The 115,343-nt window shown below is 45.7% G+C and carries 56 protein-coding genes and 1 pseudogene (1 of these 57 running past the window's edge); 25 read left to right on the forward strand and 32 right to left on the reverse strand.

What is annotated here, in order from left to right; translation table 11 throughout:
• Window positions 1–268 precede the first annotated feature (268 nt).
• Both K8S19_11125 and K8S19_11130 read left to right on the forward strand, forming a co-directional pair.
• On the forward strand, window positions 269–21,913 hold the full coding sequence (locus K8S19_11125) for a hypothetical protein (GenBank protein ID MCD4814229.1): 21,645 nt from the start codon (window positions 269–271) through the stop codon (window positions 21,911–21,913).
• Window positions 21,914–22,518: 605 nt separating this feature from the next.
• Entirely contained in the window at window positions 22,519–32,001 is a 9,483-nt protein-coding gene (locus tag K8S19_11130) for a hypothetical protein (GenBank protein ID MCD4814230.1), read from the forward strand.
• A gap of 141 nt (window positions 32,002–32,142) precedes the next feature.
• Here the strand turns inward: K8S19_11130 and K8S19_11135 are convergent, their stop codons facing one another.
• Window positions 32,143–32,832 carry a hypothetical protein gene (locus tag K8S19_11135; protein MCD4814231.1) on the reverse strand — a complete coding sequence of 230 codons (690 nt, stop codon included), beginning with the start codon at window positions 32,830–32,832 and terminating at the stop codon, window positions 32,143–32,145.
• 160 nt (window positions 32,833–32,992) lie between these two features.
• Between K8S19_11135 and K8S19_11140 the strand changes: the two genes are divergently transcribed.
• The 7 genes from K8S19_11140 to K8S19_11170 all read left to right on the forward strand — a co-directional run bounded on the left by K8S19_11140 (window position 32,993) and on the right by K8S19_11170 (window position 38,115).
• Entirely contained in the window at window positions 32,993–33,514 is a 522-nt protein-coding gene (locus K8S19_11140) for a hypothetical protein (GenBank protein MCD4814232.1), read from the forward strand.
• A 241-nt stretch (window positions 33,515–33,755) separates the two neighbouring features.
• Entirely contained in the window at window positions 33,756–34,391 is a 636-nt protein-coding gene (locus K8S19_11145) for a class I SAM-dependent methyltransferase (protein ID MCD4814233.1), read from the forward strand.
• On the forward strand, window positions 34,388–35,245 hold the full coding sequence (locus K8S19_11150; GenBank protein MCD4814234.1) for a glycosyltransferase: 858 nt from the start codon (window positions 34,388–34,390) through the stop codon (window positions 35,243–35,245). The genes K8S19_11145 and K8S19_11150 overlap by 4 nt, the downstream gene beginning before the upstream one ends.
• Entirely contained in the window at window positions 35,242–36,063 is an 822-nt protein-coding gene (locus K8S19_11155; protein MCD4814235.1) for an EFR1 family ferrodoxin, read from the forward strand. The genes K8S19_11150 and K8S19_11155 overlap by 4 nt, the downstream gene beginning before the upstream one ends.
• Before the next feature lie 189 nt (window positions 36,064–36,252).
• Window positions 36,253–36,624, forward strand: coding sequence for a hypothetical protein (locus K8S19_11160; protein ID MCD4814236.1), 372 nt, complete (start codon window positions 36,253–36,255; stop codon window positions 36,622–36,624).
• Between the two features lie 213 nt (window positions 36,625–36,837).
• Window positions 36,838–37,248 (forward strand): PilZ domain-containing protein, encoded by a 411-nt coding sequence (locus K8S19_11165; protein ID MCD4814237.1) that lies wholly within the window; start codon window positions 36,838–36,840, stop codon window positions 37,246–37,248.
• 363 nt (window positions 37,249–37,611) lie between these two features.
• Window positions 37,612–38,115, forward strand: coding sequence for a GyrI-like domain-containing protein (locus tag K8S19_11170; GenBank protein MCD4814238.1), 504 nt, complete (start codon window positions 37,612–37,614; stop codon window positions 38,113–38,115).
• Between the two features lie 164 nt (window positions 38,116–38,279).
• On the opposite strand, the gene K8S19_11175 is transcribed toward K8S19_11170, so the two are convergent.
• Entirely contained in the window at window positions 38,280–38,651 is a 372-nt protein-coding gene (locus tag K8S19_11175; protein ID MCD4814239.1) for a hypothetical protein, read from the reverse strand.
• 11 nt (window positions 38,652–38,662) lie between these two features.
• Window positions 38,663–40,372: a glutamine--tRNA ligase/YqeY domain fusion protein gene (locus K8S19_11180; GenBank protein ID MCD4814240.1), complete on the reverse strand. Its 1,710-nt coding sequence runs from the start codon at window positions 40,370–40,372 to the stop codon at window positions 38,663–38,665.
• Between the two features lie 182 nt (window positions 40,373–40,554).
• On the opposite strand from K8S19_11180, the gene K8S19_11185 reads away from it, so the two are divergent.
• Entirely contained in the window at window positions 40,555–41,163 is a 609-nt protein-coding gene (locus tag K8S19_11185; GenBank protein MCD4814241.1) for an NAD(P)H-dependent oxidoreductase, read from the forward strand.
• Between the two features lie 145 nt (window positions 41,164–41,308).
• Here the strand turns inward: K8S19_11185 and K8S19_11190 are convergent, their stop codons facing one another.
• Complete coding sequence (locus K8S19_11190) at window positions 41,309–41,860, reverse strand: HPP family protein (GenBank protein ID MCD4814242.1); 552 nt, start codon at window positions 41,858–41,860, stop codon at window positions 41,309–41,311.
• A 99-nt stretch (window positions 41,861–41,959) separates the two neighbouring features.
• Window positions 41,960–42,358: an acyl-CoA thioesterase gene (locus tag K8S19_11195; protein ID MCD4814243.1), complete on the reverse strand. Its 399-nt coding sequence runs from the start codon at window positions 42,356–42,358 to the stop codon at window positions 41,960–41,962.
• Between the two features lie 324 nt (window positions 42,359–42,682).
• Here K8S19_11195 and K8S19_11200 point away from each other — a divergent pair, with 324 nt between their 5' ends.
• Complete coding sequence (locus tag K8S19_11200; GenBank protein ID MCD4814244.1) at window positions 42,683–43,105, forward strand: PilZ domain-containing protein; 423 nt, start codon at window positions 42,683–42,685, stop codon at window positions 43,103–43,105.
• A 33-nt stretch (window positions 43,106–43,138) separates the two neighbouring features.
• On the opposite strand, the pseudogene K8S19_11205 reads toward K8S19_11200, so the two are convergent.
• Window positions 43,139–44,799: pseudogene (locus K8S19_11205) on the reverse strand (FAD-dependent oxidoreductase).
• A gap of 161 nt (window positions 44,800–44,960) precedes the next feature.
• On the opposite strand from K8S19_11205, the gene K8S19_11210 reads away from it, so the two are divergent.
• On the forward strand, window positions 44,961–47,078 hold the full coding sequence (locus tag K8S19_11210; GenBank protein ID MCD4814245.1) for a methyl-accepting chemotaxis protein: 2,118 nt from the start codon (window positions 44,961–44,963) through the stop codon (window positions 47,076–47,078).
• A 203-nt stretch (window positions 47,079–47,281) separates the two neighbouring features.
• Here K8S19_11210 and K8S19_11215 read toward each other — a convergent pair whose 3' ends face one another.
• A complete protein-coding gene (locus K8S19_11215) occupies window positions 47,282–47,650 on the reverse strand; it encodes a PilZ domain-containing protein (protein ID MCD4814246.1) in 369 nt (122 codons plus the stop codon).
• Complete coding sequence (locus tag K8S19_11220; protein MCD4814247.1) at window positions 47,647–47,832, reverse strand: hypothetical protein; 186 nt, start codon at window positions 47,830–47,832, stop codon at window positions 47,647–47,649. Before K8S19_11220 ends, K8S19_11215 begins: the two co-directional genes overlap by 4 nt.
• 566 nt (window positions 47,833–48,398) lie before the next feature.
• On the opposite strand from K8S19_11220, the gene K8S19_11225 reads away from it, so the two are divergent.
• From K8S19_11225 to argJ, 7 genes are all read left to right on the forward strand, one after another.
• Window positions 48,399–49,919 carry a T9SS type A sorting domain-containing protein gene (locus K8S19_11225; protein ID MCD4814248.1) on the forward strand — a complete coding sequence of 507 codons (1,521 nt, stop codon included), beginning with the start codon at window positions 48,399–48,401 and terminating at the stop codon, window positions 49,917–49,919.
• Window positions 49,920–50,062: 143 nt separating this feature from the next.
• A complete protein-coding gene (locus K8S19_11230; protein MCD4814249.1) occupies window positions 50,063–50,812 on the forward strand; it encodes a YebC/PmpR family DNA-binding transcriptional regulator in 750 nt (249 codons plus the stop codon).
• A 120-nt stretch (window positions 50,813–50,932) separates the two neighbouring features.
• The gene (locus K8S19_11235; protein MCD4814250.1) at window positions 50,933–51,550 is read left to right on the forward strand and encodes a hypothetical protein; all 618 of its coding nucleotides are present in this window, start codon (window positions 50,933–50,935) and stop codon (window positions 51,548–51,550) included.
• Window positions 51,522–52,190: a phosphatidylserine decarboxylase gene (locus K8S19_11240; protein MCD4814251.1), complete on the forward strand. Its 669-nt coding sequence runs from the start codon at window positions 51,522–51,524 to the stop codon at window positions 52,188–52,190. Before K8S19_11235 ends, K8S19_11240 begins: the two co-directional genes overlap by 29 nt.
• The gene (gene pssA, locus K8S19_11245) at window positions 52,187–53,017 is read left to right on the forward strand and encodes a CDP-diacylglycerol--serine O-phosphatidyltransferase (GenBank protein MCD4814252.1); all 831 of its coding nucleotides are present in this window, start codon (window positions 52,187–52,189) and stop codon (window positions 53,015–53,017) included. Before K8S19_11240 ends, pssA begins: the two co-directional genes overlap by 4 nt.
• Before the next feature lie 16 nt (window positions 53,018–53,033).
• A complete protein-coding gene (thrS, locus tag K8S19_11250; GenBank protein MCD4814253.1) occupies window positions 53,034–54,968 on the forward strand; it encodes a threonine--tRNA ligase in 1,935 nt (644 codons plus the stop codon).
• A gap of 67 nt (window positions 54,969–55,035) precedes the next feature.
• Window positions 55,036–56,238: a bifunctional glutamate N-acetyltransferase/amino-acid acetyltransferase ArgJ gene (argJ, locus tag K8S19_11255; protein ID MCD4814254.1), complete on the forward strand. Its 1,203-nt coding sequence runs from the start codon at window positions 55,036–55,038 to the stop codon at window positions 56,236–56,238.
• A 697-nt stretch (window positions 56,239–56,935) separates the two neighbouring features.
• Here the strand turns inward: argJ and K8S19_11260 are convergent.
• The 4 genes from K8S19_11260 to K8S19_11275 all read right to left on the reverse strand — a co-directional run bounded on the left by K8S19_11260 (window position 56,936) and on the right by K8S19_11275 (window position 87,786).
• The gene (locus K8S19_11260) at window positions 56,936–83,203 is read right to left on the reverse strand and encodes a glycosyltransferase (protein MCD4814255.1); all 26,268 of its coding nucleotides are present in this window, start codon (window positions 83,201–83,203) and stop codon (window positions 56,936–56,938) included.
• 253 nt (window positions 83,204–83,456) lie between these two features.
• Window positions 83,457–84,851, reverse strand: coding sequence for an NADPH-dependent glutamate synthase (gene gltA, locus K8S19_11265; protein ID MCD4814256.1), 1,395 nt, complete (start codon window positions 84,849–84,851; stop codon window positions 83,457–83,459).
• Entirely contained in the window at window positions 84,851–85,669 is an 819-nt protein-coding gene (locus K8S19_11270; GenBank protein MCD4814257.1) for a sulfide/dihydroorotate dehydrogenase-like FAD/NAD-binding protein, read from the reverse strand. Before K8S19_11270 ends, gltA begins: the two co-directional genes overlap by 1 nt.
• A 329-nt stretch (window positions 85,670–85,998) precedes the next feature.
• Window positions 85,999–87,786, reverse strand: coding sequence for a phosphoenolpyruvate carboxykinase (GTP) (locus K8S19_11275; protein ID MCD4814258.1), 1,788 nt, complete (start codon window positions 87,784–87,786; stop codon window positions 85,999–86,001).
• A 280-nt stretch (window positions 87,787–88,066) separates the two neighbouring features.
• Between K8S19_11275 and K8S19_11280 the strand changes: the two genes are divergently transcribed.
• From K8S19_11280 to K8S19_11300, 5 genes are all read left to right on the forward strand, one after another.
• Complete coding sequence (locus K8S19_11280) at window positions 88,067–90,835, forward strand: T9SS type A sorting domain-containing protein (protein MCD4814259.1); 2,769 nt, start codon at window positions 88,067–88,069, stop codon at window positions 90,833–90,835.
• Window positions 90,836–91,074: 239 nt separating this feature from the next.
• Window positions 91,075–91,443, forward strand: a complete 369-nt coding sequence (locus K8S19_11285) for a hypothetical protein (GenBank protein MCD4814260.1) — start codon at window positions 91,075–91,077, stop codon at window positions 91,441–91,443.
• A gap of 204 nt (window positions 91,444–91,647) precedes the next feature.
• Entirely contained in the window at window positions 91,648–94,554 is a 2,907-nt protein-coding gene (locus K8S19_11290) for a T9SS type A sorting domain-containing protein (protein ID MCD4814261.1), read from the forward strand.
• 85 nt (window positions 94,555–94,639) lie between these two features.
• Complete coding sequence (locus K8S19_11295; protein MCD4814262.1) at window positions 94,640–94,978, forward strand: STAS/SEC14 domain-containing protein; 339 nt, start codon at window positions 94,640–94,642, stop codon at window positions 94,976–94,978.
• 273 nt (window positions 94,979–95,251) lie between these two features.
• Window positions 95,252–95,680, forward strand: a complete 429-nt coding sequence (locus K8S19_11300; GenBank protein MCD4814263.1) for a delta-60 repeat domain-containing protein — start codon at window positions 95,252–95,254, stop codon at window positions 95,678–95,680.
• 134 nt (window positions 95,681–95,814) lie between these two features.
• On the opposite strand, the gene K8S19_11305 is transcribed toward K8S19_11300, so the two are convergent.
• The 7 genes from K8S19_11305 to K8S19_11335 all read right to left on the reverse strand — a co-directional run bounded on the left by K8S19_11305 (window position 95,815) and on the right by K8S19_11335 (window position 103,466).
• Complete coding sequence (locus K8S19_11305; GenBank protein MCD4814264.1) at window positions 95,815–96,039, reverse strand: hypothetical protein; 225 nt, start codon at window positions 96,037–96,039, stop codon at window positions 95,815–95,817.
• Window positions 96,036–98,687 carry a hypothetical protein gene (locus K8S19_11310; GenBank protein MCD4814265.1) on the reverse strand — a complete coding sequence of 884 codons (2,652 nt, stop codon included), beginning with the start codon at window positions 98,685–98,687 and terminating at the stop codon, window positions 96,036–96,038. Before K8S19_11310 ends, K8S19_11305 begins: the two co-directional genes overlap by 4 nt.
• 31 nt (window positions 98,688–98,718) lie before the next feature.
• Window positions 98,719–99,669: a signal peptide peptidase SppA gene (sppA, locus tag K8S19_11315; protein ID MCD4814266.1), complete on the reverse strand. Its 951-nt coding sequence runs from the start codon at window positions 99,667–99,669 to the stop codon at window positions 98,719–98,721.
• 237 nt (window positions 99,670–99,906) lie between these two features.
• On the reverse strand, window positions 99,907–100,719 hold the full coding sequence (locus K8S19_11320) for a hypothetical protein (protein MCD4814267.1): 813 nt from the start codon (window positions 100,717–100,719) through the stop codon (window positions 99,907–99,909).
• A protein-coding gene (gene prfB, locus K8S19_11325) for a peptide chain release factor 2 (protein MCD4814268.1) occupies window positions 100,716–101,817 on the reverse strand; the annotation gives its coding sequence in 2 pieces (ribosomal slippage) (window positions 100,716–101,756 and window positions 101,758–101,817; 1,101 coding nt in all). Before prfB ends, K8S19_11320 begins: the two co-directional genes overlap by 4 nt.
• A 48-nt stretch (window positions 101,818–101,865) precedes the next feature.
• The gene (locus K8S19_11330) at window positions 101,866–102,870 is read right to left on the reverse strand and encodes a zf-HC2 domain-containing protein (protein ID MCD4814269.1); all 1,005 of its coding nucleotides are present in this window, start codon (window positions 102,868–102,870) and stop codon (window positions 101,866–101,868) included.
• 2 nt (window positions 102,871–102,872) lie between these two features.
• On the reverse strand, window positions 102,873–103,466 hold the full coding sequence (locus K8S19_11335) for a sigma-70 family RNA polymerase sigma factor (protein MCD4814270.1): 594 nt from the start codon (window positions 103,464–103,466) through the stop codon (window positions 102,873–102,875).
• A 487-nt stretch (window positions 103,467–103,953) separates the two neighbouring features.
• On the opposite strand from K8S19_11335, the gene K8S19_11340 reads away from it, so the two are divergent.
• Complete coding sequence (locus tag K8S19_11340; GenBank protein MCD4814271.1) at window positions 103,954–104,739, forward strand: hypothetical protein; 786 nt, start codon at window positions 103,954–103,956, stop codon at window positions 104,737–104,739.
• 70 nt (window positions 104,740–104,809) lie between these two features.
• On the opposite strand, the gene K8S19_11345 is transcribed toward K8S19_11340, so the two are convergent.
• The 13 genes from K8S19_11345 to malQ all read right to left on the reverse strand — a co-directional run.
• Window positions 104,810–105,607 (reverse strand): hypothetical protein, encoded by a 798-nt coding sequence (locus tag K8S19_11345; GenBank protein ID MCD4814272.1) that lies wholly within the window; start codon window positions 105,605–105,607, stop codon window positions 104,810–104,812.
• Entirely contained in the window at window positions 105,600–107,255 is a 1,656-nt protein-coding gene (locus K8S19_11350; protein ID MCD4814273.1) for a hypothetical protein, read from the reverse strand. The genes K8S19_11345 and K8S19_11350 overlap by 8 nt, the downstream gene beginning before the upstream one ends.
• Window positions 107,212–108,438 carry a hypothetical protein gene (locus K8S19_11355; protein MCD4814274.1) on the reverse strand — a complete coding sequence of 409 codons (1,227 nt, stop codon included), beginning with the start codon at window positions 108,436–108,438 and terminating at the stop codon, window positions 107,212–107,214. Before K8S19_11355 ends, K8S19_11350 begins: the two co-directional genes overlap by 44 nt.
• Before the next feature lie 55 nt (window positions 108,439–108,493).
• A complete protein-coding gene (locus K8S19_11360; GenBank protein MCD4814275.1) occupies window positions 108,494–108,817 on the reverse strand; it encodes a hypothetical protein in 324 nt (107 codons plus the stop codon).
• 67 nt (window positions 108,818–108,884) lie between these two features.
• The gene (locus K8S19_11365) at window positions 108,885–109,187 is read right to left on the reverse strand and encodes a hypothetical protein (GenBank protein MCD4814276.1); all 303 of its coding nucleotides are present in this window, start codon (window positions 109,185–109,187) and stop codon (window positions 108,885–108,887) included.
• 27 nt (window positions 109,188–109,214) lie between these two features.
• Complete coding sequence (locus K8S19_11370; protein MCD4814277.1) at window positions 109,215–109,466, reverse strand: glutaredoxin family protein; 252 nt, start codon at window positions 109,464–109,466, stop codon at window positions 109,215–109,217.
• A gap of 69 nt (window positions 109,467–109,535) precedes the next feature.
• Window positions 109,536–110,405 (reverse strand): mechanosensitive ion channel, encoded by an 870-nt coding sequence (locus tag K8S19_11375; protein ID MCD4814278.1) that lies wholly within the window; start codon window positions 110,403–110,405, stop codon window positions 109,536–109,538.
• Window positions 110,406–110,465: 60 nt separating this feature from the next.
• A complete protein-coding gene (locus K8S19_11380) occupies window positions 110,466–111,107 on the reverse strand; it encodes a hypothetical protein (protein MCD4814279.1) in 642 nt (213 codons plus the stop codon).
• Window positions 111,108–111,161: 54 nt separating this feature from the next.
• The gene (locus K8S19_11385; protein MCD4814280.1) at window positions 111,162–112,349 is read right to left on the reverse strand and encodes a hypothetical protein; all 1,188 of its coding nucleotides are present in this window, start codon (window positions 112,347–112,349) and stop codon (window positions 111,162–111,164) included.
• A 6-nt stretch (window positions 112,350–112,355) separates the two neighbouring features.
• Entirely contained in the window at window positions 112,356–112,799 is a 444-nt protein-coding gene (locus K8S19_11390; GenBank protein ID MCD4814281.1) for a YkgJ family cysteine cluster protein, read from the reverse strand.
• Window positions 112,800–112,810: 11 nt separating this feature from the next.
• Window positions 112,811–113,896 carry a HEAT repeat domain-containing protein gene (locus K8S19_11395; protein ID MCD4814282.1) on the reverse strand — a complete coding sequence of 362 codons (1,086 nt, stop codon included), beginning with the start codon at window positions 113,894–113,896 and terminating at the stop codon, window positions 112,811–112,813.
• A gap of 83 nt (window positions 113,897–113,979) precedes the next feature.
• Window positions 113,980–114,261, reverse strand: a complete 282-nt coding sequence (locus K8S19_11400; protein ID MCD4814283.1) for a hypothetical protein — start codon at window positions 114,259–114,261, stop codon at window positions 113,980–113,982.
• 23 nt (window positions 114,262–114,284) lie between these two features.
• Window positions 114,285–115,343, reverse strand: partial view of a 4-alpha-glucanotransferase gene (malQ, locus tag K8S19_11405; protein MCD4814284.1) — the 3' portion only. Its footprint extends 765 nt past the window's final position; 1,059 of the gene's 1,824 nt are visible here — the last part of the coding sequence; its start codon lies beyond the right edge, outside the window; its stop codon occupies window positions 114,285–114,287.

The following is a 115,343-nucleotide window of genomic DNA, read 5'->3' on the forward strand; positions in this document are numbered from 1 at the left end:
ATTATCAGTTTTCTTGAGTCGAGGGACTCTTTTTTATCCCAATTTGTCGCACTTGTAATTACAATTCACAGACACTACACTAGTATATAAAAAGTCAATCAAAATGAGGTTAGCATTTGGGATTTTTGTCATATTCCGGCTATATAAAAAAAAGATGCAATTTTTGTAATTGCAGTATTTTGTGATATATTTGAACAGTATAGAAATACTGCGAAATATAAGCATTTTAGCAATAAATGCTAAAAAAAATGTTTGTGGGGTGATGGGGATGCAACCACTCACGGATTGCAAAAAAAATATAAAAAAATTATTGTCTGAATTTTGGCGGCAAACATTCAGAGCGATCCGCCAGGAAGGCCGTCGTGCGATATGTCTGGTTACGGCTGTTAGTTTTATTATAACCGGGACGGGTCTTCCGGTTTTGGCAGCTGAGTACAATCAATATGTTGTCAGCAGCTTAAGTTACACGCAACCCACTATTCCACAGGTTAAACTCCCTATACTTAATATTACAGTTCCGACAACGACTATTAAAATACCGACAAATACCGTAGGCTATTTTGAAAAATATAATCTTAATCTTTTTGGGAAAATATCTCAGATCACGAATACTGTGAATTCGCCGGTTATGACAGCGGCGGAACCTGCTACAACGACTCGGTCAACGAACACAGTCAATTCAGTGATCACACAGGGCTTGGATACAGTCAATTCCCAAACAACGAATACTGCTACAGACGTTTCGACGATTAAAAATACGGTGGCGCAAACCACTGTTGGTAATACAAGCGCGAAAAATTCGACGATCCGCACGATGAATCAATCAAGCACGACGTCGAGTCAAGATCAGGATGCGACCCAAGATATAACCCGGCTTACTAATAGCTATGGTTCGGTTAACAATATGATTACCAGCTATATGTCCGGCGGTAACAATGTGACGGTTGCAAATCTGGATGAATACAAGTTGGAAGATATTGAGAATAACGTCACGCAGATTGCTGATACGCTGTCTGCTCCCGGTGCGGATCCACAAAGTGTTGCCAATGTTTTAACGAATATGAGTAGTGATGTTGCGGTGCAGGTGGCGGATAAAATGTCGATAGGCGGCTTGACATCTGCCATGAACAACATGCCGGCCAGTGTTGCCAATACAATTGTCAATAATGTTTCTGTAACAACGCAGCAAGATTTAAACCAGCATTATGCCTCGACCAACAATAATGGCAGTACGACTGTCTCGCATACACTTCCGGCGGCAGGGTTTGTTCCCCAAACCGGAACCGCCACCCGGCAGGATAAATTACAAAATAATGCGGTTGTTGCGACCGTGACAACAGGTGTGAATGGTCAAGGCACAGTTCAGAGCACGGCGGTTTATAAAAACGGAAAGTTGCAAAATGGATGGAGTTTTTCGACAACCGATTCGGGAGGCACTGCTTCGACCACTTCTAACAATGTCTCGGCTGCTTCAACCACTTCTCCAACAACAAGTTCGACAAAAGCCTCGAAAACATCTTCCGCTACTAGTTCTACTACCAGTTCCACTACCAGTTCGACCACAAGCTCAAGCAGTGTCTCGGCAGCATCAACCACAACAGGTACTGGTGCGACTAATACAATGCGTAAGGATTTTTCCAGTGGTGCGTATATTGTCTATACATATAATGAAGACGGAAATGTGTCAGGTTGGTCAAGTTACAATAATCATGGCAATCTTGCAGCAACATCAAATAGCTCGAATTGGAGCAGTACAGCGGGCGGTGCAAGTATCAATGGGCCGTCTGCGGCTCAAATTCAGGCGGATATACAAGCCGGGAATACTTCGGGGTCTTATAATGGCGTTAATATAACATATACATATAACGCTGATGGTACAGTGACAGCGAGTTACCAGACCGCTACGACCACCACCACCGACGAATCTTCCTTTGACGGAGAATTCGAGTGGACGAGCTCATCAACCCAAACTACCAACGTGACAGCAACCTATAATAAGGAAGGCACCATCGTCAGCAAGGTGGAAGAATGCAATGGTACGACAAGTTATTATTCTTTTGATAGCAATGGCAATATTAAACAAATGGAAGTGATTGGTACGAATAGTCACTATCGGGTTACATATAACAGCAGCGGAAACAGGACCCGATATGAAAATATCAAAGACGGCACCAGCATGACTTATAACTATGATAGTTACGACCGGATTACATCTACAACTGATCAGGATGGCGTTGTTCACAATGTTTCAGTGCCACCAGGAACATCAGCGAATCTAACCTATACTTTTAGTGATAATGGTCAGGTTATCGCAGCTGTCAGTAGTGCGGGCGACACCTTTACGTATAATGTTGAAGGCAAGGTTACTCATATTACCCGTGCAGATGGAACCAGAATTATTGTCACGAAATGGGACTCCCAGGGCAGGGCGACTGAAGGGAATTTTGCAACATATAGCGAAGTGGCCGATGATACGACGCGTGATCTATATGAGTCAGGTGCTACGCGTACTGTAACGGACAGCTCCGGCACCATCTATTTTTCATATAATGCAGACGGTTTATTGGCATCGGAGGCAATGAATTGCAGTAATGGCGATAAATTCTGGAATTATTACAGCTATGACAGCAATGGGGAATTGAGCCGGAAAGTCACGATGGATAAAGATGGCAAGGTAGCTTATACATTTTATAAAGAAGGTAAGGTGATTGGCGGGATTAATACGGATGGTGACCTATGGGGTGCGGATGGTATTTCTGCTGATGATCGAAAATGGCTCATTAATATCTATTACGGTCAAATGCTGGGCCGTGATGCTACTGATGCGGATTATGCGGCGTGGGAAGGCAAAACATTCGCAGAGATTAGTGCAGGTATTAAAAATAGTGCGGAATATGTCACGAAAGTCGTTACCGATTCTTTTGAAAGTATGCTGAATAGGGAGCCTACGCAAGCTGAACTGGATACCTATCTTGCGCAGGGACTTGCAGGCAATTTTGATGCCACGAAATTTAAAGAAGCGATAAGAGCCACGCCTGAATTTATCAATGGCGAGGGATTTGTTGATTATGTTAATGATTATGCCCAGCGCTATTTCCGGCGTGATGCCACAGCAGCGGAAATTTCTGCATGGCGCGCGAATTGTCTTTCCGGTGCGTGGGATGTGAATAAACTGGATGCAATTTTTATGAAAACCGACGAATATAAAAACAGTGTTGCATCGATTGACGCGCTCAAGGATATTGCCAAAGACTATCTCGGTATGGCCGATGCGTCAATTCAGGATTTGATCAATATTGGACTATTGGATGCCAATGGCAACAGTACGATGACTATTAATACAATTGTTAATGCGCTGAAATCTTCGGCAGCCTATATTCAGTTGGTGATGGCTGATATGAGCAACAAACAGGTTGATCCTGCTCACTATAAAAAACCCAAAAAAAGTGGATGGTTTAAGGCAATCATCATGGCGGTGATTCAAATTGTGGTCACCGTGATTCTGACCTGTATTATGGGGCCGCTGGGGACCATTTTGGCTGGTGCGGTTTTCGGCGCAATTAATGCTGCGCAAAATGGAGGTAATGTTTTTAAAGGCATGGTCATGGGGGCGGTGATGGCAGCCGCCACTATGGTCTTTTCGGCGGTAGCCAACGCTATCGTCGCAGCAGCCAAAGCGGTTGCCCAAGGTGCTGCTGCGATGATTGATGCTCTGAAAACTGCATTCACGAGTACACTCGATGCATTATCAAATGCTATGGGCAATATAGTCACGATGGTCAAGGACATGATTACCAAAGTTGTTACAAAGATCGCGAGTATTGTTTTAGAAAAGAGCGGATTGGCAGATAAACTTGGCGCGGTTGGCACGGCATTGGTGATAATGGTGGTTAGTGCAGTGGCAGCAGGTATTGCGCAAGGTGCGGTTAATGAAATGGAAATTGATGTCAATGCAACTTCGACATCATTTTCAGAAGGATTTACAGAGGGATTTAAAGGATCAATCACCGCCGGTCTGACAGCCAAGGGGATGAACAGCACTACGGCGATTATTACCAATATGGCAAAAACCGCTGCCACAGCGTATGTGGAAGATAAGATGGAAGCGAATGGTACCAGTCCCTTCTTAGTAGCTTTTGCGTCTTCAATGACCGGCGCAGCTGTTGTGGGTGCTTCTTATGCCTCTTTCGGTACCGGGGCAGGAGGTGCCGGTACCGGTGTGAAGGATATTGGTGCAGGTGCGGGTGCCAAGGGAACCGGCCTTGGGGCGCAAGGGTCTGGAAAAGCAGGGGTGGCGGATCTGGGGGATGGTACGGAACCAGGTGATGGCATGAGCGTTGAAGCGGGAGAAACAACAGGAGAACTTGGTGCCGGTGACAATCCAGCCGGTATGGGTACGACTCATTTTGACAATACAAAAAGTGAGGTTTTTGCAACAGGTGATGGACAGGCCGCTGGAAGTGGGGATATGCAGTCCAAGGCTTCAGACGCGATTAATGCAGCAGAACAAAGCACATCTACCGACTCACATCCTTCTGCGACAAATAGTACAGAATCGACACGGGAAACTTCAAATACAATTGATTCGCCGCAATCAAGTGAGCAATCCAATCAACCGGCAACCACGTCTAAAGATAATACAAATAATAATACTAACATTGCTGATTTTGGGAAGAGTCAACCTGAGTCAAATCAGAATGACAGGTCGGATCAACGCCAGGAATCATCAGATTCTGCCAAAACAGATGCACCGGACGAGCAAGATCAGAATGATCAATCACAACAGCAGCCTGAACAAATTCAGGATTTAAATCAAACCGCCCAAAAACCTCAAACACAGACATCAGGGATTAATCCGCTCAAAGAGGGCAATCAGGCGAATAATAATGGCAATGCAGATCCGGCCAATTCTGATGCGCCCCTCGATCAACCAAGTCTGACCAGTGATGCAACCAGTAAAGATAATCCTGAAAATGAGAATCTTCCAGGACAGGAAGTTGAGGATTTGGATAGTCAATCGGAAAAGGGTGTGAATAGCGATCCTTCAACCAGTACTCATGATTCCGAGAAGGGAAGACAGCAGGGCGAAGTTCCTACTGGATCAGAAAAAAATGTGTCATCCGGCGGTGGTGAAGGCGGCGGCGGTGCTGCTGAAGGTGGAAATGCTGAAGGCGGCAACAACGAGGAAACAAATGAAAATACCAATACCCCCGAAAATCAGAAAACAAACGATCCAACGAAAACAGATGCCCAATCCCAAGGCGCGAATACCGACGGCCGCCAAGACACAAAGGCATCTCAGACAGATGGTTATAAAGGCCTTAATGCACTCCAGGATTTTGGTCGCGAGACATTTGGGACCAGTTTGAGCCAAATGCTCACCACCAGTATAGCCTCTGGAATTCAAAAAGCTTTCCAAAAAATGTTGACAAAAATGTACGTCAAAGAAGTCTATGATGTCAAAGAACTTGCAGGAGATCAGGGGATCACGGAATCGGAGATGCAGGAACAACTCGAGCAATCCACTGATGGTTTCCAGAATGATTTAGTAAATAATAACGCAGCACTGACACAGGCCTGGGAGAGCTTTAGCAATGCACTGACCTATGGGACGGAACAGACGAGTAAAACGACTGTTGAAGAAACAACTTTTGGTGATAAACGCACCGTTCATAACAATGGCAACAGTTTGTATAAACCCGCGAATAGTAAAACCGGGGTTTTTGTTGATGCAGCAGGAAATGCGCAGGCCGTAGATCTGCAAAGCAATAAGCCGGTGGATGTTTCGCAACTCTCGACGGGTGAGGCACAGAAAATACAATCCAGCATGGCAACTGCTGCTGCGAATTATGCGGCGCTGGGAAATCATTCTGCAGCTGCCAGTGCGAATTTGGGTGCGGCACAGATGGCGCAGCAAGCCGGCGCTTCATCTGCGGTTGTACAAGATTATATTGCACAGGCGCAGACACAAGCTGTTCAGAGCGGGGAGGGTAACGTACCTGATACACAATCTTTGGCACAAGTGGACTTGGTGAGCGGTTCAATCCAGGCAAAACAAGGAAACATTCAGGCAGCCAGCGATAGTTTTGATAAGGCGATGAGTGCCATTAAAGCAAGTGATGCCTTGTCTGTCGAAACCAAAGGTGAAATGCAGCTCGGTGCCGCCCAACAAATGAATGAAGCTATTTCAGATCTCGCATCTAATGATAAAATTTCTTCGGATGTCAAAGCAACTGCCGCCAAACAGCTTAATCAGAAAATCACCAGTACTTTGGAAAGTGCCGGCGTTAATTTTGAAACGGCAAAAGGAGATGTGAAAACTTCAGGACTTTCCAGAACCGGGAAAGCGGCCAACCAACAAGCGACAGAAAAAATGCAGAAAGCTTTGAATGCGACCACATCTGAAGCGCAGAATGAGAAAAAAGCTGAGGCGGAAAAACTTCAAACCATTGCGGATAATATGGTTGAGGCGCTTCATTCAGATTTTGAAGCCAGTAAAAAAATGGACAGTGAAAAACAAGTGGCGCGCTTAGGTGCGATTTCTGACATCGGAAGCGAGAAAGCCAAAGAAACCATTCGGACCGAAATTGCTGATCTGGTCAGTTCGCAACAAATTGACGCAAATGATCCGGCAAAACAGGAAAAACAAGCAAATGCCATGAAAAATTGGGAGTCGCAGGAAACCCTCGCGACTGCGAACATGCTCAAAAATGCCAATGGCGCAGATTCAGCTGTTCAAGGAATGCTCGGTAATGTTGTGAAAGATGATTTGAGAAGTACAGGCAAATTTAATTATGATTTACTGGATGCGCAGACCTGTGCTGATGGCAGGAAGCAGGAAACCTATGATCAGGCTGCATCCCAGGCAAAGACAGATACGCAAAAAATACAGCTCACACAATTACTCTTGCAGGATGCCAGTACGGCTATTGAGGGGTTCCAGGCTGATATGGTCCAAAAACAAATGGACTCCATCTCAAACGAGGGCTTGAGCAAGTCCGCTGAATTAAGACAGGGTTTTGCTCAAGCAGCCAAGGATATGAGTAAGAAGATGCTTGGCGATGCGGATAAACGCAGTGCCGCGAGTGATTTTCTCAACATGGCAGCGGATAAGTTAGATGCGGTTTTAGAACAGACTGCGGCCGGTAATTTGTCTACTATGTCTGCAATTGAAATGAGTAATCTGAAAAATTCCGCATTTGAACTCAGCGCGATTGCGAATGCCATGGACATCGCAAGTGGTCAAGCCAGTATTCAAACTGATCGGGATTTAACTCAGTCAGCAGCGCAAATAGAAAGTGCTTATAAAGAAAACCCCAATTTCGAAACAAAGACCGTCATTGTAGATGGCAGGAGTGTTCTGAAAGTCACGAACATACTGGATAAGTCGTATAAATTGTTTGGTGTCCAGGATGAGGTTGTCACAAAAGCGATGGACAAAGCAGGTGCGGGTGACGCTCAGTCGGTTTTTTGGAATGTCAGTTATACAAGCGGGGGAGCCATAAAAGCATGGGGTACAACAGGGACATTGGAACTCCCGGCTGGGAATTTGTCAGGTGCGACTTTTCAAATGACTGAAAATAATCAGATCACACTGACCGGGACACTGGGAACACAAAATTATACGGCAGTCTATGGAAGCTTCGAGTCCGAAGCCAGCACGGTATTGCCTGCGGGTGTCTCGGAATTGATGAATACAACAGTGATGTATTCTAAAACCGGGGATACGGAAGTTTTTTATAACAAAGATAATTCATTTACAGTTGTAAACGGTTTGGATACCCAAGGCAACCTCATGAAAAATGTGGATGGCGGTAATGCCGTGCGTTTTGCCAAGAATGGACGCGCGCTTGATCAGGCAACCACGGCCGGTAGTAATGTTTCGTCCGGGGATGCAAATAATCAGGATCAAACCGCGACGCAGATCTACGAACGTAAGGATGTCAATTTTAGCTGTAGTTTGACCAATGCCGAGGGGCAAAGAACCGAAACGAATTTCACAGATCATGAATTTGTGCAGACGACGAAGGGTGAGAAAAATGGTGTGGCCTACACCAGCATTACGACCCGTAATAGTAGTATGCAAACAACACGAGAGCAGTATTCTACGGCGTTTATGGTACAGGAGATGGCAGATGGTAGTATTCTGGAAATATCGGAATATTCCCGTGATTCTGTGTATGAAAATAACAAACTACAATCAACAAAAGTGACCGGTGAAAATGCAATAACAACCAGGGATGGTAAAGTTGTTTCGGAAAAAGCTGAAATAAATCATACAACGACTTATTCGTATGATCCGTCTTCAGGTAAATTGACTGGGAGCGTGCGTGTAGGCACAGAGCAAGGTGTGAGAGAAATCAGTAGAGATGTGTCAGGTAATATAATCAGTACCGAGGTTTGTAAAAATAACAAATATACAGTGGTGATGGATGCGCAAGGTAAAACATTAAGACAAGAAAATATAAAATTAGCTGTACAGACTTTGGATGGCATAGGACGCGAAATTGCCAGTAAAGGGAAAGATAAATATACAACGACCTTCACGTATAATGCGGCTGGTGAACTGACCGGGAGGATACGTGAAGGGGGGGTATCGCAGAATGGACAAGACATTAGTCGCAATGAGGCGGGGGAAAAGATAGGTAGTGAGACATATGTGACGAATACTTACACAATAGTGATGGATGCTCACGGCAGGCAGGTGAGCAGCGAAAGTACGAAAACAGATGTTAAAACATTGGCAGCTGACGGAACACAAGTTGGTGACACAATACCATCACGAAAAGTTACGATGAATGTGACTGGTTTTGATACTCAAGGACGACCTAATAGTTACACGCGGGAAATAACAACAACGAAAAATGGGGTTTTGGAAAGTGAAGGGAAGAAATCATCGCCCTACGACACAATCGTAACCAAAGTGACGGTGGGAAATGGGCACATGATAGGAAATGTTACAAGTGTTTTGGCTGCCGGGAAAGTAGAAATTCAAAAAACTGAGATGCGTGTGACCGATAAGAGTAAAGAAAATTTTGACGCAAAAGGAAATCCGAAAAATTATACCAGAATTATAACCAATCATCAGACTGGCAGCCTGAATAGCGAATTGTATGACAAAACAGTGACGACGATGAAGATTGAAAATGGGAACATGCTGGGAAGTACGACTCGGGTTTTGAATGGTGAAAATATTTTGCAAACTGTTGTAATGAAAGCATCTGCGAATAGCGAGTTTGTTGAGGAAGGTCCGGCAAAAGGAAGTCCAAAGAGTTATACACGGGCAGTAACAAATTATCAGGGGGGCAAACTTCGTGGTGATGCGTATGATAAAACAGTAACGACAACTAAGTTTGAAGATGGAGGCGCTGTTCACAGTACGACTGAAATATTTAGTGGCAACAATAGTTTGCAGGTGGCGGGAATTGCAGCGACTGAAAATAGCGGATTTGACAAAAAAGGAAATCCGGAAAGTTATACAAGAACAGTAACAAATTATCAGAAAGGCGAGCTTCAGGGCGCTGCATACGATAAAACAGTAACAACGATGGTCGTTGAAAATGGAGGAACACGGAAAAGTACGACTCGGGTTTTGAATGGCGAAGCTGTTTTGCAGACTGTAAAAACGATAGCGACTGAAAATAGCAAATTTGACAAAGATGGAAATCCTAATAGTTACACGCGGACAATAACAACAAATCAAGATGATAAGTTGGAATTGGGAGAGGGCCGAAATAAGGAAAGTGTAAAATATAACAAGTCGGAAACAACCATACAGGTTGAAAATGGTTTGCTTATGAATAGAACCACGCAGTATATGGACGCCGCCGGCAAAACCATTTTTGAGACAAGTATTGCCGTGAGTGCCCACTATACAAAAGAAGAGGCTGCTCAAGCAACACAGACGCATGGTGCGAGTCTGGACCCGGTCGCCAGCATGACCAAAGAAGGCGATCAGAAAAGCTATGTCCAGACAACGAAACGGTATGGTGGTACTGAGAAAAAGATAATAGGTGACAAAGAAGTTTCGATGGATGTTGAGTTTAGAGAAACAATTGCAGAAGTTGAAAACGGGAAAACAAAAACGCAGGACAGTTATATTAAATATGATTTGGTTAAGACGATGACATATGGAGAATTGGCTGCATCGGCTGATAATCCGCTTATCAGCCGGAAAGAAACTGAAAAACTTAAAACTTTTATGCAAGAAAAAGGCGTTGATCTCCAATCAACTGAAGTTTCGATAGATTACGAACTTGATGCCAGCGGAACGATGGTAACTGCCACTAGAATTTCTTTTGAAGATACAAACGGGAAGACTTGGAGCGCAGATCTGGTTAAGACTTCGGGTATGGTCGAAGCACCTGAGATGCATAGTACTATCGGTGCGAAAGTGGTCAAAATACCGAAAAGCGGTTTTGAAACCGGCGACTGGCAAGGCGAGGAGTCGATGACTCTGGAAGGTGTGGGAAGGGCGCTTGCCGGGACTGCAGCATTGGAAGATATGCAGAGTAAATTAACCGGGACGGATGCAAATACAAATTATATTGTTACGTATGATAACGAGGGGCATGTTACGGGTGTGAGATATGAAGATACCCAGGGGTTGGTTCGTTCGTTTGAAATGGAACAAAAAACCAGTTTGCTTTCATACTTGTCGTGGCATGGTCCGACAGCAGACACGGTACTGTCTGATACGGGGATATCAAAAACGGAAACGCATGCGCTCGACGGTGTGGTGAAAGAGCACATAGAATTTACGGCGGGCGGGAAACCGACTTTAATTGAAAAAACGGTAGGCACAACTGTATCAACCACGCAAGCTTTGGTGGCAGGACAGGCAATAGAGTTTGACGCCAACGGGGTGAAAAATGCCAAAACAACAACCACGGATACTAAAACAGGTGTTTTCATTGATACAATTGTCATCAATGGAAAACAAATTAAACAAGGTGAAAATTTAAGCGTCGCGCTCAACCAAGTTGATAATACATATACAATTACTGCGCCTGATAATCATGCCAAAACCAGTGTGGTCAAAGTTATCATACAGGGGCTTGTTGTTGCAGCGGCAGCTGTTCTCTTGGCGCCGGTGGTTGCGACGATTGCTGCAGCGGCGGCTGTCAGTGTCGTTGCCACTGCTGCTGTTATGAGCGTTGTTGGTGTACTTGCTATTGCGCCTATGGTTTCTGCAGTAGGTGCGATGTCTGCGCAACAAACTTTTGCGATGACGGTTGATGCGGAAGGTACTGATAAAACACAATTGGGTCAGCGTTGGACAAATAAAATATATACCAGTGTAGAAGGTATTGCCAATGCCTGGAATACAACAGTTGATAATATGCAAATGTATAATTGGGAGGGTGACAAGGGTGTATTTGATAATTTGGGGGATATAAAAAATTCATTCATGCATAATTTGAAATATTCATTTGCGGGGATGGGTAATGCATTCTTATCAACGCTGGAAATTGCGGCTTCGGTTATTACAGTTCCGCTCGATACATTTGCGGATAATGTGTTGAGACAATGGGATAATGGTGTTGCCCGCGGTGCGTATATCCTTGCGAAAGTTGTTGCGCAAAATGCCGTATTGATTGTCGCGATAGCAACCGGCACCGGGACGCTGCTTATCACTGCCGGTGTTTTGGCGGAGTTGCCCCATCATGGCGGTGCAGGTATTTTAGGGTTTGCTGCCTCTGTTGCCATTTCGGTTGGAAATACATTGAATCATTTTATTATTCAACCATTGCCACATTTGGTTCATGCCATTGGTGCGGTATTTACAAAATCTGCCGGAAGTTATGCCAGAGCGGATATGTATGTTGCCGCTTTTGGAGCACTCATTGAGGTGGCGTTTGCGCTGCATATGCTTAAGGGTTATGTTGGAAAAGCAAAATCAGCCTATGCATCTGCGCAAATTATTACGTTGTCTGCTGTGAGAGGGTTCAAGATCGCGAATACCGGTGGTGTTAAAGGAATCGCGAAAGGACTTTGGTCGGCAACCTGGCAAGGCGGGAAAATCACGTTTAAATCACAAGCAGCCAGAGCGGCTATGGTGGAAATTGTCTCCGGCAATATGTCCGTAAAAGGAAAATTTAGAGCTGTAGAATCATTGTCTAAAATGACAACGAAACAGACGAATAGATATATGTCGCTCTTGAAAACACTGGGGCGTGTTGAGACAAAACCATTTGTAGGTAAATTGCGAAATGATTTCCGTTTGAAAATGGATGGATATATGAATGGTTCGAAATTTTTCAGAAATAGTGTTGCTCCCAAATTGAATATCATGGGAAGAGGGCTTGGTGCCGCTGTTGGCAAAATTTCATCGATCGCGAGTATGCCGATGAAAGGGATGAATCGTTTTGTTGTTAAAACAATTGCAGATTTGATGCCGCTTTCATCGAAAGGCAATGTCCAACCAATGAATAATACCGGAAGAAAAGCAGTTCGCGCTCGTGTTGAACAAAAAATTCGATCAACACGCACTGAGTTGGCGAAATCCACGAGTTTGCGACAGATGATGTTTAAAGCCAATAAATTGAATAAATTATATGCTGAATATGGCGCGGCATTGGCAACGATGAATAATCCTGTTGAGACACTCAATGCGATCCAAAGTGCTGCCAAAGGGAAAACTGGAACCCAAAGTGCTGCGGGCCTGTTGGAAGCCTTGATCACGGCATCGCCGGCCCTTGGGGCAAAAGTTAGCGGGAAATTACTTAGCAAAAAAACAACCAAAACACAAAAGATTGTGGACAAAACCTGTTCATCTATCGGTGAAAATGCGGTGAAAGCAGCAAGCGTCATCGGGACAGGTAAACTGAATAATACGATGATGAATAAAATTATGGATAGTGCTGCTAAAAAAACAGGTGGTTTGGAAAGTTTGGTCAAGGCGTTGGGGAAAGAACAAGGTTCACTCAGACAGGCTTTTGAAGCAAGAACAAGCGAAGCAGCAAAGAAAAAGATGGAAAGAAAAACCAAGGAAGAAGCAGAAGCAAAAAAACAGAGTGAGGTTCCTGATCTTGTTGATGCGATATTCCAGCCTGGAAATTCACGCGCGCGGAAGCAAATGATGAATATAGGTGCCAAGAATAAAGTGGTTATGAAGCAACTTGCTGAAATGGCAAGTAAAGGTGAACGGCGTTTTATGCGTGAGCAAATGATGGAATTGTCGAAACAAGGCAATATGCAGGAGGCTTTGGTCAAGGCTTTGAGCGAATCAAAATCAGGAACATTAAAATCATTTGTGAAAACTGCATTGGAAAGTGAAATTCCTGACTTGGCGAAAAGATTGACCAAAGAGATCAGCAAAGATCCAAAAGCAACTAAAAAAATGCAAGAGTTCGCTAAAGATAATAATTTCACAAAACAAATGGCAGATTATGTATTAAATGTAGATGCCGTGCATGCCAAAGAAATGCTTCGAAATGTACCCAGGAACCTCAGGAAAAACGTTGTTGAGACGGCAAGTCGTGAGTTGATACAAAAAGTTACTGGTGAATCTGGCTTGAATAACAGGGGAGGTACGGTAAAGGATTTAAGGAGAGCCAAAGAGGGGCTTGATGCTAAAAAGAACAAACATGAAATAGAACAACTGGAGCGCCTGGAAGGGATAACAGTAAAAGCAAAGGGTGAAGTCAAAACTTCATCTGGGGCAAATGGCAATGCAAAGGGTAAAGGCAAGACGGAGGATGCGAAGAAATCGGAAAAAGACATTGATCCTGCGGAAACGGCGTCAGGGGTTGATCCTTTTAGTATGTCCGCCTATAAGGCTTTGGATTTATTAAAAGATCCATTACAGACAGGGTATGAAGTTGCGAAAGTCGTGTCAGGTTTGAAATTGATTGAAGGGATTGGTGTTGGGATAAGAAAATATTCTTCAAGTCAACGCGCGCTTTTTGAACAGGCCAGACTGGAAAAACAAACCTCAACATTGGAAGGCACGATGGGGGCGATTAAAAATATATCGCATGAAATAGCCAAAACAGATGCCAAATTGGCGAGAGTAGCTACCGGCAAACTTTCTTTCAGTGGGCGGGCTGCTAAAATCCAGAAATTACTTCAAAAACAAAACGCATTACAAACAGAACAAACGCAATTGATGGCTCACGGTGGATTGATTTCAGAAAGTGCGGCAGGTATTAACCTGGAATTGAATAAATTAAATATCGATACTCAAATGCTTGAAAGCATGTTGGGTAAAGAAGGCGTCAAGCAGTATGCTGAAGAGTTTAAGGCACTGAAGAAGGCTGTGAAAGAATTTGTTGAAGCAGGCGAGAATATAACGGCGGAAACCAGACGGTTAAACAACCGTAATCAAATCGTCAGTGCGAAATTGGAAAGATTAAAACAATTAAATAATTCGACAAGTAAGCGGATTCAAAAACGAGCGGAAATGTTGGAAAAACAAAAGGCGGATTTAGAATCCACATTGTCTGAAATGCGCATGCCGACTGAAAAAACAGAGGCCAGAGCAAGAGAAATGGAAATTAAACGCATGGAAGCCGGAATGGAAGTGATCAGGGCCTCAAAAGCTTTGGAAGCAGGCGGGTTAAAAGTGGTAAGAAACGCGGCGGCAAAAAAACCGGAGAAACTCAATATCGAAAATCAAATTGCAGAGATAGTGAGGTTGGAAACGAAGATCAGTACTCAATCACGTCGGATGAGAAATGTTCAATCATCGAAAGAGGTTCGTACAGAAAGAAATTTGAAAATAATGGAAAAACATTTTGCTGATAAAATTGCTGAAAATAGAAACAAAGTGGATGAACTTCGAAATGATTTGGTAAGGCAGATGGATGTATTGGGGCAAAACCGGTTATTTGCTGAAAAATTATCCAAACAATTTGCGAAACCCGGTGCTCTATCTGAAATGAAAAAATTTACAGCTGAAATATTCGAAAAAACAAGTTTGGGAGAACAGAAAATACGCTTTGAGGAATTAAATTCAATTGCACAAAGGACATTACTTGAAAATTTAAGCGCAACGGCTTTGGCTAAGCTGGCCAAAGCACGCGGGTATGAAAAAACAATGCTTGAGGTGAACAAACAACTTGAAGCTGCCGGGAAGTTAGAAGCGGACGCAAAAGGCACAAAAACCGAGATGAAGAAAGCACAGGCCCTTGAAGCCTATTCTCGCGCCGGAAATATGCTCGCTGGAATTGGCGCCAAATCCAACGGACTCCGGAACGGTAAAAACAAGGCGCAATATCGTAAAGCGCTCAAAGCCAGTGATCTTCAAGTCAGTCAGATGTTGGATGGGATGAGGACAAAACGTCTGGTTAGCGATACCGAAATGGCGAAGATAAATAAATTCCTGAAGTTTCATGTGAAGCAAACGGAAGGGAAAACAGTAGAAGAAAGTTTGGCGGAATTTAATAATCAGGGTCTGATGAATAAATTAGGACGCTCAAAATTGACCATGGAAAAATTGAAACTTGGGAAATCAAGTGCTGAGCAATGGGAAGTGTTTCGGAAGCAGCAAGGTAAGCGCGAGAACATGACGCTGGAGGACGCGGCTAAAATTGAAGCTGCTAAAAGTATGACGTCGAAAGCCGGGAAAGCATTCCGGGAATTCATGGAAACGCGACAAAGTAAAGAGACAAGAATAGGCGACTTGTTAACGGAATTTAATCGAATCCAGGGGATGAAGGGCAAGGTGCAGTTGCGCGAAAAAAACGTTGAAGCTTATTATAAACATCATTCGCAGAAATTTAATGAACGCGTAATGAATGAAATACAAGCATTTCAAATGACACAGCTTAAAAAGGTTACATCTGAAACTGAAATTAAAAAACAAGAAAAGTTAATTGACAAATTAAACGAGGCTGATGTTCTGACACATGATCTTGCGGTTGCGAAAACTGAAGGGAGAACGACTGGGAGGGAATATGTTAAGCAACAAAAAAGGTTGAACACGGTGTTGAAAAGTATCGAGCGATTGGAAAAAGCAGGAACCAAGTTGGAGAATACACCTTTCGCGGAAACCATGATGGTCGAAAAAATGGAGAAAGTGCTTGAAATCGAGAGCTCTTTGGAAATTGCTATTATATTAAATAAAATCAAAACCAAAGTTGAAAAGAAAAACATGTCTGAGGCGGAAGCTGAAAGACATTATGATAAAAAGCTGGATATGACGACTGAGGGTTTTAAGGATTGTTGGTCACATTATGGGAAAATTTATAAAAGTGCGAAAGCATCTGAAATTCAAAAACATAAAGATGCAAGTAAAAAAATAGAAGCAGAATTAGAAAAAGTAATACCCAAAGCGGAGCAAGTAACCGATGGTTATGGTTTTTATAAAGCCTTTAAGGGATTGCGTAATAAAAAATTAAAGGATGGCAGCATGCGGGCAGGATCAATTGAGGATGCGCGTCTGGTTCGGATTTATGGAGAAATGGTGTTTAAACGGCTCACCGGGTATCCCAGCACACGTGTGGCGCAGCGCGTGATGTTGAGTGAGTTTTTTGGCAAGCGCAACGCAGGGTTGCGTGCAGGTGGTGGTAAGACGCATCCATTCATCATGTTCCCGGGCATGACAAAGATACTCACCGGGAAATCATTGCGCGCAGAAATTTTGGTTGATGATGCGCCTGCAATTGATAAATACCTCAACGAAGCACAGGATACCAAAGGAAGTCATGGCAAATCGCTTAAACAGGGTGATTTGGCAAAAGCATTTGGTATTGAACTCGTTAACGGGAATAAATTACATAGTGAAGGAAAGTATCGCGAGTTGGTTGATGCTTTAAATAATTCGAAAAAAGTGGTTGTGTTTGATCATACCACGCGCGCGCATTTGCGAAATGCGGAAGTCAGTAATCAGAAATTGCGTGCTGCATTGCAAAGAACCAATCATGTTGGTATCGATGAAGTGCACATGGCAGCGACATCACAAACTTCCGCGGTTATCGGCGGAAATGTGTCGGCTCCAAAAGCGGAATTGGTAAGAAAAATTGACAAATTGTTAAATGATATTGGATTTAATGCCAAAACATTTGAGTCTTCTGCGAAAAAAACCGGGAATAAGGGATTGGGTGAATTGGGCAAGGGATTCAAGGTAGAGGATTATCGCGGAAAAGAATTAAGTGGATCAAAAATGACTGAATTGAATAATGCGTCAACAAAGAAAATTATGCTTTTGGATGGTGAGATCAAACTCAATCATGCTGCCCGCGAATCTTTGAAACAGTATAAAGCCGGCGAGATTTCATCTGTCCTGAGAACGTTGTATAGTAAAACCGGACGGGCTGGAGAATACAGCTCTTATTTCGTGAAAAACGGGTTGGTTTATCCGGTGGATATGCTGGGGAAGATACAGTTTGAACAAATTAGTAATGATATCGTAGGACAAATTACAGCGGTGCGTAAACACGGCGCTGATCCTTATACGTCAGTACGTGTCAATCATACCTCAATGCAGACATCCATGTCTGCCATGTATGCCGGAAATAATGGTGCGCATATTGTGGGGGCGTCCGGGACCATTGCAGGTATCGAAAGCCTCATGCAAAGTAAAATTGGTTCTTCCTCCAGGCATATCAGTACCTCCATGCTTGATATACAGACGATGATTAAGAATACCGGCGGAAAAGTCCTGAGTATGAGCAAGGCGGATTTGGCAAAGGCAGATAAAGCGGTTATCGATACATTGGTCAATAAAAAGAACTGGGATGCCATGGTATTTGAAGCAGATCCTGTTAAACAGTTGGAATTAGTGGATAAATATATGACGGACTTGAAAAGAAGGGGTGTGAATGATGCAATAATCAGTGTGATCAGTGCTGAAGGAACAGGATTTTATGTGAAGAAGGGCACGGGTCAGGCATTGGCAAAATCCAAAGATTTCAAGAAATTGTTGGAGTCAGCAGAGGTTAAATCGAAAAATGTCACAGTGCATGAGGGCTGGAAGGTAAATAAAGGAAAATATGATTATATTGAGATAAAAGATGGTGTTCAGGTATTGGTTCAGGCACATAAAGCAAAAGCGGATAAAGTGACGGGTGAGAATACCGGGAAGGTATTTATGAAAAATCGTCAGATCAGTATTTTTAATGAGCAGGGCGCGGTTGGTAAAAACTTCCAGAATGACGCTATTTTAGTTGTTCGGGGTGCGGAAAAAATGTCGGCGGATTTATTGACACAAACTATTTTAAGGTCAGGACGTCCCCATACAAAAGGGGCCTGGAAAACAGAACGTTATCTGGCGGTCAAGGATAATGTTTTGAAAAATGCCAATGAAAATATTCAAAAGCGTTCGCCGGAAATAAGATCGTTGTTGGAGTCGATTACAGGTAAAGACAATAAAATGAATGCGACGAATAGTGAGATTATTCGGTTGTTAGCCAAAGGAAGTAATCGAAGTCTGGCGGAACAGCTGAAGCTCAATGCGGAATTCCGCCAACTTGATTTGGTAGGCGATTCTACGCGCTTTGCTGTACAGGATACGTTCCGTGACCGTATGGTGATAAATCCTCTCAAAGAAGCTATGAATGGTAAAAATAAGGAGAGCCGTGCGTATAAAATATTTGACAAGGCATTATCCGATGTTTTGAATCAACATGGTTCCAGTGCGGATCTGAAATTGCGCATGGCAGGAAAAGAGTCGGCGAAGACATTAAATGACAATTATGTTAAAAATAATTTTTCGAGTAATCTGAATGATGCGGCACAAGTTTGGAGAAATGTCAGAAAGAATGCATGGCGATCACGAAATATGTCACTTAAAACCTGGATGCAGGCGACAAAGAAGTTGGGCGAAATCAAAAGTGCCCAGCGTGCATTGCAGAAAAATGAAATGCCGGTACGTACAGAGGTGAATACCTTTGCGGAAGCCACAACATTTGAAGAGTTATATGTTGTGGGTAAACGATTGATGGAGAAGGTGTTATCCAAGGAAACCGGTGGTTCGGCAATCGGCGAGCTGCAGCATCAATCCAGTCGTGTTGCCAAAGCAGCCAAGGAAAGCAAGGTTGATTCTAAAGTGTCGGAAGCATTTGAAAAGTCGTGGAATGAAACACATAAGCAATTGGAATGGAGCGCCAGGGATAATAAGACGTCATCATCGCAAATGACATTGGCGCAAGCAGCAAAGTATTTACACACTGATGAAGCAACTGCCAAGTTGGCATTGGCCAATACGGCGGCGGATGCGATTCAGATGATTCATAATGCCGATTATACGTCGCAATTGAGTGGTGTGTCAGATGGTGTGATGTTTAATACTGAAGGGATAGCGACTCCGGAAAATGTATCGGTTTCTGATGTTGAAGTACCGTCATTTAATGACAGCCGGATAGGCTCTGTTTTAAAGAGTGTACCCGGTTTGGGCGGCAATCTGGATATCAAAGCAGCTGAAATCAATCGTACTATGGGTGCAATTAACGAGACGACACGTTTGTGGAATGCCGGCACAGATGAGAGCTTTGTTGCTGCCCAGCAAGCGAACTTTGGCGAAAACTGGATGGAACCGGCTTTGCAGAACAAGTATGGTAGTGATATTGCGTTTGTGCGGAATTATTCCAAAACAAATAATCCATTAAAGCAGGCATGGATGATCTGGAATCAACCGAATCAGGCGAAAGGATTGCTCAACCAATCCCTCCAAAATATAGCCAATGTCAATCCGAAGCTCCAGGAGCTCAAAGCAAATTCGGATGCGACCTTGACGTATCAAGGCCGGACAATGAAATTGAATCAGGCCACGCAGTATGTGCAGCAGCAGTTGGCGCAGGCGCAATCATTGGCCGAGCGCTACGGACTGGACATTTCGCAGCAGCTGGCCGGTCTGCCGGCACGGCAAAGAATTGTTGAGCGACAAAGCGATGCGGTACAATCAGCTGTAGAATCGCAATTGCGTCATCGTCAATTCCAGTCTGTGCAAAAGGGTGTTCAGACCTGGCAGAATGTGGTGCGCAACTTCAATCGGATGGATTTTGTGGTGCCGATGACGAAGGCCGCACAAGGTGTGATCCAGCCCAATATGATCACCCGTATGGCAATGGGGACGCTGTTTGTCGGGATGATGAGTGTGACCAGTCTTCCGGTAACGACGTTAATGATGGGTGTTTTTGGAGGGATGATATTTATGCCGCTGGTTTCACGCATGACAAAGAATACGGATGCCCAAAAAGCGCCATCGTCACCACTCATGAAATGGGCCATGCCAATCGGGCTTCTCATTGTTGGCTTGTTTGGGAATCCGACGATTGCCACGGCAGGTGTTGGGACGTTGTACAATCAAGTGACGGAAAAAGTTTTCAATGTGAGTGAAGTTGGTGAAAATCAAGTGATGGTTAATATTCCAACGGAAAGCAAAGGTGAAAAACGCGCAGATATTTCGGGAAAACCAGTGACCCGGGCAGGAAAATCCCTGGTGGATGCGTTTAAATCGGAAATGGAGAAGGCAAAGACCAAAGACGGGAAAACCGGTTTTGCGGTTCTGCAAAGATTGATGGCGGAGGACCGGTTCGGTAATGTGAGGTTGAAAGCCGGTGCATGGGCGCAAAATTACGGCTACATGCATCTTATTGCCGCAATATTCAGTATGGTCCCGCAAGCGCTGGAAAGTGTTTCTGAAATTGATTTGGCTTCGGAAGGCGAACAGGTTGCGGAAGATGCGTTAACACAAACAGGTATGAAAATTCGTGTGACCCGGAATTCGCTCAACCTCATGAACAAAAACGCCTCTGAAGCCGTACTCAATCAGGTGCTGATGGCGGTTATTCAGAATGTTTTTACAACTGCTGAAACGTCAATCCTTCAAGGGAAACTGGCGCAGCATCCTGAATTTAAAGAATATGGTTCTTTTGGGTTGGCTGAATTTTTGAAACAATTTATTTTTGACGGGCAGGTACTACAAAACCGGATCCAAGGCGAGTCTTGGGTGGTTCTGGGCGGGGAAAATTTTTATTCCTTGATCAAAAACAGGTTGGGCCGTGAAGTGAGAAGTAATGAAGTGAATGAATTGGATTTGGCAATGGGTGAACTTGAGAATGAAGCGATGCCAAAAATGCGTGCGATGGCCAACGAAATTAAAAAACTCGCAGGACATGAGCTTATTGCCAAACAAGAAGAGTTCCAGGGACGCTTTGGGGTGGATTACATTGACTATCTTGCGATGGCAAATCCCTCTTTGGCTGAAAAAATATTGCTGCTCTTTGCGGGCAAAGAAATTTTCCAGGACAAAAATCCATTGGAAAAAATCAAGCGTCATGGAACACAAATCATGGGAATGGGTGTGGCGTTGATTACGGCAGCGGCGATCGTCGGTATCGTCGGTACGATGGTGGTAGGTGTGCCGGTGATGTTCATTATCGGTATTCCTGCGGTACTCCTTATCATTGCCGGCGGGTTGATGCGCTGGCAGATTGCGGAGCAGGTGGCTTTCCGTATCAACCCGACCATGACTGTACGGAAACAAATCCAAACAGCAGGATTTGGCACAGGTGACCAAGCACAAAACGAAAAAGCGCACAATGCCGGTTTGCATACTTTGGCATTGCTGGATGATCCGAAATTTAATAAAGCACTACAGAATTTGAAAATTCGCGGTACGCAGCGCATGATTTCCGAGCACAACCGCAGTCGTGCAATTCAATCTATATTATCTCATTTGGTGCGTATCATGGAGAGTGATTTGAAGGATAAAACCAAATTGCAACTCACGCAAGAAGTGATACGAGTTTTAGGCTTCCTGGGGTTTGATATTAAAATGCAGGATCACCACTATAAGGATGCTCTGGTTGTAACTTTGACGCCCGAAACAGAACCGAAAATGTTGCAACAGGATTATAAATTAGGACGCATTATTCAGCGTCTGGGAGAATTGGGTATCAAACTGAATATGCGCAATTTGGGTCCGATTAAACAGCGTAAGCTTAAAGTCACCGGAGCGGCGGCTTAAACTGTTTATCGTGCTAGTGCGAACACGATGGGTGTGAGAGCCCATCAATGAAGCGGGTTAATATCGCCGATTGAAGGTGGAGCACCGAATTGATATTTCAGCAGATCGGTGCGACATCCTGCCGTATTTGGGGCAGGGCGAACATCTCTCGACAAAAATACCATGGGCTTACCCGGCATGTGCCAGGTAAGCCCATGGTATTTTTATAAAAAAGCCGTCTGGTCGTGTCCCGGCATCCGCCGGGCAGACTGGATGGTTTTTTAAGTATGACGCTATTTTCCGTTTTTTTTTGCAAGCTTATCCTGGATTAATTAATGAAAAAAGGGCAAAACAAGTCCAGTTTATTCCACTCAATCCCCTGAAGTCAGTAATACCCCTGTAAATAAAAGGTATTATTGCAATATAAAAATTTCCAATTTTGGTCTGATGTTTGCAAACAGGTAATGTGTATGATATCTTTACAATAAGAATTAAATAATTACTAAGAGGGTGATCACATGATGAACTCAAAAAATAATTTTCAATCATGGTTCCTAAGAATATTTATACTTATTGCGGTTTTCCTGGCAGGGGTGTCACAGGTTTCCGCCAGCAGGGGATCGGATATGGTTGGCAAAATTTTGTCCAATCTCATTGCCGGTGGTGAGTACATCATCGGATCCAGTTACATAGAAGATGAGAAAGAAGGAACCATGAAAGTTGTCGTGGAGACAACGGATGGTAAAAAAGTTTTTGATGAATCAGGACAGATGTTGGAACAGACTGATCGTCAGGGAAATAAAACCTTCTTCAAAGACGGTATTCCGGTCAAGACCGTTTCTCCCTCAGGGACTGTTATCTCTAAAACGCAAGTTCAGAGAACAGGCCAAGGTGATAAATGGATAGAAAGCCGCGACTATATGGGCAATCTTGAGAAACGTCGTGTCAATGCCAAAGGTGAAATGGTGGAACGCATCGACCAATCGGGCAGACGCTTTCGTGTAAAAGCACAAAAGGACAGTCAGGGGCAGACAGTCGCCATGACCGAGATCAATCAGGCGAGCGGGACCCGTACCACACGCTTTATGAATCCGAAAACCGGAGAAGTTGAAAAACTCATTGATGAAAAAGGCGACATCATTGTTATTCAATACCAAAAAGACGATAAAGGACGCAAGCTTGCCAGCTTGGAAAAGAATACAAATACGGGTCTTCTAACTGAAAAACAATATGACAGCATGGGTCGCGAGACGATGATCGTGGATTCGTCCGGCATGACAAGAGAAATCGCGTATGAGGTCAATGGTGCCAATCAAGTCAGCGCCTCTGTGGAGACAATCCAAGAGCCAAATGGTGAGACCCATAAACTGACAAAAACATTTGACGGTGCAAGCCGTGTGACCAGCGAAGTTGATTCAAGAGGCAAGGAGATCGAATATAGTTATACCGTGGAAGAGGATGGACACGTTTCGAAAGTGGAAGAAAATGAGACGGTTGTAAATGATCGGGGAGAAAAGGTTACGACCGAGCGCGTTAAAATCATGAATGCTGATGATCGGATCGAAACTGTATTTGAAAACGGTTTTCGTATTGATTACACATACGAAGAAGATGAAAATGGACGGGTTGAGAAAACGCATGAAACCAAATATATTGCGGATACCATGGAAAAGCTTTATACCCAGACCACGGAGATGGATGCGAACAATTTGCCGAGCAAGTCTGAAAAATGGGAAGAATCCGGTCCTATTGGAAAACGGCATAGTATCACGTATTATTCCATGGATCCTCTCACCGGAAAAACAAAGAAAACCAGCACCATAAATGATCTCGGTGATCTTACCGAGACCCTGATGGATGAAAACGGTCAGGTGAAATCTTCTGAAACGTGGCAGCAGTATGGCGCAAAACTCAAACGCCATAGTATCACAACGATAACAACCGATAGTATGACAGGTCTTCCTTTGGAATCGAGGAGTGTTGATGATATGGGAAATATCACACTCACAACGATGGATGAAAAAGGGTTGGCCGAACGTTCGGAGAGCTGGAGTGCTCGCGGCGCCTTACTAAAACGACATAGTGTGACCCAGATTGAGACCAATCCCCTCACTGGTAAACCCGAAAAAACAACCACGGTTAATGATCGCGGTGATGTTACGGTGACGTATATGAACGGGCAGGGCATGGCGGTATTGAGTCAGATCCGTGAAAATTCCGGGCCCAAACTCGGTCGGGATAAAGTGAGTACTACAGAGAACGATCCTTATACTGGGATGGCAAGTTCGGTAAGGACCCAAAGTGCGTTGGGAACATCACTGACGATGATGGATTCAAATGGGCTGCCGGTGAGTACGGAAAGTGATGATGTTTATGGGGCATCGCTGAAAAGACATAAAACAACCGAGCTGGAAGTTGATATTAATACCGGGTTGACCCAAAAAACAACTACGATTAATGATCGTGATGACAAAGTTGTTACCACGATGGATGACGAAGGCATGCCTGTCATCAGCGAGAGCTGGAATAGTCTTGGCGCGGAACTGAAAAAATATTCGTTGACGCAAATGAGTGTAGATCCCGCCACTGAAATGACCCGGAAAACATCAACGGTGAATGATTTGGGAGACATTTCGGTAACCAATATGGATGAAAATGGATTCGCGACAGACAGTCTGAGCATCAAAGCGTTGGGGGCGATTTTAAAGCAGACCAGTCTGACAATGATCACGACTGACGAGAATACCGGGCAGAGTGCCATGACGGATACGGTTAATTTACGGAATGACCGTACCCAAACCTGGATGGATGAAAATGGTCTTGCTGTCAAAAGCGAGGGGTGGCTGGCGCTGGGTCCTGAGTTGAAAAAACACAGTCTGAACGAGATTACATCAGATCAGGAAACCGGCGAGACATCCAGTACGTTGAGTCGGAATGACCGCGGCGATGTTAACCAAACGTGGATGGATGAGGATGGCTTGGCGTTTAAAAGCGAGGGGAATTCTGCTTTGGGTGCTGAACTTAAAAAACACAGTTTTGTAAGCATTGCCACCAGTGATCAAACCGGGGAAACCACAGCGACGGTGAGTCGCAATGAGCGCTCGGATGAGACCGTGACAACAATGGATGAAAATGGTTTGGCTGTGAAAAGTGTGGGCAGCATGGCGCTTGGGGCAATTTTGAAAAGAACCAATGAGACCGCGATTGAAACTGATATAAATACCGGTGAAACTGCGGCAACCTATTCATTGAATAATCGTAATGACCGGACCTGGACCCGGATGAATGATAATGGTATGGCGGTGAAAAGCAGAAGTATTAATTCTTTGGGTGCGACATTAAAACGGACCAGTATGACCGCGATTGAAACCGATATAAATACCGGTGAGACAGCAATGACTTCAAGTATCAACAACCGCAATGACCACACCGTCACCAAAATGAATGAAAATGGTTTGGCGATCCAGAGTCAGAGCAGTTTGGCTTTGGGGGCGACCTTAAAACGGGATAGCGAGACGCAAATTACCACGGATGGAAAGACCGGTGAAACCGCGCAGACGTTGAGCATCAACAATCGCGGTGATCATACCTGGACCGGTATGAATGCGGATGGCTTGGCGACGGTGAGTGAATCCTGGTCGGCATATGGTGCGAATTTGAAACGGCATAGTTTAAGTGTGATTCAAACCGACTCGCGAACAGGTGAAACCGCGCAGACAACCACGATGAATGACCGTGGTGATCAAACCTGGACCGGTATGAACGAACATGGATTGGCCGTGAAAAGTGAGAGCTGGTTGGCGCTGGGTGCGGCCGGCAAGGCGCACAGTGTAAGCGTCATTGAGGCTGATGTGGATACAGGTGAAACGATATCGTCGACAAGCATCAACGACTTGGGTGATAAAACCAAGAGTTGGATGGATGATAATGGTTTGGCTTTAAAAAGCGAGGGCTGGATGTCCTATGGAGCGATACTCAAACGTCATAATTTGACAATGATTAATACTGATTCCGCGACCGGTGAGACACGTTCCACACAAAGTAAAAATGACCGGGGCGATCGTACTGATACAACCATGGATAGTAATGGCTTGGCAGTTAGGAGTGTTGGCGTGATGGCGCTTGGCGCCAATTTGAAACGCCGGAATACAACGCAGATAATAACTGATCAAGACACTGGCGAAAGCAGTGAAAGTATCAGCATCAATGATCGCGGAGACAAGACCCATACCTGGATGAATGAGCACGGTCTGGCAATCCTGAGCGACAGCATTTCAGCGCTGGGCGCGACCTTGAAAAGACACAGTGCTACGAATATTACCACAAATGCTTATACCGGTGAAACAACCCATACGGTGAGTATCAATGATCGCGGTGATGTGAGTCAGACCTGGATGGATAAAAATGGTTTGGCTGTGAAAAGTGACAGCCAATCCGCGCTGGGGGCTAATTTAAAGAAACATAGTGTGACGGATATTATTACGAATCAGCAAACCGGTGAGATGGATGAGTCGCTCTCGAAAAATGATCGGGGTGATTTAACCCATACCTATATGGATGAAAACGGACTGGCAATTAGAAGTGAAGCCCAGGTGGCATTGGGTGCGGTTTTGAAATGCACCAGTGAAACTGCGATCCAGACCGATGTCGACACCGGTGAAACCGCTGCCACTTATTCATTGAATCAACGTGGTGACCGGACATGGTCTAAAATGGACGGTAATGGATTGGCGGAGAGTAGTCACGGTGTTTCGGCACTGGGCGCAACTTTGAAAAGGACCAGCACCACCGCTATCTCAACGAATAAGGCGACCGGCGAAACAGACATGACCTATACGATTAATGACCGCAGCGATAAAACCGCCACGGAAATGAATGAGAATGGACTTGCGGTACAAAGTCATAGTCAGCTCGCACTGGGTGCGTCGTTGAAGCGTACCAGCACAACCCAAATTACAACCAACGCAGATACCGGTGAGACGGATGAAACCCTAAGCGTGAATAACAGGGGTGATCGGACTTGGACCGGTATGAACAGGAATGGTTTGGCCAGGATCAGTGAAGGCTGGTCCGCCTACGGCGCATTATTGAAGCGTCACAACCGGACGATGATTGTTGTGGACGAATACACGGGCGAGACGAGTGAAACCATGAGTAGCAATGACCGTGGTGATATTACTTGGACGGGTATGAATGAGCATGGATTAGCTGTGCAAAGTGAAGGGTGGTTGGCACTGGGCGCGATTGCCAAACGTCACAACACGATTAAAATTACTGCCGATCCTGCTACGGGTGAGACGCAAGAAACCTTGAGCCTCAATGACCGCGGTGATGAAACCCAAACCTGGATGGATGAAAATGGATTGGCAGAAAAGAGTGAGGGACAGCAGGCTTTGGGAGCGATTCAAAAACGTCATAATATCACTTTGATTGATGTTGATACCGGCACAGGAGAAACCCGATCCACTCGTAGTAAAAATGACCGCGGTGATATCACTTATACGAAGATGAACAAAGATGGATTGGCCGTAAGCAGTGAAAGTGTATTGGTATTAGGCGCAATCCTTAAAAGAACGAGCCGTTCGGTCATCAAAACGAGGATGGATACCGGTGAAACGGAAGAGACACATAATGTCAATAATCGTGGTGATGAAACGCATTCCTGGATGGATGCAGATGGATTGGCAACGAGAAGCGAAAGTTGGCTTGCATTGGGTGCGGAACTTAAGAAGCATAGCATGACCGCTGTTGAAACGGATTGTATTACCGGTGAAACGCGTGCCACAACCAATAACAATGATCGTGGAGACACCACGTCGACTTTGATGGATGTCAATGGACTGGCTTATAGAAGTGATGCGACGTTGGCATTGGGTGCGGCACTGAAAAAGCACAGTGTTACGGAAATTTTGACAAATCGTTATACCGGGGAGACCTCATCGACATTTAATCAAAATGACCGTAATGATAGAAACTTGACGACCATGGACGAAAATGGTCTGGCGGTGAGAAGTGAAAGTCAATTGGCACTCGGCGCAATCCTTAAGCGGACCAGTGAAACGACTTTGCAAGTCAATGCGTATACCGGAGAGACTGAAGCGACGTATAGTTTGAACCTGCGTGGTGATGTCGCTGTCACGGAAATGGATGGAGATGGTCTGCCGGTTCAAAGTTATAATAATTCCGCTTTGGGCGCTAATCTCAAAAAACAGAGTTTCACGACCATGACGGTGAACAAACAAACCGGTGAAACGGCAGCGAGCTATTCGGTCAATGAATTGGGTGATCGGGTGTTGACCTTGATGGATGACGAAGGACTTCCGGTTGCCAGTGAAAGTTGGCAAGTACTTTCTCCGGTTTGGAAAGCACATACGGTTAGCGAAATAACGGTTGACAAACAGACCGGCGAAACAAAAATGAACGAAAGCGTGAATGGAATGGGTGATCGCACTATTACTCATATGGATGAAAATGGTTTGGTGAACGCCAGTGAAAGCTGGCAGGTATTGGGTGCAAAGAAAAAACAGCATAGTGTTTCCGATGTCACAGTGAATCAAAAGACAGGTGAAACATTGAGCTCGTTTTCGACAAATGATCTTAATGAAACCGCATTAACCTTGATGGATGAAGATGGCTTGGCTTATGCCAGTCACTCTGAGGATAAATTGGGGCCTTTGGACGGCAGGACTAGAGATAGCCGAATTGATACCAATCCGGATACGGGTGTTACACAGAGGACATCCACCACTGATAAATTACATAGTGGTCCGGTGATAACACAAATGGACATCTGGGGCATGGCAATAGAAAGCCAAGGGACAGATCGTTATGGCGCGATTGCCGGGCGAAGTAAACGAACCACACTGACACCCAATCCATATACGGGGTTGACCATGGAAAGTTTTACTTATGATGCGTTGCATACCGGTGCGGTCCATACCACAATGGATGAAAATGGTTTTGCAGTCGAGAGTACCAGTGTGAATAAATATGGTCCGTCACATGGGCGTCACCAAGTCACGCAAATGACACCGGACAAAGATACCGGCATGACTGCGATGAGTGAGAGCAAAACACTTTCCGGGGAAAAAGGCACGATTATTAAGATTAATGAAACCACAACTTATAACGATCCTGTTTTTGGAGCTCCTGAATACGCGGAGAGTACAGCGACCTTTGGAGCGTTTAAAAATAAAGTAACTGAATTCACTGATGTCAATGAAAATACCGGATTAGTGCGCTATAGCAACGTTGTTGATGGCGGCGGCACGACTGAAAATGAGCATAATGAGTTTGGCGTAGCCAAATCCACCCGTTATAATATTTTGGGAGCGATTAAGAAAACAGATACAATCAATACCATGAACACGCAGACAGGTATGATTCAAGCCAGTAACAGTTCGGATCGTAAGGGAAGAACAAACACTACTTTTAATCAAAATGGCCTTGTCAATCAATCGGTGCGTACGAATTTCAATGCTCACTATGTTGTTGCGGAAACCACCACCACCCAATCATGGAATGCGTATACCGGGTCACCTTTGGTATCGGTTTCGCTTGATGGGCATGGAACCACAACAAAATATTTTGATCTCGACAGTATGATGGAGAAAACGATTCGTGTGGATCAATGGGGTGATAAAACCACGACATCGTTTGTCAATAACAGGTTGACCGGTATGCCGATCACCAGTAAAACGACTTCGGAAACCGGAACAACCGAGACGTTGTTTGAAGACAATGGACTGGCTATGCAGAGTACATTTACTGCTAAAATTGGACTTCACAATACGACCACCAATTATTATGCCGCCAATCTGGATATGAAGAGCACCAAAAGTGTTGATGAACGCGGTAATATTAGTGTCAGCGTTATGAATTCCGCAGGAGAAGTAACGCATAGTTATTCAAAGAGCGGCACGACCACCATGGATCTGAAAAATAACCGGGCTGCAACCAGTTCGGGCCCGGGTGGGAGTTCGACCTATTATTATTCCGGAAAATGGCTGGATAAAACCGTGAGTGTAGATGATGGTGAAACAACGACTTCCTGGATGGAACATCGCAACAATGGCGCGACACGAAAAGTGAAGACGAAAGATGGGACCACATCCTATAATAATTCTTATAATAGCCGGGGATTCGTCTCTTATCGGACGGAATCCAATGGCAAGGGTGATACCGGGTTTTCCAATTTTAATTCTTATGGTGATCAAATTTATTCGGAGTGGACCGGAAAAATGAAGAAAGAGCCGGCTGATCGATACGGTAATCAGTTCTTAGGCGGTACTTGGGTATCGAAGACAACCTACAAGGTGAATAGTCGGGGTGATACCCAGTCGTGGACCACCAAGTCGAGCTGGAGCGGGACACAGCATTACGCAGAGATTGGTCATTATGAACCAACCTGTCTTGAATGGGATGAGGCAGGAACAGCTTGCGTTAAGTTGGGAGATGAAAAATATGTCGTTGATCAAGCTGCGCATAACAAAAAAGTCGGCGGTTCAAAGACTAAATCAGACACACCTGACCATAGCCCGAAATCTGATGTCTGGGTTGTGGCGCATTTAAGTGGAAGTCAGCTAAAACAGGGGACTGTGCTTGGAAGCAGCAACTCTGCCCAAAACAAATTCGGGGTGGGTGCAGCCGCTGTGGGCGGATCGCAAGATGCGACCAAACCCGGTTATCATAGTGTTTATCAGAAAAAAATGATTGCCTCCCTGGCAACCGTGGAAATGGAAAGAACGTTAAAAGAGAATTTCAGACCAACGGTCAAACGCATGCAAGCGCAATTGGAAAAATTTAAGGAAAATCCGAATCTGCTCAGTTTGCGGCAGTTGGCTTCTTATACTTATTCTGAAAAGGGTAGTTTTGAAAAAGCATTTGCGGCAGCGGGTGATAAAGTGGCATTCTTACGCCAGGCAGCTGATGATGCATATTATTATTATAGCGGCAATCATCTGTCGGCAGTTGATCTTTCGCATGGAGAGATTGAACAGGCTCTCTTCCTGGTAGAGCGGCAACCCAGCACAGCGTCCCTGCAGGATTGGCTGGGATTTTTCGCGACCGATGAACAGAAGGAAAAAATCGGGAAGGACATGCTGGAAACCAGTGAAAAACTTGCTGCAACCGAGGATGCGGCAACACAAGCCTATTTGTTGGAAGAATTCTGGGCCCAATTGGCATCCTTAATAGGCGACATTGCCGCTCAGAAAATGGGGAATGGTATTTCCGAAACCATCCTTGTCCAGTGGCTCAGTCAGGCAGTACAGGAAGAAGATGATCTCCAACTGCTTGCCAGCCGGATGCTGAACGATCCTCAGCTTGCCCCCAAAAGCACTTCGGCAGGCAGCGGGGTTGCGCTGAGTGGCGGCGGTGCGGCCGTCAAGGCGAAGAAACTGGAAGATGATTATTCCGATTTTGAAGACATGACCCGCATTGGCATTGAGGCACAGGTTGCGGCAGCCACTGTCGCCAAGGACCAAGTGGAGTCTGTTCCGCAGAAGGTTGACCTTAAACTTGACGAGAGTGACGACTTGATGGAGATGAAGGAAATGGATACTGTCCTGAAAAAATTGTCTCTGAAGAAAAATCAGGTGAGGAAAATTGCCGGCCTGCACCATGTCCGTCTCAAACAGGAACTTGAGCAGGGTGTGGTGATTAAAAAAGATAAAAAAGGCCGGGTGAAAAAATTGAAGACCAAGTACGGGAACACCCTGGTTATTGAATATAAAAAGGACGGTAAGGTCAGCGTTAAAATTGTGATGCCAAAAAAACAGCTCAAGAGCCTGGCTGAATACAGGAAGGGATGGCTGAAAAAAATCATTTTGAAAGGTGGTTCGGTACTTACGCTTGCTTATCCTAAAGGTGATGATGGCGAGGGTGGGATGATTGCCAAGTTGGCCAAGGGCATGTTTAAGAATATTTACAAGTATGGAAAAAATGGTAAACTGAAGCAGGTTGTAAAGCAGGAAGGTGACCGGAGTCGCGTTGAGGAATTCAAACAGGAAGAAGAACTCGACGCAATTGTTGCAGAAGAAGATAAACTGAAAGATGATCGGATAGATTCTAAGAAGTTGGGTGTACAAAAACCCGGTCAGATGCATTGATAAAATAGTTTTTCACATTGCGCTGAATTTAGTGCGTAAGGTGTGGTGTTTGACATGGAAATAATATAGGAATTTGTTTAAAAAAAAGCCCCGTCGGCAAATTGCCGGTGGGGCTTTTTTATTTTTTAGTGCTGAGATTATTTAAAAACCGGTTGGTATGTGGAAAGAGATTCCGAAGAGTAAGGCGCCGCTTCCGCCGGGATACACGGTATCGCCGAGTTCAACATCATTGACCTGGCTAAAAGCGGTCATGCGGTAGACATATTCACCGTAAATCGAAGTGAAGGGTGTGAAATAATAGCTGATACCTGCACCAATATTGAAACCGGCACCATAGTAAAATGCATCGTTGTTTCTGCCATCACCGTACAATTCGCCGTTTTCAACATTTAAAATCGCGTAGTGCATACCTGTCAAAAGATAGAGGTCAATCATCAGTATGGGAAGATTGAATTTAGCAGTAAAATCGATAAAAGAAAAGGTCATGGAACCTTCGGGTTCGTAGAAAATTGAAGATTTTTCTTTGGTGTGTGTACTTTGGGCATATTGGATTTCGCCGGTGAAAAAACGCCGGTTAAAGGCTGCGCGAAGTGAAAAACCGGTACTGTTGGTGGTTGGATAAGGCATGTCAAAAAATTGGTCGTCTGCATAATAGCCGTTATCCGAAAAAATAAAGTTTTCGCCATTGAAATCACCGGGAAAGACAGATACAGCAGCACCGCCTATGCCAAAACTATAGTTGTTGGCGAAACCAGTCGCCGGGATGATGAACAGAATTGCGAAAATCAGGACAGACATCAAAAACAGGGTATTGGAACGTGCATTATTCATAGCAGGTAGTCCTTTCGAAAGAGATATTTCTATTCTCGGCTAAAAAAGTGGATTTTTCAAGTAACAATCCTAAAATATCAAATGGCTTGAAATATTGCGTCCTGATACGACATAATAATCACGTGGATTCGTTAAAAGAATAATTGGAAGGAAAAAATAGATGGGAAATCCGGAGAGACGTTTGCAGTTTGTGGCAATCATGGTATTTCTATTGATAAATATCATTATGATACCGGTTTTTGTTTTTTGGTTTACACCCTGGAAGATTTGTTTCGGGCTTGATGGGCCGGTTGTGAAGTTGTTATATTTTTTAGTGATTCTATTGATTGGCGGCTGTGTTTGGTTGCTCGGCGTATCCATGCATTATTTGTATCGTCTTGGGTTCGGTACGTTTTCTCCTTGGAATCCCACTAAGAAGCTGGTGGTACAAGGTGTTTATGCGCATGTGCGTAATCCGATGATCTTGGGCATCATGGGGATACTCCTTGGGGGCGGTTTGGTTTTCGGGTCAATTTATTTATTGGTGTGGATCTTGCCGTTTTTTGTCGGAAATACACTTTATGTTGCTTGGAGTGAAGAACCCGGGCTCTATAAACGGTTTGGCCCTGATTACATGATCTACCTTCAGAATGTGCCGCGCTGGCTGCCCAGATGGAAACCCTGGATTGAAGTAAGAAAATGAAAACGAATGACAATAAAGAATTCAACTTTTTGCAATAAGGTAGTTCCGGCTTTTGATTGAATCGGAAGCCGGTATTCATCACAGTCACCAAGGCATGAATGCAGTTTGCCATTTATGCCTTTTTTACAACCGGATAGTTGGAGGTGCTTCCTCGCGGGTAAAGCAAGACTGCTTCCGTCTGGTATTCACAGTATGTATTATGTATAATGGCTAAACTTTAAACGAAGGGTCGGAAGAACGTATGAAAAATAATCCGGAGACAGCTGCAGCACAATTTTGCGGTCTTGACTATTATTCGCCTCAGCGGCTGGGTCAATACTATTACCAAATTAAGGCGATTCGGGAATCGGATGTAAATAGGATTCTTGAGATTGGACCCGGTCCGGGAGTGGTGACGCATATTTTGCGTACCGCCGGAATGAATGTGAAGACGTTTGACTGTGAAGCTGATTTAAAACCGGATGTGTGCGGCGATATTCGTGCGATTCCTTTGGCAGACAATTCCGTTGATTTTACGTTATGCTGTCAAGTTCTGGAACATCTGCCTTTCGAAGATTTTAAAAAATCTCTGAGTGAAATAAAAAGAGTCACAGCAAAATTTGCACTGATTTCGCTTCCGTATGTAAGCCGGGTTATTTATTCTTTACACAAGCTGCCCACCGGCAGACGTGCTTCTTGGGTACTGCATTTTCCATGGCTGCCTGCCAAGGGCAGATCCGCCCCGGGTCATTTTTGGGAAATTGGGAGAAAAGGGTATTCGCAAAAAAAAATCAGACATTCGATTAAAAACGCCGGTTTGTATATCCGGGAGGCATTTACACCGGTTGATGCACCCAACAATCAGTTTTTTTTAGTAGCCACGGACCGTCAAGGATGATCACACTCTTAACCATTGCTTACAATCAGAGACTTTATACCGAGATGCTGCTCGCCAGTCTGGCACTGGCGGACTGTGCGGATGTGGATTTCGAACTGGTTTTTGTGGACAATGGGTCCAACGATGGAACCCGTACTCTGGTGGAAGCGTACCCCTTGAAAAAAAATTCCCATTTCAAAGGATTGACCTATTTTGCGTTTCCTGAAAACCAGGGGGTTGCAGCTGCAATTAACCGGGGATTTGATCTGGCTAAAACGACGTTTGTGCTTCAAGCTGATAATGACGTTGTATTTGGCCCTCATAGTTTTTCAATTCTGGAATCCTGGATGCATCGCCATCCTCGAGGGATGATTTCACCCAACTGGCCGTTTATTCAAAAAAAACTGGGAATGGGTTATTTTGACTCTCCGAGGGGTATCACCCCTGAAAAGCTTGAAAAACTCGAAAAAACAGGGTTAAAAGCCAAATTAGAGCCCTTCAGAGCCACCGGCTCTTGTTGGATGTGTTCCAAGGAGTTGTTTTTGACAATTCGGGGATGGGATACAGGATTTAAAAATATCTGTGCTTCAGACGATTTTTTATGGAAAGTCGCTGTTTCCGGTGCCGAGCGTTTCACAGTCCCTTGTCCGGTCTATCATCCCGGGAAAATCACTCGCGGGAAAATTCCGAAAAGCTCGGAGCAGCAGGAAAAAGATTTACAACGGTTTCAGGAGAGGTGGCAGGGACATCCTGAGGACAAAAATTGTTTGCGAATGCATCAGCAAACAGCCGGGCTTCAAATGGACCCTGAACCTAAAATATATTTATACAAACGATTGTTTAATCAATGGCGTGCGCGACGGAGGCAGGCATGAAAACAGTTCTTTTTTATTATACCGGGACCGGGAATTCGCTGTGGGTTGCCCAACAAATGGCCGCTGCGCTTACCGATTGCGAGATTTTTTCTATGGCACGGATAAACAGTGATGTCCTGCATGTGCAGGCGGATGCGGTCGGTCTGGTTTTTCCGGTACACATGTGGGGCATTCCGCAGCCTGTATTGGAATTTATAAAAAAAATACAAGCCGATGATAAACAGTATTACTTTGCTGCCGGGGTCAATGCCGGGCAGGTTTCCCGGACCCTGGTGCAACTCCAAGAGGTTATGCGGAAAAAGGGAATGCCGTTGTCCGGCGGTCTTGACATTGTGATGCCGTCAAATTATATACCCTGGGGTGGTCCCGGACCGGTTGCCCGGCAGCAAAAGCAGTATGCGGCGGCAGCGGAAAAAATAATTCAAACTGCCCCGAAAATCAAAGCGCGCCAACCTTTTGCACTTGAAAGGGGTCCGCTTTGGCAGCGGATTGTTTTTACCTGGATTTATCATCTTTCTTTCAGGCACGTAACACAAATGGATAAAGATTTTTGGGTGGATGATCAATGCACTCAATGTGGACTATGTGAAAAAGTCTGTCCTGCACAAAATATTCAAATGGTCAATGGCAAGCCGGTGTGGCAACATCGCTGCGAACAGTGTTTGGCATGTATTCAATGGTGTCCGCAGACCGCAATCCAGAAGGGAAAGAAAACCCCGGTGTATGAACGCTATCACCATCCTGCCATCAAACTGACTGAAATCATAGCCGGTATATCGTCCCAACGGTATTCGGGCAAAGGGATTGACCCTCAGTAGCATCAATGGAATCTGGAATATACGGATTCGGTTGAAGGAGGATTGATGATCGGACTGTGCATGTCAACCGAACTCAGAGGATTTTTTAAGAGATGTTAAAAGCAGTTGTTGGTTTTAAAAAAAAGTTGTCTTTATTTTTTGCCACAGAGAACTTCTGTGCGTTCATAAAATATTGCTTAGGAGGTTGGCATGGCGCGTGAGATCAAAGATGTACAAAATTATCAAGATCGCTTACTCAAGTTGATTCCCACTGAAATTATCGGGGCGTATCTTTTTTTACAGGGTGTTGTTCCTACGGAACATGCCAGATGGGGGACCACGGTGATTGCCCTGATCCTCTGTATCATGACACCGTTTTACTTAAAACGCATTCAAAATGTCAACCGCATATCACAACGCGTGGTCACCACGATTTCGTTTATTGTGTGGGTCTATTCCTTGGGGGGGCCATTTTTCTTATGGGGTGTGTATGAGGCATGGATTGGTTCGGCATTGCTCGTCCTTTGGACCATGACGGTTCCTTTGTTGGTGAATCCGAAACCCAAGGTCCAGCCGGCTTGATGTGAACTGAATGATAATTACAGTCAAATATTCTCGTGCGTGATGATCTTGTTTTTTTGATTTTGTTTTGCAGCGCGATGTCCATGCTTGTTTCGATCGGAATGCCTCCGTAAATTGCGTATGGAAAAAATGGTCAAAAACGCTTGCGCTTTATTAAAATCGGGATCTAAAATAGAGTATGTTTTGATTATCATCCGGGAGGGGGTGGACCCGATGCCGGAGCAGCAGCTGAACAAAAGAGGAGATAATCACCGGCGCTTTCCACGTTTTCGACTCGGCGTACCTGTTCAATACAAATTTTTAGAGCAAGGGGATCTGTACCGCGCGTTGGAATCACACACTGAAAATTTCAGTGCAAAGGGTACTGCATTTTTGACAGATCGAAGAATTCATTCCCGGAAACATATCTTGTTAACGCTTTATCTTCCTTCCGGCGACCATTATAAACGCAATCTGAAAAAAGCTTATCCGGAAGAAAATTTATTGCCGGTTATTATTTTTTCCGAGGTTGCCTGGTGCAGGCGAAAAAACCAACGGCATTTTGAAATCGGGGTGGAATTTTTAGCGGTTGAACCGGAACACGTTCATCGCTTTGAATCATTTCTTTTCCATGCACTTGCATAAGAATACCACAGGCAGGCTGCCCATTGGTGAAGCGCGGATACGATAAAATTATTTTTTCAAGAAAGGTTTGCCTTGTATGCATACGCGGTTTTGATCTTGTGAGTGGTTACGGCGATGATCTGTTTAGCCCAGTTGGTTTTTTCAGAACATCCTAAAAGATGAACAAGTGCGGTAATCCGCTTTGTCATGTTTTTTTGAGCACTGCGGGGCCGTTGCATGGAATCCTCGCGGTGATTTTATTATTTAGTGTCATTTGCGTATGATCGACAGTCGTATCCACAAACTGAATTGAAATCTTTCACTTGACTTTTATACTTGGTTTGATTTATTTGATATGGAGAGACGAAACAAGGAAAGGTGACGATGGACATTATGCCGGATGCAATTGAACAACAAAAAGAACTGAAAATAATCGGAATGACAGTCGAGGTGGAAAGTGCACCGGTGGACGCGTATAAATGCATCCGGGTACTTTGGAAGACGTTCAATGCCAATTTGTGGAAAATCAGCAACCGGGTGAATTCGGAAGCATGGAATAAATTCGGTGTTTCCTACAACCGTCAACCCGGAGACAAATTCACCTATTTCGCCGGGGTCGAAGTGGAAGCACTTGATAGCATTCCCGAAGGCATGGCCGGTAAGCAGATCCCGGCGGTTGCCTGTGCACGCTTTTCACATAAAGGTGATGTAAAAAAAATCAACGAGACAATTTTTAGTATTTTTAATCATTGGCTGCCTGATTCAGGATACAATGTTGTGCCGGGATGGCAGTGCGGCATTGATTATTATGAGAAATATGACAAACGGTTTAAATGGTCTGAAGCGGACTCTGTCATTGATGTTTTTCTACCGGTGGTGAAAAAGTAAGCAATTATTTTACCGTATTTACGTTTTATCGTGCTAGCGCGAACACGATGGACAGCCTGCCCGGCGTACTTGTCCAGCTTGCCCCGCGTATGCGGGGGCGCATGCCGGGTAAGCCCGTGGATTTTTATCAATGGGTGCCCGGCATGAATATGACCTGTAGATTTTTATTTTTTCAGGAATGAAAAAAATCCCCCGCCGGGTTTTTTCGGCAACCTATCCGTTAAAAACATTTTAAGTGTCGTGCATTTGCCGTTTTGCCACGGCCACAACATTGCCACGATCATGGATTGATCGTGATCTTGTTTGAATAAGCATTGCTCCTTTTGGATGCCGCCATAATTTTTAGCGATTTGTTTGGCTTCCTTGGGGGCGGACTGTCCGGGTGCTTTTAAAGGTGCGCCCAGCAGCGATTCGAGTGTTTCCAGCCACTGGGCGGTATCTCGGGTATAAAAAACCAGATCAAGACAGTCTGCTTCGATTTTCCGCTCTTCCTGTTTTTTCAAGGACTTCAATTTGGCATAAATATCTTTTAGCATAATGTTTTCCTTTAGGGTTTGGTTTGCACTTTTGCCCAGGTATCCCTCAGGCCGGTTGTTCGATTAAACACCGGTTCGTCCGGTTGGGTGTCCGGGTCGACACAGAAATATCCGTGTCTTAAAAATTGCAGTTGTGTTCCGGGTACGGCCTGCTTCAGGCAGGGTTCAACCTTGCATTGTGTCAGACGGACAAGGGAATCAGGATTAAGGTTCGACCGGAAATTCTCGCCGTCTGCGGTGTCATTGGGATTGGGTTTGGTAAACAGATAATCATAGAGCCGGACCTCAGCATCCACGGCATGTTGAGTAGAGACCCAGTGTAAGGTACCCTTGACCCGGCGTCCATCGGGTGTGCCGCCGCCGCGTGATTCAGGGTCATACGTGCAATGTAATTCCAGAATTTTACCGGATTGTTGATCTTTTATAATGTCCGTACACGTGATGTAGTACGCATGCTTAAGTCGCACTTCTTTGCCGGGTGCCAGCCGGAAATATTTTTTAGAAGGATTTTCCTGGAAATCTTCCTGTTCAATATATAACTCCCTGGAAAAGGGGACCTTGCGGCTGTCTGTTTGAGGATCTTCAGGATTATTGATGGCATCAAATTCTTCAGTTTGTCCTTCAGGATAATTTGTGATAATGATCTTTAGCGGTCGTAACACTGCCATGACCCGTTGAGAATGGCGATTGAGGTCCTGGCGGAGTTCGTATTCCAGCATCCCAACATCCACGACACTATTGGTTTTATCCACACCAATGCGATTGCAAAAATTACGAATTGACTCCGGTGTATAACCACGCCGCCGCAAGCCTGAAAGGGTAGGCATACGCGGGTCATCCCAGCCATTGACACTGTTTTCTTGGACCAACTGGAGAAGTTTACGCTTGCTTAAAAGGGTGTAGGTAAGTTCGAGACGGGCAAACTCAATTTGCTGCGGATGACAGTCAATGGTGATGTTATCCAATACCCAATCATAGAGGGGACGGTGGTCCTCAAATTCCAGGGTACAGAGGGAATGCGTGATTTTTTCCAGGGCATCTGAGATACAATGTGCAAAATCATACATGGGATAGATGCACCAGGTATCCCCGGTTCTGGGGTGGCGGGATTTGCGGATACGGTAGAGTGCAGGGTCCCGCATATTCATATTAGGATGTGACATATCAATTTTGGCACGCAAAACGCAGGCGCCTTCATCGAAATGTCCCAGACGCATTTTTTCAAATAATTCGAGGTTTTCCGCAATGGGGCGGTCCCGGAAGGGGCTGTTTTTACCGGGTGATGTCAGGGTTCCGCGGTATTCCCGAATTTGATCAGCGGTGAGTTGACAGACATACGCGTTGCCTTTTTGAATCAGCTCGCCGGCATAGCGATAAAAGGAGGCATAATAATCCGAAGCATAATAGGTGTGTTCCTTCCAATTGAACCCGAGCCATTTGACGTCTTTTACAATTGAATCAATATATTCCTGCTCTTCTTTTTCAGGGTTAGTGTCATCAAAACGCAGATGACAGCACCCTCCGAAATCTTCAGCAATGCCGAAATTAAGATTGATGGATTTGGCATGTCCGATATGAAGATAGCCATTGGGTTCCGGCGGGAAACGCGTTTCCACCCGTCCCGCGTTTTTATTTGCCTGCACATCCCGGGTAACAATTTTTCGGATGAAATCCAAAGATTTTGTCGGTCCGGGCGCTGCGTTGTTATCCATCTCCTGCATGTTCAAACTCCTCTGATGAAATGATGGACCATTATAGGGATTTGGGCTTGTAAAGTAAAGGCAATGCTGCGAGGACTGTGGATGTCATTTTCATTTTTTCATGTACTCTTATAAAGAGTTTTAGTATAACTGAAGACAAATCAGTACCCATGAAAAAAGGAAACCAACATCCCGGAGGTGTTATGCAGGTTTTGGTGGTTTTGGCTCATCCTGACGAAAAAAGCTTTAATCACGCTATTGCCAAGACTGTTATCAATTGTTTGGAAAAAAACACCCACACGGTTCGGTTTCACGATTTGTATGCAGAAAATTTTGATCCGCTATTACCGGAACAAAAATTGGGAACCAATGCCCAATTGGATGAATTGATGGCAGAGCATTGTGAACATCTTGTACATGCCGAGGGGATGGTGATTATTCATCCCAATTGGTGGGGCCAACCTCCTGCTATCATGAAGGAGTGGATTGACAGGATTTTTCGGCCCAAAACAGCCTACCAGTTTCTTCCCGGCGACGATGGCGAAGGTGTTCCCGACGGGCTGCTCAAGGCGAAAAATGCCTTTGTGATCAACACATCCAATACACCGGAAGACCGGGAAATTCATCTGTTCGGTGATACCCTGCAAATTCTTTGGAAAAAATGTATTTTAGAATTTTGCGGGATCAAATCATTTAAACGTAAAATATTACGCGTGATTGTCACCAGCACATATAAACAACGTGAGCGCTGGCTGGCGGAGATCGACCAGGATATTCAAAATTTATTTCCGAGTCAATCTTGTCCGAATTAAAAAACACAGCAGCTGGTCCGATCACATGAAACAGGATGCCTGATTAATTTGGACGGTAGTATTTCCGAATAATTAATAAAAATCCGCAGGCGCATAGCGCCCCAAAAAAATAATATCCATCAGGTCGGGGCTGTGCGGAAAATAATCAAAGCAGGTTCTGCAGGGAAGGTTTTAGGACGGCTTTGACAACTGAGAGTGCGATGATTCCGATGAGGACAATACTGATTGTTTGGAAGGAAATATCTTGAATCGCCATGCCAAAGGCAAGCCCCGCAGCAGGCGGGTGTTCCGTGTTCGTAATCACCATGATGAAAATCGCCAATCCAACAGCCAGGGCAGCCATGACAATATGTATATTATTATGTAAAAAAGAGATATTCACCAGAATACGGTAGTGTTCAATAAGCTGGCAGCCAAGTCCGGAAAGCGTTCCCACAAAATAACCGCCAATGAGAAATCGTGGCTTGGAGACTTGGGCATGCGGCATGGTAAACGCGATGAATGAACTTGCGCCCAGCGCGGAGATTAAGACTGCATTGGACTCAATGTCCAGAAAAAGCAAGATAACAAAAATAGCCATGGTCGCAAGAATACACTGTGAGATATAACTTGCCTTATTTTTGGAAAATTTTTCGTCAAAATATTCCATCTTACTTGAATTGAATCGTTTTTTTACTGTTGAATCGCTCACTTCCATGCTGTGTAAACTCCTGTTTGAAAATGCTGTAATCAATGATCACTATTAGTAACGGCACCACTACAAGAGATTCAACAGCAAAAGTGCTTAAAAACCGAATTATTGCAATCTCTGCAACTGTTGGAGCAGGGCAGGATGCAAACGCCTTAAGGACTGTTTTTTAAGGTCAAAGCAGACCATGGTTATTGCACTTTTAAGCACGACATCTGCGCCGCGCATAACCGTATAATCAAAAATAAACGATACCTTTTTAATTTCGTTAACGCGCATTTCAATAATGAGATGATCACCAAATAGGATGGGTTTTTTATAGTCTGTGAGTACTTTGGAAGGGAAAAACGTTACCCCTTCTTTTTCAACAAAATTCAGAAAGTTACCGAAATGCTTATCAAACCAGGAAACCCGGCACCATTCCAACCACTCTAAGGGTCGGGCATAATAAACTTGTTTTGTGACGTCGGTATCACTTAATCGAACTGTATGGTGAAATTGAAACATAGTCGCATCCTCCTTTTATCGTGCCAGCGCGAACACAATGGGCAACGCCGGGTAAGCCTGTGGATTTTTATCGTTAACCTATTTTGCAGCAAAGCGGTTGGTTATGAAAGAAAAAAACAGCATGCGAGTCTTGCGGATCATCTTAAAGTATGGTTTGATAGTAGAAGCTCGGTGGAATACTGTTTAAAGTATTCGATGCTTTATGGGTCGCAAAAAACTTTAAGAAATTCATAAAAATGATGGGATTATTATAATTAAAGAGCACACTTTGCTCGGGATTGATGTGGTTTTGGTGATACTTGCTAAAACCTGAAAGGTTGACAGATGGAAAAAATAGGCGAAGTCAAGGTTGAAAACCGGAAATATCCTCGAATAAATTTTAAGTTGGCTGTCCATTACGCGCCGGTTGAAAAAGGCGCAATTCCCAAACCGGTTAAAAGTAATGCGGAGGATATGGGGGCCGGGGGGATGGCCATGCAGAGCCGGGAATTTATTGAACCGGGTAATTATGTTACACTCAATTTATATTTACCTTCATTTGAAAATTTACAATTTTTGGATAAATTTTCAGATTTTCCCGTAAATGACTGTATAGCGATAACTATTTTATCTAAGATTGTATGGTGTCGAAAGATGAAGGCCGAGGGCTATTTGGTAGGGATTCAATTTTGTGACATAGACCCTCAGAAGAAGAAGCTGCTCAAGCATTTTTTAGTTGAATATGAAATGGATGAACCGCTGGAATAATGGGATGTTACGCGCCTGTGGATATTTATTAATTCATGATTCTATGGCTTCACAGTCCCTATAGGTACGAATACCACCGCTGAGATTCCTACATTGATATCCCGACTGCATGAGAATCCTGGCTGCGATATAACCGCGGACGCCCACCCAGCAATAAATTAAAATTTCTTTATCCTTAGGAAGCTCAGGCATACGCATCCGTAGGTCATTGACGGGGATGTGACGCGCATTGGGAATTATACCTGACTGGTATTCCTGGAGAGTCCGGACATCAAGCACTATCTGGTCTGGAGACGGGTTGATAATATCTGCATAGTGGCATTGTGCATAAAGGTTGGTTTTAATGTTGCGGGCAATAAAACCAGCATAGTTTACCGGATCTTTGGCCGACCCAAACGGCGGAGCATAGCACAGCTCAAGTTCAGCCAGATTATAAATAGAGAGGCCGGCGCGCATTGCGACGGCAATAACATCAATGCGTTTATCCACATTGGTATGACCAACAGCTTGTGCGCCAAGTATTTTTCCATCTGAGGGTTGAAAAATAAATTTCATTGTGAATAGTTTTGCAGCTGGGTAGTATTCCGAGTGATCCATCGGATGAATGTATATTTTTTCGTACTTTAAGTTATTTAATTTCAATAATTTTTCATTGGCTCCTGTGCACGCTGCTGTTAACTCTAAAACTTTACAAATGGCAGTACCTTGTGTCTTGTCATACTGTTCGGGGTAACCCGAGATGTTATTAGCTGCCAACCGACCCTGACGGTTGGCTGGACCAGCCAACGGAATGAGGGATGGTTGATTTGTAACAAAATGAATGCACTCGGTAACATCTCCAACCGCATAGATATTAGGGTCACTCGTAAGCATGACATCACTAACCGCGATACCGCCTCGCGGACCAATTTTCAGTCCTGCGGCCTTGGTCAGTGCAATTTCCGGTTTTACACCAATAGCTATAATTGCATAATCACATTGAATTTGTTTTTCAGACGAGAGATTGAGTTAAAGACCGGTAGGTTGCTCGCTAATCGATTGGAGCGTCTGGCTTAAGTAAAGTGCGACCCCCTTATCCCTGAGATGCTGATGCAGGGGCGTTGCCATTTCCGGATCCAGTGTTCCCATCACTTGTGGTGCTTGTTCAATACAGCACACTTTCGTACCCAGGTGAGCAATGGCCTCGACCATTTTCAGGCCGATATAACCACCTCCAACAATTGCCACATGCTTGGTGTCGGAAGCAATTACTTTGGATTTAATAGCGTCCATATCCGGGAGATTTCGAAGTGTGAAAATTCTTGATAAATCAATTCCCGGCACAGGCGGCAAGAAGGGTCCGGCACCCGGACTTAAAATAAGCACATCATATTTTTCAGTATAGCGACGGTTTTTGGAAAGATCCTGGATGGTGATCTCTTGCGTACTGCGCTGGACGGAAATAACTTCCGAAAAATTTCTGACTTCAACATTGAACCTATTTTTAAACCCAGCCGGTGATTGGAGCAGCAATTCATCACGGTCTGAAATGACACCGGAGATATGATAGGGAAGTCCGCAATTGGCGAATGAAATGTCTTCCCCCCGCTCAAAAACAATAATCGTATCTTTTTCAGACAATCGGCGCAGACGGCGGCTGCCGAGGCACCGCCGGCAACACCGCCGACAATAAGTATGCGTTTGGAACGAGCCATGTTGCTGTCTCCTGTTCAGTGAGTTCAGTCTGCGGTGGAAAAGAAAACGCAAAAAAGTAAATAAGCGGTTTTTACGCGTTGGGAAATAGTGTATGATTGAAAGCGGAATGTCAATAAAGAATTAATTGGTTTTTAGATTTGGAAAACACAATGAGGCCTCTATGAATTATTTGTACCGGCAATTTTTTCTTATGCTTATTCTTACCATGGTTGTATCTGTCGGCATGGTGGCGTTTTTATTTCAAATCGTTCGGCTCAATGGTGATGATTTTCGTTTTATCATCATTGTGTTGGGCATTTATATTCCCTGTATTTTGACATTGGATTTTTATGTTCTGTACCGTTTATTTCATCCGATTCATACCTGGATGAAAACCTGGTCTTCAGAAAATGTCATGGAAAAAGAACAGCTCTTGGATGTTGTCAAGGCAATCATGCGTTTTCCATACCTGGCATCGGTTTATTTCTTTTTTGCCATCGAATTGAGTATAGCATTTGTTTTTGGACTGCTCGTACTGACGGGGTTTTTAACTGTCAATTATGCGGTTTTTATCGGGTTGGCATCGCTCATGGTTTCAAGTGTTTGTGTGCCGTTTTATCTCCATCTGTCCAAATCCATTTTGCGGCCGCTTAAGAAGCGTATCGCGCATCAGATTGAGCAGCGTGATCTTCAGCAGACACATTTTTCTTTTGGTATCCGGCAGAGCCTGGTGGTGGTTATTCTTTCGATTGCGGTTTTTTGTGTGCTTTTCGGCGGGTTGATCACGTTTGCCATGGCGCAAAAATCCATTCAAAAACAGGCCATTATCCACTTGGTGCAATCAATGAGGTTTTCCAACGAATTTGTAAAAAATCTCGCTGCGGATGTCCCGGACCCGCAATTGAATGCGATTGCCCAAAAATTCATTTTAGGAAAAGAGAGCTATCTGTTTTTTGTGAAAAAGGGGCAGTCAACCATTATTGGCGGTGACGGGCGATTTATTTTGACTGAAATCCTGGGTATGGAGAAAAATAATTTTGATATTATGAATGATTATATCGTATTGTATAAAGAAAATTTGAATAATAAAATCAACATAGGCGGGGTTTACAGCCGAAATGATTTTGCCAGTGTCACAAAACAGTTGAACCGGGCATTTTTAATCCTGGTGCTTATTGCCGCAGTGCTTGGATTTCTCCTGGCTGTTTTTTATTCAAATGACATAGTTTATTCACTCGCGCGGATTATTTATCCCTTGGAAACCATTAAAAACGGTGATCTAACTGCACAGATAAAAATGATCTCGGAAGATGAGATCGGGATTCTGGCGACCCACCTCGAAGAGATGCGGAATTCGCTCTTTACGATTAATGTTAAAATAAAAAATGCATCCAATGTTATTTTAAAGAATGCGCAGCAGCTTTTTGCCGGTATGGAGGAGATGACTGTTTCTTCGCAGCAAATTTCCAATACAACCCATCAGCTCTCTGAAGGTGTGGAGCAGCAATTTCAGGAAGTTGAACATGTCGTAACCGTCATGGATAATTTGAAAGTCTCCTATTCTCAAGTGGCGGAAAAGGCGGATAAGACGGCCGAAGCTTCACGCAGTGCCTCCACGACAGCAGTACTGGGGAGCCATGAAATTCAGAACATTGTGAGCCAAATGGAGGAAATCAAGAGTGTCGTGACCGCCAGTCGGCTTTCAGTCATTCAGTTACAGGAAAAAACCAATGCGATTGGGGAGTCGATTGGTATTATCACAAAGATTGCCCGAAACACCAATAAACTGGCCTTAAACGCTGCCATTGAGGCGGCCCGCAGCGGCGAAGCCGGAAGAGGATTTGCTGTGGTTGCGGAAGAAGTCCGGAAATTAGCTGAATCGTCCACAGAGGCGGCAATGACGATCGAGGAAAAGGTGGGAGAAATTCTGGTGGTGGCCCAGCGTGTTTCCAATACCATGGCCAAAGGTGAGGAAGAAGTGGAGAGCGGCCGTGATTTGGTGATTAAGTCGAATAATTCATTTCGCGAAATTGTTGATGCTTTTCAAAATGCCAATCGTCTGGCGATTGATATTGCCAAGGAGACGGAAGCGCAATCAAAGCAAACAGAAAATATCAGCCAAATTATACAGAACACCGCCAAAGTTACTGAATTGACAGCAACCTCATCCAGGGAAGTGAAGGACATCGTCTATCAGCAGACCCATTCACTGACAGCGATGTCAAAACAAATTAATAAAATTAATGCCTTGGCTGAAGAACTCCAACAGCTGGTCAATCGCTATAAACTTGTCCAATGATGCTAGTGTAAGCATCACTGGACATACGCCGACCGTTTGCCGGAGCAAGCAGTCGTTGCTATAAAAAGCCAACCTGAAAAATCACAACCTGGATTTTTGTCGTGCCAGTGTTTCATTGATGGGCAGCCTGCCCGGCGTACTTGTCCAGCTTGCCCCGCGTATGCGGGGGTGAATGTCGGATGCCGGTTAAGCCCATGGCATTTTTATATTTTTTCAGTCGTTGCATCTTCCATGACTTCACTTATAATTGCATCCAGATCACTCAACTGAGACAAGGTCATGGGTTCAAGTTTTAATCCGCATGTTGTGCAATTTTTTTCTGCATTCCATCTTTTCCATTGGATTTTTCCCTGACCTTTGATTTTCATAAAAGGATTGGGAAGCTCCAGTGAGAAATCAATATGGTCCCGCTCAATGATTTCAGCTGAGAGGGGGAGTTCGACCCGCATGCCATTAAGGCTGATATCGTCAATCCGCCCGCTTGAAGTGACTTTTTTTGTCGAACTATCGTCTTTATAAGTAAATCTGATGGGGATATCCACTTTCACACGTTCTTCGCGTTGGTTGCTCATGCTGTTTTTTCCTCCTTGGGGGAATGGATGTCTTCGGCCTTCACACGCTGTACATTTAAAAGGTAGTGCTCAAGTGCTTCTCGAACAATAAAGCTAAAACTTCTTCTTTTTTCGTCTGAAACGCTTTTCAAAAGATCAACAATTTTTGAATCATTTTCAGGCAAATAAAAATTTATAATCATGGTCATCCTCCTAATATCATATATGATATTACATGATAATATAATATATGTCAATAAGAAAAATTAGGAGACTGAGCATTTAGTCGGATTATTTGTATTTTGCCGTCATACCGGCGGAAGCCGGTATCCAGGAATCTGAATTTTAAAGCTTTTTTTGGACCCTGGTTTTCACCGGGGTGACGAACAATACCAAAAACAGACTAAATGCTCAGACTCCTAGTGTCTTAGTAGATTATTTTATTTACCAGAATACTGATTTTTTCAGGATAAAAATCTACGGGCTTACCCGGCATCCGGCCTACGCCCCCGCATACGCGGGGCAAGCTGGACAAGTTACGCCGGGCAGGCTGCCCGTGGTATTTTTGTCGGGAGATGTTCGTCTTCGGCGATATTTTTACTCGTTTCATCGATGTACTTGCCCGGCGAATGCCGGGTAAGTACATCGATGAAACGCTAGCACGATAATCAGAACTAAAAACACGCGCTGGAAGAGGATACAAACCGGTTATTACTGTGATATAATACTATTTTCGAGCATGTTCTATTTCCGGAGGTATCCCACAAGCATGAAAAAAAACATACTCCTGTTTTTACAAATAAAGCTCTATTTAGTTATATTCATATTCCTGACGAGTGCAGCCAACGCGGGATTTGTGGTGGATCATACCAACACAGATTTGGATGATATTCCAAGCGCGTGGATAACAGCAGTCAAAGCTAATTTACACATTGCCTACAACCGAACATCACATGGCGGTCAACTGCTCACTGGATTGGATGCTTTGGAAAATTTTCCGAGCTTTGGCAGTACCTATGACTGGGTCGATGATTCTCATGGGAACAGCAGTGTCCTGAGTTTGGACCAAAGCGGTATTCCGGGGTATCCGGATTTAAGCCAGGGAGATTATGATAATAATAGTAATGGTTATTCCGATTGGGCGGATGATACGTATGCTTTTCTTATTGATTCCAATAATTACCATATTAATGTGATTATGTGGTCTTGGTGTAATATTGCCGGGCATAATATTCCTCGCTATCTCACTAGTATGGAATGGCTAATTGGGGAGTTTGGTGCTGGTGGAACGCATCCGCGCGCAACAGCACATCCTGTACAATTCGTGTTTATGACCGCGCATGCCAATGGCGGTGGTGAGGGTGATTCATCGGATGTACCCAACGAGCAAATTCGGGCGCATGTCGCGGCCAATGATCGTGTCTTATTTGATTTTTCTGATATGGAAAATTACGATCCGGATGAAAACTATTATTTAGATAAATTGTTACAGGATGATTTAGACTACGATTCTGATAATAGCGGTTCAGTGGACGCCAATTGGGCATCAGAATACATCGCGCTGCATGACAACAGCGAGTTGGATCAACTCACGACAGGTCAGAACGTAACAGGTTATGACGGATGCAATTCATGCGCACATTCGGATGGTCCGAACAATGAAGCACGATTGAATTGTGTGCTCAAGGGAAGGGCCGCGTGGCACCTTTTCGCGCGTTTAGCAGGCTGGGATGGAGGAAGCAGCGGCACTCCGACTTGCTCTCCGACAATTTCAGAGACAGCAACTATTTCGTCTACACCCACTATCACGGTCACAACCACCATGACCCCTACCATCACAGCGACAGCCACTATAACACCCACCGCGACAATTTCTCCCGTGCTTTCCAGTACACCGACTGGAACAGCAACACCGACGATCAGTCAGACGAATACGATTACCATGACGCCTACCAATATTGTTGTATCGACACTGTCACCAACAAGTACTTTCACTCCCGGAAATACAGCTGTTCCAACAAATACGAAAAATCAGGAGCAAGCGGTCATTGCGTATCCCAATCCAGCCACAGCGATAGTAACTTTTCGATTTCAAGCCGCTGTGAGCAGCCGGGTGGAAATACGCATATTCAACGCGGCCGGGGAGATTGCCGCCAAGCTTACCGGAACCCTATCTCCTGCGCGGAACCAATTAGAGTGGGATACCAATGGGCTGGCAATGGGAGTGTATATATACCAGGTGTATCAAGATGGGAAAGCGGGCGAGAGCGGTAAGATATATAAGAAATGAGTACAAATTGGGAGATGTGCTAAAGCCCATGATATTAATGATGATAATATAATATTACGTCTTGCTGCGGGCCTTTTCACTTTACAATTACCTGAAAAACCGTATAATTCCGTTATATTTCTGTGCTGGGAGGAATGAAGACAATGTCAGGACACTCCAAATGGGCAACCATAAAACGCTCGAAAGCTGCAGTAGATGCCAAACGCGGAAAAGCCTTTACCAAGGTTACGAAAGAAATTATTCAAGCGGCCAAAGCCGGTGGCGGAAATCCGGATATGAATGCACGACTTAGAACGGCGGTATTGGCTGCAAAGGCGGTCAACATGCCGCAGGACAATATCAAACGGGCAATCATGAAGGGGACCGGCGAACTGGCCGGTGAATCCTATGATGAAATCACGTATGAGGGATATGGACCTGCGGGTGTGGCGATTATGGTAGAGATTACAACAGATAATAAAAATCGTTCTGCATCTGAAATTCGTTCCATTTTTTCGAAAAGAAACGGAAGTCTGGGCGAGCCGGGCAGCGTGGCATGGATGTTCGAGAAAAAAGGCGTCATCACGATTGAACGGGATAAAATCAGTGAAGATGATTTGATGCATCTGGCACTTGAATCAGGTGCGGAAGATATTAATACCGAAAGCAATTCTTATACTGTTATAACAGCGCCGAGTGACTTTGAAGCTGTCTATACTGCTGTAAAAGAAAAAGTCGAACCTGAATCAGCGGAAATTTCCATGGTTCCTAAAAATACGATTGTGTTGGAAGAGGCCAGAAGTGCTGAATCGCTGCTCAAGCTTTTGGAGGTTTTAGAAGATCACGATGATGTGCAAAATGTTTATTCTAATTTTGATATTTCTGATGAATTGATGGAATCCTTGAACAAATAAAAACGGTTTTAAGGTAAAACGAATCCAGTGGGAATCAATCAGGCGATACCGGCGACAAGCTTGCATGCAAGGAGAATGCCGTAAAGCGTTGATCGTGCTGTAATCTTTTTAGGAGTTGGTATGGAAAATAAAAAAGAACCGGATATGTCAGTGCAACAGCAGCTGGCCGCCTTGATTCCGGAAGCTGGAAACCTGGAAAAGACAGAACAGGTGATGCTGCATGGCTTGGTACGCCGCGCTATTCTTTTCGAGAAAAAACAAGGAGAAGAAGCGGTCAGTATTTTCAAACCCGGAGAAACCAAACAACTGGAACAATTTCAGGCTGGTTTGCAAAACACCCCGGAAGATGAAATAAAATCCAAGGTGACTGAATTTGGCATGGACGATGAGGAAGCGGAAATAGAGTCGGCTAATTGGTCTTTTCGGCATCAGTCAGCGCGCGGGGAAATGCTCGTCAAGAATACGTTAATCCCGTTTCAAATGGTACGGATTGAGCAGTACCAGTACTTGTTGTTGGTGTCCGGCGGGGTCAGTGCTGTGATGGAGGCCTTTATACCGGTTTTTACAAAAATACCGGACATTTATTCAGAGGATGCATTTCAAACCGATGGCCATCGATGGTCGGGATGGATATGGGTGACAGACCCGGATGACGTGCAAGTTGCGATTCAAAAAGATAAAATTAAATCCATGTGGAAAGGCTGCAAGCATGAAATATCAAATAATCCGCGAGAGTAAAAAGGTTCTTGCCATCCTGGGTTGCCTGGCATTGGCGGGCTTGGTTCCTGCCTTGGTGGCCCAAGCGTCATGGGTGCGTTTGATGGGTTTGTTTTTTTTAGGTGTTTGCAGTTTGAGCATGGCAATCATTGTCTATTTTTATCGGGACCCGGAAAGAAACAGTACCGAACCACCGGAAATAATTATCGCGCCGGCAGATGGGTATGTCACGCACGTTGAAAAGGTGAGGGAAGATCGATATTTGAAAAAACCGGCTTGGCGCGTCGCTGTTTTTATGCATGTTGGCAATGTGCATATTCAGCGGGTTCCCAGCGCCGGCAAGCTTGTGCGGACAGATCATTATCCGGGTAAATTCCGTCCGGTGATGGACCCCAAGGCGCCGATTGAGAATGAACAACGCTGGTATTTATTTGAGCGCGGACCCCGCAGTTACACCCTTGTTCAGATCGCCGGCTTGTTGGCTAGACGGACGATTAACTGGCTAACGATCAATCAAGAGTGTTCCCGCGGGATACGTCTTGGCATGATTGCGCTGGGATCGGAAATAGATCTGTACCTGCCGGAAGCGGTTGAAATGATCGTAAAACCGGGCACCAAGGTAAAAGGCGGCGAGAGCATTATCGCGCGGTGGACGGCATGAGTCCCAAGATGAACGTGAGGCATTCAGGGACCTATATTTTACCCAACCTCTTAACCGCATTCAATTTGATCTGCGGGATTATCGCCATTTTGATGGCGATTGAAAATTATTCCGGCGGCATCACCGACCTCAAGGCATATACCATTCCTGCCTGGCTTTTACTGGCAGCGATGGTGTTTGACTTTTTAGATGGAAAAGTTGCCCGCTGGACCAATACAGTCAGTTCTTTTGGCGTGAAAATTGATTCTTTATCGGATTTGGTTTCATTTGGGATTGCACCCGCCGTTCTGGCTTATACCGCCTTGCTCCATGAAGTGGCACTTGTGATTAAAGTGGTGGTTTGTTTTTTATTTTTGCTGGCCGGTGCCTGGCGTCTCGCGCGATTCAACAGCGAAACAACCGGTGAAGCCTCGGCTTTTTTTGTTGGGCTCCCAATTCCGGGGGCGGCAGCCTTTTTCGCCACCCTGCTGCTGGTAACCCCATCAGGCCCCGAACGCCTTATGCCGAAATTTCTCGGTCAGTCTTTTAGTGCTTTTTCTCCGCAAATGTCCGGTTATTTTGCTGCCGGCATCCTGGTTATTCTGGCTGTGCTGATGGTAAGCCGCATTCCATTTCCGGCTTTTAAAAGAATGAACCGCCGCAATTTGGTTCTGCTATGCGGTGTGGCGATGTTTTTTGTGGTGCTTCGCCTGATACTGCCGTGGGAAAACATTGTTTTTTTAATTGTATCACTATATTTTTTTATTGGTCTTTTTCAATATTTTTTAAATCAGGTATTGAAATTGCACCAGAAAAACATCATTCATCTATTGAAAAATAAAAAATAGGAGTGTGGCTTTTAATATGTCTGAACGCAGCATTGCGCTAAATGAAAATAAGCAGCTATCTGTCCCGGACGGGACAACTTTCGGTGAAGCGCTCAAACAGCTCAATCCCGCATTGTACGGCAAGGCGCTGGCAATCAAGCTCAATGAGGTTACGCTCGATTTAACGCGTGAAGTGCCGGAAGGGGAGCATAAGGTACGGGTGCTGGATTTTGCCGGCGGGGAAGGCACAGAGATTTTCCGGCATTCTTCAGCTCATGTCATGGCGGCAGCCGTTAAACAGCTTTATCCCGAGACCAAGGTCACCATCGGTCCGGCGATTGAAAATGGCTTTTACTATGATTTTGATCGTGACATTAAATTCACCCCGGATGACCTGGATAAAATCGAGAAGAAAATGCGCGAACTGGTACAACAAAAACTGCCTTTTACACGACGGGTCGTTTCAAAACCCGAGGCCCGGTCGCTGTTTGAAGCGCAGGGCGAGGTGTACAAGCTTGAATTAATTGATGCGATTGAAGATTCCGAAGTGTCGCTGTATACGTTGGGTGATTTTGTGGATCTCTGTCGCGGCCCCCATGTACCGCATTCGGGAATCATCAAAGCGTTTAAGCTGACCTCAATTGCAGGTGCGTATTGGCGCGGTGACGAAAAAAATAAAATGCTGCAGCGCATTTATGGGACCAGTTTTGATAAAGCGTCTGCTCTGGAAGCGCATCTCACCAAGCTGGAAGATGCGAAAAAGCGCGATCACCGGCGGCTGGGAAAGGATCTGGATCTTTTCTCACTGCATGAAGATGCCGGTGCCGGATTGGTTTTTTGGCATCCCAAGGGTGCGATGACCCGCAAGATTATGGAGGATTTTTGGCGGGAGGAGCATCTCCGAAATGGTTATGAATTGCTGTATACACCGCATGTTGGCAAAGCCCATCTTTGGGAGACATCCGGACATCTCTCCTTTTATAAGGACTCCATGTATGCTGCCATGGAGGTTGATGAAAACGATTATTACATTCGGCCGATGAATTGTCCCTTTCACATCAAGATTTACAAGACCGATGTGAGGAGTTACCGGAAAATGCCCATACGGTGGGCTGAATTAGGGACCGTGTACCGGTATGAAAAATCAGGGGTGCTGCACGGCCTTTTTCGGGTGAGGGGTTTTACCCAGGATGATGCGCATATATTCTGTACCCGTGACCAATTGGAGGATGAAATACGCGAGGTTATCCGGTTTACGCTTTTTGTTCTTAAGACCTTTGGGTTTTCCGATTATGAAATTTATTTGTCTACCAAACCGGAAAAAGACATTGTTGGCAGCGATGAAGTCTGGGAAGAATCCACCCAAGCACTGCGCAGAGCTCTGGAAAAAACCGGTCTCGAATACGCGGTGGATGAGGGCGGGGGAGCCTTTTATGGTCCCAAGGTCGATATTAAAATTAAGGATTGTCTAGGCAGAACCTGGCAATGTTCAACCATTCAGGTTGATTTTAATCTCCCGGAGCGGTTCGATATTAATTATATAGGTGAGGATGGCAAAGAACATCGGCCGATTATGATTCATCGGGCATTGATGGGCTCTTTGGAACGGTTTTTCGGTGTGATGCTGGAGCATTATGCCGGTGCATTCCCGGTATGGCTGGCCCCGGTTCAGGCCAAGGTCTGCACCATTGCCGACCGTCATCATGATTCCGCCCGGACCCTTGCCGATGCATTGAAAAAGGCGGGCATACGCGTGGAGACGGACTTGCGCAGCGAGAAAATCAATTCCAAGATACGAGATGCCCAGCTGGATAAAATTCCTTATATGATTATTATCGGTGATAAAGAAGTTGAGCAGCAAACCGGCGCAGTTCGTTTGCGGAACGGTAAAAACATCGGACCCAGAACAGCCGAAGAGATTATTGCCCTTATTAAAGAAAAAACCGAGCAAAAGGCGCTTGATTTAGAATAATTGAATTACATGTTCAGTGTATGCCTAAGGGCACGGCAGGCCGTGCCTTACTAAAAAGGATAATGATATGATTAATAAACAGGGTTTGCGAAGTGTTAAAGGCTACCAGTTTTCCGGGATTGCTTTGGGAGAAGGGAAAAGAAACTTCGGATTGATTTTCTCTTCGGCAGCCAAAACAGTGGGAGCGGCAGTCTATACAAAAAATGATTTCAAGGCTGCGCCGGTCATTGTATCCCGGCAAATGGATGCAGCAACACCCAATAAGCGGGCGATTATTGTCAACAGCGGTAATGCCAACGCATTTACCGGCAAGCAGGGAATTATTGATGCAAAGAAGGAATTGTGCGAATTGAGCCAACACCTTCACATTCCGGAAAGTGAATGCTACGTTGCCTCGACCGGTGTCATCGGGCAGGCTCTTTCAATGGATGCCATTATTGGGAATACGGCATTGCTTGTTTCTCAGCTTGGTGCAAAAGAGGATAAGAATTTTTCTACAGCCATTTTAACCACTGATACCCGTATCAAGCAGGCTTCTGTTTCATTTCAGTTACACGGCGAAAAAATTACGATTGCGGCATGCATCAAAGGTGCGGGTATGATTATGCCGAATATGGCGACCATGCTGTGTTTTATTGTGACCGATGCAGCTATTTCACAGGACTTGTTGAAGCAGGCATTGCAGCGGTCGGTGGAGGATTCCTACAATTGTGTTACCGTGGATAGTGATACCAGTACCAATGATACGGTATTTATTCTTGCCAATGCCGCAGCCGGTAATCCGGAGATCCGGACGGAAGACAGTGATTTCGAGATATTCTACAAGCATCTGCATGCGCTTAACCGGTACATGGCACGAGAATTGATTGAGGATGCCGAGGGGCGGACCAAGACCATTTCCATCACAGTTAAAAACGCACCTGATCGCGAAAAAGCTAAACGCGTGGCTTTTTCTGTTGCCAATTCGCCCCTGGTCAAAACAGCTTTTTTCGGGGAACAGCTCAATTGGGGAAGAATCGCGATGGCAATCGGCAAAGCAAATATCGGTATTCAACCGGAAACCCTCAATGTCTCGATCAACGGCCATTTAATCGTGATCAATGGTGAACCGCAATTAAACGGAAAAACCTACGATCAGGCGGAGCAGTCCTTGAAAAGGGATGAAATTGAAATCGTGATTGATTTGCAGACGGGGGAACAGTCTATTGAGGTACTGACTTGTGATTTTTCCATCGACTATATTAAAATCAATGCGGATTATATTTCGTGATATTTTTTGGTTTTGTTTTTTCGCATGACCGCTGTTTCGAGCAAGATTCCAACCTGTCTTTTAAAGAAAAATCGGCACTGTCAACACACAACCAAGCAAGCTTCGATGATATGACGTCACTGTGACCATAATCTTATTGCTGATGCGTTTTTTTTAATGGGTAGCTGACAGGTTTAGCAGCAGTGGGTTAATAAAATTAGGACTCAGTAATTTGACCGGATTTGCAGTTTTTCTAACGTCGGATAATATATATTATGTTAACTTTCAAACATTACATTAAATACTGTAATTTAAATCAACCGAGTTTATCTGGAAAAAATAAATTCGGCATATATTTTGAGGCACGCGAACAAAAATAAAGACGGTACATAATTCTAATAATACCAACAGAAAATCAAAATACTTAACGTAAATTGTCTTGCTGCGGTAAGATGGTTGTCTTCAGGGTTAACTAAAAATATTAGATAAGTATGAGCATATCATTTTAATGCATCAGCATGAATCGGTTTGTTCTGTGAAAACGCGATGTTTTTCACAGAATTTTCCCTTCTGTTATTGAAAAAACGCCTAGCAGGCACACAATCTGGACGTCTTTGTTTTGAGTGCCTGGGCCCAATTATACAAGGAATATACTTTTTAAAAGTAAATTCGCGACCAGCTGGTCAGAGTAACTGGTCTCGGTTTGGTAAGGTGAAAATTAGGCAGCCTGTGCAGCTGTTCTAAAGAGACGGCGCCGCCGCTGTTTGAAAATATCGGTATGGATATTAATCGAATCAAAATGATTCAGCACATCGAGCAAAGCGCCCCAAGTCCCCATGTTTCCAGGTTTTGCCAAAAGTCCCGGGAGCATAATTTTTTTAGAACGCACACCACGAACCTGAATTTGCCAGTCACCGGCAGCCATGGGCTGCATGCCGGCCAGTTCACGCGTTAATTCAAGGAAAGAAACAACAGAATTCAGATGCTGCTCACTGAGAATCGCAATTTGACCGGGATCCGCCAGTTCCTGAAGAATATTGAGTTCATTTCGTTGAGATTTCAATACCCGAATCATGGCACGGAGGAAGTTACGCTCATGCATCCGGGTCGGATTGTCAACCCATCTTAAATAAGCCTGGCCAACCGGCGAGGCGCCGTTGGTAAGGACTGTTTTAAAGGGTGACTCGATTAAGGGTGCGGTAATCCGGCGCAGATATCCCATGGGGTCTGTTTTTTGAACGCGGCTGTGCAAGAATTGTTTCGCACGCGACGACGGAAGTATGGCGGAAATGATCAGCAGCACACGCAATGCAGGGTTTAAACGCTTGGCCTGAAAGGATATCCTGGTTTCCTGATGCCCTTGATAATGTTGCGCGATAATCCCCTCCTGGATCAGGTCCTGGTCTGATTTTTGCAGAGTCAATCCGGTCAAATCAGGAGCACTGAGTTCGATGATTTCACGAGTGGTTGTCCGGACCCCATTACGCTGACTTGTCACAACCCTGCCGGTGGTCAATCCCATCCGATGTGTATCAAGATCTTCTCCCAAATCCAGCAGCTGCGTACCTTCGCGCGCTGTATAGTAAAGTGTTTCCCCCAAGAGAATTTCGCCCAATTCAGGCGTGAGAGCGCTTAGGGTACCACTGCGGTTCATCCCGGTGAGGGATAAAATTTCTTTGAGCACGGCGATACGATGGCGCAATTGATTTGTGCCGCTTTTTCCTGATTTTGAAAGTTCTGTTTCTAAAGAGTCCAGCATGGCAATGACCGTTCTGAAGGTCCCGGGCATGCTGGGGACATAGAGCTGCTCATGCGTACCCAGGGGGTGTGTCGCCGGCTGACGTCCTGGTGTCGCGGCTGCTATGAGACTCCGGCTTTCAATCATACTGGCGATTAAGTCGGTCAAGACCATCTGACGCACATCATCTTCCAAGGATTGACTTTCTTGGGCAACTGATTGCCAAATCCCTTCAATAGAGAGAGGCGATATGGTTTTGGCATGCGCAATGAGATCGGCAATTGTCGCAATACTTGGCTCGGCTCCCTGGCTGCGAACATCCACCAAACGGGTAAGGAATTGGTCCAGCGCCGGCAGGGTTTTTTGGCCAAGTAATGCCTGCCCTTCATGAAGATAAGCCTGGGTTAATTTGAGAATGTCAAAAACACTAAATGCAAATTGGTTGCTGCGCTGCCGTGAATAAACGTCGTTGGCCATTGGATTTCCCCGGAGGTTTAAAAGACCGGTGCTGCTCGAAAGGTACTCGACAGCATCACGGTTTTCCCGCGTCACCGCAAGCTGAAGATCATTCACGGTGGTCTCGGCATAATACCGCGAGGATTGGTAGTTGATCAAAAGGCTCAATAAAAATAAATTAATCCGCCAAATTCCCCGGCGGAATATGCCTTCTTTAGGTTTTCCCCGCATCAACTGCTGCAGGAGGGTGTCCGGGAGATAGATGACCGGTTTTTGGTCGACAGCTTGTTCTTGGTACATACCGCCCTGCCTGAACAGCAAACCGGCTTTTTTGGAAAAATCAATGTTTAATTCCGAAAGGGGCAATACAGCAACCGGTTCAATAGCGATGCCAAAGCGCCGGGTAAATGCGCTTGCAGTTGCAGCATCGGGCACAGCATTTTCTTTAAGCAGTGATATGAGATCGGGGTTGGCCGGATCAACGGTGACAGTTGAATCAGGGACACGACCTGCCCACAAAAGCACGATCATCCCTTTAGAAAATTGTATGGCGGTTTGAATTAGAGTATGCAAACCCTCCAAAGGAAATCTTACACGCAAATTGCCCGCCAGGCTCCGGTCACTATTAAATAAAAGCGAAAGCATAAACTTTTGGAATAGACGCGCCTGACGCGTCATGCCTGCACGAAAAGAAAGACCGGCACGTTGGGGTGTGATGATGGAAGCTTTCTTCAATGCAGCCGCAATGTCCCGGTTCCACTGTTGCGATTGCGAACTATCGGTTTGCAGCGCAGCATAGCGTTCCCAATCCTGAAGAAATAATTGCAAAGCTGTTAAACATGCTTCTGAGGCAGTCGATAAATCAGAACTGGCTTGTTGCGCAACAAATCTTTTCAGAGCTGCAGAAAACGGCATGTGCCCTTTTTTAAGTTCGATATAGAGTTCGGTAAAATCCTCATGAGTTCGGAAACGTTTTTCTTTCAGTCCGAGCGATGAAAGTGTTCTGAAATATTGTGTGACCGAATCGGTCAAGGTGTCCGGAGCTTGATGGGATGCCAGTGATTTGTTGAGTGTGCGGGCGAGTCGTCGAATTGTGGTGAGTGTTTCGCTGTGATCATCGGCAAAAGCATGCCAGCGTTGAACGCTTGCCAATGTAATCTGACGTGTGCGGAATTCAGCAATATGCTCCGGTGTCATAAGCATATGTGCGTCAACGAGAAAATGATCGTTGAAACATTCCATATCCTTCGCAGCAGACCAATCATCGCGTGCGGGTTCGAAATCAATCCAGCGCGCAATCGGTTTTCCATCCGGGGTGAATGCAACCAGAACGTTTTCCAATCGAGGATCACCGTGGACAAGCCGGTTGTCATGCAAAATTTTGAGCTGCGCCATAAGTTGATCCCGGATTTCATCAAATTGTTCACTGCGTACAGCGCCTTTCTGAAGCAAATCATAGAGATTGCCTCCCGGCACCAGTTCACTGAGATAGCCGACCACCTGACCGCGGTCATTGCGGACCAAGGTTAAGGCCTGGGGTGCCACCGGATGCCCCTGAAACATTATCCCGCGAAAAGCGTGATAGTGAGAAGCACGTTCGGTAATACCGCCTTCGATTTCTTTGATATCTTTCGCGGAATACGTATCGCCGCGATACTTGAGGGTATCCTGCTCATCCAACGAGTGATGGCGGATGAAGACCGCAATTTTGCCTTGGTATTCTGCGCGATAAACATTAGACATGGAACCGACATTGAGTTTTTCAAGGATGGTGACAGCTGCAAGTTCGGTGACCGGTAAAACATCGGAATGACCGAACCAGGCGGCAACTTGGTTACTCACAGAAATGGGAATAACAGCGATTATGCGCTGCCGCAAACGATTCACGACAGGAAATCGGCTGGATAAACTTCCGGTCATCAAAAGTAGAAATGGTGAAAATGCATTTTGGAATTGCAGCGAATCAAGCGTCAATCCGGATGACAGATTCAGTGCCGCGACTCCCAAACCGGCGAGTATGACCACACCAAAAAGGATGCCGGAAACAGTCATAAACCGGCTAAGACGTGAACGTGTTTGGACACCGGCCGTTTCATCCGTCGCGATTCCCCGGACGCTTATGACGAGTTGCGAAAGACCGTTGGTTGCAACTTTTTGAATAACAAAATTTTCAAATGTTACCGGACGTTTTTCCCGTAGTGCCCGGGAAAATTTTCGGATTTTTTGATCAAACCATGCGGTTTTTTCTTCGAAAACATCCAGCGTTTTTTGAAGTTGGCCTGATGTACCGGATACTTCAATTACAAATTCCGTGGTTTTGGTTGTTTGGGATAACTGCCAGCTTATATACAGAAATTTGGCAAGTGCCGGTTCTGATAAACGCGAGAAATTTTCATAGGCATTGGAAAAATTCGCAGTTCCCAACCATTGCATAAATGCTTCTTTTTGTTTCGGCGACACCCAGGCATCCAGGTTTTGGTTGATTTGCAGCAGACGGGCATCCTGCTCGTCGCGGGTCATGCCCTGTCCTTCCGGGCGGGCCCAGGCCATAATCCGGTTAACCGCTTCTTGTTCAGGTGTTTGGATTTGAGATTGTGACCACGCGAGATATCGCGGCCAATCTCCAAATTCATTGAACAGCCGGTTTGCGCGCGAGGCGGTTGGGAATCCATCCCGGTCGGTATTCATCATCACCACGATGGAAACCAGCGACAACAGGGACAATTCATTTTTCTTGTATTCATCCAGGGTGTTCTTGACGGTTTTGTGGGTTACTTCTTTTTTGAAATAGCTGTCCATCAAATGATAATGCCGGAAAATTTTGGCAGCCAGATCAGCATCCAGTTGCTGCCCGGTTTCCTGATTGTAGCGGGTGATAATGCTGCGCGCCAAATGGGAGCCGAGTTGACGCTGGTTGGATGAAAGCCGGGAGATGGCACGCCCATCCATGAGAATCAATGAGAGTAACCAGAGCAATTGTCCGTGGCCGTCATTTTGCACTTGCTGGTAAAGACGACGGGATTGCAGCATATGACGAATACCAAGTTTGCCGCCCAAACCCGGAGTTTGACGCAAACGCAGGATATTGCGCCAAACCCCGGTTTTCAAGCGATACAAAGTATTCACTACATTGCGTGTAAATATCCCGGCAGCTTCTTCATTGCCGCGAAATTCATGGAGATGCTCAAATTCCGGCAGACCGGTTCTAAGCAGACCGTACGTAAGAATGCGCTCTAATTCAAGTTGGGGTGCCTTCGAGGTGATGGCTTGTGACAGCACACGATATTGGTTTTCTCCCGCCGGCACGAAGGTCGGAAGATAGGCGGCATCACCATTTAAGGTTTGCACACGCGCATTAAGAATTCTCTGCATATTGGAGACGAACAATCCCATTTGACGGTAAACCGCCATCATTTGATTGAATGCCTGAATAACATCGTCGGTTTGTCCGCGCGGCGCATCAATCAAGCCTTCCTGGATAAGGTGCGGCGCTTGGGAAATCAAGAAGAACCCGGCCTGGATATCGGCTAAAAAAAGCGTGAATGTCCGGTTGATTTCCTGCAAGTTTTCCTGGAGATTTTGATGTTCTGTCAGCGTAAGTGTCATATCCATGGTTCGTTCAAAAGCCAGTTGGATCTGGAGTAAAATGAGATTGCGCAATTGTTGGTTATTGCCTGCGCTTTGCAGTGCATTTTCGGCTGCAGTTTGGACTGCTTGGACGGTTTTGGCATTTCCCAATATGCGGTTAAGCTCAATAATAATTTTCTGTTCATCATGCTTGACGAATTGATTGTGGGCCAGATCGGACCGTGCTTCCAGTTTTTTAATCCGCTGCGAAATGTTCGTTTGCAGCGTACGGCGTTGTGTATCGAGTCTTTTCTGGAATCCGGTGATTTTCTCCAATAATGCGGAGGATCTTTCAGGCCATGCAGTAAGCATTGCAATAAGTTTTACCAATTGTTCAGCCTGCGGATCTGTTATACGCTCAGCGTCTTTGAGTTGATCTGCCAGAGTCATGAGGAAATTGTCCTTGTTTAACAATTCGGAAAGATTGCCGGAATACATGGCCATGACACGGTTTAAATCGCCGATTAATTCATCGGCAACCAATTCGAATTCTTCTCCGCTCTGCCTAAGTGCTGCATGTTGGCGTACTGAACTGAAACTACCCTCTGCCTGCTGGATTAAAAGCCCAAGATTGTTGAGCAAAACATTTTTTTCATCATCTGTTTTAAATACGGGCTGCTCATTGCGCCAATTGTTGATCAGTAACATGCCGCGCAGATGACGTTGCGCATCATAAATGGGTATATGCAAGATAGTATCCACCCGGCGTACCGACCCGGGACGTACCAGGGTTAATATCCAAACAGCTGTCGCAGCCAAAAATCGCGGCATGCCGAGTGCAACTGTTTCGCTGACCGTTCTAAGCCGGGCTGGAAGTGGACGGCTGGAATGCCGGACGATATCCCGCAGCAACTCCCGTTTGTCAACAAAAGGTGCTTTGTGGCGCTGGGCAATATAAAGATAATCAAGCGGTCCGGTTTGCACACTTTGTTCGTAAATTAAATTGTTTTTTTTGTCCTGTTTGGTTTTTAGTCCCTTGACTTGAAATGTCAGGGCACGATGTTTTTCAGCACCATCTTTTGTGGTCTTCCAATAACGCGCAGCAGAACCGCCATACATCCCGCTGCGGCGCAGGCTTCTGTACCACTGGGTTCCCCGTTCGTCGGTGCGGGTGGAATAAATATTAAGTCCGGTAAAAGGAGTGTTGTTTTTAATCGCATCAAAAATAATACTATAAACCTGAAGCGGGTCCTGCGTTCCCAAAAGCCGCCGGGTATAATCAAAAAGCATGTAAACCGCCGGATTGATGCCTTGAAGCTGGCGGGTACGCTGGTGGTAAGAACTTAGTTCCGCCACAGTTTTAGAGATCAATGTGCTGCCGGCTTCCGTCAATGCATCTCCCTGGATTTCAGTCAACGTGGCAATGCCGGTTTCAACAGCCTGGTTCACTGCGAGAACTTCAATACTCCGGATGTTTTCAAGCGCATTGTCCGCCAGTTGTCGGATCATTTCAGAGGTTGCTGAAATTTCGTCAGGCGACAAATTCTGAAGTGTTTCCAACCAGTTCATCGCAGAGGACAGCATGCTATGGACTTCGTTCGTTGTTTGCGCTTGATTAAGCCGGCGGGAATAATCCGACACCAATGATTCCCGGTTTGTGGTATTCAGCGGAATATCCAAAACCGGAAGTTTGTCCGCCAAAGTGGTTCTGTGAACGAATCTGACTTCAGATGTCTGGAAAGCTTTCAACCAGCCGGACAGGCGCTTGAAATCGGCAGTGTCCTGAGCACCGCGTGCTTCAAGCGTGTGGAGTAGATCGGAGAATTCTTGGGAAACCGTGTGGAACAATTCTTTTCCCTGAAATACGATTGCGCTTAGTTCCTGGGAAACCGGGCGTCTTCCCTGGACCTGGGGCCACTCCTGTGTGAGTGTTTCCAGACGTTCAACCCTCTGATAAGCTTCGGCTGCCTGTTGCGAAACCCTCTGAAGCAGCTCGATTTCTTCGGGCGGCAATTCGCGGTTAGGCAGTATAAAGATCATGCTCCCGGGTTCGCCGCCCTGCGGCGTGATGGCCAGAGTAATGGAGCGGTTTATCTCCTGCAACCAGGATTTGGGAAACATTCTGAGCAGCAGTCCGGCTAAAACCGGCGGGATAAAGCGGGCTACAGTATTGTTGTTCATCCAACCGAACAAACGGTACTGCCAGGCGCGCGTGGCATCAAAAAGCTTGTATTTAAAAATATCTTTAAGAACATAAACGGGATTGACCCTGGGATCTGTATGGCGTTGGTTGATAATTTGGATGGACCGGAAGTTTTCCGGCGATTGGTCATAGTGCAGTAATAACTGTTGTTTTTCATCACCTGCATCAAACGGTTGTTTTGTCAAGGCACTGGAGAATCCAAATAATCCATAGCGGCCCGTGCTCACGTACTGCCACTCATTGTTGGAATTCTTTGAGAGGGTATAAAAATTAGCGCGCTCCAGGCCCAGGAGATCTTTTAGTGTTTGCATGACACTTTCCTGGATTTCCTCACGAGTCTGTGCTTGAGCTAATGTCGAAGTAAGCTTGACAATTGAGTCCCAGCGCCAGGTATCGCCCACCGGTGCGACTTCCCCTTTGATGATATGCAGCGGGAGTTCCATGGAAAGCGTGAACACATTTTGTCGGTTTTCTGTTTTTTGTGCAACGGATATTGTTCCACTCATGTTTTCAACCATTTTTTTTGCGTAGGCATACTCCGTGGCAACCGTGCGTGTTGCACGGCGGGAAGCCTGGTAAGGAATCGTCAGGAGTTCGTTGATACGGTCCTCGACAACCGGGATGCCCCCTTCATCCGTGATGGCGATGGCAAGATTGTCATCTTTACGGAAAAGCGTGATGGTTATTACCTCGGCATTGCTCTCCAGGGCGACATTAATAACATTTTGTATCATGGAAGCAAACCGGTCCGGATTGGCAATCAATGTGGCATTTTCTAAAAAGCTTTCAATGCGGACGTTTTGGGCGCGGTCTCCCAGGCGCTGGAGCGAGCGCTGGATGGCCCATTTGGCGTCGAGGGGTTGTGTATCACCCAAAGAAAATTCAACCATAGCTGATCCGGCCGCGATCCTTTGGCGCATCTCGTCAAGTGAATCCCTGACGACCGAGAAAGAGCGAAGTCCTTTAGTGGAAAAATCATCCAAAGGAAAAATTTTGGCTAGAGAATCGATTTCAGAAAAAATTGTATTGGATTCTTTATAAAATACGGATAAAGCATTTTCGACAATACTATTTTGTTGTTCCGGGTAAATGGCAGACTGTTTGCCCGCAGCTTGCAGCATGTTCGGGAGTTCGGTGTTCAACCAAAGTTCGTAACGGTTCAAAAGGGTGATGATATGTTGGCCGAGCGTAACGTCTTTGTTCGGCATGGGGGTGCTGAAATAATTCGGTTCCTGGGAGATGAGACGACGAAGAAATCCGCCTAATGCCATAAAATTATTTTTAAAAAAATGATCCATGCTGTTGCGCGTATCTTCAAAAACATCTAAACGATCCTGGACAAAAACCAAATTTCGCAGCATGCCAATGAGTTCGAAATGCGAGCTTAACATGCCAATATGGTCATTGTTTTTTCTGGCATTTGCCGTACGCGCGGCCAAGGTGTCAATCAGTGCCAGAAGACTCGTCCGGGCATCGGCCGTGAGTTCTTCTGTTTCCAAAATTACATTGCGGAAATACGTTATCAGATAACCGCCCTGCTGCCCGGCTTTTTGGTTGAAGGTGTTATTTCCCAAAGCGCTGTACATGAGTGCGTTTTCCAACAGGTCGGGTTGTGCGGCAAGTTGGTCAATCTCGAAGAGAATACCTTGCAATGTTCCGGATTTTTCTTTGGAGACAGGAAGTGAGATGGCAGGCTGGTCATTCTCAATTTTCCATTCAAATCGTCCCATTCTTAAATTCAGCAGGGAACGTATTCCCGTGGGGGTAAGCTGTGCTAGCAATGTTTTTAAAGAATTCCAACTGGCGGCCAGCCCGCGTTCTTGCGCGGCAGCGATCTCTGTTTGGAGCGTCTTTTCCAGGCCGGCCAAATACCCCATCAGTTCATAATGGATCAGGCGCATGCCGGCACGATCATTGGCGTCTCTTGCATTTTGTGTTATCGTACTGAGGTTTTCTAAATAAGCGAGCAATATTTGATGGGTTTTGGGATCGGCATCTTCTATTTTTTGGAGATTGCTTAGCAAATGCCCTAATAAATAGCCGCCCTGGTGCATATCACCTTGATTAAATTCCGGATTACCATAGGCATTGAAAAGTAAAACTTCATCAATCACCGCGCCGGTTTCGCGGTCGATTTTTTCAAAGTTTTTTATAATACCGCCAATGGTGGGATTGAATCCTTCGCTAATGACTTTTTCTTCCCAACCCATTTTCCAGGTAAATTTTCCCGTAGGTCTGCGCAGATAGGTAAAAAGATCCCGTTTTTTTAAGGTGCGGCTTAAATTGGCAGCTGCTTTTTGACCTTTCGTATACGACCGGTCGTTGGTTCTTTGTTGTTCATCAAGTTTTTCAATCATTCCGACCATCTCACCCGCCACCCGGGCAGTACTGATTTTAGGTGCTTCGGCCAATGAACGCCTAATCATGGCGATACGGCCGGCCGGATCATCCAAAGCAGTCTTGGCTTTGATCAATGCAGCCAGCAGAGCTTGCGGAGAAAAACTGCGACGTCCGCCATCACCGTCGTCTATCATGTCATACGGTAAAATGACCGCATTGGCACCTGCCGGGTCTTCGGAAAATTTGGTTCCTTCCGGAAATTGGTTTTTATATTCTTTTTCTGTTCCAAGGAAGACGCAATTTTCAGGAACCGCGCCGTCAGGTGAGCCAATCACAATGCCGCCGTTGACCATGACTTTCATAAATCCGGTTGCCGAGGCTTCTCTTCCCTCATTGGCGCCCATGATCGTACCATCCACACCGGCTGCGATCAGCTGCATGTCCACGGTATTAAAATTGGGGTAATAAATCAAACGATCACGGTTTTGCGGCACAATCAGGACACGGTCCGCCAATTCAGGATGCTGGTGCATAAGGTCAAGGAATTCCTGTACCAACTGTTGACTGGCATAGTCATCCTGGTGTACCCGGCCGCCAATTATAATACCTACATCCTGTTTAATAAATTCTTCGCGCATCGTTGGGTCCCGGAGCATTTCCTTTAGTTTGTAAAGCTGCTTATAATGCACGACCCGGCGCGTCCAATTGATGAATTTTATATTTTCAACTCTGGCCTGCCAATCGGCATCCATGCCGAAGCGCTCGGTGATCATATCAAGCATGGCTTTGCGTCCCCGCGCTTTTTCTGCAAGAAGTTCCTCATCCGGAATTTCAGCAAGGCGTTTGATCCAGGCCGCCTCTTTGGCCGCTATATCTGTGATGTGTGATGTTTGCCGGTTAAAAGCCTGCCACCACGTTTTTATTTTTCCCTGCATCCAATATTTAAGACTAACCCCGTTGGTAATATACTGAATTTTTTCACTGACCTTTTGATAGGCAGGCATCTTTTTCATGGTATCGCCGTGCATCTTGGCCACGCCGTATAATCCGTGGGCGACTGCGGCAATCATCCCGGTAATATGAACATTATCTGAGGTGTCCGTTACCTGGTTAAGTAGGTTCCGGGAAAATTTATAGACACTTAAAAAATGTTTGTTGGCAATTTTATGCGCATATTCAAGCGGCGTGTGGTCATTGAGAATTTTGATCGTATTTTGAAAGCGGGGATTTGTTTTAAATTCATCCTCCACCAGCTCGGGCAAAGCGAACGTGCCCGCGCTCATTTCAGACAAAATAATGGCATCCGGTGTGATGTCAAGCGCCTCCAACAAGGCCAAATAGCCCCGGCCGATTAAATAGCTTTGTTCCAATTCAATCCGTGACTTGGCGTTGTCCGGATCATGCCGGAAGCGTTCGGCCCCGGCTTTGTCAGCGCTGCCGGCGTACACCGTGTCAAAAATATTAGGTTCCGACTCTGCCGGATTGTAATCGTCCAGATAATACATAATACTGCCGGATTCAGGATCAACATCTTCATAGACCGCAACAGTACGCCGGGAACCGTTGAACATGGGAACCTGAAGGGTCAAATCCTCGCCGGTTTTAGGATTTTTAGTCCGCGGCAAGGTGGAACGGAGCAGATCGCCGCTTTGCACTTTTTCCAGTCCGAAGGTTCCGCCGCCATCTTCACGCGGTTCGATTTTCTGGAGCCATACGGATTGATAAAGCGGGGTTACGCCAATAGCTTTTTTAATGCCTGAATGTTCAGCCAGATCATCGATACGGTCTCGCAACAAGGGGCCGATACCACCGACAGAGACGGACATGGCCAGCACTTGGAGCGCGGTTACCACATTTCCATTTAAGCTGGTGAGTATCTGATTGAGTTTTTCGCGCATGGGATGGTTGGGATCGACCAGGTTTTTTCTGGCCTGCTTGACAATATTTTCCGTTATACGGCTTTCGACCGTTACTTCGATCACTATTTTAGGTTCAGGAGGTATAACCCGGATGGGGCGCACCATACCGGCCGCCAATCCGGAAATCAGTCGGATGAATCCCAAATTCCAAACCACATGCAGTATATAGGCGGCAGTAAAGCCGATTAATCCGCCAATCACAATGCTGCCACCGGCGCTGCCCAAAAGAATGCCGCCAATTGAGAGACCAAGCATGCCCAAGGATAAAGCGGTCAATTGAAGTGTATGCCGCCAGGTTCGATTAATTGTAATATGTTTTTTTAAGGACTTACTATACACCACAACTCGGTTGCCGTGCGCTGCGCTGACGGTGGTTGTAAACAGGAGCGCGGTTGCCATGTAAATGATGCTTTTTAATATTGGGAAGTTGGAAAACATGCTTAAATCCGCAACGCCGAAGAAAAAAACAGCTATAAATCCCATAAACGGCAGTAACCAGAGATTTTCAATAAAAACAGCTCGCAGTGCCTGCGGCCAGACAATATTTCCGTCATGATTGATAACACGATCCTGGAATTCCGGAAAAATACCTCGGGCTCGTGTTTGTTCCTGTTCCGCCACCAGTTGTTCGATTTGGGAGATCTTTGCGGCCAGATTAAGCGCAGGATGTGAGAATGCAGTAGACCATACCGGACTTTCAGACTTGAGCCGGTTAATTAATTTTAATAAATTGAGAAGGCTTTCCCTTTTGAGTGGTGTGTCGGCCGGTTGGAATAACTGAGCGAGATCGAGAAGATTGTGTGGAATTGTCGCATCCCCAGGCTGATAATACTTACCCGAAGTTTTGAGGAAATAATTAACGCTATGCACAACTTCTTTGCTTAGCAGATAGGTTGTCAGATCACTCACGTCGGTCTCGTAAATCACCATGGCATCTTCTTCGCGCGAAAGAATTTCAATCGCACGAATGAGGGTATAGTGGCTCTCGATACCTTGGCGTAAATACGCTTCCCTGCCGGCTGCACTGAAAAGCTCGAGATTGTCGGTATCACCAAAATTTAAAATTGACTGAAAAAGCACCTGACGAAAATCAGTGTTCCCGATGGTAGGTCTTAAAAGAATTTCCCTTAAATTAAGCGGGCGGCCCAAAAATGCACTATACGCACTTGTCGCGAAAAAAGACCCCAACTGATCATTCGCCTTGGCAAGGATGGCTGTATCCGAGAGTTTGTTCACACTGGCAAAGGCTTCTTGTTTAAGGGTATTGTCGGGTAGTAAAAAAACAGAGAGCGATTCAAATTCATCTTTGATCTTATTTTGACCGATACGGTTACAAAGAAATGTCATCAAACGGTTATGTATCAGATGTTCGATGGGAATTTCCACTGGGATACCGACCGTCTCGAACGCATCATCCATGACACGCTCCCGCAGGTTGGCAACAACCGCGTGTTCATCCATGGCTGCTTCTTTATCTTCAATCAGCTGCCGGGTAAGCTTGCCCTCGCGCAGCATGATTCCCATACTAATAATATCTGCCAGATTATCCTGGATGATGTAATTTGTTTTTGTCTTTTGTGCAGCGGTTCGAGACATTTTTGCATGCCCAAAGGGGTTGAGGACCAGACGCAAAAGATGGTTGGCGACACCTTTAATATCACCTACGTCTGCAAGATATCCCGTAACGCCATCCTCAATCTGCGCCGGAATCCCCCCGGCCCGGTAGGCGACTTCCGGGACACCTTTTTGGAGGGCCTCGGTCACTTTGAATTCAAATCCTTCTTTGTGCGATAGTTGCAATGCAATGAAACTGGAACGCAAGACAGCATTAAGCATTTGGTCATTATGCGGTGCGATGACGACCTTGATGTCATTCGCAATGCCACGGAATTCAGGCTTTGATTTACTCTGCATGGCGCGATTAAACAGTGACTTTGCCTCCGGATCATCGTCTGCGACATTTCCCAGAATGACGAGCTGCGGTTGGAGGCGATTCATCAGACGTGTTGTCTGGTAGTGGAGATAGTTCCCCCCCGGGAACCGTATCCAGGTCAATACCTTAAGACCGCGTGCAAAGAAGGCAACCACGCCATGCAGCCGATTGAGGCGTTTACGGAGCAGTCTAAAAGATTCAAGAACATCATCAATGCCCTTGGAAGGGTCGAAACGGGCAATTTGGGTTATCAACGGCCGGTTGGCATCAACTTCTGTATTGCCGCTTTTAATCGCGAGTTCATTGAAGAGCCGCATGTAATAACTGGTTTGCTGAGCACCCAAAGGTTTGTTCATGCCGTCAAACGGCACCATGGCGGGATACATTTGCAGAATTTTATTATCCGCATCAAACCCGGCCGGAACAAACGCCTTCTCGTGAAACAAAAAGAGGTCCGCGTCCTTGATTTGGTCCTGGAGATATTTCCAGGTTTTATTGGCAGCGGTTCCCGCTTGGTTAATCCGGTCCGTATCAAACTGAGTATGACAACGCCAGATAATTAAAGCATCGGGATTGATTCGTTTGATATGTTTGATCAATCCTGCGGGTTGCGGATCATCAATCACAAAGACATTTCCCCATTTTAAATGCGGGGCAAACTGCTTGGCATGTGCGGCACTCCAGCCCTGATGGAATGCCATCTCTTCACTGTTCAGGGGTTTTTCGTGCCCCAATTGGAGAACATTATGAAATTTAAGCTTGGTGATGTCAAAGATTCCCTTGAATTTACCTTGGGAAATAGTGTCGGTCATGACCAACCAACGCATGGGTAATTTAAGCATCTTCGCCCAACGAATACCGCCATGCCGCATAATGGAGACTCCCCCGCCTTTGGGCGTGGAGTTGATGAAAACCGTCCTAAGATCATTACGACGCGCAGCCTCTGCCAGGGACTGGTGACGTGCCAACTGCACGGGACCCAACAGATCGCGGAAGTGACCCAGGCTCCCCAGGGTATTGACATGTGCCAGTCCGGTCGCATCAATCAAAATTTCCTGGGCAGTGGCCTCGAATGCCTGCATGGCTGCCTGACTGGCGTCTACTGCAGTGTGCGCCTTTTGGAAAAATTTTCCTGGAACACGCCGGGGTGAAAACGCCACTGTGTCCAACTCATCCCACAAATGTTCTTGTAAGGCGGCAAACGAATTTTCAGGCCATCCGATGAACCCTACAGTATCAATACGCGCATCAAGATTGCGAATGACATAATCCAGCTCGTCAATAACCGTCTGATCGGCGTCATGGGAAATCGTAAATGAATTTTGGTAGATGATTTTGCGGGTTACCGTATTTTCAACATAAACAGTTATTTGGTTGCCTTTACGAACAATGCCGGCAGAAATTTTTGCGTTGGCAAGTCCATGAGAGAGTTGGGTTACCTGAGGACGTTGAAGGTTTGTCGCGGCTTTTTGGATATCCGCCATGGCAATCGTCTGATTTTGGGTAAGTTCCTTGAATGTCCAGTTATCATCCGCCGCAGTCCAGGTATCGGAAATGTTTTCAAAAGGCGAAAAACGGGCGGTCAAAGGAAAAAGCCCGGGGAAACGCCGCTGTAAAAAGCGCGGGATGAATCTGGATGGACGAATCATAATTTGGGCGGGTGAAGGATTGCCGTGTACACTGCCCTGACGGTGCATCGCATCCAATTGAGCTTGCAGCTGCCGGATAACCGCAGCGTATTCCGCCGTGGAAAGCGAATTGTTTGCCAGCATTTCACTCAGCGGCTGCCAACGGACGCGGGAATTGAAAAAGCGGGTTGTGAACTCGAGACGGGTTAATTCCATGGAAAGCGACCGTTGGATTTTTTTCAGAAATTCGTTTGCCGGCATGCCTTTGTTTATAATTACCCGGTCAGCTGTGAGGGTGACGGGATTATCAACAATCATGCGGTCTTTATCAGTCACAAATCCGCGCATTTTTATGCCTTGCGCATTGATTAAAGCATAGGACCCCTCGCCGCCAAAGTTGGCGGACATGCCTTTGTCAATGAAAAATTTTGCGTAACTTCCCTCCTGATTCATAAACGGCAATTCCAGTTTTGGCAAAGTGTTGTGTCCGGTAAACCAGTTGAAAACGCGGATGCCGGACTGGATTACGGCAATGCCGATGTCGTGAATAATCCCGTTGATTTGATCGGGTTTGATCTGTGTGGTTTTGTCCGCATACCAGGCATTGATGATGGCAAAGGCATCCTGCATGCGGTGCCGCTGACCTCGTGATTTTTTTACCGCATTTGTCATTTTTTCCAGTGCAATAAAAATATCGCGGCCGGTGTATTCTACCCCGCGGTAGGTTAGCTGGATGCTTCCGTCCGGTTGGATCGGAAACATGCCGTGCGAGACCAGATCACCGTAAGGATCAAACGTGAAGAGATTGAAGTTTTCCAGAAAAAAATTGGCCATTTCCTGCAAAACATCACTCTGGGGATAATTGGCTTGGGTGATTTTCCGGCTATTGATTTTCAGATGCATTTCATTTAATTCTTTTATAACCGCCTCGCCCCACCCTTTGTGGCTTGACCAGTCTTTGCACCACCATTCCATGCTCAAATACGCCTGGGTATTGATTCCCTGAAAAACCCGGAACCACCACTTACCCTGGTCCATGGCCTGTTTCAGGTGCTTCTCATTGGCCAAATGGATTTCGCGTGCCAGACGAACGGCGTCATCCCATTGCTTGAGCTCGGCCAAGGTGGCGCCGTCCGCTTTTCGTTGCGATTTGCCTTGGTCCAATTCCCTGACAATGCGCGCCCACCAAGCCACCGAAGTTTTACCAATGCCGTTTAGACCCACCGCCGGTTTGGGAACTTTAATCCGGGCAAAATGACCTGCAAATTCTTCCCAGGTATCCATCTGTTGCTTGGTCCATTGACCTCTGAATTTATTCATTTGTACGACAAAATTTTCGCGCGCGGCTTTGGCCTTGATTCCGAGGCGGTTTTTTTCAAATTTAGTTTGTACTGTGTTGTATTCAGCCAGCTTTGCGGTCCACCAATTAAAACTATTAACTTTATCCGGTTCGGTTTTCCGGTGTTGTTCAACTAATTTTTCAGCAAGCTTATCGCCGTGATGATTAAAACCCTTGTACCACGGGAGATGCAGCCCCAACAAATTGCCGGCTGCCCAGAGGTCATGATTTCCAATAATATAAACAACGCGGTCCGGTGCGATTTCGCACAATTCCTTAACCATGCGAAAGGCCTTGACACCATCCGCGCCCCGGTCCAACAGATCGCCGTTGATCACGATGGATCCGGGCATATCCTTGAGCGAACGCCCCTGTTCATTCATCTGTTCCTCAATGGAACGCAGGGGGTCGAGCTGTCCTTTGAATCCGGCTACCTGTTGCAAGGCATCGGAAAGTAAGGTGGTAAACCGGGTTATGTCGGCGTGCAAATCGGAAATAACGGCGATGCCCGGCAATTTTCCACTGCCGGGATTTTTTATTTCTTTATCAATTTCGCGCAATAAAAGACGAATTTGACGTTTGCGTTCCTGTGGGTCCGCTTTGGCTCTATACCCGATGCGCTCCGAAATTCTTTCCCGGCGCGCCGCCGGCAGGTAATAGGCAATGAGTGTCTTGATATAGCTGGCATATTCTTTGAGCGTTGCCCGGCCGTGACCGGCGGCATTGGCTTCGTAAATTTCATGGATGATAATTGCGCGTTGAGCAAAACGGGGCAAGGATAAAAAGTTGGGATGAAGATAAATAAAACGACCGGCACCGCCGTAGGAAATGCGGTATCCTTTGGTTGGGTGTAAAAAGGCCGACTTAGGTAAGACTTTAAAAACCGGACGTTGATAGCCGGTCGGCAATCCCCCGCGGCGTTCAATATCGGCAATCAGTTGTGCCAGTTGCAGATTAATCCGGACATGATTCAGCTGTGGTGCGCGCGGCGTGCGTGTCAGACGCCAGAGGTAATAAAGCTTGGGTGTGTAATTCAATACCCATATAAAAACACCACTGCCGATTCCCACTTCAGTCAGTGTGGAAAGCGCGGTTCCCGAATCGAGCATAAAAGAAAGAACACCCAAGATGAGCAGCGAGAGTCCTGTTCCGACAACCCGCAAAGGACGTATTCGGATAAAACCGCCGGCTTTTTCAAAATCTTCAAGCGCGGTTTCCGGTGTTTCGAAAATAGGTAATTCATGTTCTACCAAATTCTGTTGATGGACTTGATTGAGGGCGTTGTTGCCGATAACCACAGGTGTGATACCAGTGCCGTAAATTTTGGCTGCCGGCCGCTCGGCTTCTATGATGATCATTTCATCCTGTGTTATTTTATTAATTGCAATGGTTGCTTCCGGCGAGGTTGCCATAAAATGTGTTGGGTCAAGATCAATAATGGTGCCGTCTATATATATATGATGATGAATCAGATTGGATGTCTCTGATTTTTTAGCTACTACCAGGACATTTTTTCCCTGATTGCGTAAATACATGGCTAATCTGGCGGTTAATTTTAGATTGCGGTTTTCCGTATCCTGCGGAACCGCCGCAAATTCGCGTATAACCAATTGGGCCTGTAACCGAATATTTTCCAGCGGAGCTTTTGCCTGCTCAGGGATGGAGATGCCGAAAGAACGGAGTTTGCCGATAAAATTATTGGAAGCAATTGCTTGTTTCAAAAAAGCGGATTGCCGGGTTGGATCGAGTGAATTAATCTTGTCCCAGAAAATCTCCCTTTGCGGATTGGCGGCAATACCCTGATTGATGGCTTCAAGCAAATCAGTCCGGGTAATATGGGGTGTGACGTACATATCCAATAATCCCGGCACGCTCATGATTAGTGTTGTTTCATAAATTAGATCAGCTAAAACCCGGCCCGAAACATTGCTTAAAGTATGCGTGATTTGCCGGGGGGGTAACTGAACCAATGAACGTGCATAAACTGAATTAATGCGCTGATAATATTCTTTGAGATAATCATCGCTTTTTTGTGTGAGATCAAATTCAAGTGCTTCCAACAGGGTACGATACATGGCCGGATTGTCGCGGGCCAGTTGGGCGATCACGCCGGAATAAACAGCATGATTCCCTATCGGCGTTTGCATGATTCTGCGGCAAAGTTTCGGTTCTACGGAATGCAGCAGACTCAACATGCGGGCATTTTGCGCAGGTGTATGTAAATTTAAAAAAGTTTTGAACGATGCGCTAAAAGCATTGATTTCCGGCATTTGTCCGCTAAGCGGCCGCGGCACTTGGTCCCGAAGCAGCATAAGACGAATCGTTCCAATCATCGTCTCAATGTTTTTCCGATCACCCGGCAATAAAGGCCGGGATTCAAATAGACGCGCAACAGCGGTATGGATTTGCCGGTTTAGTACCGTATCGGATTGGGGGTTCAAAACAGCGGTTGCCCGGGCATAAACCCTGCGGTTGCGTTTTTCCTGCCAAGTCATGGACCGTTCGAACAATGATTCCGCCATACTCGCATACTCACGCACTGTGGCACGGAGATGGCCCTGGTTGTGTGCTTCATAAATTTCATGGATCAGAACAGAACACTGCATGGATTGCGGAAGGCTGAGGAACCGGGGATGAAGGTGGATGACGCCGTTCCTGCCCTGCCCTACGCGGAAACCCTGCAACAGATTGGAGAAAAAAGGCCGGGGCGTCAAGACTTGCAGGCGGGGCCGCACATACCCCAGCGGCAAACCACCGCGGCGCTCAATATCCGCCAGTAATCCCTCCAGTTGACGTCCGGCATTATCATTCGTGAGTTCCGGCAGAACGGTTTTGGGAAAAGCCAAACGCAACATATATAGTAACCGGGGTAAAAATGCTGTGACCAAACTCAGTCCGGAGACGAGTCCAAAAATACTCCAATGCAATGCACCCGGTGAACCCAGATAAGAAATCAGAAAACCTAAAGCGGTAATGCCGATTACACTGAGTGCCAGACGACCAAATGAAAACGTGATGGCATTGCCGGAGGATTGCGGTTGATCATCGGATACGAATTTTTTTTCCTGTTGATTCAAATGCCGGGCCAGATTTTTTGCATCGCGGATACGTTTTTCACGAGCCGGCTTGGAGAGTCGTTGGGCATAGCTTTCAATTGAATTAACCAGATCGACCCAATCATCTTCAATCGGATTTTTAGAAGTCTCAGTAATGAATCCTATGAGTCGGACCGTCATGGTAAGCGGGTCAATAATAATATTTTCAGGTTGAATATCACCATGAAAATAACCTGACTTGTGCAATACCAGGAGTTGCCCTTTAATTGTTTCTATAACATCGGAGATTTGTTGTTCCGAGAGACGGTTGTCTTTTAAGAGTGTCATGAAATCGATACCGGGGATATCTTCGCGAAGAAAGCCTATGGTATTATTTTTTTTATCAATTATGGTGGCATGGAGTTGCGTGGCCAGCGGTATGTTTTGATAGGTCAGCCGGCCGATGGCTTGTATGCGTTTGATCAGAGAATGCATATTTTCAAGTTCTTGCGCAAATAGATCCGTCCCCAGGTTGGCCTGGCCTTCACCCTGCAGATCATTGACATCAAACTCCCGTTTGACGACGAATTGAAAGGTTTGATCGCCATACTCAGCCAGATAGTAATTATAATCCAAAGTCTGCATCAATTGTTTTTTGAGACGGAAATTATCAATGTCGATGGCAGGTAATTCTTCCCCGATGCGTTCGGCAGCTGCTCTTTGGCCGGCATCATAATGAACACCAACACTTGCCAGTGTTTTTTCCAGCCAATTCGCACGCGTGTAAGTTTTTTCAATCGGTTTGTCCTTGCTGGCAAGCAGTGATGTCAGATCTTGTAATGCCGCACGATTGGGGGCGTTTTTCCGAAGAACATAATCCCAAAACTGATGATATTTTTCAGTATCATTGGCTTTCCATTGGTTCAGAACGTGATTAAGCGTACGCGCGACACTCTTAGATTGCATTCCGGGGTAATAAAACGGGACACGCGTCACCCCGAACAACCATTCGCTGCTTAAGGCTGCCAATGTTTCGGGTTTGATTTTTAAAAGTACAGCCTGAACTTTGCCGGGGGCCATTCTGACAATCCATCGACTCAGCATGAAATTAATAATGCCCACCCAATTTCCGAATGTTTCTTTTGTATTCAGGCTGACATCAAACTGATTTTCTTCCAAGGATTCAATCAGCATTTCCGGAAAGCGCTCACCCAAGGTGGCGAAGATCGGTGTTCCCGGCATCAGTTCGCCGAATTCAACACCGGTAAATCGATTGTGGCTTTTTCCCGGGCAAAGTGTTAAACGGTAGAAGGTTTGACGATCAATTTCATACACCAGCCGCAATAATTGAATGATGGTATCGTTGTTCAGCGGCTCGACATAATCAATCATGATTTCAGAGAACTGGTTGATGGCATCACCGACATCGCCGCGCACAATATCCGCGAGATTTGGCAAAATATCTTTGGCAAGAAATAGTTTTAATAAGGCTGTAATCATCTGACTGTTTTGTTTGTTATACAAATCCGGGCGGTTATTTTGAATATAGGCCAGCGGCTCGCGGATTTCCTGTGGTTGGTCGGATATTATTTCCGGTTTGACCAGCCAATTCTTGATGGTTTCGTCCAATTGCGTATTTTTTTCCTCCAGCCAGGTTTGATGCATGTCCTGCCATTCTTGAATTTGTTGGAAATAATGCCATTCCTCAGTTGTGCGATGGTGGGATGATTTTTTATCCAAAACCATGCTGACGGGTGAAGGCGTCATCTCTTCGGACATGTCGCCGAGATAGATATTGCCGCTGTTGCCGTCCACAGTTAACAAGTGACCGGCAAATGTTTTGTCCGCATCCTGAGAAAAACGGATGAACGGCCGGGTCTCTTCCAAATGAAGACTCATCTCTGAAATACCGATCACACATGGTTTAAGACTGCGCGATTTTCGAAGTAAGGCGGAAGCATGCGAGGTCACCAAACCCAAACGTTCGACAACACCCATACAAAGCGGATGGGCAATCATGGCTTCGTGTTCAACGTCAGAACGATCAAGAATCAAGATATAGGGTTCTTGATTTTGTGTGAATTTGGCTACATCCTGTCGGGTCAAAGCCGCTTTGGCTGTGTGAATACCGACGGAAGACGGCGTTCCGCGGGCAGTGCGCTTATGGGAGAGCGTGGCCGGAATTTTTGGGGCGCGCAAATAATCTTCAATCCATTCCCATTCATGTTTCGGGACGTTTTGGATAATGTCCTGCTCGGAAATGAGCCCTTCTTTTTGCATGTCCCAGAGAATGCGTACCCGGGCTTGGGGCGCAACCAGTGTGTCTGCGCTTCTAACCTGCAGCAGATACAGGTGGCCGTTTTCAATCGTGAACTCGATATCCAGACTCGTTTTATAATGTTTCTCCAGAATTGTGATGTGCGATTTTAATTCCGCATAGATCGCCGGCTGGATTTCCCTGAGTGTTTCCATTGATTCCGCAGATGTGCTGCCGGAAACAATCGCCTCCCCTACCTTGCCGATGCCATAATCACCGGATAATTTCGGTTTGCCGCTTAAAGGATCGCGCGAGTAGACGACGCCTGAACCGGATTGGTCATTCATGTCACCATAAACCATTTGCTGGATTGTAACCCCGGTGCCGACATCCGGTATACGGTAAGCTGCACGATGTGTACGCACACGTTCGTCATCCCAAGATGTCATGACTCTTTCGGTGGCCATTTTCAGTTGCAGATGCACTTTTTGCGGAAATTGCGATCCGGTCTGCTGCAGAATCATTTTTTTATAAGTTTTGATCAACTTTGCAGAATCACTTTTCGAGAAGTAGGAGGAACTCATTTGCTGCAATTGACGCTCGCGGATATCTGTAAATTGATCTTGACTGACTCCCATGACTTTGACTCCGAATTCTTCAATAAAACGGGCATAGGCATTCCAGGCGAAATCTTCATCCTGGGCATAGCGGGCAAGACCATTGACGGTTTTGTCATTCAAACCAATGTGAGTAACGGTCATCATCATCCCCGGCATCGAATGCTCGGCGCCGGAGCGGACTGACAACAGCAAGGGATTGGTTTCGTTGTTTAATTTGCGCCGCGATGTTTTTTCAATCCTGAAAACATTATCTTTTATTTCTTTCCAAATAGCTTGTGAGAGCTTACCTTTGCGTGAAATTGTTTGTTTGGATATATCCGACTGAATGGTAAATCCGGGCGGCACCGGCAGTTTGAGGCGCGCCATCTCGTATAAATTACGTCCTTTGCCGCCCAAACGGGTCAGCAAATACGGCGGGGCTTCGGGCATGCCCTTTTCGAAAAAAAGAATATTCGGTTGGTCTTCGCCACGAGGCGGTCCGGCCACAACCCCGCTGAAAATAATTGCCGCCAGAGAATGGCCTTCACTGGTGTCATAGCCCAGAAAAGAAGCAGCTGCAATTATTGCCAGGATAACGATCGGGAATATGGACATAAGCGTGCGGCTGGTGACCGCAAAACGCCGGTTTTGAACAAGCGGCGATGCCTGCACAGCTTGATACGCATAGCCGATTTTAGAAGCGATGGTTTGAAATGCGGCTTGTACTTGGGGAAAATCCATTGGAGCGGCGAGCAAGCTCGGATCAAGTTGATGGGATGCTTTTAAACGGGCTTGATTGTTTTGGACTTTTTTGGCGGTCGTATAAAAATCTCCGAATGCCGAAAGGATGGCTTGCTTGTTGAAAAAACGCGTCGCGTGTGCACCCGCGGTTTGGTCCACAATCGTATTAAGCATATCAATAAATTGACTGAGATTCGTTTTGATTTGTGCAGAATCGGTATCAGCACTGAAATAAGCGGCAAAAGGCATTGCCGGTGCCACCGGCAGGGTGGTACCGGCAACGCGTCCCTCCATATACTTGAACGCCGCGCTTAACAGCACCAACGCCTGGTTCAAAGCAATCGGATTTGAGAGCGGCGCCAGATTACGGAATTCCGGTTGGCCGTTTGTGAAGCCAAAATTGAAATAATCAAAACGCTTTCCCACGGGCGTACCCTGCGTGACAAATTCTTCGAGCGCATCCATGCCGACATGGTTGCCCAAACCGGATCGGAGTGGAAGCGCGGAGGCTAAATTACCATTGATCCCGGCAAGGATAGGCGCGAGATAGCCCTCGATTTCTGAAAAAGCCAAACGCCATTTTTTTTGTTGCGCCGGATCAATCGGCTGACGTCCTGCCAGGCGTAAAATAGGTGTCACCGTGCTCCGGGTTACTTTGGATGTTTGCGCATGCAACATGAAGCGGAATATGTCTTTGAGCCAGCGATCGACTGCCGATGCGGTGTTTTTTGCTTTTGCGGTTAAGCGTGGTGTTGAAAAAGCAATACTGCCGTCCAGGCGGGTCTCCCCTTTTGCTTTGCGGTCGGCGATGGTATTTCCCTTTACCGTTGAGGATGAAATGAAAAACTGGGCACCTTTTTGCGTGCGGTAGTGTTTCAGCCGGCCACCGGCTTCATCCACCGGGGTATAGGCTGCAATACCGTGGCGGCTGCTGAAAATAGCTTTGATTTCATCCAGCAGGGTCAAGGATTGGTCCAAGGTGAGACGGCTGGAATCGGCAATATGCAGGGTTGCATTAAAATCAAGTTCGCGGTTCATGGCAACCACCGTGTCCAAAGAACGATCAAAATCGCTTACCATCGTATCTGAGGCAACATTCACCCGGGACACAGGCTCCATCAGCGCATAGCGGAAAAGCGCATGATGACGCCCTATGTCATCACGATTAAGCCGGAGCGTCTCAAACTGTTGAAATGCAAAACCAACCGGAAGTATTGCAGACATAACCATGCCGGTTTGCTGCATCGTGGAAAAATCCAACCCATAGGCCAGGGCCATTGTCAGTGTGAAAACAGCCGGTGCCAAAAGGAGTGCACGTTGAGTAAAACCGGCAGATGACCAGGCAATCCGGATGCTTGCCGAAATTTCTGAAAACGTGCGTCCCGACAATTCAGCCAGACGTCGACGCATGCCGTTCATAGACGCCAACCAGCCGGAACGCATACCGCGAATTGCTTTGGCAAGCTGTTCGCTGCTGCTACTGGTATAGAAAGAAAGCTCTTTGTCGCCCAAGACCATGGTATGCAGCTGGGTTTGGGGCATGGTCTGTTTCATCGTACCGGGATAAACGGCAACAGTAAAAGAAGTGTTTTTAATCGGGATTAAAAAAGCTCCGTTGGACGCGATCATGCCTTCAAAATCAAGCTCGACATCCGGATTGTTGGCCTGATATTGTGACATCTGTTGTGCATAAGCAGCTTGTAAGCGTGCACTGTCAACCTCGCCTTTGGCGACTTGGTTGTTGGCCCACATCAACTTCAGCGTCATATCAAGAATTTGATAGGCGACGCGGACATCCCGGGGCAAGGTCGCTTCCTTGAGAACTGCCTGTGAATCATGCCATTGCATGAAAAGCGGCGCCAGCGCAATTTCTTCCTGATTTTGAGCAATGAGTTTTTCCAAAGGGGTATAGCGGTTTTTTAATAATGAAAAATAGGGATTGATTAAATCGAGCTTGGTGATTCGCGGCTTGATGGAAACATAACTAACGCCCTGCCCGCGCAAAGATTCTAAAATAAGATCCGTGTGGTAGCCGCCGGTGGTCAACATGGCAATACGCTGATTTTGTGTTTTCATTGCCGCCAGCAGGTTGCCGACAAAATCATGACTGCGCTGGTCGGCACCGTCATAAAAACGATTTACCAGGGCAAGTTGCTTATCCAGTGAGTAGACCTCCAGGTCCATCTCTTCATCCAGACCATACAGGGACAAAAATTGCATGAAGGGATCCATGGAAAACTGTTCAGGATACATGCGGAATTTTGCGAGTTCAACCGGGGATGCTGAAACATTAATCAGTTTTTCTACAATCTCCAGACGCCGCAGAAGAACATCCAGTTCCCGCTCGCGGGGTGATGTATAGAGTTTTTCATGAATCAATTTTTCCAGGATATCGATATCACTAAAAAGTTTGTCTGAATCAACTTCCAGCGGAAAGACATTCATGCGCTTCGAAACAAAGAGGTTGAGGTGCGGAAATTGGTCCGGATTGATTGTAAGACTTGAAGCATATTTCTTTAAATACCGGGCATATTTCAACAGCGGCATTTTCCCCTTTTGATAGGCCCGCTTGCGCAAGTCGAATTTGAGGAGATATTCTCCGTAAATGCGCGGTTTAATTTCATCAAAAGCATCGCGTAAATCAAAAATGTACCCCGTGTTTTCATCGGTTAAAAAGCTGCCGACCGTCTCGCGGTTGGTCTGATAGTGGCGGGGATCTTCAACACCTTCCAAGGAAACAGGATGTTTTCCGCAGGCTGCGTAAAATTCAGAACCTGACATCTTGCCTTGCCGCATAAAATATTTCCCGACCTGCGTTTTAATTCCGCTGACCGGAAAAGTGGAAAGTTTGGTCACATTGACCGGTTGGCTGGCACCTTCAATTCCAATGAGACTCAGAGAATGGTTTTTCGCAAATTCATTAATGATTTGGGAAATATTCCACTGCACCTCATGATTGCAATGCAGATCATTGACATGAATAACCAGTTGATCTTTTGATCCGTGAAACGTTTGGGAGATGGTTCCGTATTTTTGATTAATTTCAATGGGTTGGTTATTAAAAAGGACCGGATTGAGATTGGCCATAAAGGTCGCAGCTTCAAATGCCCATGTGAAATATGGAAATAAGAACGTGAGTGAAATAAGCATGACAATAACCTTGGTAGACATCTTGCGTGAAGGTTTATGCCAATATGAAATCGCGAAAAACGATTTTAGGGAATATCCCATTGGTTTCTCCTGAGTGACATATGTTTATATTTATGTATTACATTTTAGAAAGTATATCACAGGAAGTAAGGAGTCACAACCCAGAAAAACGGAAAAACCTTTTAAATAAAATATAATATAGCGTGTGTTTCATAACGACACGATCCGTAAGTTGCTAATTTACCAATAATCTTACACACAATAAAAATTTCACAAAAAAATCCTTAAATTAAGGCGTAAAATAATTTCATAGGGTGATCTGTAAAAAAAAGTATTATTTGGATTTCGTAAGATTTTCGTGGATGGTAAGCGCAGCTTTTCTGCCTGCACCCATGGCGAGAATAACGGTGGCCGCGCCGCTGACAATATCGCCGCCTGCATAGACGTTTTCCATGGAGGTTTGACCGTTTTCATCCGCCGTAATGTATCCCCATTTATTGGTCTTCAAACCGGGAGTTGATTGCGCAATGATCGGATTGGCCTGAGTACCAATCGCGATAACTGCCGAATCAATTTCAATCTCATACTCACTACCCTCAATCGGAACTGGACGGCAACGTCCGGAAGCATCCGGTTCACCCAGCGCCATACGTAAACAACGTGCCGCGCGCAGCGCGCCCGCTTCATCACCCAAATAAGCAATTGGCGTGGTCAGCAGCCGCAGGTCGATACCCTCTTCTTTGGCATGCTTGACTTCTTCAACCCGGGCCGGCAGTTCTTTTTCCGAGCGGCGGTAAATCAGATAAACCTTTTCAACACCATTCATGCGCAGCGCGGAACGTGCCGCATCCATGGCAGTATTGCCGCCGCCAATCACTGCGACGCGCTTGCCAACCCGAATCGGGGTGGCGGCGCTCGGCTGATAAGCCCGCATCAGGTTGATGCGGGTTAAGAATTCATTGGCGGAATAAACATAACTAAGATCTTCACCCGGAATGTTCATAAACTGAGGATACCCTGATCCGGTTGCAATATACACTGCAGCAAAATCCTGTTGATGCAGGAGTTCTTCCAGGGTCGCCATTTTGCCTATCAAAGCATTGGTCTTGAAAATGACCCCCATGGCTTCCAGATTCTCAATCTCGGGTTTAACAATTGTTTCTTTGGGAAGACGAAATTCAGGAATTCCGTAAGCCAACACACCGCCCAGTTCATGCAAGGCCTCAAAAACCGTAACCTGATAGCCGAATTTGCGTAATTCTCCGGCACAGGTAAGACCGGAAGGGCCGCTGCCAATGACCGCGATTTTAGCATTTTTTTCTTTGATGACACTGTCGCTCTTCAGGCACTCCTGAATGGCATAATCACCGACATAACGTTCTAAAGCGCCGATTGCGATCGGTGCTCCTTTTTTGTACAGCACACAAGCCTGTTCGCACTGGGTTTCCTGCGGGCAGACGCGCCCGCAAATAGCGGGCAAGGTATTGTTCATGCGGATACGGCGTACAGCCTCGCGCGGATCGTTGGATTTAATGGATTCCAAAAATCCCGGAATATCAATATGCACCGGGCAGCCGTCCACACAGGTGGGACGCTTGCAAAACAAACAGCGCGTTGCTTCTTCCTTGGCAGCTTCCGGTGAGAGCCCGAGATTCACTTCTGTGAAATTTTTCCGGCGTTCTTTAGGGTCCTGTTCAGGCATGGACGCACGATTGAGGTTTAAAGGCATCAGGCTTTTTTCGCCTCCATTTTTTCCTTTTCTTCCTGTTGGTACATTCTCAACCGGCGGCTCAAACCATCAAAATCAACCGTATGGCCGTCAAATTCCGGGCCGTCAACGCAGGCAAAACGTGTTTTTCCGTCAACCTGACAGCGGCAGACACCACACATACCGGTTCCGTCTATCATAATCGGATTAAGACTCACCATGGTTTTTACTTGGTAAGGGCGTGTTATTTCAGCAACAGCCTTCATCATCACGACCGGGCCGACTGCCAAAACAAAATCCACATCTCCCTTGTCAAGCAGGCGTTTCAATGGGCCGGTCACCAGTGCTTTCTCGCCTTGGGAACCATCATCAGTTGTAATAATCAGTTGCTGACTCACTGTTCGTAATTCTTCTTCCAAAATCAGATAGTCCTTTGAGCGGGAACCTAGAATGCCTACCAATGTATTCCCCGCAGCCTGGAAAGCCTTGGCAATGGGCAGCAGCGGTGCAATACCAACACCCCCGCCAATCATGACGCAGGTTCCGTATTTTTCAATATGGGTTGCCTGTCCCAGCGGACCGGTCATATCAAGAATTGATTGATTGCTTTCCAGTTTTGCCAGATCAAATGTAGTAGCACCTACGACCTGAAAAATAATGTCAATTGTTCCTGCGAGTGGGTCGGAATCAACAATGGTCAATGGGATGCGTTCACTCTCTGCGGTTGGACGAAGAATCACAAAATTACCCGCTTTGCGTTTGCTGGCAATCTCGGGCGCATGAACAGAATATTGCCAAACCTGAGGGGCAATTTGTTTTTTTGCAGTGATGGTAAACATTATAAGTCAGCTTTCTATTATTAGTAGTCTCCGGGCATTTGATTAAATCCGGTATTAAAGTACCTACGTCCCAATTCTCAATAGCTGTTAAGCTAATCAAACAGCCTAATTTATAAGTCCTGTGGAATGCTTGCTTTAAAAGGAAAACCGGCACTGTATCAACACGTTAGAGCAAGCAATGCCGATAGCGCTCACTATTGTTATACCTTACGTGATGGTGCGTTTTTTCCTTTTAAAACAAGCATTCCACAGGACTATTTCACCTATCGTATTGCCTATGTTAAAAATAGTTCCAGAAAGACCGAGTAATTTCTTGCTGGAATATCGTGTTATTTCGACAAACGCTCTTTTACTTTCGCAAATTGCGTTTTCATATTTTCAGGCAGATGGGTCCCGAATTTATTGAGAAATTCTTCAACATCCGGCATCTCTGCGCTCCATGCAGCGTGATCAACCTTGAGCAGTTCCTGCATATCCTGTTCCTGGGTGTCCAGTTTCGAAAGATCCAGATCTTTGGCTTCCGGCACCACCCCGATGGCAGTCTCTTTGCCCCCGGCCTTGCCTTCCAGACGTTCACACATCCATTTAAGCACACGGCTGTTTTCGCCAAAACCGGGCCAGAGCCATTTACCATCCGCTGATTTACGAAACCAGTTGACATAATAAATTTTGGGTTGGTGTTTCCCCAACTTGCCGCCCATATCAAACCAATGCTGGAAATAGTCGCCCATATTGTATCCACAAAACGGGAGCATGGCAAAAGGATCACGCCGCAGCTTGGCTTTTACATCCAAGGCGGCCGCAGTCGGTTCAGACGCTGCGGTTGCACCCATATAAACACCATGGTCCCAATTAAAAGCTTCCGTAACCAGCGGGACAACTTGCGTACGGCGGCCGCCAAAAACAAAAATATCAATCGGTACACCGGCCGGATTTTCCCAATCCTCACAAATTGCCGGACATTGTCTGGCCGGTGCGGTGAAACGCGCATTGGGATGGGCGCCTTTCTCACCGGACTTTGGCGTCCACTCGCGGCCTTTCCAATCAATGCCGTGTTTGATTTCAATTCCCATCTCTTCCCACCAGACATCTTTATCATCAGAAAGCACACAATTAGTATAAATACAATTTGCCTTCAAGGTATCCATTGCCTGGGGATTGGATTCATAGCTGGTTCCGGGTGCCACACCAAAAAAACCGGCTTCCGGGTTGATGGCGTAGAGACGTCCGTCATCGCCGATTTTCATCCAGGCGATATCATCACCAATGGTTTCGCATTTCCAACCTGGGATGGCAGGCTGCATCATGGCCAAATTGGTCTTGCCGCAAGCTGATGGAAAAGCAGCCGCGATATGGAACTGCCTGCCTTCCGGGTTGGTCAGGCGGAGAATCAACATGTGCTCGGCCATCCAGCCTTCCCGTTTGGCCATGGTCGAGGCAATGCGCAAAGCCAGGCATTTTTTCCCCAGCAAAGCATTGCCGCCATACCCGGAGCCATAAGACCAGATCAAATTTTCATCTGTAAAATGTGAAATGTATTTTTTTTCAATCGGCGCGCAAGGCCAGGCCGCATCTTTTTGTCCGGGTGCCAGCGGTGCGCCCACAGAATGCAGACACGGAATAAACTCGCCGTTTTCACCCAAAGTCTCAATAACTTTTTCACCCACCCGGGTCATGATATGCATATTGGCGACAACATAAGGACTGTCTGTGATCTCAATCCCTATTTTCGATATGGGAGAGCCGATCGGTCCCATGCTAAACGGAATAACATACAGGGTCCGCCCCTGCATACAGCCGGCATACAGCCCGCGCATGGTTTCCTTCAAAGCATCCGGATCGATCCAATTATTCGTTGGACCGGCCGATTCTTTATCTTTGCAGGCAATATAAGTCCTGTCTTCAACCCTCGCAACATCGCTCGGGTCCGAACTAAACAGGAAGGAATTAGGCCGCTTAGCTTCATTAAGTTTAACAGCCGAACCGGAATCCACAGCTAATTTCGTCATAGTCTGGTACTCTTGCTCCGAGCCATTACACCAATAGACTTTATCCGGTTTACACATTGTCTCGATCTCCGAGACCCACTCAATTAGCTTTTTGTTCTTTATTTCCATGGCGGCACCTCTTGTTATAGTATTTTTTGCGTCATGGCAAAATTAGAAACTTATATCATTTCTCTGCCCGCGAATCAATCATTTTCTGAAAAAATATGGGGTTGGATTCCGGGACGTTCATTAGTATATCAGTATACGGCGAATTCAAAATCATATTATCAATCAACAATTTCATTTACTTGACAAGCGTGAATATTTTCAATTAAGCTGTAAAAAGTAGGGAACAGTCGCGACTGTTCCCTACGAATATCACACCAAGCAGGTATTTCGGGAGGAAAGCATGAAAACAAAAACATTTTTTCTGAGTATGATATTAATGGTTGGTCTGGTCCTGGCCGGGCTGACAACAAAGAGCTATGCCGCATCAGCCAATGATGAATTCAATCCCGATGCCAACAATACTGTTTATACCTTGACTGTGCAGGCTGATGGGAAAATACTCGTAGGCGGTTGGTTTACCAGCATCTCAGGCACACCCAGGAACCGCATCGCCCGCTTAAATACGGACGGCACTTTGGATATTGCTTTCAATCCTGATGCCAATGACGGTGTCCATTCTCTGGCCGTACAGGCTGATGGAAAAATACTTATAGCCGGTGATTTTACCACGATAAGCGGTGTGACCCGGAATCACATCGCCCGCTTGAATACAGACGGCTCTTTGGATGTCGCATTCAATCCCAATGCAAACTACGTTATTCGCACTCTGGCTGTGCTGGCTGACGGGAAAATACTTGTAGGTGGTGATTTTACCACCATCGCAGGTAGTTCCAGAAACCGCATCGCCCGGCTGAACACGGACGGCGCTGTGGATGTTACCTTTGATCTCAATGTAAATAACGCTATTCGTGTGCTGGCTGTGCAAGCTGACGGAAAAATACTCATAGGCGGTAGTTTTACCACCATCGCGGGTGTGACCCGAAACCACATTGCCCGGCTCAATTCTGACGGCACTTTGGATACTGCTTTTGATCCCAATGCAGGCGGCAGTGTCTATACCCTGGCTCTGCAGGTTGACGGAAAAATGCTCGTAGCCGGTGATTTTACCACTATAGGCGGTGTGACCCGGAACCGTATCGCCCGCTTGAATACAGACGGCACTTTGGATGTTGCCTTTGATCCCAATGCAGGCGGCAGTGTCTATCCTCTGGCTTTGCAGGCTGACGGAAAAATACTTATGGGCGGTGATTTTACCACCATAGGCGGTGTGACCCGAAACCACATTGCCCGGCTCAATACAGACGGTACTTTGGATGTGACCTTTGCTCCTACTGCAGATGGTAATGTCTATGCCTTAGCCGTGCAGACAGATGGACAAATACTCGTGGGCGGTGATTTTATCACCATCGCAGGCAGTTCCAGAAACCGCATCGCCCGCTTAAATACAGACGGCACAGCGGATGCCACCTTCAATTCTGTTCCCGACGACATGGTCCAAACCATGGCTGTGCAGGTTGATGGAAAAATACTTATAGGCGGTATGTTTACTTATGTCGCAGGTGTGTCCAGGAACCACATCGCCCGGCTCAATTCGGACGGCACATTGGATATCACCTTTGATCCTAATGCGGACAACATTGTCCAGACTTTGGCTGTGCAGGCTGACGAAAAAATATTCGTAGCTGGTGGTTTTGCCACCATCTCAGGCACTGCCAGAAACAGCATCGCCCGGCTCAATTCCGACGGCACTTTAGATACTGCCTTTGATCCCAATGCAAACAGCATAGTCTATACCTTGGCTGTGCAGGCGGACGGCAAAATACTCCTGGGAGGTTTTTTTACTACTATATCAAGCACAGCCCGGAATTACATCGCCCGGTTGAATACGGACGGTACATTGGATATTGCTTTCAATCCTGATGTCAACAATGGTCTCCGTACTCTGGCTGTGCAGGCGGATGGAAAAATACTTATAGGCGGTGATTTTACCAGTATCTCAGGCACACTTAGGAACCACATCGCCCGATTAAATACAGACGGTACTTTGGATATTACCTTCAATCCCAATGCAGGCGCCACTGTCCAAACCCTGGCTGTGCAGGCGGACGGCAAAATACTTGTAGCCGGTAATTTTACCAGTATCTCAGGCACACTCAGGAACTACATCGCCCAATTAAACTCTGATGGCACTTTGGATACCAGCTTCAATCCTAATGCAAGCCACTATGTCAATACCCTGACTGTGCAGGCAGACGGAAAAATACTCCTGGGTGGTTGGTTTACTACCATCGCCGGTGAGACCAGAAACTACATCGCACGGCTCAATTCCGACGGCACTTTAGATACTGCCTTTAATCCTGATGCAAGCGACATTGTCTATACCCTGACTGTGCAGGCTGATGGTAAAATACTCGCAGGCGGTTATTTTACCACTATTGCAGGCGAGGCCAGAAACTACATCGCCCGGCTGAGCGCGGATGAGGCTGCGCTGCAAAACCTCGCTGTATCCGCTGACGGCACAACCATAACCTGGATGCGGGGCCAGTCATCTCCGGAAGTCTACAATGTCACCTTTGAATACTCTTCAGAGGGAACGAGCTGGACTTCTTTGAGCACAGGAACGCGCATTAGCGGAGGTTGGCAGCTATCCGGACAAGCATTGTCTTATAATGAAATCGGATACATTAGAGCACAAGGTCAAAGCTCGGGAGGATATTGCAATGGTTCCACCGGGATTATCGAATCTGTGAAGCAGTATTACAATTATCTCGCTCCCGCACCTACACCTACTGTGACATCAACCCCTGCTGTGATATTAGACAATCCGTTGCTGAATGTGGATTTAAAAGGAAAAATTACTCTAGCCTATCCCAATCCTGCTAAAAATGAAATGCGGTTCTTGTTCCGCTTAGATCAAGCCGCTAAGGTGGATTTACAGATTTACAATATGTCCGGCGAACAAATTGCCCAGCTTACGCAATCCCTGCCAGCCGGTCAGGGACAAACCATTGTGTGGGATTGTTCATCTGTCGCGCCAGGCATCTATCTTGTGCGGATTATTATGGATGGCGAAGAAAAAAGATTAATCAAGGTGGCAATTGTGAAGTAAGGAACAGTCGCGACTGTTCCCTACGAAGAAGCGGGGACTAGGAAATTTTCTTTAGTTTCTAGGGTTTTACGAAATGTATTGGAAAACAATAAGAACTAAGCTAAACTCAAAAATGATGGATGCCCCAATGGAACAGGGTCTAATTTCCAACCTTGAGGTTGATTGATGGGGTAATCATCCAGATGGTAACGGAGGGGTGAAGGTAATCACCATTTATAAATACGAATAAGGAGTGAAGGATGGCTAGTGTTGGCTTTGCTGTGTACAAAGGGCGCAGGATATTACAATTGGATTTAACCGGGGCTAAGGATGGAAAAAAAGAGGGTTTTATGGTGATTGGAAAATTGAATGAGCTGATAGTAAAAGAACCAATGAATTCAGTACTGGCTCTAATAGATGTTAGTCAAGCATATCTTACACCAAAAATACTGGCAATTTTAAAGGAAGGTGCTGGTAAAAACAAAAATTATGTAAAGGCGGCGGCAATTGTTGGTGCCAGTGGAGTGAAAAAATTACTTATGCAAATAGTTGCCAATATAACTGGTAGAAATATTAAGCAATTTAATAGCATTAGTGAAGCAAAAGACTGGCTCGTTTTACAGGAATGAAACCTCCCCCGCAATAAAAAGGGACATGGGATCAGGGACGTTTATTAGTATATCAGTATACGGCGAATTTAAAATCATATTATCAATCAACGACTCCATTTACTTGACAAGCATGAATATTTTCAATTAAGCTGTAAAAAGTAGGGAACAGTCGCGACTGTTCCCTACGAATATCACACCAAGCAGGTACTTCGGGAGAAAAACATGAGAACAAAAATAATTTTTTTGAGTATGATATTAATGGTTGGTCTGGTGCTTTCCGCGCAGCTGACAAGAGTATATGCCGCCTCAGCCAATGATGGATTTAATCCCGATGCAAGCAGCTATGTCTATACCCTGGCTGTGCAGGCTGACGGCAAAGTACTCGCAGGCGGTAATTATATCACCATCGCAGGCGCGACCAGGAACCGCATCGCCCGTTTGAATACAGACGGCACATTGGATGTTGCCTTTGATCCCAATGCAAACCACAATGTCTATGCCTTAGCCGTGCAGGCTGACGGAAAAATACTTAGCGGTGGTTGGTTTACCACCATGGGTGGCGTGGCCAGGAATCGCATTGCCCGTTTGAATACGGACGGCACTTTGGATGTGACCTTTGATCCCAATGCAGATGGCAATGTCTATGCCATAGCCGTACAGGCTGATGGAAAAATACTTATAGGTGGTTGGTTTACCAACATAGACGGCGTGCCCAGGAACCACATCGCCCGCTTGAATACGGACGGTACTTTAGATGTAACCTTTGATCCCAATGCAGATGGCAATGTCTATGCCTTAGCCGAGCAGGCTGACGGAAAAATACTTATAGGTGGTGATTTTGCCTCTATCGATAGTGTGACCAGGAACCACATCGCCCGTTTGAATACAGACGGCACATTGGATGTGACCTTTGATCCCAATGCAGACGGCAGTGTCCGTACCCTGGTTGTGCAGGTTGACGGAAAAATACTTATAGGCGGTTATTTTACTACCATCGCAGGTATGACCCGGAACCGCATCGCCCGTTTGAATATGGATGGCACTTTGGATGTTGCCTTTGATCCCAATGCAAACTCTGTTATTAAGACCTTGGTTGTGCAGGCTGACGGAAAAATACTCGCAGGCGGTTACTTTACTACCATCGTTGGTGTGACCCGGAACCGCATCGCCCGTTTGAATACAGACGGCACTTTGGATGTTGCCTTTGTTGATCCTAATGTAAACGGCAGTGTCATTGCCTTAGCTGTGCAGGCTGATGGAAAAGCGCTCGCCGGCGGTGAGTTTACCACCATCGCTGGCGTGACCCGGAACTACATCGCCCGTTTGAATACGGACGCCAGACTGGATGTCACCTTCGATCCCAATTCAGGCGGCACTGTCCGTGCCCTGGCTATGCAGGTTGATGGAAAAGTGCTCGCCGGCGGTGCTTTTATTACCATCGCCGGTAGTGCCAGAAACCGTATCGCCCGTCTGAATACGGATGGCACTGTGGATGTTGCCTTTGATCCCAATGCTGACAGCAGTATCTATACCTTAGTCGTGCAGGCTGATGGAAAAATACTTATAGGTGGTTGGTTTACCAACATAGGCGGCGTGACCCGGAACCGCATCGCCCGTTTGAATACGGATGGCACCTTGGATACTGCCTTTGATCCCAACGCAGGAGGCAGCAGTGTTTATACCCTGGCTGTGCAGGCTGATGGGAAAATACTTATAGGTGGTTGGTTTACCACCATGGGTGGCGTGACCAGGAACTACATCGCCCGTTTGAATACAGACGGCACTTTGGATGTTGCCTTTGATCCTGATGTAAACAACCGCGTCTATACCCTGGCTGTGCAGGCTGACGGGAAAATACTCATCGGCGGTTCTTTTACCACCGTTGCCGGTGTGGACCGAAACCGCATCGCCCGTTTGAATACGGATGGCACCTTGGATACCGCCTTTGATCCTAATGCCAGCCACTCTGTCCGTACCCTGGCTGTACAGGCTGACGGAAAAATAATTATCGGCGGTTCTTTTGCCACCATCGGGGGTGTGCCCAGGAACCAAATCGCCCGTTTGAATGCTGACGGCACTTTGGATGTTGCCTTTGATCCCAATGCAGGCGGAGTCGGCAGTGTCTATACCCTGGCTGTGCAGGCTGACGGAAAAATAATTATCGGCGGTTCTTTTGCCACCATCGGGGGTGTGACCCGGAACTACATTGCCCGTTTGAATACGGACGGCACTTTGGATGTGACCTTTGATCCCAATGCAGATGGCGATGTCTATGCCATAGCCGTGCAGGCTGATGGAAAAACACTCGCAGGCGGTCAGTTTATCACCATCGGCGGTGAAACCCGGAACCGCATCGCCCGGCTGAGCGCGGATGAGGCTGCGTTACAAAACCTCGCTGTGTCCGCTGACGGCACCACCCTGTCCTGGATGCGAAGCCAATCATCTCCAGAAAACTATAAGGTAACCTTTGAATACTCTTCAGATGGAACGAGTTGGGTTTCTCTGGGTGTTGGTACACGCATTAGCGGAGGTTGGCACCTGACCGGACAGTCATTGGCTTATAATGAAATTGGATACATTCGTGCACAAGGCCAAATCTCGGGAGGGCAACACAATGGTTCCGCCGGATTTATCGAATCTGTGAGACAGTATTATAATTCTCTCACTCCCACAGCGACACCTACACCGACTGTGACATCAACCTCCACAATAACACCAACTATAACCGCGACTTATACCGCAACGCCCTTGGCGACTATCAATCCCACGGCAACACCAAGCCCGACTTTTTCGGCAACGCCGACTGCAACCATAACGATTACCGCAACCCCCACACCGGACAATCCGTTGCTGAATGTGGATTTGAGAGGAAAAATCACACTCGCCTATCCCAATCCTGCTGTTAATGAAATGCGGTTCTTATTTCACCTGGATCATGCCACAGAGGTGGGTTTGCAGATTTACAATATGTCAGGCGAACAAATTGCTCAGCTTACGCAATCCCTGCCGGCCGGACACGGACAAACCATTGTTTGGGATTGTTCATCTGTCGCGCCCGGCATCTATCTGGTACGAATTATTATGGATGGTAAGAATAAAGGACAACTAAAAGCAGCGATTGTGAAATAACCGCAGGATGGCTCCAGCTGTTTTGTGACAATTCAAACCAATCATTTTTAGAAAGGTACAACTAATGTGTAATGAAATAAAATGGATGGAATATAATGGTAAAAAAATAATGGACAATGATTTATCTGGTCTATTACCTGAAAAATTCATAAATAAAATGAATAAATTCGAGAATGCTGTAATCAGCCAAAATGACAGAAACCTATTGGTTCTTTCTGATATTGAAAATGCACAATTTAGCCCTGCGAGTATGATTGTATTAAAAAAAATTGCAGGTACAACTGCGCCCTATATAAAAAAATATGCAATAGTTGGGGTTAAAGGTATTAAAAAAATATTGTTTAAGGCAGTGCAAGTTGTATCAACTACTTCCTTGGAAGCATTTGATTCATTAGAAGAAGCTAAAAAATGGTTAGTGGAATAATTTGAACGGAGCAGGCCTGGGACGGGAAAAATAACCAGTGTATGACTAATATTCTGATTCCGCTGCAAAACCACTCATCATCTATAATCATGAAACAGGGGACGTAGTGGGCTGCCTCGGGTTTGATAGACACTTTAATTAAGCTGCAATCTGTGTCGATTATAAAATATTTCAATTTATCAATCAGCGACTCCATTTACTTGACAAGCATAAATATTTTCGATTAAGCTATGCGGAGTAAGTACTGCCAAGCAGGTACTTCGGGAGGAAAGCATGAAAACGAAAACATTTTTTCTGAGTATGATATTAATGATTGGTCTGGTCCTGTTCGGGTTGGTGACAAAAGGCTATGCCGCATCAGCCAATGATGAATTCAATCCCAATGCAGACTTTGCCGTTCATTCCCTGGCTGTGCAGGCTGACAAAAAAATACTCGTAGGCGTTCTTTTTAGCAACATCGGAGGTATTGGCAAGAACCGCATCGCCCGCTTGAATACAGACGGCTCAATAGATGCCACTTTTATTCCCAATGCGGACGACGCTGTCCGTACCCTGGTTGAGCAGGCTGACGGAAAAATACTCGCAGGCGATAGTTTTACCAGTATCTCAGGCACACCCAGGAACCACATCGCCCGGCTGAACACGGACGGTACATTGGATATTGCTTTCAATTCTGATGCCAGCTTCTTCAATCGTGCTTGATTTGCGGTTTTTGGATTTAGTTTGAAAATTGATTTTTGATTTTGCTTTAAGTGCACACGCTATTTTTACTGCGACTTAAAATCAGGGCCATGCGCCTATGAATCCAATCAAGCGTTTTTCCCACTCCGGGTACTTTAAAAAGACTGCCCGATTCCCCAAACAATGACTGTTTCCGCCGTAGTATCAGTCCTTTGGGCGAGATCAAAACGAATGGTAAGCAATTGTTTTCCCAGCAAAAATGTATGCATTCGCAAACCAAATCCGACTGAATTTCTTACATCTTTGCCTGAGCTTTCGCTGATCGTGTTGCTCACAATGCCAATATCGTCGAAAAAAACCGCCTGAATTGATTTTATCAATAAAAAATCGAGCGGCCAAAGAGAATAGTTGATATTCCGCGCCAAAGGGAAACGGAGCTCAGACTGCCTAACAACTCGCCATAGCGATAGCCGCGAATGGTCGCAGAATCCGGTAAAAGACCAATACCGCCGGATAAATAAACCGGGCGGTCAGACCCGAAACTCCCGGCCAGCATCAGCCGTGAACCGAAAACCAGGGTAGGCGAAATAAAATCAAGCGTTTTATACAATTGAGAATTCAACTGGAGTATCTGATAACGCTCTTCGCCGCCCAATATTTTATCCGCAGTCAGCAGGGACAAACGGTGACGAAATCCATCCGCAGGGGCATACTCATACCAGGCGGTACTGTCATGCACTAATGAAAGGCGGAGGGTGCCCACGCGCCGGTTCTGCGTGAAATCTTCGTGTTCGCGCTTGAGATAACTCAAGCCGACTTCCATTTCAATCCGGTCATACATTGAAAAAGGTTTCTGAAAAGAAATTGCACCGCCGATCGCTTCGTCATTAAATTCGTCGAGTAAGTCACTGGTCTCCAGATCAAGAATGCGGTAATAATACCGGCTGTACTTAATTCCCAACTGGATATCAATCGGATAAGCCAGATTACTATAAGTGAGCTGGGTGTTGGCCTGGTACCCTGGAACAAAATCGCTGTATAGGTTGACCAAATGGTCTCCTAAGTAATCACTTGCCGTAAAATAGCCGCCCCCGACCACACCTTGCGAGCTATCGTAACCCGCCAGTAAAAAAAGCAGATCCGGCGAAAAGCGAAAATGATAAGGGTGCTGTTTTTGGATAACACCGGCTTTCTTTTCCAATACCACTGTTTCTCCCATATTCGCTTCCGGCGATGTTTCAGGTGTGTCCTTCGGGCTCGCGGCGTTGGGATCTGCCGGAGAATCCACCCGCGTCGCTGCCGGGACAACGATCACCTCCCGTTCCTTTTGCAGATAGGATGCCGGCATAACATAAAGCGCGTGGTTTCCGTTTTGATAAACCGTAAAAACAATTTTTTTACCATCCGGAGAAATGGCCGGTTGAAACGCACCGCTGCGAATATTGGTAATCTGAAACATCTGAAATGTAACCAGGTTCATACGGCAAAGATTAAAGATGCCGCTTTGATCACTGGAAAAATATATCCAACTCCCGTCAGAAGAAAAACAAGGCGCGGTGTGCTGGGCGGCATCCCATGTCAAGGCCACACTTTCATGACCAGGTTCCTTAAGTGTTTTAATGTACAATTGCAAAAAATTGTTTCTTTCGCTGACATAGACCAAAGCGTTTCCATCCGGAGTCCAAACCGGCGACCTGTCGGCAAATCGATCCTGGGTTACAGAACGCAATGTCCCCGAGGACAGGTTATAAATAAAAATGTCGCTCACGCCGTTTTTAACGCCGGAGAGTGCGATCGTGCCGCCATCCGGCGACCAGGCCGGTGAAAATAAATCGTCGACCGGAATATTTTTTTTAATAAGCTTGCGTGTCTTTACATCAAGAAGGTAAAGATGTTTTTTCCCCTCGATCTGGGCCACAAAGGCAATTTGTCGCGAATCCGGCGACCAGGCAATGGGTCTTCCGCGAATATTGAAACTTTCAAATTTTATATGTGTAAACGCAACCCCCTTGCCGGCAGACCCGCGGGGTTTTAGATAAATTCGGAACCACTGTTCCCGATTTGAACAATAAGCCAAAGTGTGTCCGTCCGGCGACCAGGCTGCACCGGTGGTCAGGATTATGCGACCCGGCGGTGCATGATCGACCGGACTGGAAAAATTCCCGGGTTTTTCCCGCCCCTCGGTTTGCAGCCAATATTTTTGCCGGGCCCAAAACATAAATTCCCGGTTAAAATCCTGCAGCCCCATCCCCAGGGTCTCGCGCAAAATTTGTGAAAGCGCAATTTGATTTTTGAATTTTTTAAAAATAAGTGAAAGCTTGTCCTCGCCGAACCGTTCGGCGATATAGTGCATCGCCAACTGTGATTGCTTATACGCCAGATAAACATCCTCCAGATGATTAAACCCTTCCATGAGGGTCAATGGGACCAACCGTTCATAGTGGACCGCATCACGGATGATCATATCTGCATAACTATCCCAACTCTGTGCTGCATATTCAGCCAATCCTTCGATAATCCACATGGGGATCAAATAACCTTTATAGACACGAAATGAACGCATACCCTCGCCGTACAAAATGTTAAATTGGAGTGCGTGGATAAATTCGTGATAGACAACTTCACGTAATGATTTGGGTGAATCCGGCGCCGGCAAAGCAATCCGGTTTTTATAGGCTTCGGTAAAACCGCCTGTCCCCACCCCGATAATATGCGGCAAGATATTGGTTTGCTGAAAATCAATTTGGTTGCGGTACAGGAACAGCGGTGTTTTCAGGAGTGGTTTTTCCCGCAAAAGATGGGTGTCAAAACGATAAGCGTCCTCGGCGATTTCACACACTTCACGCGCCAGGACCTCTTCTTCAGGATAGTAGTGGATTTCAAAATGCTCGGTTTCAAATACTTGCCATTGAAATTGGCGTGTTTGGAGTTTGTTCTTGCCAAAAGTTCCGGCAACCACCGGAGCATGCAACGTAAAAAAACAAAATCCCATCAGCAGCAATACAGGCATGGAAGTAGGGAATTTCATTATTGAAAAACTTCCCCCTTTACAGCGGGCGTCATTCGATTGATTTCAAAAGATGGTCCCACTGGACCCCTCGTTTGAGTCCCTGCAAAACGCCCAGAACATTTTTGCGATGATGTTGTGAAGATCCCATGAGCCTTCGTAAGAAAGAAGGTCCCTCATCCCGCAATACCCTGGGCTTTCCTTTTAGTTTCGCGAGAAAAGCGGCAGTTTGAACGGCATCATCTAAATTCCCCAATTTATCAATCAATCCTTTTTGCAGGGCCTGACGTCCGGTAAATACCCTGCCATCGGATAAACGTTCCAAGTATTTTTTTATATCTTCAGGCAACATATCCGTAAGGTTTTTTTCCTGTTTCGCTGCCAATGCTTGTGCAAGTTTGTCCCCACGCGCGTCAAAGACCGCCTCGACAAATTGAGCATGCAGGTCGTCAATCATCCGCTGCATAATTTTTTTCTCGGATTTATTCATTTTTCTGGAAAAATCCCCGATATCTTTATACGGAACGCTTTTAACAACCTCCATATTCAGACCAAGTTTTTTCATTAATTCGCCCGCTTCCGGATATCGCAAGATCACACCGATAGAGCCGGTAATCGAACCGGGATTGGCATAAATCCGATCAGCCGCGCAGGCAATATAATAACCGCCGGATGCACAAACTTCGGACATCGATACCACCACCGGTTTTCCAAGCCGACGAATTTTTTTTATTTCCTCGGAAATTGATTGTGCGGAAGCGATTGTACCTCCGGGGGAATTGATCGAAATCACAATGGCACGAATCATGGGATGATCATTCATTTTATGCAATTGCATAATTATCCGACGATCTTCCAGGATCATCCCCTGCACTTCGATTAAGCCGATTGAACCGCCCGCTGACATTCGATACAGCGTGCGTCCCGCCAAAAGCGCAAGCAACACAAAGAACGCCAATCCGAGCGCAATAAAAACAAATTCTTTTCCCCATTTAAAGGCCATAACTGTTCTCCCGGAAAAATATTCAAAAGCTATTATAATACTTTCAATTGCTTTTATCCATGACTTTTACGATATCGTTCAGAATACCAATGGCATCCCCGCACTTCAGTATAGGGATGTATTCTTATCCAAATTAGAAAACCGGAATCCAGGCCGATTCAGTTACAGTGAATAACTCTTATTTGGAACAAGCTCCATCCCAATCACCTGATCGGCGCAGTGCTGCGCTGCCGGTCTTCATTTCTTTTTGGCGGTATTAAGGATCTCGTTTGCCAGCTTTTTTTTGTTTGCAGTTAAAGTATGCATACGTTTTTTCAAAAAAACAACAGCATCGTCTCCCATGAAAATCATCCCGCGCTTGACACAGTGCTCTAAATAAGTCCGGTTGCTGAATTCACTTGCCGCCGGATAATTTTGTGACAGGGCGCGCCAAAGCGAGCGTGTGATTCTTTGGGCATGTCCGCGGGAATGGTGAAACGCCACCACCGATTGGATTTCCGCATGCGTCATCCACCCCGCACCGGACATAAAATAGACGGCATCTTCAAGATATTCCACGCGGGGATTTTCAAAAGAATTTAACGACAGAACAGCATACCGGGAAAGCGCCCAAATTCCATTAAACGCATAACGAAAATCATCCAGCGTATGTTCGGGCGCGTAGTATTTAATTGTTTCAATCTGTTTACCGCCTTTGTCCTGCCAGGCCAGGGTTATCACGCCATGGGCCGCATTGGTTCTGAGCAGTTTTCCGCGGTATTTTTTTTTGAGAGCAAATTTTTTAATTTTTCTCATTGTTTCAAAACAGTCGCGATATTCTTCGTAGGGTACGGCGCCGGTTCGTTTCCCCATATAATCTTTAAGCCAGACTCTGACCTTTTCCCCTTTTTGCTCGAGAATGACGGCGGTTTCATCTTTGCGTTTTCCCCGCACATCATAAATAATTAATCGCGAAAACACAATTTCAGATTCCGCATCTTCGGCCGCCGGCATCGGGACCGGAAGTAAAAACAGCACTACTTGCAGAATAAGAATGCTTTTTTTTATCATGCCTTGTTTGTTTGGTTTTTCAGATAACTTTCAATAAACCCTTCGAGATATCCATCCATGACTTTATGCACGTCCCCCACCTCAAAATTGGTGCGGTGATCTTTGACCATACTATACGGCTGGAACACATAGGAACGAATTTGACTGCCAAAGGCAATTCCCATTTTTTCACCATACAGATTCTTGGTTTTTTCAGCTTTTTCTTCCTGGGCTTTTACATACAAGCGTGCTTTTAGCACTTTCATGGCATTGGCGCGATTTTTTAGTTGTGAGCGGTCTTCCTGACATTGTACGACAATACCCGTTGGCAAATGTGTGATGCGCACAGCGGATTCGGTTTTATTAACATGCTGCCCGCCGGCACCGGAGGCGCGAAAAACATCAATCCGCAAATCATCATCTTTAACCTCAATCTCAATTTCATCCTCAATATCCGGCACGATATCAATCGAAGCAAAAGAGGTGTGGCGCCGTTTGTTGGCATCAAACGGAGAAATCCGGACCAGACGATGGACACCTTTTTCGGACCGCAAATACCCAAAAACATAGTCCCCTTCTATTTGAAAGGTGGCGGACTTCAATCCGGCTTCTTCGCCGGGTTGGTGGTCGAGCATGGTTACCTTGTATTTTCGGTTTTCCGCCCAGCGTGTGTACATACGAAAAAGCATCTGGGCCCAATCCTGTGATTCAGTACCACCCGCGCCCGGATGAATGGAGACGATGGCCGCGTCCCGGTCATTGGGTCCGGAAAGCATAAAACGAAATTCAAAACCGGCAATTTCTTTCTCCAAAAAGGCAATGCCTCTGTCCATATCTTTTTGCAAATCCTTGTCCTGACCGCCTGATTCTTCAAACAGCTCTGCGGCAACATTCAAATCCTCCAGCGTGGTTACCATATGATTGAAAAAATCGACATCGCGTTTATAGCGCGCCAGTTCAGTGTTCAGACTTTTTGCATGCTGCGGGTTATTCCAAATGTCCGGCTGAGAAATGGCCCCCTCCAATTTCAGAATGGCGGCTTCCTTATCAGAAACGTCAAAGATACCTCCGCATTTTTTCAATCCGCTCAGATAATTGCGTAATTAATTCTATTGTCATAAGAACCCCTTTTTGAATATTTGGTAATCTGCTTTAAAAGGAAAAACGTCAACTTTCTTTGTTGAAAATTACACGTCGGCTTGTTTTGGGAAGGGTAAAAATCATAAACGGCTGTGTGATATTTCCATCTTGGATGCTGTTTTGACGGCTGATTTTATATTTAACGATCATGAGATCATCTTTATTTTGTATCTCTCTCAGCATAATTTCATGACCGCGTCCTTGGCTGTCTCCCAGACAAATAATGCCGATCATGTTTTTTGACCAATCAAGCTGCGGCATGGAAATGGATTGTATTTGCGCCTTTTTCCAGAGCGCCGTCAATTCAGACGGTGTCCGTACCACCCGGTTCAAGGGTTGATGCAGTGCACACGCATCCCCGCTCCATTCGCCTCGTTGGCGAACCAGTTTAGGTTCTTTTTTTTTGGCGGAAGCGGTCATTCGATAGGCGGGTTTTTGTTCGGCATTACTTCCGCCGGAAGAATAACCGGCATTTATTGCACTCGCTTTATAAAGTGAATTCAGTTGATTTTTCGGCTGGGTATTGGCGGTAAGGGCCGTGATCCCGGTTTTCACGGGAGCAGCAGCGCTTACGGTATGTTTCGCTTGGTCCGCACGCTTCTGGTTCGCAAGCGTTGCGTCCCCGCGCCCGCCAACTTCCGCTTTCACCATGGGTTGTTTTGCCGTTTGAGTTCCAGTGGTCGGTACAATGACAGCGGGTTTCATCGATCCAAAGGGATTGTGAAGCACAACCACAAGTAAGACTGCCGCCGCAGCTGCCACCGTGCCCAAAGAAAGCGAGCCCCAAAAACTCAGGCGTAGTCCCGGCCAGCATTCTTTTCTAAAGCGAGCTTGAAAACGCTCGTGAAAACCATCCGGCGCTTCGACACACTTCAAATTTTTAACAGCATTGAATGACCGGGTAAAAATTTCCATTTCCTGCGCACAATGACTGCATGATTCCAAATGACTGCGTATGGATTCAATTTCTTCCTGCGTCAGTGACTGATCAACGTACAAAGGCAACAATTCATTGCATTCTTGGCAATCCATAATTATCTCCTCAAAATAGGATCAAGCGCATTTCTTAGGAGCCTGCGCGCTCTCGCCAATCGGGATTTGACCGTCCCAAGCGGAATTGAGACCATTTCGGCAATTTCATCATAAGCATAACCTTCAATATCTCTTAAAATAATGACCTCTTTTTCATCGGCCGGAAGCTGATTGATCATCTCGCGAACAATTTGTGATATTTCAAGATTTTCAACATTCTCCAGCGGCCCTTGCCGGGTTTCTTCCAATTCCAATGGACGCGAACGGCTTTCATCCGTAGGATCTTCATTAATGGACCGGTGTTGAAAATATTTTCTTCGTTTTTGACTGCGTACCAAATTTTTCCACAAATTAACTGTGATACGATGTAACCATGTTTTAAATTCCGAACGCCCCTCAAATCGTTTCATAGCCTGAAAGGCACGTATAAATGTCATCTGTGCCAGATCATCACTATCAGAGCGATTACCGCCGGTCAGATGATAAGCCAAATTATAGACATAGTTTGTATGCCATTTGACCAATTCCTCAAATGCGTTCCGGTCACCTTTACGGGCTTTATCTACATAGCCCTGGAGCATTATTTTTTGATTCACGAATTTGACCCCAGTCTTCCACTCAGGTTCATGGAAATCATTGTTTTTTGCATGTCATGGAAAAAACAATGATCCTTTTATTCCATTTGGGGGGAAATTGAGTTTGACGCATTTTCCCTGGTCAGATGGCTGCTCGCGGCATTTTGATCCCGCATTTACGCAGAATAAAACAAAAAGTCTGATAAATCAATACAAAACACCACTACTGGTTAAGTTATAAAGCACACTGTCTTCTATTCGCCCTAAGTGCTGATTTTTTTAAAGGAAAACTGATACTGTATCCATACGCTAGAGCCGGATTTGACGATATTGTCCCCTGATGTTCCACCGAAACTTATGGTGCGTTTTTTCCTTTAAAAAAATCAGCACTTAGGGCGGTCAGGTGAAAATGCAAAACACATTTAACTTGCATCTGCATCGCTTTTACGCTTCCAAATTTTTCAATTATTTGGTAAAAATACTAAATGATCATATTCAGGAGTTTTCTTTGATAAACTATCGTTTTTTCAAATATGGTTTCCTAATCCTTTTGTTAATACTCTCGAATTGTGCCATGTTCGGTGGTGTTCTACATGCACCGCGTCTTAAAGTCGAATCCATCCAAACGGTATGGACCACACCTGACTACTGGAAAATGGTCCTGTCCATTAAAATTATCAACAGCAATCCGCTGTCATTGTCATTGTCCCGGGTTTCATATACCCTGGAGACAAAACGGAAAATAATTTTATCGCGTATTCACACGTCCCTGCCGGTGGTTCCCGGCTATGGGAACGCCACGGTGGAAATACCGATCAATCTTTCTCATGAAAAAATCAATGCTCTTTTTCCGGAGGCGACACAACTCCCGATAACGTTTAAAGGAGATTTTTATTCAAACAGCCTGTGGCAAAAATCCACACTTTCTTTTTCAAAAAACCAGTTCATCACAATACCCCAGATACCACAATTAGAATTCAAATATATCCGAACCGTCAATAAAAAGCCGCTTATTTTCTTACAGACGGTTAACCAGAACCAGCGGCCGCTGGTTCTGGTCAAGACAAAGGCTTATCTCCAGCTGCCTGGAAAAAAAATCATGCTTAGCATTCCAGGTCCGATAACACTTAAACCGAATGTCAAGACCCTGGTGCCTTTCAGGCCGTCACAGTCATTTGCAAAGAAGGACTTGCAGAAAAAAGGCGTTTATTTGACCGGTGAAGTTAATGCCACTTCGGATTTCGGAACAATGGTAATTCCCATCACACAAACCGTGCCGCCCCAATTGAATTAACCCCAAGACGTGCCGGCAGCTTTGTCGTGCCGGTGTGACCACGCTGGACAACAGCGTCCCTTAAACGCATTCACTTGGTCTGTTGCGATGACTCCGGGACGGTTGATTTTTCTTTAGCCTTGGGTTTGGGGGCCGGAGGCCGACCCGCCTGCGGTTGTTTTTTTTCTTCCTCAAAAACATCCCTCCCAAAATGCCAGCGTAATATTTTTTTAAATGATTTCCGCGGGACGACGCCGGAAAGCAAATCAATACGCCACTCGCGCCGTTCTTTGACCAGCCAAATTACGCCCGGCATGGTGAGGGTATTGTCTTCCCATACCCACCATTGTTTAAAATAGGCCTCATCACGCACCTTGGAAAGCTCATTGGTTGGATCAATCCAAAGCTTTCGTGGGTCATCCCGCACGGGACCTGTATTGTCCCGGCCGATGATATATATTTCACGTGTAAATACGACCGCAAAATTACCCACAATATAAAATTGCCCGGGAACAAAAAAACCGATTTTTTCCGGCATAATCGTTTCGCCGTCTTGAGATTTTTTCATCATTTTTTTATTCTCTTGCCCCTGGACCAGAAAAAACATATCACCGAGAATAGACGCCATATCGGGTGGTTCCGCCACTTGTTTTCCCGCCTTGGCGGCTTTTTTCGCCTTGATTTTTAAAGCGGCAACATTGCGCCGGTCTGCACGGGTCACCAATTCGGAAGCATCTTCAAAATTTTTCATGTTAATAAGCCGAAAAAATTCTTCGACCACAATGGTGGGTTTTTCAGTCCTGGCATCTGCCAAAAACGGGAACAATCCGATACCCAAGGCGATGGTGCCAAACAGGGATAAAACCATCCTTAGACGACCACTATTCATCTATTTCGCCTTGTAATTTTCGTATGAGTGAGATAAGCCGGCGGCGTTCGGGTGCTTTGGGATTCAATTTTAAATATAAAACGTACTCTTGCGCACCTTGATTTTTTAAATTCTGGGCGACACATTCAGTTCCCAACCAAAGATGATCCTTGGGATGTTTTTTACGTGCCAGTTTTCTTGCAGCTTCCAGCTGCCGTTTGGCTTCAAGGCGAAATCCTTTTTTTCTTAAAACCTTGGCCATCAATAGAAGTGTTTCAAAATGCCTGTCACGGATATTGATGGCAATACTGGCATACGAGAAGGCGCGATCATAATCACCTTCTTCGTAAAAAACATTTCCCAATGCCAGCACTGTTTCTGCCTTAAGCAAATTCAAATCACGCCATTTTTTTAAAACTTCGGCTTTTTGAATTTCCGTCATAACATCCAGATATCTTTTCAAACGAAAAAGCGCGGTTGCCCTGAGATAATACAAACGGAAATTATTCGGTTCCAGTTTGAGAACTTCTTTCAAATAGACCTCTGCATGTTTGTCTTTTTTCTTAAGCAGCAAAAGACCCAGCTCGCGATGAAAGGCTTTTTTTTGCAGTGCCGTACCTTGTTGGTCCAAACCCTGCAAAAGTATTTTTTCCGCTTCAGCCGTCATTTTAAGCGCACGATAAATTTTTCCCAACAATAAGTAATTTTCATGATTGGCCGGATACAGCGCAAGATTTTTTTCAGCAATTTTTTTGGCATCGGCATATTTTTTAAACAGCATAAGGTATCCGGCTTGTGCATTGAGCAGCAAAGGATCTACGGGATTGATCCTTACCGCTTTATCGACATCATTTTTTGCCAATGTAATATAACGCTTGGCACTTTTTCCTCGGGCTGTTTTCGCCAGATTAATTCTGCATGCCGCGCGACCAACCCGGGCGGATAAATAACCCGCATCACTTTTCAAGGCCTCTGTAAAATACAAAACCGCCTTGATACGGGTGTTATTTTTGATGGCAGGTTTTTTTAAAAGCACAATCGCATTAGTGTATGAATGAAAGGCACTCAAAAGATGAGTTCCCGGCACAATATCAAAAACCTTCTGATCCGCCGGGGTGACGGTCAATTCCAGAATTTCCGCAACTTTTTGCAGGGTGTTGGCAAATAACTTATCCAGCCGCTTGGTTGATCCGACCACCTTAAATGTTCTCGCTTCTGAGTTTCGCTCTGGAATAATTGACAAAAATAAACTGATTTTATCTCCCTGCAATTGATACGTCCCATGCAAGATGGCAATATCTTTGTCATCCGCAATTGTTTCCATTTTTCCCGGATCCGGTTCCTGATCGGAAAGACCATATTCTTTCCGGATGGCATCAAGCTCATCATCCTGGATAAACACCACTGTTTTCAGGGATAAAACCGTTTCTTCCAATGCAATTCTAAATGCATTGCCAAACCACCGGCTTTTTTCAGCACTGGGATTATCCGGACGCAAGGGAAAAGCAAGTAAATATTTTTCATAGACCACAGCATGGGCCGGTCCCTGCGCAATAATCATCAATGCGAGGAACACCACGACAATTAAACCAAGTCTGCGATACAAAACATGTTTCTGCGTCGGATCACACACCTGCATGTTCCAGACCAAGTGTTGATCCGGTGACATCCCCCTCCAATAGATAGAGGCGGATTCTATCACCACGGGTTGCCGGCGCACCGCTTTTTCTTAATCGATATAACCGCTCGGGAAGAAAAAGTGCCGGCAAAGGCCAGAGTTTCTTCTGAGTCAACCGCACGGAATACTCCCGGGTTGCAATCAATTCCCGGTATCCCGAACCGGGAACTGCGGCGGTTTTATGCAAAATAATTTCCTTTACAGGTTCGATCCCATTGCCTTCCCGGAAGTCATTCCAGGTTCCAATTTGAATGAATTTCGCACCATGGGTAAGCGCATCTTCCCAGGTTGCGGAGTATTTTTCGCCCTGACGTCTTGAAAAAACCCGGGCATTTCTTCCGCAACTCCCTCCAATGGCGCGGTCATCATACCCCGGCGTCACCACGCCCGACACAAATTGATTTTTATTTTTATGCATCGCCTGGGCGCTTTTTTCCCAAAAAGTTTCATCCGTATCATAATCCGAAAAATAAATAGCCACCGAAGGTGCCACGCTGGGCCAGTCCGGAAAATTAATACCTTTCATCTGAGGTTGATAATTTTGAATAAGCAAAATCTCCTGCCGGGAATTTTCCAAAATAGTATCCCACTCATTTGCATGAATAAAGTGATTTTCCATCTCAGTCCCGGGTCGGCCGCAATTCCGTGTCGTCAAAACCGGTTTTTCATCTATTTTCAAGTAAGCGCTGGAAACAAAATATTTTTCTTTGGCATAAGCCAGCATTGAGGATGCCTTTCCCACAACCCCCTGACGGTCTGTAATATTTTCCTGAAAAGGCGGAAAACAACAGGCATCATTAAAGCATAGTGCAATTTTAAAATCGAGTAATTCGGCGGTTTTAAAAAGCGTGGACAACTGTGTTTCATTATGCACATGGTCGCCGGGTGCGTCTGGACCGTACCAATCAACAATAAACGCCTGAACACCTGAAGCTTTTGCCAATAATACGTGGTATTCACACAAATCAGGATCTGCGGAATCATACACACCGATGACAGGCATATAAACCGATGCGATATCATGTTCGCCATTGGGAAGCTTATTGTTTGGATTATGAAAAAAACTTTTTTTATCTTGGTGAGGTTCAAAACTCCATCTGCCCCACCCTTCGGAAAAATCAGCTGTTTGATAGGATATAAAATAATGCGCGGCTAGTATTGGTTGGATATCCATAACAGTATGTCACCTCCTGGTCTGTACTGTCTGAGCATCGGCCTGTGACGATTCATCATTCTTGCGTCCACGACTGATTTGAATTAAAAACATAAGATTTCACGATGTTTTCAGATGTGTAAACAATCGTCAAGTCCACAGTCGTTGTTTGAGCAAACAACCCAAATTGATAATGCAAATACGTTGCGGTCCGGTCGCCCGAATCCAAACCAGTCCGATAGGGCTCACCTAATTTCGCTTCAATTTCAGTCCGCAGCGTCTGTCCAATAACGATGGTTTCCGCAAATGAACCGGGAAATGGTTTTCCCAACGTCACACAGCCACTCAGCAAAAACAGTACTAATCCGAGAATACTTAAGCGAATAAACCCTTTTTTCATATCCTGCCTTTCATAACAAAAAAATAAGAATAATAGTACACTATGTTATCTTATGGGGGTTTCACTGTCAAGATAAAGGCTTTCGATTGAATGAATTAGAAAGAATGTTACTCAAAACGGTCATGCGTGACACCACAAATAGGACAGACATCCGGCAGTGACGAACGAACGCAAATATAGCCGCAAACCTGTAATTACAGGAACAAATAAGATCCCTATCCCGGACATAGTCCGCGACGGACAAACGGCAAGAACAAAACAAACAGACATAACGATCTTCATTGACCAAAAGATTTTCCGACAAGGCATCCGTCATGTCAGCATCCAGGTTAAAAAAACAGCCGCGACGTTTGGCAGGCGTTTCCCGCAGGGCATTGACTGCTTCTTCGCGTAACCATTATTTCTTAAAAACTTCCCGTAATTGATCCGGCTTGTAACCGACAACAAAATGATTTTTATTCATGATCAGGGTGGGAAAACTTTTTGCCGGATTAACCTTGGCAATGTCTTCCAACGCCTTTGCTTTCTCTTGCGGGCTGAGTGTGTCAACGATGATTTCCCGGTGTTTAATCTTGTTTTCCTTCAAATAATTCCTTGTTTTTCTGCACCAACTACAGGTTGATAATGAATAAAATTTCAAAGCATCCATGGCGTCACCTTTCTTGAAGTGTGATTTCATTACACCGGCATTTAAACATCAATGAATTCCGGCTCCGGATTATTTTTCAGCCTGTTCCAACAAAACCTTAAAAGCCTTACTGGCTTCCCCGAAATAAAGGCTGGTATGCGGGAAAGGAATCTCAATGCCGGCATTGTCAAATGCGTTTTTCAGCCGCTTACGGTATTCACGTGCAACCTCCCACTGTTTAATCGGTCTGGTTTTTACACGCGCTTTAATCACGACAGCCGAATCGTCAAATTTGTCTACACCGAATATTTCAAGCGGCTCAAGAATCATTGATTTGTACTTTTCATCATCGAGCATAGTTCCGAGGACATCCGTCATAATCTTAGAAACCCGATCCACATCCTCTTTGTAGGCGACACCTATATCAAACACGTATGCCGACCATCCCAAGGTCATATTTGAAATCGTTGTAATCGATCCATTGGGGAAAATGTGCACCACACCGGAAAGATCACGCAACACGATGGTCCGAAGGTTGATTTCCTCAACCAATCCTCCGGTCCCGTTAATAATGGCAACATCACCCAGCCGGACTTGATTCTCAAGAATGATGAACAAACCGCTGATGAAATCCTTCACCAAACTTTGCGCACCAAAACTGATCCCAAGTCCCAAGACACCGGCGGTGGCCATTAAGGGTCCGATATTAATTCCCAATTGCGAAAGCACGATCATGATTGCCATGCTCCACAAAGCAATATAGAGGGTTTTTCGCATAACACTCACCAGTGTCATAATTCTCTTTTTCGTCTCTTCTTCATGGGCTGGTTTCTTATTCAGCTTAAGTCCGAAAAGAAGCCGTTTGGAAAGCAAATGCTCTAAGGCACGCAATAAAAATTTTAAAATAATATTCAATAAAAGAAATAACACCAATGTCAGTAAAATCCGCGGACCCGCCATTATTAAAAATTCCAAAAAATCCGCGGAGTATTTTGTCAAATCAAACTTAAATGTTTCCATTCATCGCTCTCCCTCATCCGTCTCTAAAGTAAACGGTTTTTTTTCGTTGAGTAAAAATAAATGCATGCTGTGACGTTCATCTTTGCTGCGAACCTGAAAATTGATTTCCCGACAGGGTTCTTGGACAGACAGGTTAAAATAAAATTTTCCCGTCGGCAAGGGTAAAATGGTTTCTTCGTCCGTTCCCGGCTTCAGATAAACATACAGTTTTTCCGGAGATGTTTTATCCACACCACCGTCTGTTGTTTCGTGAATCCTGTACATCCTAAAATCAATCTCAACACTTTGAGTCCGGTCTATTCTTACAGTATAATCTATTTTTCGCGCAAAAGGCGCGCTGCCCGAAACCGGCTGCAAAATGGGTCTGCGGGACAATTGGCGTCTTCTTTCTTCGCTCCCGGTCCGGACATAAATTTGTTTTTCCAGCTTGTTTTGCCGGACTGTTAAGCGATGTAAAAAACAGGTCTCCGGTTGATTGCTTTTCCGCATATAATCCACCAACATCATGTCCGACCATTCGGACATGATTTCTACGGCGGGTGTCTCCAAAGACAGTTTGGTGTCCTTGGCAACAAGCAGGGACGGAAGCAAACAACCTGCAAGCACAAAATACACTACTCGTTTTACCCAATCTGTATTCATGAATTGCCCCCTGTCTTACATCCGGCGGTCGCAAACATTCCGCATGCAACGTTTTTAGACATTGCTTAAAGAAATCAATGATTCGGAAATTTTCTCCAAAATTTCCTTTTCAAATGTTTTGCGCTGCCATTGACGTACACCCTGCAACGCTTTTTCAAGCCGGGCGGATCCTGCCAATTGTTCGAGACTTTGCATGGGCCATAATAAAGCCGGGTCCAGAGCGAGCCGTTCACCTTTGGCCATCCGCCATGACTTTAACGCTTTGAATCTGCCGTTATACTCATCGCTTTTTTTCCGGTAAACGTCTCCGTTTTTTTTTGACGGGAGCGGGACCGGAACCGCTTGTTTTCCTTTTTGCAAAGCCTGTTGCAGTGCTTTTTGTCTTTTTTGATGGAAAATGACGGCCATTCCTTTTGTTTTTTTTAGGTCGCTATCCGGTTTTTTTGCCAGCACCAAAAGGACATCATCTCCCAAAACCCGAAACGGTGTCCGGTCGATCTTCCGGCACAACCGGTCCCTAAATACAACCAGTTCTTTTAAAATTGCGCGCTGCTTTTCATTAAGATCTTTGCATCCTTTTACAGACCAAAACAACGCTTCCGCCGGGACCGCCGTATCTGCTTTAATTTTTTCCAAAAGCCGTTGCTCCTCTTCGACCCAGGAAATACGGCCGGCTTTTTTCAATTGTGAAGCAAGCACTTCATAAAGCGGCAACAACAAAGCCACGTCATTCGCTGCATAGTGAAGCGATTTTTTCAAAAGCGGACGCATTGTCCAATCCTGCCGTTGCAGCGTTTTGCTCTTGGTCAACGTGATTCCCATAAAATCAAGCAGCACATTGGACAGACCCCGCCTGGTCGAGCCGAGAAAATGCGCGGCGATTGCAGTATCAAAAATATTTTTAACTTTGAACCCATAGTCACGGTCCAATGCCCGCAAATCATTTTCGCAGGAATGAAAAATCTTTAAAATTTTCGCTTGCCGCAAAATTTTACCCAGTTCTGAAAGATCATGAACCGCAATCGGATCAACCAAATAAACCTGCGTCAAACTGGCAATTTGAATAAGACATATTCTTTCCGGGTAACGATGGTACCCATTGCTTTCCAAATCAAAAGCAATCGCCGATTGCTTGGCAAGCGTTCGGGAAACCTCATTCCAGCGTGTTTGTGAATCAATGTACTCAAATGCCTCGGTGTCGAAAACATCTTCCGGTTTAGGGGATATCGTGGGTACGTACATATTATGTCAACACGACTTGCATGCGCGTCGTGCCCGGAATTCTTTGAGCGGCAACGAAGCCCAGCGTTTGCCTTTTTCAACAAGATACGCCTCAAGTTCTTTAAGATCCGAAAAGAAAATATCATGATCCGTCGCGCTATTGACACCGTGGCACTCTGTATCTCCGCTTTCATCCCAGCCGTAATCCCGGCAAATTTGCGGACGCTCTTCGTACATCCCGCATTTAAAATCATCCTGTAAGTGCTTACATTTATTATTCACTTGCATATACCATTCTTTGTCCTCAATAAACAGGGCAATACTTTCGTGAGCAATGTACCATCGTAAGTGATCATAATCCTCGAGCGTCCTCGGCGTGTCGATCTGTAAGGCAAAATAGCGGCAGCATTGTCCCTGGCAGCTGATACAATCAAGTGCCGCTGATTTTTTTTTCACTTTGGTTATGGGCATGGTTTTCCTTTCTAGTTTAGATTAGAGAGCGCAAGTAGTGCCTCTTGACGAATCATCCGGTCTTCACTTCGGCTGAGCGCTTGAAGTTCGAAACGAACGGATACATCTCCGATATCCCCGAGTGCTTTAATCGCCGTGATACAAATATCCTTATCCCGGTCATGGGTGGCTTTTATCAAGGCGTCCAGAACGGCCTTTGAATCAAAAAAGGCCAATTCATCGCAAGCCAAACGGCGAATTTCAGAATCATGATTTTGTGTCGCCAGGATTAAGGCTGCTTCCGCCCGACTGCCTTTGACCCTCCCCAAGGCAATAACCGCTTCCCGGCGAACACGCTGATTTTTATCCTTAAGCTGTTTTTTAAGCAACCCGGCTGAGGGTCTGTGCTTCATGCGCCCGATGACTTTCACCGCTTCCTGACGAACACCCGGGTCGGAATCAAGCAGACATTTTTGGATTGCCGGCATAATTTTTTCAGGGCGAATATACCCTAAAGCTGTTAACGCGCCAATCCTTTTATATTTGTAAGGATCCCGCAAGGCTTTTTTAAGCGCGGGTACCGCCGGTTTTCCAATCATCGATAACCGCTCAATTGCCGCCTGACGGCGATGGTGTTCACCGGCCAATTCCCGGATAAGCTTTTTTATCTTCTGTTTTTGCGAATCACGCTCTGCCGTCGGCGTGAAATGCGGAATCAGTTGGTTGATAAGACTCTTTTTTTCTTCCTCTGTGACCGGGATATCACCTTTGCCACTCTGTTTTCCTTTACGAAAATAGCGTTCATAAAATTCATTGTGCTTATCATCGGTTTGCGTTCTCTGATAAGGGGTTGGTGCAACAGTAACTTGAAGAACCGGGGTTCTTTTGGGCACTTTACCGGACTGGGCTTGCGTGGCATTTTCCCATCGATCCGGATTTTCCAATTCATAGGCAGTGCGCCCCTTTTGCGTACGGGCTTCACCCTCCCCGACCCAAAGACTTATACAGGTAATCAATCCGAATATCATGATCGCAGCGTGATAAAAATCCACGGGCTTACGCCCGTGGTATTTTTGTCGGGAGATGTTCGCCTTCGGCGATATTTTTACTCGCTTCATCAATGGACTTACGTCCATCGTGTTCGCGCTAGCACGATAATTCCTATTATTTATTTTAAAAAACATGGCATTCCCTAATTCGCTTATTCGGTTTCTTCCGCTTTTACCGGCTCACGCGGGAGTTCGGGACTGAGAAACCAGGCATGGACCCAACCGGTGGCCGCACCAACCAAAGCGCCAATCACCCCGGCATAAAAAAGCACAACGCTCATCGCCGTGATTGACGGAAGATTTTCAGGTGCCTCGGATGTTGCAGCATGCGTGTTAACCGGACGCAAACAGCACAAACAGATAAGCAAAACAGCAAGCACCAGTACCCGTGATCGTTTTTTTTTCTGAATACCCAAAGCATGCAATAGTGACACAGCGTTTTCCTCCTTGCAGCTCCTCATCCTCTGCTGCTTTTTCCAACTAAACCCTTTATCACCTTATTTTCATCAAGTTGCAACAATTTTTCCAGGGAAATCGGAAGCGTCACACTCCAATTTTCATTTCCAACCGTACCCGGTCGATTAATCCGAAAATCCGAGGAATCCTTGCCGTCGAAAATATCCGTCAGTGTAAGCCAATCCTGCAATAATTGTATACTAAAAATAGACACCGCAGCATTGGCTTTGGCAATGGTTTTTTCAGCAAATTGGCGACTCACTCCAGCCGCCGGCTCACCCTCCATACCAATATGCTGCCAGAATTTTTTCTTTTCCGTCGCTGTTTCATTGAACATTCCAATAAAATCCTGAATCTGTTCCCGGGGCTTACCCATTATTGCGATAAATTGTTCCAACCCCCGCATCTCTTCTTTCCAAAAAATCCGCCCTTCTTTGGTGCGGGTCAAATCAAATAGTTGTGGAATAATATGATCCGCATCCACCCCCCGGTCTTGACATTTATAACGAAATCCCTTCTCGTCAACACTGCCGGCCTCGGATTCCCACCAGCCTTTTAAATCCACCATATCATGCGTGGAGATGACCGCAATTGCATTGACCCGATAGTCCTGATCTTCTTTGTACGCATCACCCTTGCCCCACCAACGTTGCCAACGCTGCACATCCATGCCAACAAGTCCATATTCACGCAGTGTGCGATAAGAACAATCCGGCACAGTCCCGAGGTCCTCGGCACAGGGAAGCATCGCTGTATTTTTCAGCATAACATCCAATAGTTTCTTGCCATGCGCTTCCCAAAGCGCTTCGCTTGCCGGATCAAATGCACCGTGGTGAATCGCCGGATCAATCGTCCATATTCTAAAAATACCCACAAAATGATCAATACGATAAAGTTGGTAAAAATATTCGGCATACTGGAGTTTTTGCACCAAATAATCATAGTGATTCTCCGAAATTTCCTCCCACTGATATGGCGGCATGCCCCAATTTTGACCATCGGCAAAATACATATCAGGCGGAGCCCCGGCACTTAAGTGCAGTTTAAAATAGCTTTGATT

The organism is bacterium, assembly GCA_021108215.1.
Taxonomy (GTDB): Bacteria; Oederibacteriota; JAAXVQ01; order JAAXVQ01; family JAUVAV01; genus JAIORK01.

Excerpts from the sequence above, each read along its gene's own strand:
- K8S19_11135 (MCD4814231.1), bottom strand. The coding sequence starts at position 32,832 with ATGAATAATGCACGTTCCAATACCCTGTTTTTGATGTCTGTCCTGATT.
- K8S19_11140 (MCD4814232.1), top strand. The coding sequence starts at position 32,993 with ATGGGAAATCCGGAGAGACGTTTGCAGTTTGTGGCAATCATGGTATTT.
- K8S19_11155 (MCD4814235.1), top strand. The coding sequence starts at position 35,242 with ATGAAAACAGTTCTTTTTTATTATACCGGGACCGGGAATTCGCTGTGG.
- K8S19_11200 (MCD4814244.1), top strand. The coding sequence starts at position 42,683 with ATGGAAAAAATAGGCGAAGTCAAGGTTGAAAACCGGAAATATCCTCGA.
- sppA (MCD4814266.1), bottom strand. The coding sequence starts at position 99,669 with ATGGCCTTTAAATGGGGAAAAGAATTTGTTTTTATTGCGCTCGGATTG.
- K8S19_11160 (MCD4814236.1), top strand. The coding sequence starts at position 36,253 with ATGGCGCGTGAGATCAAAGATGTACAAAATTATCAAGATCGCTTACTC.
- K8S19_11345 (MCD4814272.1), bottom strand. The coding sequence starts at position 105,607 with ATGAATAGTGGTCGTCTAAGGATGGTTTTATCCCTGTTTGGCACCATC.
- K8S19_11190 (MCD4814242.1), bottom strand. The coding sequence starts at position 41,860 with ATGGAAGTGAGCGATTCAACAGTAAAAAAACGATTCAATTCAAGTAAG.
- K8S19_11225 (MCD4814248.1), top strand. The coding sequence starts at position 48,399 with ATGAAAAAAAACATACTCCTGTTTTTACAAATAAAGCTCTATTTAGTT.
- K8S19_11350 (MCD4814273.1), bottom strand. The coding sequence starts at position 107,255 with ATGTCACCGGATCAACACTTGGTCTGGAACATGCAGGTGTGTGATCCG.
- K8S19_11370 (MCD4814277.1), bottom strand. The coding sequence starts at position 109,466 with ATGGATGCTTTGAAATTTTATTCATTATCAACCTGTAGTTGGTGCAGA.
- K8S19_11380 (MCD4814279.1), bottom strand. The coding sequence starts at position 111,107 with ATGAATACAGATTGGGTAAAACGAGTAGTGTATTTTGTGCTTGCAGGT.
- K8S19_11320 (MCD4814267.1), bottom strand. The coding sequence starts at position 100,719 with ATGATAAAAAAAAGCATTCTTATTCTGCAAGTAGTGCTGTTTTTACTT.
- K8S19_11170 (MCD4814238.1), top strand. The coding sequence starts at position 37,612 with ATGGACATTATGCCGGATGCAATTGAACAACAAAAAGAACTGAAAATA.
- K8S19_11240 (MCD4814251.1), top strand. The coding sequence starts at position 51,522 with ATGAAATATCAAATAATCCGCGAGAGTAAAAAGGTTCTTGCCATCCTG.
- thrS (MCD4814253.1), top strand. The coding sequence starts at position 53,034 with ATGTCTGAACGCAGCATTGCGCTAAATGAAAATAAGCAGCTATCTGTC.
- K8S19_11330 (MCD4814269.1), bottom strand. The coding sequence starts at position 102,870 with ATGGATTGCCAAGAATGCAATGAATTGTTGCCTTTGTACGTTGATCAG.
- K8S19_11215 (MCD4814246.1), bottom strand. The coding sequence starts at position 47,650 with ATGAGCAACCAACGCGAAGAACGTGTGAAAGTGGATATCCCCATCAGA.
- K8S19_11385 (MCD4814280.1), bottom strand. The coding sequence starts at position 112,349 with ATGTACGTACCCACGATATCCCCTAAACCGGAAGATGTTTTCGACACC.
- K8S19_11270 (MCD4814257.1), bottom strand. The coding sequence starts at position 85,669 with ATGTTTACCATCACTGCAAAAAAACAAATTGCCCCTCAGGTTTGGCAA.
- K8S19_11390 (MCD4814281.1), bottom strand. The coding sequence starts at position 112,799 with ATGCCCATAACCAAAGTGAAAAAAAAATCAGCGGCACTTGATTGTATC.
- K8S19_11395 (MCD4814282.1), bottom strand. The coding sequence starts at position 113,896 with ATGAAGCGAGTAAAAATATCGCCGAAGGCGAACATCTCCCGACAAAAA.
- K8S19_11185 (MCD4814241.1), top strand. The coding sequence starts at position 40,555 with ATGCAGGTTTTGGTGGTTTTGGCTCATCCTGACGAAAAAAGCTTTAAT.
- pssA (MCD4814252.1), top strand. The coding sequence starts at position 52,187 with ATGAGTCCCAAGATGAACGTGAGGCATTCAGGGACCTATATTTTACCC.
- K8S19_11310 (MCD4814265.1), bottom strand. The coding sequence starts at position 98,687 with ATGAAATTCCCTACTTCCATGCCTGTATTGCTGCTGATGGGATTTTGT.
- K8S19_11145 (MCD4814233.1), top strand. The coding sequence starts at position 33,756 with ATGAAAAATAATCCGGAGACAGCTGCAGCACAATTTTGCGGTCTTGAC.
- K8S19_11165 (MCD4814237.1), top strand. The coding sequence starts at position 36,838 with ATGCCGGAGCAGCAGCTGAACAAAAGAGGAGATAATCACCGGCGCTTT.
- K8S19_11220 (MCD4814247.1), bottom strand. The coding sequence starts at position 47,832 with ATGATTATAAATTTTTATTTGCCTGAAAATGATTCAAAAATTGTTGAT.
- K8S19_11295 (MCD4814262.1), top strand. The coding sequence starts at position 94,640 with ATGGAATATAATGGTAAAAAAATAATGGACAATGATTTATCTGGTCTA.
- K8S19_11210 (MCD4814245.1), top strand. The coding sequence starts at position 44,961 with ATGAATTATTTGTACCGGCAATTTTTTCTTATGCTTATTCTTACCATG.
- K8S19_11375 (MCD4814278.1), bottom strand. The coding sequence starts at position 110,405 with ATGGCGGGTCCGCGGATTTTACTGACATTGGTGTTATTTCTTTTATTG.
- K8S19_11260 (MCD4814255.1), bottom strand. The coding sequence starts at position 83,203 with ATGGGATATTCCCTAAAATCGTTTTTCGCGATTTCATATTGGCATAAA.
- K8S19_11280 (MCD4814259.1), top strand. The coding sequence starts at position 88,067 with ATGAAAACAAAAACATTTTTTCTGAGTATGATATTAATGGTTGGTCTG.
- K8S19_11175 (MCD4814239.1), bottom strand. The coding sequence starts at position 38,651 with ATGCTAAAAGATATTTATGCCAAATTGAAGTCCTTGAAAAAACAGGAA.
- argJ (MCD4814254.1), top strand. The coding sequence starts at position 55,036 with ATGATTAATAAACAGGGTTTGCGAAGTGTTAAAGGCTACCAGTTTTCC.
- K8S19_11180 (MCD4814240.1), bottom strand. The coding sequence starts at position 40,372 with ATGCAGGAGATGGATAACAACGCAGCGCCCGGACCGACAAAATCTTTG.
- K8S19_11355 (MCD4814274.1), bottom strand. The coding sequence starts at position 108,438 with ATGGATATCCAACCAATACTAGCCGCGCATTATTTTATATCCTATCAA.
- K8S19_11275 (MCD4814258.1), bottom strand. The coding sequence starts at position 87,786 with ATGGAAATAAAGAACAAAAAGCTAATTGAGTGGGTCTCGGAGATCGAG.
- K8S19_11195 (MCD4814243.1), bottom strand. The coding sequence starts at position 42,358 with ATGTTTCAATTTCACCATACAGTTCGATTAAGTGATACCGACGTCACA.
- K8S19_11360 (MCD4814275.1), bottom strand. The coding sequence starts at position 108,817 with ATGAAAAAAGGGTTTATTCGCTTAAGTATTCTCGGATTAGTACTGTTT.
- K8S19_11150 (MCD4814234.1), top strand. The coding sequence starts at position 34,388 with ATGATCACACTCTTAACCATTGCTTACAATCAGAGACTTTATACCGAG.
- K8S19_11290 (MCD4814261.1), top strand. The coding sequence starts at position 91,648 with ATGAGAACAAAAATAATTTTTTTGAGTATGATATTAATGGTTGGTCTG.
- gltA (MCD4814256.1), bottom strand. The coding sequence starts at position 84,851 with ATGCCTTTAAACCTCAATCGTGCGTCCATGCCTGAACAGGACCCTAAA.
- K8S19_11130 (MCD4814230.1), top strand. The coding sequence starts at position 22,519 with ATGGTTGGCAAAATTTTGTCCAATCTCATTGCCGGTGGTGAGTACATC.
- K8S19_11285 (MCD4814260.1), top strand. The coding sequence starts at position 91,075 with ATGGCTAGTGTTGGCTTTGCTGTGTACAAAGGGCGCAGGATATTACAA.
- K8S19_11125 (MCD4814229.1), top strand. The coding sequence starts at position 269 with ATGCAACCACTCACGGATTGCAAAAAAAATATAAAAAAATTATTGTCT.
- K8S19_11235 (MCD4814250.1), top strand. The coding sequence starts at position 50,933 with ATGGAAAATAAAAAAGAACCGGATATGTCAGTGCAACAGCAGCTGGCC.
- K8S19_11300 (MCD4814263.1), top strand. The coding sequence starts at position 95,252 with ATGAAAACGAAAACATTTTTTCTGAGTATGATATTAATGATTGGTCTG.
- K8S19_11230 (MCD4814249.1), top strand. The coding sequence starts at position 50,063 with ATGTCAGGACACTCCAAATGGGCAACCATAAAACGCTCGAAAGCTGCA.